Genomic DNA, 85,231 nt, shown 5'->3' with positions numbered 1-85,231 from the left:
GCACAACCTTGCCAAGGTTGGGGTCGCGAGTTCGAATCTCGTTTCCCGCTCCAGTCGAAAAGTGGAAAGTCATTGGGTCGCGATCTGGAACGCCAGTCCTATCGAATCTCGTTTCCCGCTCCAGTCGAACACGATGTGATTGATGAAATAGCAGTGCGCCATCGCCTGACAGACACGATCATCGTGCCACGTCACCGGCGATTTTTTTTGTGCCTGAAACTCCTCCTCAGCTCGTTCTGCACCGGTCCTTGGTGTTGTCCTCCCAGTTGATTTTTCCCTCCTGCTTGTTTCCCGTATCGCACTAATGCCTTTCCTGCAGCGTGCCTGATGTGGCAGCGCTGAATGCGTTACCATGCGCATCCAATGTCTTGTGTCTGATTTTCATGTTCGAGTGCTGCTCAGCGGTGTCGCTACTGTTGCGCAATTGTTCTCAGATGCGTCTTTTCTGCTGTGCTGGCTGACAGCGTCAATTTGATTACAGGTGTCCGATGTCACGACTCGCCTTGTCCATTCGTGGCCTGACCAAGGTCTACGGTAACGGTTTCGAGGCGCTCAAGGGGATTGATCTCGATGTCCCTGAGGGCGATTTCTTTGCACTGCTGGGGCCCAACGGGGCCGGCAAGTCCACGACCCTGGGGGTGGTGAGTTCGCTGGTGCAGAAAACCGCCGGCAAGGTCGAGATCTCGGGCATCGATATCGACAAGGATTTCTCGAAGGCCAAATACCATCTCGGTGTGGTCCCTCAGGAGTTCAACTTCAATCAGTTCGAGAAGGTGCAGGATATCGTGATGACCCAGGCAGGGTATTACGGTATGCCCATGAAGGAAGCGCGCCCGCGTGCCGAGCGCCTGCTCAAGGATCTCGGGCTGTGGGACAAGCGCGATACCCCGTCACGCATGCTGTCCGGTGGCATGAAGCGCCGTCTGATGATTGCCCGCGCGTTGATTCACAAGCCGCGTCTGCTGATTCTCGATGAGCCGACTGCCGGGGTGGATATCGAGCTGCGTCGCTCGATGTGGGAGTTCATGCGCCGCATCAACCGTGAGGAGGGCACTACCATCATCCTCACCACGCATTATCTGGAAGAGGCCGAGAGTCTGTGCCGCAATATCGCCATCATCAATCACGGCGAGATCGTGCATAACACCAGCATGCGCGAGCTGCTCAAGGAGCTGGACGCCGAAACCTTCCTGCTCGATCTACGTGAGCCGCTTGCCAGCGCGCCGGTCATCGAGGGATTCGAGGTCTCTCTGAGCGATCCCCAGCAGCTGTCGCTGTCCGTACGCAAGGGCCAGTCGATCAACACCGCCTTCGCGGCGCTGGATCGCGCCGGGATCACCGTGGTGTCGATGCGCAATCGCGCCAATCGTCTCGAGGAGCTGTTCGTCGACCTGGTCGAGCGCTCCAATGCCGAAAGCGGTATCGCCTCCAATGTCGCCAAGGAGATCACGCAGTGAACCCCCGTCAGCTATGGGTGGCTCTGGTCACCATCGTCGTCAAGGAAGTCCGTCGTTTCACGCGTATCTGGCCGCAGACGCTGCTGCCGCCGTCCATCACCATGACGCTGTACTTCGTCATCTTCGGCAATCTCATCGGCTCGCGCATCGGTACCATGGATGGCATCAGCTACATGGATTACATCGTGCCGGGGCTGATCATGATGTCGGTGATCACCAACTCCTATTCCAACGTGGCCTCGTCGTTCTTCTCCAACAAGTTCCAGCGCAGCATCGAGGAGTTGATGGTTTCGCCGCTGCCGTCCTGGATCATCCTGCTCGGCTATATCATCGGTGGCGCCGTGCGCGGGCTCGGTGTCGGCATCATCGTCACCGCCGTGGCCTTCCTGTTCACGGATCTCGATATCCATCACCCGATCCTGACCATCGTGGTCGTGGTGTTGACGGCGCTGCTGTTCTCCATCGGTGGCTTCATCAATGCGCTGTTCGCACGCAAGTTCGACGATATCTCGATCATTCCGACCTTCGTGCTGACCCCACTGACCTATCTCGGTGGCGTCTTCTATTCCATCCACATGCTGCCGGACTTCTGGCAGACGGTATCGCTGGCCAACCCGATTCTCTACATGGTCAACACCTTCCGCTACGGCATTCTGGGGGTCTCGGACATCAGTGTCGGCCCGGCGATGGCGGCCATCGTGGCCTTCATCATCGGCCTGTTCGCCTTCGCGCTGTGGCTGCTGGAGCGTGGCAAGGGCATCCGCAGCTGAAGATGTCGCCCAGAGGATGATGGTAAGATGCGCGCTATCGCGCCAGTGCACGAAACGCCGGCGTTCTGCTGTCTGCGCCCCTGATATCGATGCGTTATTGGCCTATTTCACAGGAGTGCTGTCATGGCTCACCCCACTGCCGTCAACGTGCCCGATGAGGCGCGCCCCGAGACTCTCAAGGATGCCCCGCTCGGGCGAGAGTCCGCTTACCCCGAGCACTACGATGCCAGCCTGCTGTTCCCCATCGCGCGGGCGGCCAATCGTGGTCCCATCGGTATCGATGATGCGGCGTTGCCGTTCGTCGGTGAGGATGAATGGCACGCCTTTGAGGTCTCCTGGCTGGATGAATCCGGCAAGCCGTGGGTGCGTGTGGCCCGTTTCCGCCTGCCGGCGGCTTCCCCGAATCTGATCGAGTCCAAGTCCTGGAAGCTCTATCTCAACAGCCTCAATCAGAGCCGCTTCGCCGATCAGGCGGCCGTGCAGGCGACGTTGGAGCGGGATCTTGCCGCCGCGGCGGGCGCGCCGGTCGAGGTGCGTCTGCTGGGACTGGATGATGACGAGCTGGACGTCGGGCGCCTGCCGGGAGAATGCCTCGATGACTTGCCGATCACCGTCGAGCACTACACGCCGTCGCCGGAGCTGCTCAGCGCCGATGACGCCGATATCGTCAGCGAAGACCTGCACAGCCATCTGCTCAAGTCCAACTGCCCGGTCACCGGTCAGCCGGATTGGGGCAGCGTCTGGATCCGCTATCGCGGTCCGCGTATCGATCGCGAGCGCCTGCTGGCCTACCTGATCAGCTATCGCCAGCACCAGGATTTCCATGAGCACTGCGTCGAGCATCTGTTCGTCGACCTGATGGCGCGCGTGAAGCCTGAGTCCCTGCTGGTGATGGCGCGCTATGTGCGGCGTGGCGGCCTGGATATCAGCCCGTGGCGTGCCACGCCAGATCTCGAGGCCGAGGCCCGTGCCAGCCTGCCGCTGCGTCTCTCGCGTCAGTAGTCCTCTCTATGGTCATGTCGTCTGATCGGCTTGCCAATCAGGCAGATAGCATCGAGTGATGAGACGGCGTGCTGGCGAGATGCTAGTGTGAGAATCATTCTTATCTTAAGTCTGTGACAGGAGAGACGATGGACGCGCTGACGTTACTGCATGAACGCAATTCCATGGGCAAGCTGATGGCGCCAGCCCCGAGCGATGCGCAGATGGAGGCCATCTACCAGGCCGCCCTGCGTGCGCCGGACCACGCCGAGCTGACGCCCTGGCGCTTCATCGAATTCACGGGCAGCGGGCTGGAGCGTCTCGGCGAGCTGTTTGCCGAGGCGGAGCGCAACACGTCGCCGGCAGGTGACGAGGCGGCCCAGGCCGCGGCCAGCAAGAAGCCGCTACGGGCGCCGATGGTCGTCGCGGTGATCGCCAAGGTCACGCCGGACCACCCCAAGGTGCCGCGTGTCGAGCAGGTGGTGAGTGCCGGTTGTGCCGCTCACGCCATGTTGTTTGCCGCTCAGGCACAGGGACTCGGTGGCATGTGGCGCACGGGCGGCTACGCGTTCGACCCAACCGTGCACGCCGGACTGGGCATGAGTGAGCAGGATGAGCTGGTCGGCTTCCTCTACCTCGGCACCCCGGGCGGACGTCTCAAGCCCTTGCCGAGCCGCGAGAGTGCCGACTTCGTCGAACGCTGGCAGTGAGGCGCTGAATGAACGAGCAGTTGCGCTCGAGTGGTGAAGCCTGGCCACCGCTGCCTTTGCCGCGTGATGGGCAGGGGCGGTCGGGCACTCTCGCGGCGCCGGTCGGTGAAGATCTGTCACGGTTCCGTGATTGGCTGAGTCAGGCGATTCCGCTGGCTGCCCACATGGGGCTTGTCGAGATGCAGTGGTCAGAGCCCGAGCGCTCGACGGGTCAGCTGAGCTGGCGCCTGCATCTGCCGCCCAATCTCAACGACAAGGGCACGGCCTTCGGCGGGGCCATGAGTCTCGAGGCGACCCTGTGTGGCTGGAGCTGGGTGACGCTCTGGCTGCGTGCTCGCGGTATCCAGCGCGATCTCGTGGTGTCGCGAGCCAGTCAGCAGTTTCTGGCCCCGGTCAGTGGCGATTACCACATCTGCTGTGCGCCGGATGACATGGCCGCGCTGATCGACGTCGGCGAGCGTCTGGCGGCAGGGCGGCGAGCGCGATTGTCGCTGACTCAGCAGTTGTGGTGTCAGGTCGATGGGCAGTCTTCCCCGAGACTGTGTTTCGAGGCCCAGGGCGATTACGTGGTGCTCGGGCCGTGATGCCGAGCACGGTCTCGGCCCGACCTCGGTCCGAGTGCGGTGGGTGAGGGCGCTGACGCTATCTATCTGAAAGATTTTGGAAAAAAGGCTTGCGTCCCTCAAGGGTTATCGATAATATACGCCGCGTTCTCAAGGGAAACACGACGCAGTCGGGTGACCAATGAGAGCACTGATCTGGAGGGGTGTCCGAGTGGTCGAAGGAGCACGCCTGGAAAGTGTGTAAGTCGAAAGGCTTCGAGGGTTCGAATCCCTCCTCCTCCACCAGATTCAGAAAAGCCCGCATCTCACGATGCGGGCTTTTCGCGTTTCTGAGGAGGGGCTGGTCGAATTGCCTGCCCCTCTCGTGATTCCCTGCGTCAACTGGCGCCTCAGTCGCCTGTCATTCCCCCTCATTCCTCCCTCATTGCTCGCGCCAGCATATCCACGACAGGCTTGCCGACATAACTGGCGAAGCTGCGCTCACCAGTACGGATCATCACTTCGGCAGGCATGCCGGAAAGCAATCGCATGCTCTCGGTCATGTTGCTCTGGCCGGTCCGGGTGACGCGAATCCGCGCCTTGTAATACCGGGCACGCGTCGCTTCATCCTCGAAGCTGTTGGCGCTCACGTGCGTGACCTCGCCATCGATGATGTTGGACAGGCGCTGATTGAATGCGCTGAAGCGAATCTCTGCGGGCTGGCCGAGGTAGAGGTGGTCAATATCATGGTCCGGGACCCTGGCCTCGACGATGAAGCCGTCGCCGGCGGGCACGATATCGAGCAGGGGGTCGCCACTGCGAATCACCGCGCCCAGCGTATGGACCTTCAGGCCGACCACGGTGCCGGCCACCGGTGCGATGACCTTGGTACGCCTGAGGTTGTCATTGAGCGCGACCAGTCGTTCTTCCGCATCGGTGACCTCTGCCTGAACCTGACGCAGAGACTCGCCGATCTGTTGCTGGAATTCCTGCAGGCGAATCTGTTTCTGCAGCTCGTTTTCGCTGATCTGGGAACGCAGCCGTGCGACCTCGGCAAATTGGCCGGCATTGTCGCTCTGGTATTCGAGACTCTCACGCTCCATCTCACGCAATCGCTGGTTATTGATCAGACCATTTCGGAACAGCTTGCGATGGTTGGCAACGTCACCATTGAGAGAGTTGATGCGTCGTCTTGTGATGGCCTGGGTATTCTCGAGACCTGCAATCTGCTCGTTCATCTGCACGACCTGCTCATCCAGGGCTGCCATGGCACCGTTCAGCGATTGACGACGTACGTCAAAGAGCCGCTGCTGTACTTCAAGGACCTCCCGCACACGAGGATTGGTCGACTGCCTCAAGGCTTCCGGGAAGGTCAGGGTCTCGGCGTTGCTGTACTCGGCAAGCAGGCGTATCTCACTGGCTCTGGCAATCAGGTATTCAGCCTCGACGATCTTCTGCTGAGAGCGTGCCTGGGTGTCATCGAAGACGATGAGCACGTCGCCGGCCTCGACATGATCGCCATCCTCCACGCGAATCGACTCCACGATGCCTCCCTCGAGGTGCTGGATGGTCTTCGTGAAGCTCTCTACCGATACCGATCCCGGTGCCACCACGGAAATTGCCAGGTTCGCCATGACTGACCAGCTGCCGAATCCGCCGACCGCGATGAGCAGTACGGCCAGGCCCAGGCGTCGATAATTGTGGTCGCGTAGCGGAAGCTCACTGTCAAAGCCGCCATTCATGGAGTGGGAGGTGGTCATCTCGGGCTCTCCTCACCGCCTTCATGGCGGCCTCTGGCACTGGGTTTCAGCTCGGTGACACGCTGTGCGTTCATGGACGGAGTCGAGTGCCCTCTCCCTGCCACGGCCCGTGCAACGGGTCGTCCTCGCGTCGGCGGGGACAGTGAAGCCACCTGGCCATCCTTGAGGACGAGGATGCGGTCGACCTGCTGCAGAAGACGTTGACGATGGGTGATGATGATGGCCGTGGTGCCTGCCTGGCGCAGTTGCATCAGACACTTGGCCAACGCCTGCTCGCCACTTTCATCCAGGTTGGCGTCCGGTTCGTCGAGCACTACCAGCACCGGTTTTCCATAGAGTGCCCGCGCCAGGCCGATACGCTGTCGCTGGCCCGCGGAGAGGGCGGCTCCCCCGTGGGACAGCCAGGTGTCATAGCCTTGCGGCAGGCGAAGGATCATGTCGTGGACACCGGCGCTCTGGGCGGCTTGCACCACGAGTGACGCATCGACCTCCTGAAAGCGCGCGATATTCTCGGCGATGGAGCCATCGAACAGCTCGATATCCTGCGGCAGATAGCCAAGATGAGGCCCGAGCGCGGTCCGCTTCCACTGACTGACGTCCACGCCATCGAGGCGTACGCATCCCAGCTGCACTGGCCATAGGCCGAGTATCACTCGTGCCAGGGTGGATTTGCCGGCGGCGCTGGGGCCTACCACGGCGATGTGCTCACCCTTGGCAAGTGTCAGAGTGATGTCCTTGAGGGTCGGTAGACGCTCGCCTGGCGGCGCGGCGTTGACTGCCTCCAGTGTCAGTCGGCCCTTGGGGGCTGGCAGAGGCATCGAGGGCGCCTCGGCCGGCACGGCCTCGAGCAGCTCCTCGAGGCGGGCTCGTGAGGTGCGTGCACCGCTGAAGCCTTTCCAGCCGGTGATCATCTGATCGATCGGCGCCAGCGCCCGCCCCATCAGGATCGAGCCGGCAATCATCATGCCGGGCGTCAGGTCGCCGGTCAGCACCAGATAGGCGCCAAGACCGAGGATCAATGACTGGAACATCAAGCGCAGTACCTTGGAGGTGTTGGTCAAGAGACCTGCGCGGTCGCTTGCCTTGGACTGCAGCACCAGATACTCACGGTGGCGCGCCTCCCATCGATTCTGGATGCCCGGCAGCATGCCCATGGCGTGGAGCACTTCGGCGTTGCGCAGATTGCTGTTGGCAAGATCCTGGGACAGGACATGTTGGCCGTTGGCATCGCTCAGCAGCTTTCTGGTGGTCTTCTCGTTGATCAGCGCAATGACGGTCAGAACAAGGCCCGCGCCCAGGGCGAACAGACCAAACCATGGGTGAAACAGTGCCAGCACGCCGATGTATATCGGCACCCAGGGCGCGTCAAAGAAGGCGAACAGGCCGTTGCCGGAAAGGAATTGGCGAAGGGTGGTGAGGTCGTTCAGCGGCTGTGCGGAGGGCTTGCCCGGTGTCATCAGGGAGTGCTTGAACATGGCACTGTAAAGTCTCGGGCTGATCAGCACATCCAGTCGATTCCCGACTCGGACCAGGATTCTCGAGCGAATCAGTTCAAGGGCCCCCATCACCATGAAGAGGAACACGACCACCAGAGTCAGCATCAGCAGCGTTTCCTGGCTACGTGTCGTGATGACTCGATCATAGACCTGCAGCATGTAGAGCGGCGGCACCAGCATCAGCAGATTGATGAACAAGCTGAAGAGGCCGACATAGACAAAGCTGTGCCGACAGTGGTCCAGGATCTTTTGCAGGTCATTACCTTCCCGGGAGATGGCCATGGTGTCGTTCCCTAGCGTCGTTGTTGTTCTTTTTATCCACGTCACCGTCGTTGACGGCTGCCTGAGCTCGGATATTTCACGTTGTCTTGAGGAGACGCCATGGTTCTGTGGTCAATATTGATCATCTATTTATTAGGCTATTCTTTTTTTATTCCTCTGGCTGCCTGTTGAAATATTGCTGCTGAATGATCGGCGAGCAAGTGAATATTTCAATGATCAATAAAAAACTTTCCGGGTTTTATTTTGTTGGTTTTTGCTGTTTATTTTGCTCATGTCTGATGGTGAAGATCCATATGGTTTACGTTTTTCAAAAAGTATGACGGTTCTGGCTTTCGATAAGATTATCTTCTCTGGTATTCAGCATTGTTTTTCTCCTCACGCAAGTCGTATCGAGGGTTTATAGAGGTGGTGTTTTATTATTTCAAAGCATTCACTGTATTGTTTTCATTGAGTTTATTTTGATGTGGGAATCTGATGCATATTGCCATTTCGAGGGTGAGTGGAAATACCTCTTGTCTTGCGATAGGCCGCGTCTAGACTCGTTTTTGACGGGTTTACGAGCCTTTGCCGGTCATGTTCTAACTCTTTGGGAAAGCGTTGGAGAGTGGAACGTCATCGGGGATTCATTGCCGGTGAGGGACGTCGTGTCGTGAGGTCTCAAGATGGCGTAGAAATCGCCACTAAAAATTATTCGAGGGGTAGGGAAAATGTATTCCATGTCATTCGTATCGAGTCGTCTTGAGTCCATGGCATCACGTATCAGGAGTGGTGATCGTCTTGAGGGAAAGACGTTCCAGGATCACGAGATAATGGTCACGCCATTTCCCTCAGCGTGGGGGGATTCCATCAAGTCAATACGAATGACATTCGAGGATGCGCAGGATCGACTGTCGGTATTTGAGCGATTTGAGCGTCCCTTTGTCTTTGATCATCTGCCGACCCCTCTATCAGGCAAGCTCAAGATGATGATCGAAGCGTTGGACGAAAGAGGCGAGGTACTGCCCGGGTCTGGTGAGCAGTTCGGCTTCGAGGTCGAGTCACCGGATGTCGTCGCCGAGGAGGTGAGTGACCAGGAGGTGAGTGACCAGGAGGTGAGTGACCAGGAGGACACGCCGCAAGCCACCCAGGCGCTACTGACCAGTAGTGATGAACCTGCCGCGGGCACAGGACCTGCCTTGCTGGCCGAACCTGCCCCTCTGGCCACGGCGGCGCTCATCGCACCGGAAAGCTTCACTACCCTTCGTATCGAGGCTGAAGACCTCAGCGATGACGACGGAGATGGCAATGCATCCTCCATCGGTGGAGCCGGTATCGAGGTGGTGACCGGGGGGGATAATCCGTCCAATACCGCCAATGCATCAGGCACTGCCTACGTGGACTTCGGCGGCGCGACCGGCGAGACGCTGACCTTCAGCTTCAGCGTTGCCGAGGCCGGCGAGTATGAACTCGCGCTGGGGTATGCGCTTAGCCAGAATGGCGACGGGTCTGATCGCAACCGCCCTCTGCGCCTGGACGTCAACGGTGAGCTTCAGGATCGAATGTTTGACCTGCCGAGCACGACCCTGACCGGCGACGCCACTGATTTCAGTGAGTTCGGCGAGCGTACCATTCGCGTTCAGCTGCAGGCGGGCGAGAACACGGTGTCCTTCACCTCCAATGGGGCCAGTGGCCCCAACGTCGACTATCTGGAAGTGCGTGCGCCGGACCCGGACGTCTACGTCATCCAGGGCGAGGATCTCGATATCGGCCCGACGTCTGATGTCGCAGATGATGGCACCAATCGCGTGGTGACGGTCGACAACATCGCCAGCTTCACCGATGGCGGGGAAACCTTCCGCGTCGGGGCCGAAGGGGCCAGCTATCTCGATTGGGCGTCGGGCAATGCCGAAGCCTACGGAGAATTCACCCTTGAAGTGGCTACCGCCGGCACGTACAGCGTCACCGTGACCTACGCGTCCAGCTCCCCGCGCCCCATTGGTCTCTTTCTGGTCGATGACGACACGCCAAGTCAGGTCGGCACCTTCCAGTTCGCAGCGGTAGAGGCGCCGGGCTACTACCCCGATGATGTCGATGATGTGCCCGCGGACAACCAGCCAGGCAATGGCGGGTCTTCCGCGTGGGAGGGCTGGTCGACCGAGACGCTGGAGATCACCCTGGCCGCCGGCAGCAATACCCTGCGTCTGGGCGGCGCGACCAACGGGCCGAACATCGACAAGATCGAGGTGGCGCTTCTGGAGGCCGATGCGGTGGAGCCTGTCGATCCGGTGATTGCGCCAGTCGTGATGCAAGCCGAGGATGCCGTGCTGGGCGCCGATAACGGGGCCGCCACCGTGGTGCGTGACGCCGCGAATCCCGAGGCCGGTGGCTTTGTCGGACTGCGCCCGGACTTTTCCGGCACCGGTTACGTGGATTTCGGCAGTGCGCCGGGTGACAGCCTCACCTTCACCGTCAATGTGGCCGAGGCGGGCGACTACGACCTCAACTTCCGCTATGCCAGCAATGGCGCGCGTCCGTTGGCTCTCTCGATCAATGACGGCGAGTCCTCCGAGCTCGCCTTTGTCGGGACTGACCCCAACGCTGGCAACGTCGACCCTGAGGGCTTCGATGTCTGGAGCTACCACACCCTGACGACGAGTCTGGAGGTCGGTGACAACACCGTCACGCTGACGATCCCTGATGGGCGCAGCAATGGGCCTAATATCGATCGCCTGGAGGTCACCACGGCGGGCACGGGCCCGGTAGGGGATGTCGTGGCGGATGCCGATGCCTCTGTGCTGACCTTTACCGCCGTAGACCCCCTCCTCAATGGCGCGACCGTCGGTGAAGCGGGCTTCAGCGTCAGTGGACTGGATGCCGACATCACCTTCGTCGGCGTGACCTTCGATGAGGGAATCACGGTCCAGGAGGTGGTGCCGAACCCGGATGGCAGCTTCACGCTGGACCTGTCGGGATTCGCTGATGGCGATCTGTCGGTCACGCTGATCGCCATGGATGCCTTCGGCAACCGTGCCGAACAGAGCCTGGCGCTGACGCTGGATACCACCGCCGATGAGGGGGGCGACCTGGCACTCGAAGGCCCGCAAGATGCCATCGAGGCGGATGACAGCGCCAGCGTGGTATTCGGTGTCGCGGGGATCGATGACGGCTCGACTCTCGAGATCAGCTTCGACGGCGGCGTGACCCGTCAGTCCGTTGTCAGCGATGGCGACACCTTGACGGTCGATCTCTCCACACAGGCCCCGGGCGATGTGATCGTGACCCTGATCGTGACCGATGCCGCCGGTAATGAGGCGAGTGTCGCGGAGCCAGTCACGCTGGCCGTCGTCGGCAGCGTGACGCTGGATGTCACCTTCGATGACGCCACGATCAGCGCCTACAACGCGACCCAGGACAATCCCTCCGTTGGCACGGGGGCGGTGGTGGAAGACGACGGTAGCACTCTGACGTTGAACGACAATGTCTGGAAGCGGGCAGCCCTGCCGGAGGACTACACGATCACCAGTGGCAGCATCCTGACCCTGGATGTGGCCATATCCGATTCGCCGGTCCCCGAGATCGTTGCCATCGGCTTCGATGCCGATTCCAATCCGTTCAATGGCGGAAACAGTGTCTATCAGCTGGGCGGCAGCCAGACGCAGGGTGGCTTTGTCGATCTGCGTGGGCAGGGCATCGACAATGGCGATGGCACCTTGCGCTTCACCATCGATCTCTCGGCGCATGCGGGCATCACCCTCGATTCGCTGGTCTTCGTCAACGACGATGATGTGGGCGCCAAGGGCAGTGCGAGCTTCAGTGGCGTAAGCCTGTCAGAAGCCGGTGTCGATGACACCAACAGCGCACCGCGCGTGGTGGGGGGTGGCATCGCTGACCTGAGTCTCGACGAAGGCGCGAATCTCGAGGTTGACCTGCCCTTCGTCGATGACGATGGCGATGACCTCGCCTTCAGCTTCCGGGTCACCGATGGCGATGGCCTGCCGGTCACCGTGGACGGGCTGAGTGTCAGCGACAATGTGCTGTCCGGGAGCCTCGCTGGTCTGGTGCCGGGCGATTACACCATCACGGTGACCGCCGATGATGGCACCGCCAGTACCGATACCGACTTCGCCTTGAGCATCGAGAACGTCAACGACGCCCCGGTGGCGGAGCCTGCCGCTCTCGAGCCCTACTTTGGAGAGGTGGGCGAGAGCTTCCTCCAGATTCCGCTGGCGGACTTCGCCTCGCTGTTCTCCGATGCCGATGGCGACAGCCTGACATTGACGGCCGAGGATCTGCCTGCCGGACTCGAGGTGATCGACGGTGTCATTCAAGGCACGCCAAGTGAAGGAGGCACCTTCGATGTTGTCGTGCGCGCCACCGACCCGAGTGGTCTGTCAGCGACCCAGTCGCTGAGCTTCATCATCGAAGGCACCCAGGTTGGCGATAGCATCACGATCGAGGCGGAAGATTTCACGGATCTCGACGCCGGTAACCTGATCGTCACCGGCAGTGCGTCGGCGTCCAACGAGCAGCTGATTCGTCTGACCAGCAATGCGCCGGCGACGATCGGCACTGATCTCTCGGCGGGCGGTGTGGAGCCGGGCTGGTACATCGCACGCCTCTATGTGTTCGATGAAACCGACGGTGAAGGCACCTTGACCCTGACCATCGGTGACACCGTGCTTGAAGCGCGCAACACGACAACCGATAGCCTGAGCGCCGACGTGGTATTGAACGACGACTTCGGCACCTTCGTCGGCAGTGGCGCGCGCGGAAATGCTGGCCAGAGCGGCAACCGCAAGGAAATCGTCTTCGAGACGCCCGTCGAGGTCACCGCCGGCGATCTGGCAAGCCTCGAACTGCGTGGTGCCGGTGGCGAGCTGATGCGTATCGACTCGCTTGAATTCGAGCGTATCGATGAGCCGGTCAACACTGCCCCGACCCTGGCGGGACTCGGTGCCGCGATCAGTGTCGACGAGAACAGTGCAGGCGTGGCGAGTCTGGTGCTTGAGGATGCCGATGGCGACAGCCTGACGGTGACGCTGTCCGGTGCCGATGCCGCGCTCTTCACCTACGACGTGGCGAGTGGAGGAATCGCCTTCCTCAATCCACCGGACGCGGAACTGGCCGCCGACAGCGATGAAGATGGTATCTACGAGCTGACCGTGACGGTGACCGATGGCGAGGACAGCGTGTCACAGGACACCCTGATCACCGTGGCAGATCTCAATGAGAGCATCGCCATCGACCAGACCGCGTTTGCAGTGGATGAGAACCTGACCGAGATTGGCGCGATCCCGCTCGTCGATGAAGACGGGGGGACTCTCGGCCTCAACGCGCCGGTATTCGCCATCACTGGCGGGGCCGACTCTCCGCTGTTCACCATTGACGCCACCACCGGCGTGCTGAGCTTCACCAGTGCCCGCGATTTCGAGTTGGCGGTCGATGATGACGAAGATGGCGTCTATGACGTCGAGGTCAGCGTCAGTGACGGCGACCTCTCCACCACCGCGCAGCTCTCGGTCACCGTGAATGATGTCGATGAAGCGCCGTTCTCGCCCCTGCGTCTGCAGGCCGAAGACGGCACGGTGACGAGCTTCGATGACGGCGCCAACGCGACGGATACCGTAGTGCGCGATGCCGACAATCCCGAAGACAATGCGAATCTGGAGAACGGTCTGCGGCCGGGCTTCTCCGGTACCGGCTATCTGGACTTCGGCGACACGGCTGGCGATAACGTCGCCTGGCAGATCGAGGTGGCCCAGGCCGGTCAGTACGACATCAGTGTGCGTTACGCCACCAATACCGATCGTCCGCTGGATCTGGTGATCAATGGCGGCGATCCGTTGATGCTGGCCATGGCCAGCACGGACCCGGACGGCAGCGGCGGGGAAGAAGGCTTCGACCACTGGGTCTTCGAGACCTTCACCGTCAGCCTGGAGGCGGGCAGCAACGCCATCGTGCTGGCGATCCCTGCTGGCGCCACCACCGGTCCCAACATCGATCGCATCGAAGTGACCGACGCCGGCAGCGGCCCGATCCCGGAGGATGTGAGTGCCGATGAGGACGGCGATCTCGCCATCGTCGCGGCTGACGACACTCTCGATGCCAGTCAGCTGGCGGCGGCAGTCTTCAACGTCTCCGGCATCGATGATGACGTGACCAGCGTTGCCGTGTCCTTCGACGGCGGCGCGACCCGTGAGGCAGTGACGCCGGACGCCGATGGCAACATCACGCTGGATCTGAGCGGCCAGCTCGATGATCAGAGCGGCGATCTCGCCGTCTCGCTGTTCGTCACCGATGCCACCGGCAATGAGGCCAGCGCCAGCGAGGTGGTCAGCTTCGCGGAGGGCGACGGCACGCCTGCATTCAACTTCGCCATCGAGGGCGAGGCGCTGACCATCATCGATACCGACGGTGATACCCAGGTGCGCGATGCCGACAATCCGGAAACCAATGTCGCCTCCGGACCAGATGGGCTGTGGGATGACTTTACCGGCACCGGTTATCTGGACATGGGAGCCGACGCCGGTGACGCCGCCGAGTTCCAGGTGGCGGTCGGTGAGGCCGGTACCTACACCCTGGAGGTTCGCTATACCAATGCCGGTTCCAACGGCGCGAATCGCCCCATGGACATCCTGGTGGACGGGCTGAGTCAGGGGAATCTGGCCTTTGCCTCCACGGGGACCGACGCCGCCGGCTGGGAGAACTGGACCACCACGACGCTCGAGGTGGAGCTCGAGGCCGGCGACAACACCATTCGCCTTGCCAACCTGGGCAACGCCGGCCCCAACATCGACAGCCTGACGGTGAGCCGTGATGGCGTGGTGCCGGAGCGTCCGGTGGAGCCGGGCGAGCGCTTCTCGGTCAAGATCAACTTCCAGCCCGAAGGCACCGCGGTGCCGGATGGCTACATCGCCGACAACGGCAAGGCTTTCGGCACCCAATCGGTGACCGTGGACGGCCAGACCCATCAGTACGGCTGGATCACCGAGGCGTCGATCTACGACGGCGAGCCCGGCACCGAGCCGCTGGACATCAGCGCGCTGACCAGCGTGGCGGTCAATAACCGCACCGATGACATCGCCGGGCTCGACCCGCGCCAGGGCACCTACGCCCACTTCGACCAGCCGGGAAGCGCCTATGTGCGCGCCGGCTGGGAGATCGAGCTGGACGATGGCTACTACGAGGTCACCGTCTCCATCGGGGATACCTCCGGGCCCTACGACAGTCGCAACGTGCTCAATGCCGAGGGTGAGCTGTTCAATGATCCCTTCACCCCGTTCCGGCCCGATGATTTCCCGGCGGACGGCAATCCGTCAGATGATACCGATGGCTTCCGCTCGGATCTGGTCACCCGCATCGTGCAGGTCAGCGATGGGCGTCTGACACTGGATTCCCTGGGGCTCGACAACGAGAACACCGAGATCCAGTACCTCGAGATCCAGGCACTGCCGGACCTGACGCCGGAAGATGATCGCATCGCCGCCGAGGATTACGCCTTCTTCACTGACGCGCGCGCCATCGCTGGGGTCGGTGACAACGAGGTGGAAGTCGATCTGGATCCCGACGACGGCGGCCTGCCGAGCGGGGTCGACCCGACGTCCGACATCTTCGTCGGCATCTCGGTGGTGGACGGCCGCGGCGGGGCGCTGCTCGAGAGCCTGGCTGACGGTTCGATCCGGCTGATCGAGACGCTGACCGGAGAGGAGGTCAGCTTCAACGCCAACACCACCGGTGGCTTCGATTCCCTGACCATCTCGCCGAGCCAGACGCTCAAGGAGTTCACCAGCTATACGCTGATCATCGACGGCTTCCAGGATCGTGGCGCCAACGACGACCTGGACGCGCCGACCCGTGAGTTCCAGAAGTACACCAACACCTTCATCACCGGCGAAGCCCCGGAGATCGTCGCTCGCGATGTGGCCTTCAATGACGTGGTGGAACTCGACGGTGCCTCTGACAACGCCTTCGGTTTCACCTCGCTGGAGATCACCGCCGATGGCTCGACGATGTACATCGCGACCATTGGGGGGCAGATCCTGCGCTACGACATCGACCCCGTCGATGGCTCCCTCGGCAACCGCCAGGAGCTTTCGCTGCCGAGCGATTATTTCCATCAGGACGGGGCCGATGCCAGCAATGATCGCCGCGGGATCATCGGGCTGGTGATCGATCCCACCGATCCCGACGTGCTGTGGATCACCGACAACTATCCGATCCCGCTGTCTGGCCGTGACAACGGCGTGCCCGACTTCAGTGGCCGGATCACCAAGATCACCCTGGAGGGCGGTAGCGAGTTCTCGGGCACCGCCGAGCCCTACATCACTGGCCTGCCACGCTCCAATGGCGATCATGTGACCAACAGCCTGGAGTTCCGCGCGAATCCGGATTACGACGCCGAGACCAATCCCGACGTCCCGAGTCATCTGCTGTATCTGATCCAGGGCTCCAACTCTGCCATGGGCGAGCCGGACAGCGCCTGGGGCAATCGTCCGGAGCGTCTGTTGAATGCCGCGGTGATGGAGATCGACCCGACCCGTGATGCGCCTCCCGGTGGCTTCGATGTCACTACCGAGCCGCTTCCCGACAACGGCCAGAATACTCGCTTCGATGACCCGGATGGCCATCCCAAGGACGACCCGATCCCGATGGGCAATGGCGAGTTCCTGGTGTTCGATGAGCGTGGTGTCGCCACGGTGCAGGACGAGTCCGGCAACGTGCTCGAGTCCTACTACGACCCCTACGCCAGCGACGCGGTGCTGACGATCTTTGCCACCGGGGCGCGCAACGCCTACGACCTGGTGTGGCATTCCAATGGCTTCCTGTACGTGCCGACCAACGGTTCGGCGGCAGGCGGCAACGTGCCGGATGACCCGTCGACGCCGGAGGACGAGCGCTACACCAGTGTCGAGAAGCAGGATGACTATCTGTTCAAGATCGTCGAGGGAGGCTATTACGGGCATCCCAACCCGCTGCGCGACGAGTACATCCTGAACGGCGGCAATCCGACCAGTGCCACCGACCCCAATCAGGTCGACAAGTATCCGACAGGCACCAACCCCGAGGGCACCTACGATATCTCGGGTGTCTATTCGCTCGGCGAGAATCGCTCGCCCAACGGCGCAGTGGAATACACCAGTGATGTCTTCGGCGGCAATCTGCAGGGCAACGTGCTGTTCACCGAGTACTCCGGCGGCGATGACGTGCGCTCGATCACGCTGGATGCCAACGGCAACGTGATTGGCGATGACGTACTGCGGGATCCTGAGGGCAACGTCATCAGTTACGTCGACCCTCTGGACATCATCGAGAATCCGGTCACCGGCCAGCTTTATCTGCTGACCCTGAATCGCGGCAATGGCCAGAGCCAGATCATTCGCCTCGACCCGGCACCGGGCGGGGTGGTGGATCCGGTCGACCCCGTGGACCCTGTCGACCCGACGGATGAGCTGGTCTCGCTGCTGGTCATTCAGGCCGAGGACAGGACGCCTGACGACGGCACCGCCGTGACGCTCGCGACGGGGACGGACGCCGAGATCCAGATTCGCGACATCGACAACCCCGAGACCAACCAGCCGGACCTGCCCAATGGCCTGCGCCCCGGTGCCTTCGGGCTCGATGGCAATACCGACGACACCGACGGCACGCCAGGTGGCTATGCGGACTTCGGGTCTACCAATGCCGACTTCCTCACCTTCACGTTCGAGCTGGATGCCGAGCAGGCTGGCGACTCGGTGCTGCATCTGCGCTATGCCAACGGCGGCAATGCCGATCGCCCGCTGGAAGTGTTCGTCAACAATGTCAGTGTCGGGGTGTTTGACTTCAGTCCGCCCGACGGCCTGACGGGGGATGCAGCCTGGGCCGAGTGGTTGACCGAGGCCGTGGCAGCGACGCTGGTCAGTGGTCAGAACACGGTGCGCCTGCAGGCCACCGCCGACACCGGCCCCAATATCGACCAGCTGGAGATCCTGCAGGAAGCGCCGGATACCACGCCTGGCGTCGATGAGTACGAGGCCGAGGGGGCAGTGCTCGATGGCGCCGTGGTGGTACTGACAAGCGATGATGATCGCAACGCGTCCGGTGATGGGTACGTCGACTTCGCGGGAACGGGTGATCAGACCATTACCTGGACACTCGATGTCGCCGAGACGGGAAGCTATGACATCGCCTTCCGCTACGCGCTTGCCGCGACCAAGGATGACCGTCCCCTGGGGCTTGCGATCAATGGTGTCGACCTCGGGATGTTGAACTTCGAAGGCCAGAGCAACGCTGACGAGAGCGACTGGTTCTTCCAGAACACGCTGGTCGCTCTGCAGCAGGGCAGCAACACCATTACCCTGACCGCGCCGGGTGCCGTGGGGCCGAACATCGATCTGCTGCAGGTGCCGAATGCACCGTCCGACAGCTTCATCCCGGTCTATGCCGATGTCTCGAACGGGTCGCGCATCGAGCTCGAGAGCGGTGACAGCGCACGCACCCTCAACGAGCTGACCGCCGACTTCTACTTCAGCGTGGACAGCAGCGGACTCTATCGTCTGGATCTGGCCGCGAACGCGGGCGCCGATGATGGCCAGGGCCTGGCCCTGACGCTCAACGGGCAGTCGGTGAAACTGCTGGCCTATCCGGGAGTGGGTGACGCTGGTGAAGAGGGCACCTATGTCGAGCTCGAGGCCGGGGTGGAGTACAACCTGCGTGCGGTGTCCACCGCCGATGGTGCCGATGATCTCGACTATCTCGATGTGATGCCGGTGGTCGGCAGCGACGACGCCGATATCGTGGTAGAGAGCGGTGATGCCGCCTACTACTCCGATCGCCTGCACTTCAGTTATCTGGACAACAACAGCGGCTCGAATCCCGATCGTGACTTCAAGGAAAGTGCCACGGTCACCATTTCCAACACCGGCAGCGATGTGCTGGAAGTGCTCGATGCCGACATCGACGGCCCCTTCACGCTGGCGGACCCCGGGGTGTTTGATGGCCTGACGCTGGCCGCGGGGCAATCCCTCGAGGTCACGGTGCTGTTCGACCGGGACAGCTACACCGCGCCGTCCAACAATGCCGGTGATGGGGTCTTCGAGGGCCGTATCCGTCTCACCACCAACGATGCCGACTCTCCGATCGCCGAGATCCACATGGCTGGCTTCTGGCAGGCGCGTGACGAGGGTGGCTGGGAGCCCAACGTCAACGAGGTGTGGGAGGTGTTCGGCTTCGGTAACCGTATCGAAGGCTTGTCGACCCTCGGTGGCGGAGAGAATTCGGTACTCAACGACTTCGATCTGTATCGCCCGGTCAATGATGACGAGGTGCTATCGCGCTACTGGTCTCTGGCCGAGGGGGCTGGCGAGGCCAGGATCACCCAGCTGGCGGCCTATCATGGCGGTGGCGGGGCGACGCTGGGTATCCACAACCCCGGCGACAAGGGGCAGGACGTGATCTTCTCCAATCACGCGGGCGACAATAACCAGTCGATCCTGCCGGTATTGGGCAACGGCAACTTCGCCACCGCGACCTTCGGGCTCGATGATATCCCGGTCGGGTGGGCCGGAAGTGGCGTGTTCGGTATCGAAGTGGCCAATCTGTCCACGGACCCGTCACTCAACCCGACCGGAGGCGGCACCCCGCCGGCCGATGCCGAGGGTATCGAGCGCGGCTATACCGTGCGCATGTTCCGGGCTCTCGATGCCGAGGGCAACGTGATCCCCGACACCTACCTGGGGATCATGGATTACACCGGGATCAACTATGACTACAACGACAACATGTTCCTCATCGAGGGCGTGACACCGGTGTCTGGTGGTGAGCTGACGGTCATCAACAATGACGGCGTGCCTTCCAACGATCGCCTGGTGATGTCGCGCATCGAGAATCCGGCCAATGCCGCGCAGGAGGTGCATGACGAGGTGACCGTCACGCTGAGAAACGATGGCTTCGAGAGTCTCGACATCAGTCGTGTCGAGGTCAGTGATGCGACGCTGTTCGAGCTGACGGAGGCCTTCACTGCAGTGACGCTGGAGCCGGGTGAGTCAGTCGATGTGATCGTGCGCTTCATCGCCGATGACCCCAACGATGGCAGCCTCTACGAGTCCAGCCTGATCATCACCTCAAGTGATGCGGATGAGGGAGAGAAGGTCATCGAGCTTGCCGGCCTGGCCCAGAATCGCTCAGAAAGCGGCCAGGAACCGGGAGTGCAGGAGATCATCGATGCCTTCGGCTACTCGACCAATGTTGCCGAAGGGCAGATGAACCAGGGAGGGCTGGTGGAGGCCAACGGCGATGAGATCCTGTCTCCGTACTTCCAGCGCGCCGATGGAGGCTCGCCGATCAAGATCACTCAGCTGGCGGCTTACCATACCCAGGGCGACGTGGCACGACTGTTCATCCACGACGTCGACAGCCGTGATATCGACGAGGTGCTGGCCCACGACGAGGCCGATGGTCAGACGTTGCTGCCACGCACGCTCAATGAGGGAGATCTGCTGACCACCACCACCCTGGATCGCGATGCGCCCTTTGGTTTCTTCGCTGAGATATCGGGCCGCCAGGGCTATATTTCCTGGTCCGATCCCGACGCCAACCTCCATGAGGACACCGTCGATGCCATCGGCACTCCCGGCAACAATCTCAACTGGGACGAGAATGATGGTCATCTGATCCGTGTGTATGTGGCCAGGGACGCCGCCGGCAACGAAATCCCGGATACCTATATCGTGATCCAGGATTACGCGGGGGTGAACTACGACTACAACGACAACATCTTCCTGGTGGAGAACGTCACTACCTACGATCCCGCAGGGGCGGAAGATGCTGACGGCAATGGACGCGTGGATCTGTACGACGACGATGACAACGACGGTGTGCCGAACTTCCTCGACAATCCCGAGCCGGTGGGACAGAGCGCCTTCAATGCCGGCGAGACTGCCTGGGCGGTGGGAAGCGATGGCCTGACACTGGAGGCGCGCCTGTTCGACAACGGTGGCCAGGGCGTCGCCTACAACGACACCACGCAGGCCCACCAGGGCGATGGCTTCCGTTCCGACGAAGCGGTGGATATCTCCAATGGCAGCCTGGCCATCGGCTATGTGGCCGACGGTGAGTGGCTCGAGTACACCCTGAATGTCGAGACGGCGGGCACCTATGAGCTGAACTTCTCCGCCTCGGCGACTTCCGACGGCAAGTCGATCACCGCCGCCTTCGAGCAGGACGGCAGCTTCTATACCGAGGGCCAGGCGGTGGCGGTACCGGACACCGACGGTTTCACCAACTTCACCGATGTGGGTCCCTTGACCTTCACGCTGGAGGAAGGTGAGCAGGTGCTCAGGTTGACCTTCAACGGCGGACAGCTGGATCTGGCCTCTCTGAATCTGACGCTGGTGGCGCCGGTGGACGATGGCCAGCAGGCGTACACCGACGATGGTCAGCCCTGGCAGGTAGGCAGTGATTTCAGCCTTGAGGCGGTGAATTACGATGAAGGCGGACAGGATGTCGCCTACAACGATTCCAGCGAGGTGCAGGAGGGGACCGATGTTCGCGGTGAGGGCGTGGACATGGCCAGCGGCGGCAGCGCCATCGGCTGGATCGAGGATGGCGAATGGGTGGAGTACACCTTGAACGTCGAACAGGCCGGTACCTACGATATGGCCTTCCTGGCTTCCCTGGGAGTCACGGGGGGAGGGCAGCGCAGCATTACCGCAACCTTTGCCAAGGAGGCCGACGCCCCGTACGCCAGCGCCACACCGGTAGGGGTCTCACCGACCGGTAGCTGGACCAGTTTCGTGGGTACCGAGACCGCCCAGGTGACCCTGGAGGCTGGAGAGCAGGTGCTGCGGCTGACCTTCAATGGCGGTTCCATGGACCTGCAGGGATTCTCGCTCTCCCTTGATGGTCAGCAGGCCTTCAATGCGGGAGGCATCCCCTGGCAGGTGCAGGCGGATGAGGGACTCAGCCTCGATGCCGTCAACTTTGATGAAGGCGGGCAAGGGGAGGCCTACAACGAGCTCTCCAGCGCTCAGTTCGGCTCGAACTATCGCGATACACCGGTGGATATCGTCGGTGAGGGGGAAGCGATAGGCTGGGTAGAGGATGGTGAATGGCTTGAGTACACCATCGATGTCGAGCAGGCCGGCGCTCACACGCTGTCATTCGTCACCTCCGCTCCTGACAATGGGCGCAGCATCACGGCCTCGGTGGAGAAGAATGGCGAGTTCTATGACGAGGCCAGTGGCACGCTGCCCAATTCCGGCGCCTGGGGAGTCTATGTCGATGGCCCCTCGCTGACGCTGGACCTGGAGGAGGGGGTGCAGGTGTTGCGTATCACCTTCAATGGCGGTTCACAGGATCTGGCGTCCTTCCAGATCACGCGTGATCCGGATGTGGCTCCGGCTGGCTCACCGAATGCACTCGCGATGATGAGCATGCTCGAGGACGGCGACGCGATTCCGGTCTCCAATGATGAGCAGGGGCCGATGAGCGACGATGTCGGCCTTCAGGGCATACAGGATGATGTCCAGGCCGGCCTGCTCTAGAAAGACGGCGCAAGATGACGGGGAAGGCGTGAGCAAGTGGCCGGGAACATGGCATGTGCTGGAACCTTGCCTTTCCCGGCCCGCGTAGATGCCTGGCAGGACATGCGTGAGTCTCTGACGCGCATGCCCTGCCAGGCATCTGCGTGTCGCCAGTTCCCCCCCCTCCTTCTTTCGGTGTGACGCTCCGAGATCTCCCGGCAACACCTGATGGCGCGAGACGGGTCTCGATCTCCGCGCCTGCGTCTGGCGTTACCGGTTGCTCGCCTGTCAGAAGCGGCTGCGAACACGCACTGCAGCGTCTGTCTTCCTGAGCTGTTATCATGCCCGCCTTCAGATTCACCTTGTTGGCTGTTGTCTCCCTCATCTTTCGTCTGGCCTCCCGCCATGTCCCTCGTCATGCGCCTGTTGTCGCAGGTCGTCGCTGACAGGTCGGCACCTCGGAGGGACAGAACGCGAACCGGGAGAAGACAGGCACGCATTCGCTTGCAAGAGGACATGAGATGGCTCGTATTGCCATGGCACGCCACATTCTGGTGAAGACCGAGGCCGAGGCGCAGCGTCTCAAGCAGTCACTGGAGCGCGGCCAGCCGTTCGAGAAGCTGGCGAAGAAGCACTCCACCTGTCCTTCCGGCAAGCGGGGCGGTGACCTGGGCGAAGTGCGCCCCGGCCAGATGGTCGGCGGCATTGATCGCGCCATCTTCAAGGGCCCGCTCAATACCCTGCAGGGGCCGCTGAAGAGCAAGTTCGGCTATCACCTGCTGGAAGTCTTCTTCCGTGGCTGATGCCTGACGGACCGCGATTACAGACCCCGTATCATCCGGCGCCAGCGTGACGCTTCGTCACCGCCCACCTTTTCATTCCAAACGGATATTCCCTCGTGATCTCTACCGCCAATCTCACCATGCAGTTCGGTGCCAAGCCGCTGTTTGAAGACGTCTCCGCCAAATTCGGTCGTGGCAATCGCTATGGCCTGATCGGTGCCAACGGCTGCGGCAAGTCGACCATGATGAAGATTCTCGGCGGCGATCTTGAGCCGTCCGGTGGCCACGTCATGCTCGAGCCCAACACCCGTCTGGGCAAGCTGCGTCAGGACCAGTTCGCCTATGAGGAATACACGGTGCTCGACACCGTCATCATGGGTCACGAGCGCCTGGCGGTGGTCAAGGCCGAGCGTGACCGCATCTACTCGCTGCCGGAGATGAGCGAGGAAGATGGCATGAAGGTCGCCGACCTCGAGGTCGAGTTCGCCGAGCTGGACGGCTACACCGCCGAAGCGCGTGCCGGTGAGCTGTTGATGGGCCTCGACATCCCCATCGAGCAGCACCTCGGGCCGATGAGTGAAGTCGCGCCGGGCTGGAAACTGCGCGTGCTGCTGGCACAGGCGCTGTTCTCCGATCCTGACGTCCTGCTGCTCGATGAGCCGACCAACCACCTGGACATCAACACCATCCGCTGGTTGGAAGGCGTGCTGACCGCGCGCTCCAGCACCATGATCATCATCTCGCACGACCGTCACTTCCTGAACAGTGTCTGCACCCACATGGCGGACCTGGATTACGGTGAGCTGCGTCTGTTCCCGGGCAACTATGACGAGTACATGACCGCCGCCACCCAGGCGCGTGAACAGCTGCAGGCCGACAACGCCAAGAAGAAGGCGCAGATCGCCGAGCTGCAGTCCTTCGTCAGCCGCTTCTCCGCCAACGCCTCCAAGGCCAAGCAGGCGACCTCGCGTGCCAAGCAGATCGACAAGATCCAGCTCAACGAGATCAAGCCGTCCTCACGCGTCAGCCCGTTCATTCGCTTCGAGCAGACCAAAAAGGTCCACAACAACGCGGTGATGATCGACAAGCTTGCCAAGGGCTTCGATGGCAACACCCTGTTCGAGAACTTCAGCTTCACGGTCGCCGCCGGTGAGCGTGTTGCCATCATCGGCCCGAACGGTATCGGCAAGACCACGCTGCTGCGCACCCTGGTCGGCGAGATGCACCCGGATGCCGGTGAAGTGAAGTGGACCGACGCCGCGGAAGTCGGCTACTACGCGCAGGACCACGCGCATGACTTCGCCAACGACATGAGCCTCTACGACTGGATGTCGCAGTGGACCGGTGGGGGCGAGCAGGTCGTGCGTGGCACCCTGGGGCGCATGCTGTTCTCCAATGACGACATCCAGAAGTCGGTCAAGGTGCTTTCCGGTGGTGAGCAGGGCCGCATGTTGTTCGGCAAGTTGATCCTCAAGCAGCCCAACGTGCTGGTGATGGATGAGCCGACCAACCACCTGGACATGGAGTCCATCGAGGCACTCAACCTCGCGCTGGAAAACTATCCGGGCACGCTGATCTTCGTCAGCCACGACCGTGAATTCGTCGGCTCGTTGGCCACGCGCATCATCGAGCTGAATGCCGAGGGTGTGGTCGACTTCTCCGGCACCTACGATGACTACCTGCGCAGCCAGGGCGTCATCGTCTGAGCGAGCACGTCTGCTCCCTGGCGTGAAATCGCCGCTCTGATCGCCCCCGTTGCCCCTGGCAGCGGGGGCGATCTGCCATCTGGCGTCGACGATCCGCGCCATTCGATTGCGCGATGTGACTGCATGTGAGAATCATTCGCCGATGAGGTGTATTTGTCTTATCATCTGCGCCTCTTGATCGCACCCGCGCGAAGGCGTGTGCATCCACCTTGTCGTCGCTCACCCCAGGAACAGAGTCATCATGTCAGATGTCGCACCCGGTGCCCCCGCTCAACGGCCCGCCTCGCGCGCCACGTCCCTGCGTCAGGACACCCCCCGTCAGCGAGGGCGGCGCAAGACCCTGGCGCAGCGACTCAATCCCTGGATCCGCTCTCTGCATCTGTATTGCGGCGTCGCGCTGGTGCCCTTCGTGCTGTTGTATGGCGTGAGCGCCTTCCTGATGAACCATCCCGGTCTGTATCGCGACATCCAGCAGACACCCTTGTCGTCCGAGGCATTGCAACGCGCCGCGTTGGGCCCGGTGGATGCCCAGGCTCTGGCCGTGGCCACCGTGGCGGAAATGAACCGAGTCTCCTCGGGGCGTCACGAATTCACGCTGGTTGACCCGCAGGCGCTCGAAGGGGCGCCGTTGTCTCTGCTGCTGGATTCCCGGGGAGCGGACATGCGTCAGCGCTACATGGTGGATCTTTCCCACGGTGAGGGGCGGCGCATCGCCATGCAGGAAACGCCCTCAGCGGCAAATGCGTCGGCTCGTCCTGCTCGCATGCCGCTGGCCGGCCAGACCCTGACGCTTCCTGACACCTCACCACTGGCGGTGCCACTGGTCAGTCAGCAGGCCCGTCTGCGCGAGGCGATCGGCGCCAGTGAACGTCAGCCGCTCAATGGCAAGGGGACGCTCGACTTCACGCTGGAGGACGGCAGCGGCCAGCGCTTCACTGCCCAGCTGGACCTGTATTCAGGCAAGCTGAAGGGCCAGCCCGTCGGGCAGGTCCAGCCCGGCGCGGGGCTTGGCGAAACCCTGACGCATCTGCACAAGCAGCATGGCTACAAGAGCAGCGTGCTGGAGTGGCTGTGGGCCGTGGTCGTGGATGTCATGGCCTGCGTGATGGTGCTGTGGGGGCTGACTGGCCTGTGGATGTGGTGGCAGATGAAACGTCGGCGCCCCCTGGGCGGCCTGCTCATGGCGGCCGGTATCGGTCTGTCGGCGGCTCTGGGACTGGGGCTGCATGCCGGAATGTGACAGGTGAGGTGAGCAGGCTCTTGGCTTGACGTCATGTCCAGCGAGACACGACAGAACCTGACGAGATGGCATGTCAGCTGACGTGCGAGCTGACGTGCGAGATAAAAAGGAGCGCTGTGGATATCCGCAGCGCTCCTTTTGATGGCCAATGCGCGTTCCACATGTTGCCAGGGGACGGCGGGAGCCCGAAACCGGGCGTGGCTTCTGGTAAACTGCGCGGCCGGTGTCTGGCACAGTCGGGCCACCACGGTGCCGCTACTCGAGCACTCGGCGTTTCAGCACCGTCTTTCTCTTCTTGTTGCACGAGGTTTCCAGCATGGCCACATACGACGTCATCATCATCGGCGCAGGCGCGGCAGGCCTGATGTGTGCCGCCACGGCGGGCTATCAGGGCAAGCGCGTGCTGGTGCTGGACCACGCCAACAAGGCCGGCAAGAAGATCCTGATGTCAGGTGGCGGGCGCTGCAATTTCACCAACCTGGATGCCGGGCCGTCCAACTTCTTCTCGCGCAATCCGCACTTCTGCATCTCGGCACTCAAGCGCTACACGCCGCATCACTTTCTCGAGCTGGTGGAGCGTCACGGGCTGGAGCATGTCGAGAAGAAGCCGGGGCAGCTGTTCTGCGCGGATTCCGCCAAGGATCTGCTGGCGATCCTGATGACGGAGTGCGAGTGGGCCGGGGCGGAGATTCGTCTCAACACGCGCATCACTTCGCTTGAGCGTGCGGGTGAGGGCATGCGGGTCGAGACCAGCAACGGCACGCATACGGCAGGGCGGGTGGTAGTGGCGACCGGTGGCATGTCGATCCCGACGCTGGGCGCGACAGGCTTTGGCTATGATATCGCGCGCCAGTTCGGGCTCGAGGTCACCGAGACCTATGCCGCGCTGGTGCCGTTCACGCTGACTTCGCAGTGGAAGGAGCGCCTGTCGCCGCTGTCCGGGCTTGCCTGTGACGTCAGCGTCACCGCCGGCAAGGGCCAGTATCGCGAACCGATGCTGATCACCCACCGAGGGCTTTCCGGCCCGGCGATGCTGCAGGCCTCCAGCTGGTGGACGCCCGGTCAGCCACTGGACATCGACCTGCTGCCGGGGGTGGACGCCTACGCCGAGCTGCTGGCCCTGCGTGAGCAGCATTCCAAGCGCCAGATCGGTCCCTGGCTTGGCGAGCGCCTGCCCAAGCGTCTCGCCCAGTCGCTGGTCGAGTGGCAGGACGCCGATGCCGGCCGCATCAGCGAGCGCAGTCTCGCCGAGCTCTCCAATGCGCGTCTCGAGCAGCTGGCCAAGGCGCTCAACCACTGGCAGCTCAAGCCGGCGGGCACCGAAGGTTGGCGCACCGCCGAGGTCACCATGGGCGGCGTGGTCACCGATGCCATCTCGCAGAAGGACTTCAGCGTGCGCGATCTCCCGCAGCTGGCCTTCATCGGTGAGGTGCTGGATGTCACCGGCGAACTGGGCGGCTACAACTTCCAGTGGGCGTGGTCCTCGGCGGTGGCCTGCGGGCTGAACTGCTGACCAGCACGTTCTCACCACTGGCCGCGTCTCATGCCATCTGCTGGCGGATGGCGGGCAGGCGTTGCTCGACCAGCGCGACGAAGGCCTCGGTCACCGGTCGGCCCGGTGTGGTCGGATAGTGAAGCTCCAATGGCACCGCCCCGAGCGCCGGACGCAGGGGAATGAACTGACAGCCATCGCACTGCAGACGGCGGATGCAGCCGGGCGCGATGGCGACTCCCAGTCCGGCCGCGACCTCACTGAGCAGTGTCTGCATCATGGCCGGCTGGCGCTGGAGGCGCGGCGAGAAGCTGACATCGCCGCAGGCGCTGATGATCTGGTCAAATAGCCCCGTCGCCTGCGTGCGCTGAAACAGCACGAAGTCCTCCTGCGCAAGCTCGCTCAGGGTGAGCCGCTTGCGGTGCGCCAGACGATGGCCCTCGGGCACGACCGCCATCAGCCTATCCTCGTAGACCGGCAGAGCCGTCAGGGTATCGCGCTGCTCGATGGGCAGCGGACGCGACAGGCCGAGGTCGATCTCGTCACGCGCGAAGGCATCCAGCTGCTGCTGGGCGCTCATCTCATGCAAGGTGAGGCCGACCTCGGGGTGGCTGGCGGCGAAGTCGCGCATCAGCCCGGGAACGAAGCTTGCGCAGGCCGAGCTCATGTAGCCGATGCGCAACGTGCCGGTCTGGCCGCTGGCGGCCATCGCTACGCGCTTGCGTGCCTGTGCCTCCAGCGCCAGCATGCGCTGCGCTTCTTCCAGCAACGCCTCGCCGGGTGCCGTCACTCGCACTTCCCGCGTATTGCGCCACAACAGACTCACGCCCAGTTCGGCTTCAAGATCGGCGATCTGGCGACTGATGGCAGGCTGAACGGTGTGCAGCTCGCGGGCGGCGGCCGAGAAGCTCCGGTGCGTCGCCACGGAAACGAAGGTTCTCAGTGTGCGCAGTTCCATGGCAGCTCTCGTCAGTTGATTGATGTTCATCAAGTATAAGTCATATCAAGTATCGTCATTTCTATTATCAATGCTCGCTCATTAGTCTGGGGACCTGCCAAGCCTCCCTCCGTCAGCTTTCTTCCTCTCGCGCCCTCCCGGCTTTCGTGTCTCACAAGCCAGGAGGGCGCGGCGATGCAGTGGCTGGCAAGAGGGCCCTGTTTCCGAGTGGAGCCGATATGACGACATCAACTTCCCGAGATATCGCGCAGGATACGCGCGATACCTCTCGATCACTTTCTGGCGGCGGGCGTTTCACGCTGCTGGCGGTCGCCTGTCTGACCATCATGGTGGGTACCGTGGTGGCACCGGGGCTTCTGAATATCGCGGCCGCCTTGCAGGTGGAGAGCCATGCCAGCTGGCTGATCACCCTGCCGTCGCTGGGTGCGGTGCTGTTTGCGCCTATCGCCGGGCGCATGATCGACCGCCTCGGGGCCTATCGCGCGCTGACTGGCGGGCTGTTCCTGTATGGTCTGCTGGGGGCGGGCGGGGCACTGCTGGAAGGCACCGTCGCCGTGTTCGCCGATCGCATCCTGCTGGGGGGCGTCACCGCAGTCGTGATGGCGGGCGGCACCACGCTGATCTCCGAGTGGTATCACGGCCATGCGCGACTCAAGATGATTGCCCAGCAGGGCATGTCCATCGAACTTGGCGGTGTGATCTTCCTGTTCGTCAGTGGCGTGCTGGCAGGCATCGCCTGGCAGCTGCCTTTCCTGCTCTACCTGCTGGCCTGGTTGCTGCTGGCCATGCTGTGGATGATGGTGCCCAGGCAGTCACCTGCATCCCCTGATGAAACGGTTGGCAAGTCGGGCCAGCAGGCGCTGTCCGCTTCGCTCACCAGTGTCTATCTGGCGGCGGCCATGGCCATGACGCTGTTCTTCACCGCCATCGTCATGCTGCCCAAGCGCCTGAACCTGCTGGGGCTGAACGAGGCCTCGACCGGCATCTTCCTGGCGGCGATCTCGATGGTCGCGGTGGTGGCGGCGATGTGGATGCCGAAGGTCTCACGTACCTTGCGCGAGATGCCGACGCTGGCACTGGCCTTCGTGCTGTATGCCGCCAGCCTGTTCGTCTTCCAGCAGGCCGAGAGCATGGGGGTGATGAGTGCGGGTGCCGTGCTGGCCGGGATGGGCTTCGGCTTCTCGATTCCGCTGCTCAACCACATGACGGTGGAGCGCAGCCACGCACTGGTGCGTGGACGCAATCTCTCCTACCTGACGATGGCGATCTTCCTGGGCCAGTTCCTGACCTCCTTCCTGGAGTTCCTGCCCGGCGATGGCCGCCATGTCTTCGGTTTTGGCGCCGTGCTGGGCCTGATCTTCGCGGCTCTCTATCTGGGCATCCATCTGCTCAAGCGCGACAGTCGCGGCGCCTGAGTCATCCCGGACAATGCCTGCCCGCTGCATATCGAGACGTGCGACGAAAAAAGCCCCGCGACCTGAGTGCCAGGTGGCGGGGCTTTCGGTATGTATCGTGATCACTTGTCGAACAATATTCTCAGGCGGCGAATCATCACCCAGCCCATCAGGCCGCGCTTGATCAGGCTCAGGCCCTTCTTTGGCCGGAAACCTCCCCGCGCGGCAATCAGGCCGCCCACCAGAACCAACGGGCCACGGTATTGCTGGACCTTGGCCCAGCCACGGTCGATGGGGGCGGTTGCCTCCTTGAGGTCACGCATCGCATGACTGACGTCGAGGCGCTGCTGGCTGATGCGTGCTTCGAGTTCCGCACGCCTGGCATCGCGCGGATGCGCTTGCCGGCGACCGTTCCCCCCTGAGGGGGGCAGTGCCGGCTCACGCTGCGCGAGGGACTGTCTGGAAGAACTCATCTCGCCTCCTTGGCAGGGGCTGGCAGGCGGGGGGCATCAGAGGTTTTCGCGTTGGCGCTGGCGTTCCAGTGCGTCGGCGCGGACGTCCTTGAGGCTGTCGCTGTCGCGGCTCAGATTGCTGAGCGTCGAGCGCAGCAGGCTGCGCTGGGAAGCGATCACCTTGACTCGCCAGGCGATCAATCCGCCCAGTGCCAGCAGGATACCGCCGCTCAAGGCGATGGCCAGCAGGCGATGGGTATCCCAGAAGGCCACGACCACCAGCAGGATCGCCAGGCCGATACCGAAGCAGATCAGCATCAGGGCGATACCTGACAGCAGCAGCATCACGAACAAGCGTTCGCGTTCCTCCTCGAGCTCCAGCACGGCGAGACGCAGACGCGTCTCGCCACTCTCCACCAGGCTCGCGGTCAGACGACGGATGGCGCCAAGTACGCGTTCAACCGGCCCTTGCTCCTGCATCAGCGACGGCCAAGCAGCATGCCGATGACGACACCGGCGGCAGCGCCGATACCGACACTGGTCCACGGGTTGTCGTGCACGTAGCGGTCAGCGCAGTCCGCGGATTCACGCGCGCTGGCGGCCAGACGGTCACCCTGGGCACTCAGTCGGGCACGAGTGGCTTCTAGGCGGGTCTGGGCGCGGGCACGCGCTTCCTTCATGCTCTCGCGGGAGTCCTCGGCCGAGGCGTGCAGCAGTTCCTCGACGGTCTGGGAGAGATGACGCAGGTCTTCCTTCAGCTGCTCGGTGTTGGCACCGGTGGCTGAATTGGCTGTGGTCGTATGATCACCGATTTTCTGCATGGCCATGTTGTGTCTCCTTCCCGTGTGTCGAATCAGATTTCGTGAATTGTGAGCGCCAGAGGGCGCGCATGACTCTCGAACTCAGTCTTCCCTGGGGCGCCGCTGGCGGCAGGGCATGACCTTTTCAGGTCGCAGCGATTCCTGCCTGGCTGCGTCTTTTCTGGTCATGAACAAATCCTTGGGGCCACCGGGAACAAACACAAGGGCTGGCAATGCCTGGATGATGATATCGGGGGGAGCCGAGGCGCATTCGTTGATCTGGATCAGGGAGGATGAATCCTGTCTGCACGGCCTGAAACGACGCAACGGGCAGCCTGGGCTGCCCGTTGCGTGGCGAGGGGGTCATGGCTCGGCGGCCCGTGAGAGGCGCGCTGGCCGAAGATCAGGTCTCTGGCAGGCCGGCGAAGAAGGTGTTGATCGAGAAGCCCAGCCCCAGGCGATTCACGCTGTGGTCGTAGTCGATGAGGCTCTCGCCATAGCCGTGGTAGTACTGCACGTAGCCGCGCACCTTGCCGAACAGCGGGAAGGAGTAATCCAGCTGGTTGCCGAAATTGCCCTTGGAGGGGTTGCCGCGCACCATCCAGGTGAACTCGTGCTGATCCGCGGTATAGCCCACGGTGATGTCGCCGTAGCCGATGTAGTTGTAGAGGTCCGGATTGTCGTCCTCATCGGACTCCTCGGGCACGCGCCAATGCGGCGTGATCGCCACGGCCCAGTCGCCATTCTGGAACATCATGTCGGCATAGACCCGGTTCCAGCTGCGCGATAGCGGGTCGGAACGCCCGTTGGACTGATGGGCGAAACCGATGCGATTGCGCGTGTTGGTCCAGCCCAGCAGTTCATAGCGATTGTCGAACTGAAGGAAGGCTTCCGGCTCGTAGTTGGTCTCGCGGAACGGCGCCGAGGCATCGGAGTTGTAGGCCTGCCACCAGCTGCGCTGGGTATAGGCGAAGTACAGGTCGCCATTGTCATCGAAGATGTCATTCACCAGCCCGACCTTGAGACTGAGCTGGTACTTCACCTCGGTGTTGTCCACCTCGCCTTCACGGGTCACCTGGGCGAAGCTGCTCTCATTCGGGGTCGAGTTGTAGGCCCAGGGCAGCAGATAGTTGCGCTTGTAGGCGGTGATGGCCAGGGGATTGCTCTCGGCATCGTCCTCGAGCACCACCCGCTCCTCGGCACGTTTCTGAGCCAGGCTGTCCTGCCCCTGACTCTCCTGACCTTCCACGGAGGCAGGGGCGTCATCACTCGCCGCCAGCTCTGCGCCGCCACGTGCGGGTTGCGTATAGATCGGCGTGCGACGTGGATCGCTCTTGCGTGCCCCTGCACGCGCCTGGGCCGGAGTCATCCCCAGTTCTCGGGGCGTGAAGCGCTGGCCATTGGCCAGTACCACGCGGCCCTGGCTGTCCATGGTGTAGGGCACGTCTGCGCTGGCCAGTGGGGCGCAGGTCAGCAGCGCTGACGCCAGCATTCCGGACAGGCATGCCGCGACTGGCCGAGAGCCGGTGGAGGTAGGGCAGAGAAGCATGGAAATATCCTGTCTGTAACACCGCAAGAGACGAGCAGCGCATTATGGGGCAACGATCATGACAAGTCTGCCATTCTACTGGCTGGCAGGCGTGGGGTGCCAGCTGGCAACCGACGACACCTCTGTCGCCTGCCGCTCACATCCCCATGGTGCGCTTGGCGGGGAGGTGTCGGAGCGATTGCGCCTGACTGAGGCTCAGTTGACAATGCAGGCATCGTGGACCCCGAGAGGTCTGCCTCTGGTAACGATGCGGGTGAGGAGATGGATGTGTCAGGCATGAATTCCTTGAGAGCGACGACGCGATGGATCGTGATGATGCTTGTCGTGCTGCTGTGCGCCTTGCCCGGCATGGCACAGGCCGTCGTGGAGCGCAGCGATGTGCAGGGCCAGCTGGAGGACCTGCAGAGCGTCGAGAAGCCTGACGCGGAGACACGCCAGCGGATCGCGGATCTCAAGGAAACCCTGACGGTACTCGATGATCTCGGTGAGGCCAACAGCAACCTCAAGGACATCAAGGCCGAGGTGAAGACGGCGCCGGGTGATCTGGCCGAGGCCCAGGCAGCGCTGGCGAGCCTGCCTCGCGACAGCACCAGTCAGCTCGACGAAGCGAGTCTCGCCGAGGAATCGGTGGAGGCATTGGATGCGCGCATGACGCGTATCCTGGACGAGCTCCAGAGCCTGCAGGACAAGCTCGCGAGTACCAATCGGCGCCTCATCAATGCCCAGAGTCTGCCGGAGCGCTCTCGTTCGACCCTGGCGGATGCCCAGCAGCAGGTGCAGCGCCTGCAGACCCAGCTCTCCGGCAGCGACAGCCAGGCACTGACCGGCACGGGCCGAGACCTGCTGGAGGCGCGTCTGGCCCTGGCCGAGGCACGTGGCGAGCTCAGCCACACCGAGCTCAACTCCAGTTCGCAGCTGCGAGAGCTGGCGCAGGTACGCAAGACGCTCTACAGCCGACGTATCGAGACTCTCGAGCAGGACCTCAAGGTGGTGCAGAGCCTGGTCAACGCCAAGCGGCGAGACCAGTCCGAGCAGACCATCGCGGAGGCCACCAGCGGCGAGAATGCCGAGCTGGCCAGCAACCCCATCTTCCAGCAGGTCTTGAGTCGCAACCGTGAACTCAGCAGCCAGCTGCTGGCGATCACGGATCGCGTCAACGCCGTGATCCGCGATGGTCTCGAGGTGCGCACCCAGCTGGATCGCGTCACCCAGGTCGAGCGCACCATGAGCGAGCAGATCGAGGCCATCAAGGGCAGCGTGCTGCTGGCCCGTATCCTGCGTGAGCAACAGAGTCATCTGCCCAAGGTTGACGTGCGTCAGGACCTGAAGGAAGAGATCGCCGATCTGCGCCTCAAGCAGTTCGAACTCAACAAGGTGCGCGAACAGCTCGCGGACATTCCGCACTATCTGCAAAGCGAAGTGCTGAGCGAAAGCGCCGCGCTGGAGCGCCCCGGCGGCAACGCCGATGCCCAGACGGTCAGCTCCGAGCTGCGTCAGGCGCTGACTCGCCAGCTGGAGGCCCGCAAGGAGCTGGTCGACAAGCTCGACAAGGAATATGACAGCCTGCTGGCGCGCGCCATTGATCTGCAGCTCAACCAGCAGCAGTTGCTCGAAGTCTCCGGACGTCTGCGTCAGACCATCGAGGAGCAGCTCTTCTGGGTCGCCAACGGCAAGCCTCTGGACCTGGACTGGCTGTCGCGTACTCCACAAATGCTGGCGGACGAGCTCAAGCCCACCGTATGGCGCGGCGTGGTGGCGGGGCTGTCCAAGGGCTTCCAGCTCAATGATCTGTGGGTGGCGCTGCCGGGGCTGCTGTTGCTGATCTTCATCACCTGGAAGCGCTCGCACATCCGATCGCGCCTGGCGGACCTGCATGCCCAGATAGGCCGCCTCAAGCAGGACACCCAGCTGCACACTCCGCGGGCGATCCTGCTCAACGTGATGCTGGCGATCCCCGGTGCACTCGCGCTGGCACTGATCGGCAGCGTGCTGTCGCTGGGGGAGGGCGTCATGCTGTGGGCGCTGGGCCAGGCGCTGCTCAAGCTGGCGCTGGCATGGGGGATCTTCGCCATCTTCCGGCGCCTGCTGGTCAAGGACGGCGTGGCCGAGCGTCACTTCCAGTGGCCCGCCAACTACGTGGCCGAGCTGCGCCGCCATCTGTGGTGGCTGGGCTGCGCGCTGCTGCCGGTCATCCTGACCACCAACATCATCAGCGAGGCGGATCTCAATCTGCTGGAGCGCCCGTTGGGTCTGCTGATCCTATTCTCGGGGCTATGCGCGATGAGCTTCTGTCTCTCGCGGTTGATCCTGGCGCATGTGCCGTTCTTCGGTCTCAAGCTGTTCCGCCTGATTCTGGGGCTGGCCATGGCCATGGTGCCGGTGGCGCTGGGCGTGCTGATCTGCCTGGGGTATGAGTACACGGCACTGCGCCTCAGTGGACGCTTCATCACCACGCTGTTCCTGTTCGGTGCCTGGATTCTGGTCGAGGCCACCGTGGTGCGCGGGCTGGCAGTCGCGGCGCGCCGTCTGGCGTATCGACGTGCCGTGGCGCGTCGGCGAGCCCAGGTGCAGGAAGGCGCGGAGGGCGGCGTCGAGGTGGTCGAGGAGCCGCCGCTGGACATGGAGCAGGTCAATTCCCAGTCGCTGCGCCTGTCGAAGCTGATTCTGGTCATCAGCTTCATGTTCATCTTCTATCTGGTCTGGGCGGATCTGCTCAATGTGCTCAGCTACCTGGACAGCGTCGTGGTCTGGGAGATCGCCGCCTCGGCCGAGGGAGATTCCGCGACCCCCATCTCGCTGGCGGATCTGATCGCGGCGCTGGTCACTCTCGGGGTCGCGGTGATGATGGCGCGCAACCTGCCGGGCCTGCTGGAGGTCTCGATCCTGTCGCGGCTCGAACTCAAGCAGGGGTCCAGCTATGCCATCACCTCGCTGCTGTCCTACGTGATCATGGCGACGGGCTTCGTGATGACACTGGGCAGCATGGGCGTCAGCTGGGACAAGCTGCAGTGGCTGGTGGCGGCGTTGAGTGTCGGCCTGGGCTTCGGTCTGCAGGAGATCTTCGCCAACTTCATCTCGGGCCTGATCATCCTGTTCGAGCGCCCGGTACGCATCGGCGACACCATCACCATCGGCAATCTGCACGGGACGGTCAGTCGTATCCGTATCCGTGCCACCACGGTGACGGATTTCGACCGCAAGGAGATCATCATTCCCAACAAGGTGTTCGTGACCGACCAGCTGATCAACTGGTCACTCTCGGACAACGTGACGCGGGTGGTGCTCAACTTCGGCGTCGCCCATGGCAGTGATCTGGATCTGGCGCACCGCCTGCTGATGCAGGCCGCCCAGGAGAACAGGCGGGTGCTCAAGGACCCGGAGCCTCTGGTGTTCTGTCTGAGCTACAACAAGGACAACTTCGGCTTCGAGCTGCGCATCTACGTCAACGACCTTACCGACCGTCTGTATGCGACAGACGAGATCAATCGCTGGGTCGATGCACGCTTCCGCGAGAACGGTCTCAAGGTGGCCTTCCAGCAGATGGATGTCTGGCTGCATCGTCAGGATGGCACCGAGCGTCTCATCGAGCAGCGAGCGGCCACGGGCGAGCCGCTCAGAGCGGCCAGCGGCTCGCCGGAAAGCGTTGGAGCCGAGACGGGAGACGCACCGTCAAGCAGCGAACATCGTGAGGGCGGCGCCTTGATCGCTCGTCGCAAGCCGACCACCGGCGTGGGCGGCCGTGAAGATGCCGGGTTGCGCGAATCCGCGCCCGACGCGACGGACGGCGACGGGGGAGATGGCGGCGGCCGCTAGTCGTCGAGCGTTGCCGGTGAGGCCGGTGTTGCTTGAGTCTCAGGCGCAGGCCTGGTTTCAGACTCAGACTCAGACGCAGGCTCAGAGCCAGACCTGGGCCCGGGCGCCGGAGCCCGAAACTCCAGCGCCCAGCGGCTCAGGAAGCTGGCCTGCTTGAGCCTGTCGAGGGTGGCGAGCAGGCCGGGGCCTATCTCGATGGGGCGCAGCGCGTTGCCGAGACGTTCACGCAGATCGCGCGCGCTGCCGTCACCGCTCACCTCGGGATGCAATGCGCCCAGATCGCTGTCATTGGCCACCGCCTGTTGGCCCTCAAGACTCAACCACCAGTCCAGAAATGCCTCGCCGGCATCACCATGCGGTGCCTGGCGCGGCACGAACGCCAGTCGGCGCTGAATCAGCACGTAGTCTTCCGGCACGATCACCAGCAGCTCAGGGTGCGCGCGGGCAAAGGAGATGGCATAGGGCCCGACCAGGTTGTAGGCGATATCCACCTCGCCGTTGGCCAGTGCCTCGAGCATGGCGCCGGTGGTGGTCACCAGCCGTGCATCGGCCTGACCCATGGCGCGCACCAGTGTCCAGTAGCGAGGCGACTGACGGGCATCGGAGACGGCATAGGTGAAGCCGGAGCCGCTGCGACGCGGGTCGTAGGTGATCACGCGACCGCGCAGCAGCTCCCGGCGTGTCTCCAGCAGGTGCCAGAGATCCCGATGACTGCGCAGGGCATCGCGAGGGTCGCGCAGTCCTTCGCTGTCGGCCAGACGTTTCAGCGCATCGCGGCGCGCCACCATCACGATGGGCTCGAAGCTCATGGCGAACAGCTCATTGCGCCAGCGTGAGCTCTCGGGCCAGCCTGTCAGGTTCGCGGCTTGCAGCGGGCGTGCATGGCCGCCATTGGCCAGACGGTACTGCAGGCCCATGGCCGAGGAGATCATCAGGTCGGCCCGAGGAGTCAGGGGGGCGGCCAGATAGCGGGCTTCCAGCGCCAGCGCGGAGCGATTGACGTAATGCAGCAGCATCCCGGGGTGTTCGCGGCTGTAGCGTTGCAGCAGCGGACGAATCTCGGGCAGATCCAGCGCCGCATGGATCACCAGATCCGCCTCTTCCCCGGACTGGACAGCCTGCGCGGCCACGGGCTCTCCTGCCTTGAGCCAGAGTGCCTGATGCTCATCGAGTTGCGGGTCGAAGCTCGCGGTGTCCTGTGCCGAGCACAACGACGCGATGGCCAGCCCGACGACGGTGAGCACGGCGGCCCAGCAGCGGTGCGTTCTCAACATGCATCCCCCTTGGGGCCGGTCGATGCCTCGCGTGAGGCTGGGGCAGTGGCGGTCACGGGAGGCGGGCAGGGCAGCAGGTGAAAGCTCACGCGCAGTCCCGGCCGAGCGCCATCAGCGGGGGCAGGGTCGGAGGCCTCCAATGACAGCCGGGCATCGTGGTGGCGGGCAATGCCATCGACGATGGCAAGCCCGAGCCCTGCGCCACTCTGCTCGGGTGTCTGGCCGCCTGAGGCATCGGACATCGGCTGGGCGGCCGGGTGCTGGTCTGCCCGGGCATGGCGATGAAAGGGGCGCAGCACCAGCAGACGCCGCTCCGGCGTGATGCCCGGGCCATCATCCTCGACGCTCAGGCGCAGACGGCCTGGCGTGGCCGATTCACGTGCCGCGTCTTCTCCGCTGGCGGGTATCGCGTGCTCGCGGCTCAGCGTCACGGTCACTACCCGCGCGCCATGCTTGCAGGCGTTGTCGATCAGGTTGGCCAGCGCCTCCTGCAGTTGCCAGTCCACACCCGGCGTCCAGGCGGCATGGTCGATGTCCGGCGCGATCTCGAGGCCGAGATCCACACCGGCGCGATCACAGCGCAGGAAATGACGGCTGACCGTGTCGCGCACCAGGCTCGAGAGCTCCAGCGGCACCCGAGGAGGTTGCACTTCCGGATTGTTGAGGCGTGTCAGCGACAGCAGCTGATTGGCCAGGTGGGCGGTGTGGCTGGCGGTGGCCTGCATCTGTGCCAGTGCCGCGTGCCAGGCGCTCGGGTCCTGCTGGCGCAGGGCCAGTTCGGCATGCGCGGAGAGACCGGCCAGGGGCGTGCGCAACTGATGGGAGGCATCGCCGATGAAGCGCTCCTGATTGGCACGGACCCGGCGCATGCGGGACAGCAGCTCATTGAGGGCATGCTTGAGTTCCTCAAGCTCGCGCGGCAGCGTCAGCTGCAAGGCCGCCAGGCTGCGCGGGTCGCGTTCGCGGATGGCTCGCCGCAGCCGCGTGAGGGGCGCAAGCGCCATGCGCACGCCCACCAGCACCACCATCAGGGCCAGAATGGCCATGCCTGCCAGGCGCACCAGCGAGCCACGGTACAGCTCCTGGGTCAGCGCATCGCGCCCTTCGCGGGTATGGGCGACACGAATGCTGAAGCGTTGGCCATGACGCGGGTCATCACCCCAGCCACCGAGGCGGGTTTCGAGCGTGCCCAGGCGCAGTGCCTGCCCCTGCCAGGCGATGTCGCGAAAGGCCAGTTCGCCACTGCGTCCCGCCATCTCGTCCCGCGTGCCATGTGTGCCGGCCTCGCTTCGTGCATCGGGCAGCCGCGTGTTGCCCGTGACCTGCTCGCCATCGGCGTCCACCAGGCTGTAGAAGACCCGCTCCTGGGCATCGGTGGCCAGCATTTCCAGGGCTGCCGGCGGCAGGTCGAGCCATAGCTGACCATCCTGCCATTTGACCTGCTCGGCGATGGTCACCAGCGAGGCTTCCAGCAGACGATCATAGGCGCGGTCCGCGGCTTCACGCGCGGACAGGAAGGCCTGCACCAGCAACAGGGTGCCCAGGGCCAGCAGCGGGATCAGCAGCCAGCTCAGCAGACGACGATAGAGACTGACGGGCTGTTGGGCATCGCGTGGTGGCTGTGGGGATGCCGTGGCCTGGTGTGAGTCGAGCGCGCTCAAGGAGTCCGGCTCTCCGCCGGGGCCTGTTCCAGCAGATAGCCGAGGCCGCGAATGGTGCGCAGACTGACGTCGCTGCCGTCCAGGCGCTTGCGCAGGCGGTGGACATAGACCTCGATGGCGTTGTCGCCGACTGCCTCCTGCTCGCCGAAGGCCTCGCGGGTCAGGCGGGCCTTGTCCACCGGCTCACCGGCGTGCTGGATCAGGCAGCCAAGCAGACGCTGCTCGCGCGGGGGCAGTGACAGCGGTGCCTCGGCCAGCAGGAAGCGACCATTCAGCGGCTCGAAGGCCAGACTGCCCACCACCAGTCGCTGTTCGAGCGCCCGGCCCTGATGCGTGGCCTGGCTGGCCTGATGATTGGCATGACGACGCAGCAGAGCGCGCACGCGGGCTTCCAGTTCATCGAGCACGAAGGGCTTGGCGAGGTAGTCGTCGGCACCGAGATCCAGTCCGCGTACGCGATCCTCGATGGCGCCGCGGGCGGTGAGAATCAGGACCGGGGTATGGCGATCGTGCTTACGCAGGGCGGCCAGTATCTCGAGCCCCGAGGCGCCGGGCAGGTTGAGATCCAGCACGACCAGCGCGAAGCCGTGCGGCTGTCCTGGCGAGAGTCGCGCCAGCGCCGCGCTGCCATCGGCCAGGTGCGTGACGTCGAGTCCCTCGCTGATAAAGACACTGTGCAGGGTACTGGAGAGCAGTGCGTCGTCCTCCACCAGCAGCAGTGACGGCGTCTGTCGGGAAGATGTGGAAGGTGTCGATTGCGTGGGGGTCATCCGGGCTCCGGGAGATGCACGGTATTCCCGTTCAGGTGGCTGCCGAAGGCACCACGATTCACGGTAGGATCATCAGGGCAACAAGCCATGTGGCTAGCGTATCATCACAGGCTCCCCTCGTGCCGCTGACAAGGATGTCGGAATGTCATTCATCTCGTTCGCGCGCGCTGTCAGACAGCGCTTCAGGACTCCATCCGTGGATAACGATCAGTGGAAATCGCTGGCGGTCTCGCTGGCGCTGGGCGTGGCGGGAGGCAGCCTCTTCCAGCTGACCGGCATGCCGCTGGCGTGGATGCTGGGGCCGTTGGTCGCCAATCTGCTCGGTGCCATGGCCGGGCTGACACTCGCCGTGCCGGAGCGATTGCGCAGCCTGTTTCTCGGGGTGCTGGGTCTGACGTTGGGAGCGCGAGTGTCGCCGGAGCTGGTCTCGCACCTTGCCAGCTGGTGGCTGTCGGGGACATTGCTGTTGCTCGGCGTGCTGGCCTCGACACTGGCCTGTGCCGCCTGGTATCGACGCTGCGGCTTCGATGCCACCAGTGCCTGGTTCGCCTCGGTGCCCGGGGTGCTGACGGCGATGGTGATCATCGGGGAGCGCAGTGGCGGCGATGCCCAGCGTATCGCGGTGGCCCAGTCGCTGCGCGTGCTGCTGGTGATACTCATCCTGCCGCCGCTCTACTGGCTGCTGGAGGGAGGCGGTGGAGCGGACGGGGTAGGCGACCCGCCGGTGAGCGGGCTGTGGCTGGTACTGACGTTGCCGTTGCTGTTGCCTCTGGGCAGGCGCCTGCGCTTGCCGAATGCCGCGTTGCTGGGGCCATTGCTAGTGGCGATGGCGTTCTCATTGGCCGAGGTGGTGCGCTTTGCGCCCCCGATATGGGGAACGGATGTGATGCAGCTGGTGCTGGGCTGCGCCATCGGGGCACGTTTCAAGGGGCTGTCGCCCGCCAGACTGGCGGGGCTGATGGGGCAATCGGGTGTCGCGACACTGATCGCGCTTGCGGTACTGGGTGGCTTCGCCGAAGTGATCCATCAGGCAATGGGCGTGCCGCGCGATGTGGCCTTTCTGGCACTGGCACCGGGCGGGATCGGCGAGATGGCACTGCTGGCGGTGGCGCTGGATCTCGATCCCGTCTTCGTCGCCTTTCATCACCTTCTGCGCATGATCGTATTGATGCTGGCGCTACCGCTGATGGTGCGCCATTTCCGGAAGCGTGCGCCGGTACCTGACGGCGAGGCGTGCGATGAGAGGAAGGGGGATTGAGGCGCTGCGACATCCCCTCTTGTGAGGGCGGCAGCACGCTGTTATAGTGTGCGCCTTGATCACGCCAAGTGCTTGAAGTTCAAGCGATTGGCTCGGTAGTTCACCGATTGATCATGTCTGTGGTGGCCCTGTTGGTCCTCCCGCAATGCTAGGCTGCAAACCCCGCCAGGCCCGGAAGGGAGCAACGGTAGTGGCTGACGCGTGTGCCGGGATGTGGCTGATGGGGCCGCCTCCATTTCAGGGCAGCAAAGATCCGCATGCCTGAAATGCCACGTCTACGTGTTCCCCCGCAAGTCCCCTGATCGACTCCTTCGTACGTTGCCATGCCCTGTCGGGCGTCTTGTTGTGTCCGTCTTGTGCCTTTGGCTTCCCTGTTCGGCGCTTATGTTCAACACCCGCGTTCGGCATCTATGACCAACACCCGTGTGCGATCCTCATGTTTGATCGTCATGTTCGACTGTCATGTTCCGCCGTCGGGCCCGTCATGCGGGCCTGGAGACAGCAATCCCGTTGCACAAGTGGTTACGTGCTTTGAAGCCACTCGGCAAGTCGCTAGAATGAGCGCATTCTCAGCGAGGCCGCGTCATCGGTCTCCGTCTGTCGACTGTCGGTGGTGACGCTTATCCGGGTCGTGCAGGCTTTCCGCTCATGTTTCAGATCACCCAAGGAATGCCTCGCTCAATGAGCTATCAGGTATTGGCGCGCAAGTGGCGCCCGCGCAATTTTCACGAACTGATCGGTCAGGAGCATGTCAGCCGTGCGCTGGTCAATGCCCTCGATCAGGGGCGCCTGCACCATGCCTATCTGTTCACCGGGACTCGCGGTGTCGGCAAGACGACGCTGGCGCGCATTCTCGCCAAGTGTCTGAACTGCGAGGAGGGTGTCAGCTCCAGACCCTGCGGCGTGTGTGGCACCTGTCGCGAGATCGACGAGGGGCGCTTCGTCGACCTGATCGAAGTCGACGCCGCCTCGCGGACCAAGGTCGAGGACACGCGTGAGCTTTTGGACAACGTCCAGTACGCCCCGACCCAGGGACGCTACAAGGTGTACCTCATCGATGAGGTGCACATGCTGTCGACCCACAGTTTCAATGCGCTGCTCAAGACGCTGGAAGAGCCGCCGCCCCACGTGAAGTTCCTGCTCGCGACCACCGACCCGCAGAAGCTGCCGGTCACCATCCTGTCGCGCTGTCTGCAGTTCACGCTCAAGAACATGCCGCCGGTCCGCGTGGTCGAGCACCTCACCGACATTCTCGGGCGTGAGGAAGTCAGCTTCGAGGAAGACGCGCTGTGGTTGCTCGGCAAGGCCGCCGATGGCTCGATGCGTGACGCCATGAGTCTGACCGACCAGGCGATCGCCTTCGGCCATGGACAGGTGCGGCGCGAAGATGTCGCCGCCATGCTGGGCACCCTGGATCACCGTCATGTGCTGGCGCTGCTGGAATGTCTGGCGGAATTGAACGCCGCGAGTCTGCTGGCGGAGGTCGCGACGCTGGCCGAGCAGGGCCCGGATTACGGCGGTGTGCTGGATGACATGGCCTCCGTCTTCCATCGCCTGGCGATCGCCCAGATGGTGCCGAGCGCGCTGGACAACGGCCATGGTGACCGTGATGCACTGCTGGCGCTGGCCAGCCGCTTCACTGGCGAAGACGTGCAGCTCTATTACCAGATCGCCCTGCAGGGTCGCGCCGACATGGCCAATGCGCCGGATGCCCGCACCGCGCTGGAGATGACGTTGCTGCGCATGCTGGCCTTCCGCCCGCAGGGCGTGCCGCGTCCGGCGCAGACGCCGCTGCCGATGACCGGCCAGCCGGAGGGCGCCGCTCAAGTCCCGGCACCACAGGCGTCCGCGCAGCAGGCTCCGGCTCAGCAGGCTCCTGTTCAAGAAGCACCGGTACAGCAGGCCCCGGCTGCCTCTGTGGCTCCCGCCGCGGCGCAGTCTGCCGCACCGGTGACTGAAGCACGGCCGCCGATGGCCGATGAGCCGCCCCCCTGGGCGACGGAGGACGTTCCCCATGACGCCCGGGATGCCGGCTTTCGCGACCTGACACAAGATGAGCCCCAGACATCGGCCGCGACAGGGTCAGCGCCGGCTGCCGAGCCAGCCCCGGCGATGTCTGCCACGGGGGCGCAAGCGCCGCAGCCGTCGGAGCCGGTGGCTGCGCCCGCACAGGCAGCCGCTGCGCCCAGCTCGGCGATGTCACGCCTGAGCGCCGCCTTTGGTTCGGCGCAACCGGAGCCGGAACCGGAGCCGAAACCGGAACCGGGGCCCGCTGAAGCATCAGCACCGGAGCCCGCTGAAGCATCAGCACCGGAGCCTGCTGAAACAGCAGCGCCGACGTCTGCTGAATTGTCAGCGCCAGCACAACCAGAGCCTGCTGCGCCGGTCGTGTCTGAGCCCGCCATGTCTGAGCCCGCTATGTCTGAGCCGGTCATGCCCAAGCCTGTCGAGGCAGCGGCTCCCGCGCCGGTTCAGGCATCAGCGCCTGCGCCATCCGATGCGCCGAGTGGTGATGGCCGCTTGAATCACGCGGCGTGGCTGGAGCTGTTCCCGGCGCTGGGGCTTGGCGGCATCACACGCAACATCGGTGCGCACTGTCTGGTCGAGCACGACGATGGCACGCACCTCAAGCTGAGGCTGGACCCGGCCCAGTCCGCGATGATGGCGGATGTCCACCGGGAGCGCATTCACAAGGCGCTGGCAGGACAGGGCGTGGTGCGGGAACTCGAGATCAATGTCGGCCCGCTGCCGGAGGGTCTCGAGACACCTCACAGCCGACGCATTCGTCTGCTGGGCGAGCGTCAGCTGCGGGCGGTTGAAGCCTTGCGTGCTGACCCGCATATCCAGTCATTGGAGCAGCAATTGGGCGCGCGCTTGATCGAGGAAAGCGTCAACTCCTTCGAGCCGGACAATTTCTGATCGAGCGTCATCGGTCACCGCGACCGGTGACGCTCCCGGATTCCGGGGGACGTGCTTGCGGGCATGTGCCCCCACGCCAGCCATGCCAGATGGCGCGGCTGGCAGACAGCATTTATCGTTAGTTCATGTACAACACGTCATTGATGAGGTGAGCCATGTTTGGTGGAAAAGGCGGTATGGGCAACATCATGAAGCAGGCGCAGGAAATGCAGGAGCGCATGCAGAAGGTCCAGGAAGAAGCGGCCAAGGCCGAAGTCCAGGGCGAAGCCGGTGCCGGCATGGTCAAGATCACCATGAACGGGCGCCATGACGTCTCGCGCGTCGAGGTCGACCCGAGCCTGATGGAAGAGGACAAGGAACTGCTGGAAGACCTGCTGGCCGCTGCCGTCAACGACGCGGTGCGCAAGGTCGAGGTCAATTCCAAGAAGCAGATGGAAGAGGCGACTGCGGGTCTCAACCTTCCGGCCGGCTTCAAGATGCCGTTCTGATGGGATTCTCGCCGCTGGTCGATCAGCTGCTGGATGCCCTGCGCGTGCTGCCGGGCGTCGGTCCGCGTACCGCACAGCGCATGGCGCTGCATCTGCTGGAGCGTGATCGCATGGGGGCCGACCGGCTGGTCGGTGTACTCGGCGAGGCGCTGGAGCGTGTCGGCTATTGCGCGCGCTGCCGGACGCTGACGGAAGAAGAGATCTGTCAGCTGTGCCTGAGTCCTCGGCGTGATGAGCGAGTGCTGTGCGTGGTGGAGTCCCCCGCGGACCAGCTTGCCATCGAAGGGGCGGGTGGCTACGTGGGACGTTACTTCGTGCTGCATGGCCACCTGTCACCGCTGGACGGCATCGGGCCTGAGGACATCGGCCTGGATGCGCTGGAAACCCGTGTGCGCGAGAGTCAGATCGAAGAGCTGGTGCTGGCCACCAACCCGACGGTCGAGGGTGAAGCCACCGCGCACTACATCGCCGAGCAGCTTCGCGATGTGGCGCATGGCGGGCAGCCCCTCAAGCTGACACGGCTGGCCTATGGCGTGCCGATGGGTGGCGAGCTGGAATATGTCGATGGTGGTACGCTGAGTCGTGCCTTCAGCGGCCGATTGCCCTTTACCCTCGGCGAGATCTGAACGTGTCGGGTTCGCCCGGTCGCGTTTCGCCAGCGGCATGTCCTTGACGCAGAGCGTCCGAAAGCCAACAACAGCAGCACGTCTGCGGGCGTGGTGGTCAGGAACCACCACGCCCGCCGTCGTTTCCGCCCGGTGTCTGGCGAGTGCCCGTCACCCTTCATTTATCGCTTGCCCGGGCAAGCCAGTCACCATGAGATATTCTTGCAGATGAGTGATCAATCCGCCGCCACCGCACTGCTGTCAGAGCTAGACTTCGACGCCATCTGGGTCGAGACCCCCGAAGCGCTGGCCGCTGCCTGTGCCGAACTTGAGGGCGCCGACTGGTTGGCGCTGGACACCGAGTTCATCCGTGAGTCCACCTTCTTCCCGATTCCGGCACTGGTGCAGCTGATGGCGGCCCGCGATGGTGAGCTGCCCGGTGCGGATGGCAAGACGCCGCGCATCTTCCTGATCGACCCCACGGTGGTGCCGGCCAGTGACGCGCTCAAGCGTCTGCTGGGTCCTGAGGGGCCGCTCAAGCTGCTGCATGCCTGCGGCGAGGACATGGAAGTCTTCCTGCGCTGGGCGGGCGTGGCGCCGGCACCGCTGATCGATACCCAGATCGCCGAAGGGCTCACGGGTGGCGAGGCCTCCATGGGCTATCAGCGTCTGGTCGAACGTGTGGCCGGCATCACGGTGCCCAAGGAAGAGACGCGCTCCAACTGGCTCAAGCGTCCGCTGAGTCAGGCGCAGTGTGACTATGCCGCTCTGGACGTGCTGTTCCTGCCGCAGGTCTGGGCACAGCAGCGTGAGGCCCTGAATCAGCTGGGTCGCATGGCCTGGCTGGAAGAGGACTGCAGTGCCCCGGGCAGCAGCGGGGGTGCCACGCCGGACCCGGAGTACTGGAAGCGCCATCGCAGCCTGTGGAAGCTCACGCCGCGTGGGCTGGCCGCCTGGCAGTCCCTGTGCGAGTGGCGTGAGGCCCAGATTCGTCTGCGTGACGTGCCGCGCTCGCGCCTGCTGGCAGATGCCCAGCTGTTCGCCATTTGCGAGCGTCTGCCGGTCAACCGTTTCGAGCTGGCCAAGGTCGAGGGGCTCCACCCGCCGCAGATCAAGCGCATCGGCGACAGCGTGCTGGAAATTCTCAAGGACGTGGCGATGATCGATGACAGCCAGTTGCCGCGCGTGCCGCCGTCGCCGTTGGCGCCGGAATGGAAGGCGCGCATGAAGCGCCTCAAGCGTGAGGTCAACGCGGTCGCCGAGGCCCAGGACCTCAAGCCGGAGATTCTCGGCAAGCGTCGCGACATGGAAGCGCTGGTGATCGCCGACTACGAAGGTGAGCCGCTGCCGTTGCCGGGTGGCTGGCGCGGCGCGCTGCTGGCCGAGCGCCTCGCCAAGGCGTTCCAGCCGGAATGAGTCAAGGATTGCCTCCGGCATGGCCGGGGGCGATCACGTAACCAATGTGAGACGTCGTGCGCTCGTGTCCCGTGCGCACGCTGATGCGCGCATGCGCTGCAAGATGACGTGATGGGTGGTCCCGATGACTGATGACAAGATGATCTGCGAGATCTACAAGAGCGCCCGCAAGGACGAGATGTATCTGTACGTCGAGAAGACGCGAGGTCTCAAGGATGTGCCGGAGTCCCTGCTGGAGATCTTCGGCAGGCCTGCGCCGTTGATGACGCTGTTGATCCGTGCCGACAAGCCGCTGGCGCGTGTGGCCAGCACCACGGTGCTGGAGAAGATCCGGGAGCAGGGCTTCTACCTGCAGATGCCGCCGGTCAAGGAAAATCTCCTCAAGGAGATTGGCGTGACGCCGCCGGAAACGCACTACTGACGACTGCCCGTCGTCAGACGAGACCGACTGGACCGACCCTGCTGCCCGGCAGGGCGAGGAGAGCAAGATGAGTGATGTTCCGCAACCTGACGGCGGAAAACGTGAGCGTTTCTGGGAGCGGCATGCGCTTTCGGAGCTGAACACGGCCGAGTGGGAGGCACTGTGTGATGGCTGTGGCCAATGCTGCCTGCTGAAATTCGAGGATGAAGACAGTGGCGACATCGCGGTACTGGATGTCGCCTGTCGCCTGCTGGATGTGCGCAAGGTCAGCTGCCGTGATTACCCCAATCGCGCCACACGCGTGCCGGGCTGCATCCCACTGGATGTCGAGACGGTGGGCAAGCTGCGCTGGCTGCCGGAAACCTGTGGTTATCGCCGCCTGAATGAAGGCCGTGAGCTGCCAGAATGGCATCCGCTGCTGACCGGGGATGCCAGAAGCGTCAAGCGTGCCGGTGTCGCGGTGTCACGCTTCGCCGTCTCCGAGGCCTCGGTGCGCCAGCAGGATCTGGAAGACCATATCATCGCGATCATCGACCCGGAGAGCTGAGGCGCTGACGTTTTCGCGTCTCCCTGTCTGCCCGTCTTGATCGTGCAAGCGCAGCTCCTTGAGCTGCGCTTTTTCTTTGCCTGTTTTTCCTTGTCCGTTTTTCCTTGCCTGGTCTGAGGCAGGTGGGGCCTGGTGGTGTCTGTGTCAGAGCCGCCGTCTGCATGGCAAGGCGGGGGCCGGCTGGCGCAATGGCTGGTTGTAAATAAATGAACGTTCATTTATTTTGTGTGGATTCTCATCCTGAGCAGATCCAGAGGCAGACAGGCCATGCGCCATCGTGATGAACACAAGCAGCAGGCGCTGCTGGAAGCCACTCTGCATGAGGTGGCCGAGCATGGTTTTGCCGTGACCTCCGTGGCACGCATCGCGCGTGCTGCCGGCATGTCCCCCGGAACGCTCTATCTTTACTATCGCGACAAGGACGACTTGCTGGAGGCCACCTTCAGCGAGGTCAGCCGTCGCATCATCGAGGTGGCGCTTGATGCCTTCGAGGCCGAGCCGGACGCGCAGGTATCACGGGTCACATCGCCCGCGATGTCCCCCGCGGCCTGGCAGCTCAAGTCCGCGCTGTGTCGGGTGTGGCACGCCCTGGTGATGCTGGGGCGCCGCCAGCCCGCCTTGTTCCGCTTTCATGATCAGTTTCTTCACTCCTCGCATATGCGGGACGCCTTGAAGGTGGCCAACCAGGAGCGGGCCGCGCCCTTGCTGGAAGCCTTCGCGCGGGGCCAGCGGACCGGCATTCTGAAACAGATCGACATCGCTCTCATCGAGGTGTTCATGTTTCGTTCGATCTACAGCCTGCTGCAGGGCTCGGGCTGTCAGGTGCCGGCCATCAGTGATGCCTGCTTCGACCAGGCCTTCGAGATGGCCTGGGACGCGATAGCGCTTCGTCATCCAGCACCGTGAGCCACGGCCGTACGCATTGCCGGACAGATGACAGATCTTCGTTTTGTGCTTTTCCATTCCAATGACTCAAGGGCCTGCTGATGAAACTTCGACCTGGTGCCAAGCCACACCTGCGTACTCCCGCCGCCTGGCGCGGAGGCCTTGCCCTGCAGCTGTTTGCCGGTCTGCTGCTGGCCCTCGGGCTTTCGGCCTGCAGCGAGGCCGAGGCGCCGCTGAAGAAGCAGAAGGTGCATCCGGTCAAGTTGCTGTCATTGTCGGATGAGGGGGGCGGTGTCATTCAGCGCTATCCCGGCGTGGTCGAGGCCTCCGAGCGTTCCAATCTCTCGTTCCGGATCGGCGGTGAGCTGCGTGAGCTCAACGTGCAGGCCGGCCAGGAGGTCACGCAGGGTGAGCTGATCGCGCAGCTGGATGATCGTGATGCCCGCAGTCAGCTCAACAACGCCCGTTCCAGCTTCAATCTCGCCCAGGCGACCTACAAGCGCATGAAGTACTCGGTGGAGAAGGGCGCCATCAGCCGTGCACGCTTCGATGAGGCGCAGGCGGAATTCCAGTCGGCACAGGCCCAGTACTCCCAGGCGCAGGACCAGCTCAGCTATACCGAGCTGAAAGCCCCCTATGACGGGGTGATCGCCCGAGTGCCGGTGGACAACTATCAGGTGGTCACGGCGCAGGAAACCATCGCGGTGCTCCAGCAGCCCGGTCAGATCGACGTGACCTTCAATCTGCCGGAACGCCAGGTGCGCGCCATCGACCGTGAGCGTGCCATGGCCGGGCGTCAGGAGGATGCAGCGCTGGCCTGGGTACGCTTCGGTCGCGGTGAACAGCGCTATCCGGCGCGCTACAAGGAGCATGACACCAGCGCCAGTGAGGGCTCGCTGAGCTATCAGGTCACCCTGACCCTGCCGGAGCCTCAGGACATCACCGTGCTGTCCGGCATGAGCGCGACGGTCGAGCTGGACATGCAGCAGCTGACGGGGGCCACCGGGGGGCAATGGCGTGTCCCGGTGGAAGCGGTGGTGATGCGCGATGCCGACCCGCAGCAGGCCGTGGTGTGGCGTTATGTGGAAGACGGCTCTGCTGCCGCCGAGACGTCTCCGGACGTCGAGGACAAGGACAAGGCAGGGCAGGGGACGGTGGAAGCCGTGCCCGTCGAGGTGCTTCAGGCCACGGGGGAGGGGCTGGTGATCACGGGGGAGTTGAATGCCGGTGATCGTCTGGTGACCGCGGGTGCCAGCCGCATGCAAGCCGGGGAGCCTGTGCGCCCCTGGGTCAAGGAAGCGGGGCTCTGATCCATGGTCGATTACTTCCTGAGACACAAGGTCATCAGCTGGATGGTCACGCTGTTGCTGTCGGTGGGCGGCGTGGTGTCATTCTTCAATCTTGGCCAGCTGGAGTTTCCCGAGTTCACCATCCGCAATGCGGTGGTGATCACCCAATATCCGGGCGCCACCCCCAAGCAGGTGGAGGAGGAGGTCACGCTGCCGCTGGAGAAGGCCATCCAGCAGATTCCCAATCTCAAGCGTGTCAGTTCGGTCAACAGTTCAGGCCTTTCGCAGATCACGCTGGAACTCGAGAGCAGCGTGCGCGCAGGCGAGATGCAGCAGTACTGGGATCTGTTGCGGCGCAAGATCAATGATGCCCAGTCGAGCCTGCCACCCGGCAGCTCCTCCTCGGTGGTCAATGATGACTTCGGTGACGTGTTCGGTCTGCTCTACAACCTGAGTGGCGAGGGCTACTCGGCGCATGATCTCGAGGATCAGGCCGATTTCCTGCAACGCGAACTGACGCTGGTGGAGGGCGTGAAGAAGGTCTCCATCGTCGGCGCGCGCAGCGAGCAGGTGATCGTGGCGCTGGACCGTGATCGCATGCAGGCGCTGAACATCTCGCCGGACCAGCTCTCCAATCTGCTCAATGCCCAGAACGTGGTCGGCAATGCCGGTCGTATCCGTCAGAACGGCCTGTCGCTGGAATTGCAGCCGGGCGGGGAGTTCCAGAGCGTGCAGGATCTGGAGCGCCTCGTGGTCGGTCGCCCCGGCAATGGCGGCCTGATCCGCCTCGGGGATATCGCCTCCGTCAGCCGCGAGTACACCGAATCGCCGTCACGTCTCTATCACACCGATGGCGAGACCGCTCTGTCGCTGGGGATCTCGTTTGCCTCCGGCGTCAATGTGGTGGAGGTCGGCGAGCGAGTCGACCAGCGTCTGGGGGAGCTTGAATCGCGCATGCCGTTGGGCATGGAGCTGACCACCGTCTATCACCAGCCGCAGGTGGTGGATGAGGCGGTCTCCGGCTTCCTGCTCAATCTGGCCGAGGCCGTCGGCATCGTGATCCTGGTGCTGCTGCTGTTCATGGGCGTCAAGAGCGGGGTGCTGATGGGGCTGGTACTGCTGATCACCATCCTCGGCACCTTCGTGATGATGTCGATCCATGGCATCGAGCTGCAGAAGATCTCGCTGGGCGCGCTGATCATCGCGCTGGGCATGCTGGTGGACAACGCCATCGTGGTCACGGAAGGCATGCTGATCGGCCTCAAGCGTGGCAAGACCAAGCGTCAGGCTGCCTTCGAGGTGGTCAACCAGAATCGCCTGCCGCTGCTGGGGGCCACGGTGATCGCGATCACCGCCTTCGCGCCCATCGGTCTGTCGCCGGATGCGACCGGGGAATTCGTCGGCTCGCTGTTCTGGGTGTTGTGTTACTCGTTGCTGTTGAGCTGGATCACCGCCCTGACGCTGACCCCGTTCTTCTTCGACATGTTCTTCCGCGAAGCGCGTGAGACATCGGGCAACGACAAGGACGGCGCCGAGCATGAAGACCCTTACCGGGGCGTGATCTTCCGTGGCTTCCGTACCCTGTTGGGCTGGGCGATCCGTCTGCGCTGGCTGACCCTGGGCGGGGCGCTGGCACTGCTGGTCGTGGCTGTGATGAGCTTTGGCCAGATCAAGAATGCCTTCTTCCCGGATGCCTCGACACCGCTGTTCTTCGTCGATGTCTGGATGCCGGAAGGCACCGATGTGCTGGAGACCGAACGGCATGTCTCGCGTCTGGAGCAGCAGGTGCTGAAGATGGAGCGCGTCAACCATGTCACCAGCGTGACCGGGGGCGGTGCCCAGCGCTTCACCCTGACCTACTCGCCGGAAGACAGCTACGCGAGCTTCGGTCAGCTGATCGTCGAGACCGAGGACCGCGACAGCCGCGAAGCGCGCATGGAGGAGGTGATACGCCTGTTGCGCGCCGAGTATCCGCAGGTGGAATACAAGGTGCAGGCCTTGCAGGTCGGCCCGTCCGCCAAGGCCAGTCTCGAGGCGCGCCTCTACGGCGAGGACCCGGCGGTACTGCGCCAGCTGGCCGCCGAAGTGCGTGACGTCTTCGAGCAGGAGCCGCTGGCAGACAGCATTCGCCTGTCGTGGCGCAACCGCGTCAATCGCATCGAACCCGAGTTCCTGGATGATCAGGCGCGGCGTGTCGGCGTGACGCGGGATGCATTGCATGAGGCATTGCTGATCAACAGTGATGGCGAGAGCGTCGGCGTCTATCGCGAGGGCTCCGAACTGATCCCGATCCTGTTGCGCAGTGAGGAGCGTCAGCGCTTTGATCTCGACACCTTGGCCAGTCTCAACGTCTGGAGCGACGAACAGGAAACCTACGTGCCGGCGGGGGCGGTGATGGGCCCGCTCAAGGCCGAACTGCGTGACCCCCTGATCAAGCGGCGCAATCGCGAGCGCATGCTGGCGGTCTATGCGGAGCCGATGCCACTGTCCGGCGAGACGGCCGCCAGTGTATTGAGTCGCATCCGACCCAAGGTCGAGGCCATCGAGCTGCCGGAGGGATATCATCTGGAGTGGGGCGGTGAATACGAGACGTCCACCGATGCGCAGAAGGCGCTGTTCTCCTCGCTGCCGATGGGGCTGTTGGGGATGTTCGTGATCACGGTGCTGCTGTTCTCCAACCTGCGCCAGGCGCTGGCCATCTGGTCCATCGTGCCGCTGACGCTGATCGGTATCGTCAGCGGGTTGATCGTGTTCGGGGCGCCATTCACCTTCATGGCACTGCTGGGCACCCTGAGCCTGGTCGGCATGGTGCTCAAGAACGCCATCGTGCTGGTGGAGGAGATCAACGTGCAGCTGACCGAACAGGAGGACCGCTTCCAGGCGGTGATGCTGGCGGCGGTCAGCCGCGTGCGGCCGGTCTCGATGGCGGCGATCACGACCATGCTGGGCATGATTCCGCTGTTCTCGGATGCCTTCTTCTCGAGCATGGCGGTGGCGATCGTCTTCGGTCTGGGCGTCGCGACGCTGCTGACGCTGGTCGTGCTGCCGGTGGCCTACTGTGCACTGTTCCGTATTCCGGCAGGCAAGCACGAGGCGGCGTAGTCACGTCCCCCATGGCCATCCTCCCGGGAGGGTGCCATGCCGTGATGCCAACCACTGATGGCAAGCACTGATGGCAAGCACTGAGGCATGCAGTGCGCCCGATGACAGCGCCTGTCGTCGGGCGCACTGCCGTTGGCGAGTCAGCGGTGTTCTCACGCGTCATCGCGATGCAGTCGATCCCGCATGGGGGCATCGCCAACAGCGCCTTTCCGTTACACTATGCGCCGCCAGTGGTGTGTTTAGGGTCCGCTGCTGGCCCGTCGTCATCAAAACCTGTCGAGTCGTGAGGTGTGCCTTGGTCGAACCCCTGAGTGCCTGGTGGGGGCAGCAGCTGGTGTTGTGCGGTTGGCGTTTCAGTGCGACACCCGAAGCGGTGTGGACATCCGAGGAGGCGCGTGCGCGCCTCAAGGCGCTGGAAGTGCCGGATGCCGGCGAGCTGGGCTGGCGCTTGCTGGAAGCGTTCCCCAGTGACATGCCTGACTCGCTGCGTCAGCTGGAAGCGCTGGAGCTGCTGGCGTTGGCGCGGACGGCTGGCTGGCTGTCCGAGGCGCGCACGCGTGCCTGGCTGGTGCGACTGCTCATGGCCATCGCATCACGTTTCACCTCGCTGGATGACTGGCTCAAGGCGCTGGCGCATTCGCGCAGCGATGCTGGCTGGACACGCGGCGATGACGGCTTCTTCGAGGCCAGTCTCGCGCTGTCCCGGCTGGAGCAGGAAGAGGCGGGCGTCACCTGGCCGCGTCTGCTGGAGGCGCTGGAAGGCCGTCAGCCGGTACCCGCCACCGAGCTGTGGCCGCAGGGTGAGCGTGACCGGGTGTGGATGGCGCGCGCCATCTTTGCGCCCTGGGTCGGCGGGACGACACTGACGTCGACGGATGACGGCCTCTGCGAGGCGAGTGACAGCGGTTTCGATGCGCAGGGTCACTGGCCCGACGTGCAACGCTGGCTGCGTGATACCTGGGCGATCCGCACTCGTGACGAATTGATCCGTCTGCTGTTGTGGCTGGCCTCGCAAGGGCATCGCTACGGCTGGGACATCGACAGCGCGCGCATGCTGTCGGCCAGTCAGGATGAGCGTGACAAGTGGCTCGACGAGCTGGAGTCTGACGCCGCCTCCGAGGAGGCCGAGCGCAAGGCACAGGGTCTCGCCGGCACCCCGGCACATGCGGCGGCCAGTGCGGAGCTGGCGGCCGCTGCGGGTCTCGAACAGGGCCCGTCGCCCGTGGCCTACGGGGAGCTGCTGCTCCAGTATCTGGATCGTGGTGAGCCACTGGAATTTGCCGCCTGGGACTGGCTGCGGCTGGTGGATCTGGCCTTTGCCGGTCTGTGTGCCGGCTGGTTGAGTCGTGAGGAGGGCGAGGACTTCGCCGCGCATGGTATCGACCTGCTGGTACGTCGCTACGCGGATTGGCAGGGTGTGGCGCGCGCCTATCAACGCGGACGCAGCCTGTTCGAGGGGGCGGATCTCACCGGCTCCACCGACAGTGACTGGCGGCCATTGATGGCCTCACCGGTGACGCCGCTGCGCTGCGAGCTGCACGCGTTGCTGCCGGAGGCCATCCGGGATCGCTCCCGCACCGCCATGCGTCAATGGCGCAGTGACAGCCGCCACTGGGTACTGGCCATTGCCAGCATTCGAGAGCCGGACCTGCTCTATCGTCAGGGGCTGCCTGCGGATGTGGCGGACGCGCGGCGTGAAGAGGCGCGTCAGTACCTCAACGAGACGCTGGCCCTGGATACCCGCGATGGCGTGGCCGGCATGGCGCGTTTCTGGCTGCCGGCGCAGGCCCATCACCTCAATCAGCTGGCGGCCGATGCCGCACGGGGTGGGCTGCCTGATCCTCAGACGCCCTTCGGTCGCGCCGATAGCGCCGAGCTGGAACGGCGACAGCGGCTGGCAGTCTGTCATCGTCATCCTGCCAGCATCGTGATGGCGGAGAAGTACGCGTTCTATCTGCTGATGGTGCAGGACAGCCGCGATTTCGATGCCGGTGAGCTGGCGCAGTGTGCCGAGCGCCTGCGCAGCGCACTGTGCCGCTTCTATCCGGACGCCGTCCGCCTGCTGGAGGCCTGGGCGGTATGGGAATCCGCGGTCCCGGAACTTGAGGACCACCCGCTGGTCAACGAGATCCGCTGGCATCTCGAGGACCCCGGCAGCCTGTTCCACTGGCTCGACTGGCGCGCCAGTGACTGGCAGGAGCCCGGCGAGCGCCCCAGTCTGGATCGTTTCACGGCGCTGGCACTCAGTGGCCCGCTCAATTCGCCCTGCTGGGGCGAGCCGATGGTCGAGCATGGTCGGGGAGTCGAGGAACTGACCGGCTGGCTGGAAGGTCATTATGGTCTGGCCAACGCCGAGATGCTGATCGGCTTCCTCGATTTCCTGCGTGATGCCGGGGATCGGGACGAATATCAGATCAATTACGGCCCCTATACCCTCAATCGTGCGCGTCTGGACAACGAGATCGATGTGCTCGAGAGCGGTGAACGCGGCGAGGATGAGCAGGTGCACCTCGATCGCCTGCGCCGTGTGCGTGACAACGAGGCCCGCTGCAATGAGCTGGACATGGCAGCCTGGGACATCGCGCAACTGGTGGATCTGGCGATTGCCGGCCGTCAGCTGGGATGGCTGGATGCGGCCACCTTCACGGCCTATCTGGACAGCGCCCATGCGATGGCGCGAGCACACTACGGCAGCTGGAAGGAATATGCGCGCGGGCTGTTCGCCGGCTATGCCTTCTTCATGGGCGATACCGATCAGCGTGACAGCTTCCTGCGCGGCTTCCGTGATGTATTGATCCAGTGGCTGACGGCGGCGCCGCCATTGGCCGGACCCTGGGCCAGTCTGGATTTCCCGGGGGCGCGTCCGGGGCATTGGCCGGCGCTGCATCTGGATACCCTGAGCGGTGATGCTCGTCTGCTGCATTGAGTATTTTCTGATGCTTTAGTCTATCTTGTGAGGCGATGGCATACGGATTGCGGCAATATGCACTACCCTGCTGCGAACGGCATTCAATTGCGTCACAGGTCTCAGGGCATGCCGTTGATCCTGTTGATTCACGTTTCAGGCATGCAGGCATCTCGTGATGACGGGATTCCTGCCGGCTTTCTGTCTTGTCATGCATCACCTGTTATCGCCGTCCGCAAGTGCTGATCATGTTTTGTCTCATGGCACCGGGCCCACGACGAGGAATGTTGGATGCGTCACACGTTATTGTGTTGTCTTTTACTGTTGCCGCTAGGTGTGGCGGGGTGTGCCAGCCATTCACAGCCTCCGAGTGACATGGCCTATTACGATGTCGATCTGCCGGAATTGCCCAAGCTCAAGCGTTACCGTCAGCAGGCCGGCCAACCGCAGGGCCCGGCAGAGCCGCAGCTGGCATCGGGCCCCAGTATCCGGGAAGTGTTGCTGGAAGAGCATGATCGCTGGGCGGGAACGCCCTATCGCCTGGGCGGCACCAACTCACGGGGCATCGATTGTTCTGCGCTGATGCAGCATGTGTTCAGTGACGGTTTCGGGATCGAACTGCCACGTACCACCCGTGATCAGGTCAAGCGGGGCAAGCGTATCGACAAGTCGCAGTTGAAGCCGGGTGACCTGGTGTTCTTCCGCCCCTCACGTCGTTACAACCATGTGGGCGTGTATGTGGGCAACGGCTATTTCCTGCATGCCTCCACGTCACGTGGCGTGAAGCTGTCGCGGCTGGACAATGTCTACTGGTCGCAGCACTACTGGCAGTCGCGGCGGCCCATGCCCCACGAGGCCATGCAGATGAAACTGGCCATGCGCAGTCAATGACGACACTCGCATGATGGACAACACCCGGCCCTGGCCGGGTGTTGTCGTTTTCGGCCCGCGAATTCTCGAGCCCCGCCATGTCCGGCAGCCCGCCTCATGGGCTTTCGCGTACCACGGAATGTTCGATCACGAAGTCGACGAAGGCCTGTTCGGCCCGCGACAGCCCGCGCTCACGTCGCCAGGCCAGCGACAGGTCCAGCCAGGCGGGTTCACTGAAGGAGATGGCGGTGAGGTTGTTTTCCTCACGGTCATCCTCCACCACGCGCTTGAGGAAGGTGGTGATACCGAAGCCGCGTGACACGATCGCCTTGTTGAGCGCGATCAGGTTGGATTCGAAGGCGATACTGGGAATCAGGCCGTGCTGGCTTGCCAGACGTTCGATGAAATCGCGATGGAAATAACCGCGCTTGAAGACGACCAGCTCTTCAGCGAAGAATGCTTCGAGGCTGATGTGCTCCCGTGTCGCCAGCGGGTGGTCGTTGGGCAGGCAGACCACCATCTCTTCGCGCAGGAAGTGCTGGCTGACCAGCCCGCTGGTGGCGCTGCCGGGGTGTTCCTCGACGATGACGCCCAGATCCAGCTCGCCATTGTCGATCATCTTGCGAAGACTCAGGGTACCGCCCTCGATCACGCTCAAGGTGATATCGGGGTGGCGCGCCTTGAAGGCCATCAACAGGGGCGGGAAATAGTAGGACCCCAGCATCGAGGACACGCCGATGCGTACCTCACCTTTGACCAGGCCATCCAGTTCGGCCATGGCCAGGGCCGCTCGCTGCGCCTGTTGCAGCAGAGAGCGTGCATGCACGAGCAATGTCTCACCGGCGGGCGTCAGACTCACGCCCTTGGTGCCACGTATCAACAGCGGCTGGCCCAGCCGGGTCTCCAGGTTGGCGATCGACTGACTGACGGCCGACTGGGCCAGTTGCAGCGCCGTGGCGGCGGCGGTGAAGCTGCCGCGCTCCGTGACACTCACGAAGATCTCCAGTGCCCGCAGATCGAAGGGCAGTTTCATATCGCGCTCTTCATGTCTGACGTCATCCTCATCCGTCTCCCTTGTCCCCGACCCTGACCGGCGTCCCTTGCGGCCATCACGCCGCCCAGTCCCCTGGACGTCATTCACCATGCGCTGGCGGTCTGACGGCGTGAGGCCTGCAGGCCAGTGGGTCAGGCTCATGGGTATCACTTTTGCTGATGGCTGGCATCATGTCGAGCTATTTTACTGATGGTGTTCGAGGGCGCAGACTCACGCCATCCCCATGATTGACTGCAGGTACCTGATGGCTTCATCGCTGAGTGCGTCTTCCACCGCCCCATCCGATTCGGGGCATCACGACACTGCCGGCCAGCCAGTGCTGCCGTCTCCTCTCAAGGCGCATGGCCGTGATTGGCGACGCATGACCCAGGCGTTGTGTCTGGGCTCCTTCGTCGTCTTCATCAATCTCTATGTGGTGCAGCCGATGCTACCGCTGCTGGCGACCGACCTTGGCCTGAGCTCGCTGCAGGCGAGTCTGTCGTTGTCGGTGACCACCCTCACGCTGGCACTGGCGTTGCTGGTCTTCGGCCCGCTATCGGATGCGCTGGGACGGCGACGTCTGCTGCTCTGGACATTGGCCGGGGGGGTGGCCTGCTCGGGACTTGCCTTGCTGGCTGAAGGTTTCTGGTCGCTGTTGGCAGTACGTGCGTTGCAGGGCTTTCTGCTCGGGGGCTTGCCGGCGGTCGCGGTCGCCTACATGAGCGATGAGATGGAACAGCCGGCGTTGATGGCTGCGGTGGGGCTCTATATCAGTGCCAATTCGCTCGGCGGCATCAGTGGGCGGGTCGCTGGAGGTGTCGTGGCCGAGCACTGGGGCTGGCAGATGAGTTTCGCGGTGATTGGCGGTATCAGCCTGCTGCTGCTGGCGGCGCTGTGGCAGTTGCTGCCGCGTCAGCGACGCTTCGTGGCACAGCCCTTCCATCCGGCCAGCATGCTGGCAGGGCTGGGGCGCCATCTGCGCAATCCACGGCTGTGGCCGGTGTTTCTGCTCGGTGGACTCAACTTCTTCATCTTCGTGAATCTCTACAGCTACATGACCTTTCGCCTGAGCGCGGCCCCCTGGTCACTGGGGAGTCAGTGGTTGGGATTGCTGTTTCTGACCTATCTGGCAGGCACCTTCGGTGCCTCGCAGTCCGGCCGGCTGGCACAGCGTCTGGCCGCCAGGCGCGGGCAGTCACTCGCGCAGGGAGCGCAGCGACAGGAGGAGCAGGATGGTGCGCAACGCTGCGGCCAGGCACTGACCATGATGCTGGGCACCGCGCTCTTGATTCTCGGCACTCTGGTCACGCTGAGCCATTCGTTGATCGGCATGCTGGCCGGCCTGAGCCTGAATGCCTTCGGCTTCTTCCTGGCACATGCCACCGCGTCGGCCTGGGTCGGGCGCAATGCCGAAGGGGCGCGGGCCAGCGCCAGCGCGCTCTACCTGACGGCTTACTATCTCGGGGCGAGCCTGGGCGGCTTCTGGCTGGAGCCCTTCTGGCAGCAGGCAGGGTGGCCAGGGGTGGTGGTGGGTGGCGTCAGCGTTCTGCTTGTCACCCTGGGGTTGGCGATGCTGTGCTGGCGACGGGCCACGCCGCAGCATTGATATCCACCGTGAGATTCTTGCCTGACACGCAAACGGCTCGCCATCTGGCGAGCCGTTTGCGTGTCAGTGGCAGGCGAGGCGACTCGACGGTGAGACTCAGTGCGCCGGGGCGTCATCTCCCCAGATTTCCTCAAGACGGTCATCACGGCCACACCCCGCGCGATAGAAGCGATAGCGCACCGGGTTCTTCTGGTAGAAGTCCTGGTGATATTGCTCGGCGGCATACCAGGGGCCCGCTGCCTCGATCTCGGTGGCGATGCCTTCGGGGAATCTGTCCTTCAAGTCGTCGAGGCTCGCCTGGGCGGCGTCTTGCTGTGCTTCATCCACCGGATAGATGCCACTGCGGTATTGGGTGCCGGCATCGCAGAACTGACGATCCACCGCGACCGGGTCGATGTTGTGCCAGAAGACCTCCAGCAGGGTCTCATAGCTGACCTTTTCAGGGTCATAGACCACCTTGACCGCCTCCGTATGGCCCGTCCTGCCGGCCGAGACCTGCTTATAGGTGGGATTGTCCGTCTCGCCTGCCGTGTAGCCGGACGTCGTCGAGATCACGCCGTCAAGCTTGTCGAAGGGGCCTTCCATGCACCAGAAGCAGCCACCGGCGAAGATGGCGACCTCCTGGCCTTGAGTGACACCCTCGGCGACGCCTCTGGGCGCCTGTTCCGGGTCAAAGGCATTGGCGTGGCCGGCAATCAGCAGACCGCCAAGTAGGCTGGCAAGCGGTGTGAGACGTTTGAGCGCAGAGGAGGGGAATCGCGTGTATCGGGTCATGGTGTCTCCGGGAAAGGCGTCGTTCCTTCGAGGTGAGAACACGGAAATCTCCATGTCTCGATGGGCCGCGAGGTGGCTTGCCTTGCCATTCCCTCACTGCCTGTATCAGGGAACTACGCGAATCAACGCGGGATGGATGCGAAGATGTCGAATGAAACGGTACTGTTACCGTGATCATGATGAGGTCGTTCGCGTCATCATGACCTGATGAGTGCATCCAGTCAGCAACGCGTCTCGTAAGGACACGGTACATCCCAATGACATGCCCATGACGGCAGGAATCGAAAAGGAAATCGCCAGTGAATAAACGCAAGTTACTGCTTCTGGGCGCCATCGTCGCTGCCATCGTGGTCTTCTTTGCCAGTGGGGCACAGGACTACTTCACTCTGCAGAGCCTCAAGGCCAGTCAGTCGGAATTTCAGGCACTCTTCGAGGAATCGCCGTTCAAGGTCGCGGGTACCTTCTTCGTCGTCTACGTGGCAATGGCGGCACTCTCGCTGCCGGGTGCGGCATTGCTCACCCTGCTGGGCGGCGCCCTGTTCGGGTTTGGCTGGGGTCTGTTGTTGATCTCCTTCGCCAGTACCATCGGTGCCACCCTGGCCTTCCTCATCTCCCGCACGCTGTTGCGCGAAAGCATCGAGAAGCGCTTCCGTCGTCAGCTGGAATCCCTGAATCGCGGGGTCGAGCGTGAAGGCGGCTTCTATCTGTTCACGCTGCGTCTGGTGCCGGTCTTCCCGTTCTTCATCGTCAATCTGGTGATGGGGCTGACCCGCATGCGTGTGGTCACCTTCTATGTGGCAAGCCAGCTGGGCATGCTCGCCGGTACCGCCATCTACGTGAATGCCGGTCGCGAGCTGGGCCAGCTGGAGTCGCTGTCCGGCATCCTCTCGCCGGGGCTGATCGCCTCCTTCATCGCGCTGGGCCTGTTCCCGTTGATCGCCAAGAAGATCGTCGGCGTGCTGCGCAAGCGCAAGCAGCAGGCGGCCTTCGACAAGCCGAAGACCTTTGACTACGACATGGTCGTCATCGGTGCCGGTTCCGCCGGGCTGGTGACCAGCTATATCGCCTCCGCCGTCAATGCGCGTGTCGCGCTGATCGAGCGCCACAAGATGGGCGGTGACTGCCTCAACACCGGCTGTGTCCCCTCCAAGGCGCTGATTCGTGCCGGGCGTGCGGCTCATGAGATTCGTCAGTCCCAGCGCTTCGGGATCACCGCCAATGAGCCGGAAATCGACTTCGCCAAGGTGATGGGGCATGTGCAGGACGTGGTCGAGAGTGTCGAACCGCATGACAGCATCGAGCGTTACGAGAGTCTGGGCGTGGAAGTCCACACCGGCAACGCCAGACTCAGGACGCCCTGGGAAGTGGAAGTCGATGGTCGCGTGCTGACCACGCGCAACGTGGTGATCGCCACCGGTGCCCGCCCGCGTGTTCCTGCGATCCCCGGTATCGAGCTGATCACGCCGCTGACCTCTGACAATCTGTGGGATCTCAGGGTGCAGCCCAAGCGTCTGGTGGTGCTGGGCTCCGGCCCGATCGGCATGGAACTGGGGCAAAGCTTCGCGCGCCTGGGCAGTCACGTCACCATCATCGAGGGTGCCCCGCGGGTGATGCCGCGTGAAGACGAGGAAGTCAGCGCGCTGATGCACGAGCAGCTGGCCGGTGAGGGCGTCGACCTGCGCATCAATTCCACCGCCACGCGCATCGAGGTGCTCAAGGACAAGGACAGTCAGCCGATGCGCCATCTGGTCGTGAGTTCTCCCGACGGCGAGGAGAGCTGGATCGAGTTCGACGAGCTGCTGGTGGCCATCGGACGCGAAGCCAACGTCGAAGGCTTCGGTCTGGAAGAGCTGGGCATCGCGGTCTCCGAGCGCGGCACCATCGATGTCTCCGAGTCGCTGCAGACGCTGCAGCCGAACATCTGGGCGTGTGGCGATGTCGCTGGCCCCTATCAGTTCACCCATGCGGCAGGTCATCAGGCATGGCACGCCGCGGTCAATGCACTGTTCGGCGGATTGAAGACCTTCAAGGTCGATTACCGCATCATGCCGATGGTCACCTACACCGAGCCGGAAGTGGCACGGGTCGGCCTCAACGAGACCGAAGCCAAGGCGCAGGGCTATGACTATGAAGTGACCCATTACGAGATGGGCGAGAGTGACCGTGCCCTGGCCGAGCGTGCGACGGAAGGCTTCGTCAAGGTGCTCACCGAGAAGGGACGCGATCGTATCCTGGGCGTGACACTGGTCGGTGCCTATGCGGGGGAATGGCTGGCGGAGTTCACCATGGCGATGAAGCATGGCATCGGTCTCAACAAGATCCTGTCCACCATCCATCCGTATCCGACACTGTCCGAGGCCAACAAGGCGGCAGCAGGCATGTGGAAGAACGCCCACAAGCCGGAAGGCGTGCTCAAGGTGCTGGATCGTTACTTCACCTGGCGCCGCAATGGACGCTTCGAGCCGACCAAGACACGCCAGGCGGATGACGCCACCCCTCCCGTGACGGTCGACAAGCACTGATCCTTTCCCATGCCGCGAACCTGCTCGTTCAGGGTCGCGGCATCTTGCTATCAGGAGAAACCTCCATGGCTACGACATGTCTGCCGGGGCGACGTCGCGCATTGGCATTGATGGGTGGGTCACTGGTGTTGATGGCCGGCATGAGTGCCATGCCCTGGGCCACGTCACTGGCGTACGCCGCCGATGCCGCCAAGGGGCGGGCAGTGCCGATGCTGGCTGCACTGGAGTGGAACGTGATCGCCGACAAGGCACGCGGTCAGCGCATCGACTTCCACGCCTGGGGCGGGAGTGAAGCCACCAACGCCTATCTGCGCGCCCAGGCAGAGATCGCGGCACGTGAGCACGGTATCGAGGTGCGTCACGTCAAGATTGCCGATACCGCCGAGAGCGTCTCGACCTTGCTGGCCGAGAAGGCGGCGGGGCGCAGTGATGGCAGTATCGATGTCATCTGGATCAACGGCGAGAACTTCCGCGCGCTCAAGCAGGCCGAGCTGGTGTGGGGACCCTTCGTCGAACGCCTGCCCAACAGCGAGTATCTGCTCGAGGAGATCGGTGCGCGTGACTTCGGGCTCGCCACCGAGGGAATGGAGGCACCATGGGGGCGTGCCCAGCTGATCTTCATGTACGACAGTGCCTTGCTGGAATCGCCGCCACGTTCGATGCAGGCGCTGCTGGACGTGGCGAAGGCCAACCCCGGGCGCGTGACCTACCCGCAGCCACCGAGCTTTCATGGCACCACCTTTCTCAAGCAGGCGTTGCTTGAGTTGATGCCGGGTGAGCAGCGTGAACTGCTGGCTGCGCCGGTGATCGATGATGCCCAGTTCGCTTCGCTGACGGCACCGCTGTGGGACTATCTGGATGCCCTTCATCCGCTGATGTGGGCGCAGGGCGAGCGACAGCCAGCCGGTGCCGAGGAGCAGATGAAGCTGCTCGCTCAGCGCAGTGTCTGGATCGCGCTGAGCTTCGTGACCCAGGAAGTGGCCAATGGCCGTCAGGAAGGCCGCTTGCCGCCGACCGTGGAGCCGTACCTTCATGACGGCGGCACCCTCGGCAATGTGCACTATCTGGCGATTCCGGCCAGTGCGCCTCACAAGGCGGCCGCATTGGTGTGGGTCAATCAGTTGATGTCCGCCGAGGCACAGGCTGCCAAGGCGGACCCCTCACGCTGGGGTGACGAGACGGTGCTGGACGTGACGCGCCTGCCGGCGGCACAGCGCACTGCCTTCGACGCCCTGCCGGAGCTTGCGGGTGGCATGTCGCCCGAAGCGCTGGGCACGCCGCTGAGCGAGCCGCATCCCAGTTGGACCGATGCACTGGAGGCCGAGTGGGCGCGACGCTATCGCAACTGACGCAATGGCTTGCCGAGCGCTGGCGCGCTGAGCGCCCGGCGGGGCGCCTGGCATTGACACCGGCTCGCCTGCTGCGCTGGGCGGTATTGCTGTTGTTGCTCGGCCCCACGGCGCTGGGACTGGCAGGACTGGTCGCACCGGCCCTCGGGCTGTGGCCGGCGCTTGGCTTCGAGGAGGTCTCGGCGATCGCCTGGCAGCGCTGGTGGGCCTTGCCGGGACTGGCCGACGGACTGCGCCTGACCCTGGTCAGCGGGATCGGCGGCACGCTGCTGGCGGTACTGCTGACCATGGGCTGGCTGGCCGCGGCCGCCGGTACCCGTTTCGGCGAGCGCCTCGAACGCTTGCTGGCACCGGTGCTGGCGATGCCGCATCTGACGCTGGCTCTGGGGCTCTTGTGGCTGGCCGCCCCCAGCGGCGTGCTGATGCGATTGCTGCTGGCACCCTTCGAGGTGCTGGTCCCCCCGCAATACCCTCTGCCGGACGCGCATGGCATCACGCTGGCGCTGGGACTGGCACTCAAGGAAGCGCCGTTTCTGATGCTGATGGCCCAGACGGCGCTCTCGCGTCTGCCGGTCACCGCGCAACTGCAGGCGGGCCAGGCGCTCGGCTACAGCATCCCCCAGCTGCGCTGGCGAATTCTGATGCCGCAGGTGATGCGGGCCATCGCCCTGCCCATCGGTGCCGTGCTGGCCTATTCGCTGGCGGTGGTGGATGTCGCTCAGGTACTGGGGCCGACACGTACGCCGACCCTGGCGGTGCGTCTGGTCGAACTGTGGCGTGACAGTGACCCGAGCTCACGTCTACCAGCCAGTGTCGGGGCACTCCTGCTGGCACTGCTGGTCATCGTGGTGATGGCGCTGGGTGCCGCTGTGGGACGTTATCTGTTGAATCGCCATCGTGACTGGGTGCTCGACAACCCTGCACCTCGGGCGGCGGTACGCCCGGGGCGCAAGGGGCAGCGCGGGCGCGTGATCCGCGTCCTGCTCGGCACGGTGACGGCAGTCTCGCTGCTGGCCTTTGCCGTGATCGCCGTTCAATCGCTGGCCAGAAGCTGGTTCTTCCCGTCACTGCTGCCGGCTCGCTGGGGGCTGGAAAGCTGGCAACAGGCGCTTTCAGGACTGGGTGGAGCCTTCAGCAACAGCCTGTGGCTCGCCGTGCTGGTCGCCACCCTGGCGGTGATGCTCAGTGTGGCGGTCTTCGAGCGTGAGCGTGAGGTGGGTCGCCTGCGAGGCTTCGTGGTGTGCCTCTACCTGCCGTTGCTGCTGCCTCAGGCAAGCTTCCTGTTCGGTTTCCAGGTCGGCTGGCTGAGCCTCGGCGCGGATCCGGGCTGGGTGGGGGTGGTGATCGGCCATCTTCTGTTCGCCTTGCCCTATGCCTGGCTGACGCTGGCCGGCCCCTGGGCCCGCTTCGACGTGCGCCTCGAGCAGGCAGCACGACTGCTGGGGCGCTCGCGGCTTGAGGTGCTGATCGGCATCCGGCTGCGCTTGATGCTCAGGCCTCTGGCCATCAGCTGGGCAGTGGCCTTCGCGGTCAGCATCGCGCAGTACGTGCCGACGGTGGTGCTGGGCGGTGGACGCGTCCCCACCCTGACCACCGAGACGCTGGCGCTGGCCACGGGGGCGGATCCTCGCCTGACGGCGGTCGCGGCCTGTCTGCAGGCCTGTCTGCCGCTGCTGATCTTCCTGCTGGCGAGAGCCGTGCCTGCCGGGCGCGCGCTGGCACCGATACGTGGCTGATGCCTGACACCTTCCCCATTCAATCATTCTGGAGTCGATGAAGCATGCTGGACAAGTGGACCTCACGCTGGGTACAGCCACCCCTGAAGCGCCTGGCACGTAGCGCAGCGGAACGCGGTCTGCATCCTGACCAACTGACGCTGGCTGGCTTCGTCATCGGCATGCTGGCATTGCCGCTGCTGGCCTATGGGCAATTCGGACTGGCACTGATCGCGATCCTGATCAATCGGGTGGTGGATGGGCTGGATGGTGCCCTGGCGCGTCATGCGGGCTTGAGCTCGGACGCCGGCGGCTTTCTGGATATCTGTCTTGATTTCCTGTTCTACGCCGCCGTGGTGGTGGGCTTTGCACTGGCAGACCCGACCACCAATGCCATGCCGGCCGTGGCGTTGCTGTTCGCCTTCGTGGGCACGGGATCCAGCTTTCTGGCCTTTGCCATCATGGCGGCCAAGCACCAGCTGGAGCGCCCCAACTTCACCCGCAAGGCCTTCTATTATCTGGATGGCCTGACAGAAGGCACCGAGACGATCGGCTTCTTCGTGCTGGCCTGTCTGATGCCGCAACATTTCGCATGGCTGGCGTGGATCTTCGCGGCGGCATGCATCCTGACCACGCTGACGCGCGTATGGGGAGGGTATGTCACCTTGCGGGCCCAGGACCGCAGCGAGCAGCACGGCACCGACCCGGACTGATACGTGCCAAGCGCGGTACCTGGCCCTGCAGATGACTCGTCCCGTCATCTTTTTTCATCGCGTTGTTCAAGCGCTCCGGAGTCTTGCCAATGAAAACCACTTCCCGTCAGTTGTCTTCCTTCCTCCCCATGCTCGCGGCGGTCGCCTCCAGTGGCCTGCTGGCCGCGGCGATGCCCTCTGCGGCGCTGGCGGCTGACAAGACCTTCACGCCGGCCGAGATTCTCGCCTGGGGCGAGAAGACCTTCGAAGGCCAGACGGCGTATCGCGTGGTGGAGCGCGAAGGCCGTCCCGCTCTCGAGGCGCGTGCTCAGGGCCAGGCGTCCGCGCGCTATCTGGAGCAGGATATCTCGCTCGAGGAGACGCCCTATCTGAAGTGGTGCTGGCAGGTGGACAGCATCTATCCGGGCGTAAACGAGAAGACCAAGGGAGGGGATGACTACCCGGCGCGCCTCTATGTGGTCAACAAGACCGGCATCCTGCCGTGGCAGGTAGAGGCCATCAATTACGTCTGGTCCAGCAGTGAGGCAAAGGACAGTCATTGGGACAATGCCTTCACCGACCGCGCCGTGCTGCTGGCGGTGGAGTCCGGTGATCAGAAGGTGGGGCAGTGGGTCGCCGAGGTACGCGACCTGCGTGCCGACTACTCGGCGCTGTTCGGTAGCACGCCAGACGAGATAGCCGGGCTTGCGTTGATGGCTGACGGTGACAATGCCGGAGGCGACGCCACGGCGCTGTTCCGTGGGCTGAGCCTTTCCAGTGATGCCACGCCGCCCAGCTGCGGCGCCTGATCTGCAGAGCGAGCCTTCGGGAAGCCTCATCACAGACAGCATCATCAGAACCGGGCTTCAGAACTGGGCCTGAGAACTGGGCCTCAGAACTGGGCCTGAGAACTGGGCCTCAAAACCTGGTTTCAGACATGAAAAAGCCCCGCGACCGAGAATTCGGTGGCGGGGCTTCAGGTTCAGGCGTCACACCTCTCGTGTGAAGCACTCATCGGGCGACAGGGCCACCCGATGAGGGAAGGGGCGGAGCTTAGTGCTCCACGCCACCTTCACCGTGAACGTGGCCGTGTTCCAGCTCTTCGGCGGACGCTTCGCGCACGTTGGTGATCTCGACGTCGAAGTTCAGGGTCTCACCGGCCAGCGGGTGATTGCCATCGACAGTGACGGTGTCGCCTTCGACCTTGGTGACGGTGACCATCAGCGGGCCACCCTGGGTCTGTGCCTGGAACTGCATGCCGGCTTCGATCTCTTCGACGCCCTGGAAGGCTTCACGCGGCACTTCCTGCACCAGCGCTTCCTGGACATCACCGTAACCTTCTTCCGGAGAGACAGCGACTTTCAGCTTGTCGCCGGAAGTCTTGCCATCGAGTTCCTTCTCGAGGCCCGGAACGATGTTGCCGGCACCGTGGATGTAGGCCAGCGGCTCACGGCCTTCGGAGCTATCCAGCACTTCACCTTCGTTGTTGGTGAGGGTGTAGTGGAAGGATACGACGGCATTCTGGGCGATTTGCATGTTGAGGGCCTTTCGATAGGTATATGAACGGTCAATGGTAACGTGACCCTGAGGTGGCTGTCAGGGGGCTACGAGGAAAAATCCCGCGTATCGCGTGGCTTGCAGCTTGTTGAACAGCCATCCTGCAGGGCATGTCATCCACGTCACCGTGTCTTGAAATACTAGGTGACGCCCTGAAGGAGGCTTTTCAACCCGGTCCCCGAATTTTTTCTTGCCTGTTGCCCCGGGTGAGACTACACGCCTGCGCGAGCTTCCAGGGCGGGAAGGCGACGGGCATGGAGGAGAGAGGGGCTTGAGGGAATATTGAGGGAAGAAAGAAAGGGGAGGGACAGGAGAGAAGAAAGAGGAGAACACGAGAGAAGAAAAAGGAGAACAGGAGAGAAGAAAGGGGGAGCTGGCCGCGCTTCGCTGTACGAGGCAGGGCAACTTCAGGCGCCAATCACGGTCTCATGACCAATGACCGACAATGGTTGGTGCTGTCCGCTTGCGAGGGCATCGGGGGGCCGTTACTCTGCCTGTTCAGACTGCGAATTCTGACGCGGGCCTTTCGTTACCGGCTCCGCTCGCAAGGTCTGCCCCGTGGCCGCTGGCGGGAAACGACAATCACATGTTCCATGCGACCCTATCTTTCAGGAGAGAATTTCGATGACCGTGACACTGATCTGGCTGGTGAGCTTCGCCGCGCTCTTCATGCTGTGCTTGAACCGTTGGGAGGGCTCGCTGGGTGCCACCGTCAAGCGCATCCTGCCGGATGCCCTGAGCATCGACAGCGGTGATCGCTATGTCTGGGGCGCAGCGCTTGCCGTGCTGGGCGCTACTTTCATCGTCAACCCCATTTCCATGCTGATGGCGCTGATCATGCTGGCACTGATCGCCTTCATCGGCGGCAAGCTGATCTGCTGGGGCATGAGCAAGGTCAAGATGCACTGATCTGCCTTTATCATCCCGGGAGGCTTCAGTCCGCGTGTGACGCGCTGATCCGTTGCCTCCCACGGACACACGAAGGCCGGGCATCTGCCCGGCCTTCGTGTGTCTGGCACGCCTGTTCTCACCGTCGGTCTCTGGTCTTCACAGCCAGGTGGAGAGCGTGATGGAGCCGAACTGATCGCTTTCCTGTTGGGTCTCGAATTCGTGCGTGCGCCAGACGTTGACGAAGGCGAGCTGCCAGCGCTGCCAGCTCAGGGCAAAGCCGAGCTGGACATCTCCTACCAGCGGGCGACGGTCCACCGAGTCACTGTCCTCAAAGCTGTTGCCGTCCAGCAGCATGTTGCGCGCCACGGCACGGCCTTCCAGATTGGCGAACAGATACCAGGCGAATTCACCATCCGGCTCGAAATACTGACGCCCGCTCTGGGAGGGAGCGACGGTCGGGATGCCGTAGCTGCGTGACAGTCCCTGGCCGATGCGCACACCGCCCCCCACGCCAGCGTAGGTATACAGGTTGCCCAGCGCCATCGAGGCAGAGGGGCCGTACTCCATTTCCAGGCCCCCCAGGCTTGCCGGCAGCCACAGCTGGCTCTGCCAGCCGGCATTGACCACGGCTTCATTGTGAAGCTGATGGTCCCAGCCCTGCGGGTCATCACTGCCGGTGATCTCGTGGACTCCCTTCTGCGCCTTCTCGGCACCTGAGGCGGGACCGACGATGCCGAGATCCAGATTGAAGGTATCGACCCGTCGCCAACCCTCTCCCTCTTCACCGGCGAACAGCGAAAGGCCACCGAACAGATAGCCCGCATAGGGGCGATCATCCTCGTTTGGTTGCTCGCGAGTGATGTCGTTGGGGGTATAGATCTGCTGTCCGAAGCGATAGGCCGTGGCATCCAGACGTGCAGCGCTGAAACCGGGCACCCAGTCGGCGAAGGCGCGAGACCAATGCTGATCCGGTGTCGCGAAGGTATAGCTCAGCGCAAACCCATTGGTGTAGTGGCCGTCATCGCCGGAGGCGAGAAGGTCATTCTCGACCTTGAGAGACAGCACGCCACCCTCGTCCTCGTCGGCTTCCACGATGGGGGCCAGCGCCACCGCGCCGAGCATGATCAGCGCCAGCCCCAGCCGTCGCGTGGAGAAGGCGGGAGCCATCTGCGGGACATGGCGGGTGACGATAGCCGTACACGGACTCTCATCACCAGAACAGCGGTGCCCGTGGGAGGAACAGGTCAAGGATGACGCGCTGCAAGGCGTCTGGCGGGCGCTCTGAGGAGAATCTGTAGGACGGGCAGTGACGGGACGCATCGCAACTCCTGGGACGAAAAGTTGTACACAGAGTCTAGTTAAGCTGCATGTGTATAACTTTGCACAAAAAATCACGATTTCATAGCCTGTTAATCAATAGATGACCAATGGATCACTCCGTACGGCGCGCCGCTCATGCGTGAGGAAGAGAAAGAGAGAGCAAGGGAAAGAGAAAGTGAGAGGAAAATATCGATACGCCAGCGTCAGGCGCGTGCGAGGGACCAGGCAAGCGCATGAATACCGGGAAGGCGAGGGCAGCAAGCAAAGCCGCAAAACGGCAGGAGCCTCTTGAGTGCAGAGAGGCCTGCAACAGAAGTCGTTCAGGGAGGGGAGACACTGAATGGCTGGCACCCGGCAAGGGCACCAGCCATCAAGAGGATCAATACGGGGCGACGCTCAGGTTGGCACCGTAGCCGACCAGGCGGACACGCTGGCCAACCGAGAAGGCGGTATCGGCCTTCTGGACGACGATGAGGCTGTCGCCAGCATCGCGGCGCACCTCGATCTCATAGGCATCGATCTGGTCGACGTTGTCGGCGATCGACTTGCCCGCGACGCTACCGCCGATGGCACCGGCGGCGGTCGCGATCGCACGGCCGGAACCGCCACCGATCTGGCTGCCGAGCAGGCCGCCGACGACGGCGCCACCCAGGCCGCCAAGCACGCCGCTGCCTTCATCCTGTGCCTGGATCTGCACCGGGCGCAGCGAGGTGATGGTGCCGTAGCTGACGGACTGTGCACGCTTGGCCTGATCACCGGTATAGACGTTGCCGGAATAGATATCGCTGTTCGCGCAGCCACCCAGTGTCAGCAGGCCAATGGCGATCACTGGCAACCAGCGTGCCGAGCGTTTCGCGTCAGGACGTCGTTGTGAGTGGGTCGGGAAGCTCATGATGTATTTCCTCGCAGGAAGCGGTGCAACATTCGGTTGTGATGAGGTCATGGGGTGTGGAGGCCGATGACGACGGATGAGAGAAGCTGGCTGGCACGTCCGTTGGCCGCCACCGTGTCGTTGCGCTGTCGAGGGCCGAGGCAATGCCCCCGTGACAGTGCAAGAACACTGTTTCCTAACAGTATAGACCACGTCGCCATTCTCGGGTTCCCCTGCACGCCATCCCGGACGGGAGCACCCGTGCCACTGTTGCGTCGCGCCCCATGCACCGAATTCTGGAACGACGAAGACACGCAAGCCCGCGTGAACGGGCTTGCGTGTCTTCGGATGGTGACCCTCGGTCAAGTCTCTGTCTCGCCGAGGGTTGTCTGCTGTCTGCAGGGAAGTGCTGAGATCAGAACTGGTCTTCCTCGGTAGAGCCGGTGAGGGCGGTGACGGAGGAGTTGCCACCCTGGATGACATTGGTCATGTCATCGAAGTAGCCGGTGCCGACTTCCTGCTGGTGTGCCACGAAGGTGTAGCCCTTCTCGGCGGCGGCAAATTCGGCTTCCTGTACCTTCTCGACGTAGTGCTTCATGCCTTCGCCCTGGGCGTAGTCGTAGGCGAGATCGAACATGTTGAACCACATGTTGTGGATGCCGGCCAGGGTGATGAACTGGTACTTGTAGCCCATGTCCGAGAGTTCCTGCTGGAACTTGGCGATGGTGGCGTCGTCGAGGTTCTTCTTCCAGTTGAAGGAAGGCGAGCAGTTGTAGGCCAGCAGCTGATCCGGGTATTCCTTCTTGATCGCTTCCGCGAAGCGGCGTGCTTCCTCGAGGTCCGGCTTGGCCGTCTCGCACCAGATCAGGTCGGCGTAGGGCGCGTAGGCCAGACCGCGTGCGATGGCCTGATCCAGGCCGGCATTGACGCGATAGAAGCCTTCGTCGGAGCGCTCGCCGGTCAGGAACGGCTTGTCGTAGTCGTCGACGTCAGAGGTGATCAGGTCAGCGGCGTTGGCATCGGTACGCGCGATGACCAGCGTCGGCACGCCGGCCACGTCAGCGGCCAGACGTGCGGCGACCAGCTTCTGCACCGCTTCCTGGGTCGGCACCAGCACCTTGCCCCCCATGTGACCACATTTCTTGACTGACGCCAGCTGGTCCTCGAAGTGCACGCCGGAGGCGCCCGCGCGGATCATGGCGGTCATCAGCTCATAGCCGTTGAGTACGCCACCGAAGCCGGCCTCGGCATCCGCGACGATGGGCGCGAAGTAGTCGACGAAGCCGGCATCGCCCGGATTGGCCCCTTTCTGCCATTGGATCTGGTCGGCGCGACGGAAGGTGTTGTTGATGCGCTTGACCACGGTCGGCACGGAATCCACCGGGTAAAGGGACTGATCCGGGTACATGGCCTCGCTGGTATTGTTGTCAGCGGCGACCTGCCAGCCGGACAGGTAGATGGCTTCGATACCGGCCTTCACCTGTTGCATGGCCTGGCCACCGGTCAGAGCGCCAAGACAGTTGACGTAGCCCTTCTTGGCATCACCATTGACCAGTTTCCAGAGCTTTTCGGCACCACGCGTCGCCAGGGTGTTGGCTTCCTGGACGGAGCCGCGCAGGCGCACCACATCCTCTGCGGAATACGGGCGTGTCACGCCTTCCCAACGTGCATTTTCGGCCCAGTCCTTTTCCAGCGCTGCAATCTGTTCGGCACGTGATTGAGTCATGGTGCATCTCCTGATGGCTTCGTCGCAGGGCCTCGAGGGCGCCTGGCATGTCGTGGTGTCTTGTGTCTGTTGCCGTGTCATCTGGTGAATCAGGGCGGGATCTGGTCAGAGACTGGCGTGCGGAAATGTCGTGAGACCGTCCGGGCTGCCTGCCGCTCATCGCCGCCAAGCGCTATCCATCATTTGTCATTGTCATCGTGGGATAGCGAGATCATCGTTTGTTGTTGTGGGTCTTGAAGTCGTGTCGGTCAGGCGAGTTCTCTCGAGCAGCACCTGATGGCAGCCCTCGCGCATCTCAGGATGAGGCTGCAGAGTCAGACGCTCGAGCCAGGGCTGCAGGAAGTAGAGGCTGGCCTCCAGGACTGGCACCGTGCAGTTCGCAAGTCTTGCCGTGACGCGGGGAGGGCGGCCATCCGGCGCTCTGAGGCGCGCGATGAGCTCCCCCCAGCAGAGCGCCTCTCGCACACTGCCGATGTGAGCGATATCGAGCCCGGCATGGCGTTCGCCGCGATGCCGCGCGGCGGCCAGCGTCCAGAAGGCCAGCGGGAGGGGGCGTCCGGCGATCATGAGCCCCTTCACGGCTTGCTCGAGCCCGGGTAGCGCGAGGCGTGAATCAGCCGCCAGTCCGTCACCCTGACGTGCCACCTGCCAGGTGTCGTCGCGCAATCCCGGCTCCGGTCTCGTCGACGCGGGCTGCGAGGTCCCATCGAATCGTTGCCATTGCCAGTCGTTGCCTGCCAGGTGCCAGCGCTTGTCACGGCTCAAGTGACAAATCGTCTGTGCCTGTGCAGCGGTCGGTTCTGGTGGAACGCTGGGCAGGAGGTCGATCATCGGGCGAGCCAGTCTGGCGAGGCGTGCCTGCATCTCTCGGGAGTGCCACAGCTCATTCCGGGCTTCCTCCAGTGGCTTCCCCGTGATGCCACTGGTGGCACTGCGTCCCGACACATTACTGCTGACGTTGGCCATGGAGCTCCCGCTGGATGTGGCAAGCGTTGCAGAGGGTATGCCATGCATGGGGAGGCCTCCTGATTGGCGATGCCGCAATGCAGCGTGATGGGGATGACTCCTAGCATCGCTGTGAATCATCGCGTTGTCTTTCATTCCTTGGTCGTATTAAAACGCCCGTTTCATACCGTTTCAACGCTGAGGATAATTCGCATGACAAACGAGTGTTTTAATATTTTCAATATCATCATCATGTCAGGTTTCATGAGCCCTGGGGAATGATGACTTGGTCACGTTTCACGTTGTAGCCAGACTACAAGATATTTGAAGGCATAAAAAAACCGGCCCCCACAGGGAGCCGGTTTCTGGTGACAAAACGTCGCTTTTCAGTTGAGAATCAAGCGCATGCTGCGGTGCGGTATCCCGGCATCGATGAATTCCTCACCAAAGGCCGTGAAGCCCAGGCGTTGATAGAATTCCAGAGCGTGGATCTGGGCATCGAGCAGTACCTCTGCGTGACCCGCCTGGCGAGCGGCATGAATGGCCGCCTCCATCAGGCGCAGACCAAGCCCCAGCCCCCGTGCCTGGGAGAGCACGGCGACGCGACCGACATGGCCATCCGGCAGCAGGCGAGCGGTCCCGACGGCACGCCCTTCAAGGCGTGCCAGGAAATGGACGCACTGCTCGTCGCGGCCGTCCCATTCCTCGTCCTGCGGGACCTGCTGCTCTTCGATGAAGACCACGCGACGGATCTCGCTGACCTCATCGGCGAGGGTCTGCCAGTCACCGCGTTCCAGACTGATCATGGCGTCACTCATGCGTCATCTTCCTCCTCGTCCTCTTCGTCCTGCAGGTCGCATTCCAGAATCAGACTGCCGCGATTGACCAGCGCCGTGAGCAGGCTGACCACGGCCTTGCGATCAAGGTCGGCCGTCGTGTAGTCAAGCAACACCGCCGTCAGGCGTTCGCTGGAGGCCAGCGCTTCCGCGAGCGCCGGGGTCGCGGGGACGCCATCGCCATCGACGAACAGGGTGCTGGTGTCATTCTCACCGTGACGGAAGGCGAAGCGCGAGCCCAGCGAGCGCACCAGTACGCCTTCATCTTCCAGATACTCGACCAGTTCATGCGTCTTGAGCGCCGGCTCACGGGCGGCGAGCTGCTCCAGATACTTGGGCTGGGTCATGTAGCGACCGAACCACTGGGCCAGCTGGGTCGGGTTGTCCAACGTGCTGAGCAACAGTTCGCGTACGCGCTCGAGCGAGGCGTCGTCCAGCTCGCCGGCATTGGCGACCGGTGCCATGCCCTGGTCACGGTAGCGCAGCGATTCCGGCAGGCTGGCGCCCAGGTAATCGGCATAGGAGGTGACGACTTCATCGGCGGAAGGGGCACGGAAGCCGACCGAGATGGTCATGCAGTCATCGGACTGGCTGACGCCGTGGTGGGCCAGACGCGGCGGCACGTAGAGCATGTCGCCCGGCTCCAGCACCCAATCCTCGCCCGGCGTGACCTCGAAGTGCTTGAGGATGCGCAGGTCGATGCCATCGATGATCTCGGCGTCATCACCGTGCATGCCGCCCAGCTGCCAGTGACGCTGGCCTTGCGCCTGCAGCAGGAAGACATCGTAGTTGTCCAGATGCGGACCGACGCTGCCGCCGGTGGGCGCGTAGCTGATCATGATGTCATCGAGGCGCCAGCGCGGCAGGAAGGTGAAGGGCTCGAAGAGGGCAGCGACGTCCGGGACGTAATGGTCCACTGCCTGCACCAGCAGGCTCCACTGGCTGTCGTCCTTGGCATCGAGGCGCGCAAAGGTGGCGTCATCGAAAGGCCCGTGGCTGACCTGCCAGGCCTTGTCGGGACCATGCTCTTCCACCAGGCGTGCCTCGATGCCGTCCTCGCAGGCCAGTCCCGCCAGTTCATCGGCTTCCAGCGGCGTCTCGAAATCCGCGAAGGCGCCGCGAATCAGCAGCGGCTTCTGCTGCCAGTAGTCGCGCAGGAATTCGCGGATGCTCAGGCCGCCCAACAGTGCCAGTGGCGTGTCGGTGTCGTAGGGGGCGGGGGATGTGCTCATGCAGAACCTCTCGAACGTGAGCCGCGGCCCTTGGTGGGCCTGCGTGTCTCGCGATGACGTCGGTGAAGCCGCTTCCGGTTGGCTGGCGGCAATGCGATCCATGCCGGCCCGCGTGGGGCGTGACATGTCGTGCGCACTGACGTGGATACGTCAGTGGTCGTGAATACATGGTCGTGCAACGAGCGCCGCGTGCAGCGCGTCGCCTGATGTCTGATGTGTAATACGTGATACGTGATACGTGGTGCGTAATGCGTAATGCATGACGCCGGAGCAGAGGCCCCGGCGTCTTAAGACTTGCAGTGACCTGCGCCGCTTAGAGCGCCTTGGCCTGTGCAATGGCGTTGCCGATGTAGCTGGCCGGGCTCAGAGCCTTCAGCTCGGTCTTGACGTCTTCCGGCAGTTCCAGCGTCTCGATGAAGGCGGCGAAACCGGCCTGGTCGATGCGCTTGCCACGGGTCAGCTCCTTGAGCTTCTCGTAGGGCTTCTCGATGCCGTAACGACGCATGACGGTCTGGATCGGCTCGGCCAGCACTTCCCAGCTGTTGTCCAGATCCGCGTTCAGGCGTTCCGGGTTGGCTTCCAGCTTGCTGATGCCCTTCAGGGTCGCCTGGTAGGCGATCAGGCCCTGTGCCAGACCGGTACCGAGATTGCGCAGCACGGTGGAGTCGGTCAGGTCACGCTGCCAGCGGGAGATCGGCAGCTTCTGCGCCAGATGGCCCAGCACGGCGTTGGCGATGCCCAGATTGCCTTCGGAGTTCTCGAAGTCGATCGGGTTGACCTTGTGCGGCATGGTGGAGGAGCCGATCTCGCCGGCCACGGTGCGCTGCTTGAAGTACCCCAGCGAGATGTAGCCCCAGACATCACGATCGAAGTCGATCAGGATGGTGTTGAAGCGGCAGACGGCATCGAACAGCTCGGCGATGTAGTCGTGCGGTTCGATCTGGGTGGTGTACGGGTTGAAGGTCAGGCCGAGGCTCTCGACGAAGGTTTCGGCATTGGCCGCCCAGTCGATGGCCGGGTAGGTGGTCAGGTGGGCGTTGTAGTTGCCCACGGCACCGTTGATCTTGCCGAGCATCTCGATGCGTTCGATCTGGGCCAGCTGACGACGCAGACGCGCGGCGACGTTGGCCATTTCCTTGCCGAGGGTGGTCGGGCTGGCAGTCTGGCCGTGGGTACGCGACAGCATCGGCTGTTCGGCGTGCTGGTGAGCCAGTGCGACGATGGCCTCGGTCACTTCACGCATCTGCGGCAGCAGCACGTTGTCCAGACCGCCACGCAGCATCAGGGCGTGAGACAGGTTGTTGATGTCTTCACTGGTGCAGGCGAAGTGGATGAATTCGGTGACGGCGTTGAGCTCAGCGTTGCCCTCGACCTTCTCCTTCAGGAAGTACTCGACCGCCTTCACGTCGTGATTGGTGGTGCGCTCGATGTCCTTGATGCGCTGGGCATCCTCGACACTGAAGTCGCTGACGATGGCGTCCAGTACGGCGTTGGCTTCCTTCGAGAAAGCCGGCACTTCAGCGATCTCGGCGTGGGCGGCCAGGCGCTGCAGCCAGCGCACCTCGACGGTGACACGGGCACGGATCAGGCCGAATTCACTGAAGTGCTCGCGCAGGGCCTCGGTCTTGGCGCCATAACGGCCATCGACAGGAGACAGAGCGGTGAGGGCGGACAGCTGCATGATGAGAATCTTCCGATGGTGGCAGGACAGGACGTGCTGCCAGTTCAAGTGTCTCGGAACCCGCTTGACGGGTTCCAGCGTTGTTGAAGCGAATTCGGGGTGCGCGCGGTGTTGCCTGGCGGGCGTGCTGCCGGCCAGGCGAGCCGGCATCAGTCCAGCTGGCGCAGGGATTTCTTGAGCGCGGAGCGCTGGAAGATCAGCTTCCAGCGACGGCCGCCCTGCTGGTCCCACAGCAGCGCGAAGCGTACGCCGGCCAGCAGGGCGCAACGGATGCGCTCTGGCATCATGCGTTGCTGCAGCAGACCGGGATCGCCCTGCACCACGATCCGGTAACGGAAGGTGGAGAGGGTCTGCTGGTAGAGCTCGCCGAGGCTTGCGATCACGTTCTCGTGGGTCGGCCCGAAGTGCTCGGCCTGGCCCTGGATTCGCGTCAGGCCTGCCCCCAGCTTGTCCAGCATGTCCGGGTCCTGCTTGAGCTTGCTCATCAGCATCACCAGCGAGAAGCCATAGCGCATCACTACGGGGGAGACCTGACGCCGATCCATCACCGCACTCACGGTGTCGATGCCCAGGCGCAGGCGGTTGTGATGCCCGCCGTAGATGGCCTCGAAGCTTTCCGGGTTGGTGTCCAGAGTGGCGTTGACCAGGGTTTCCCAGGCGCGCTCGTCGCACTGGCCATGACGGGCGAGCTCATCGACCAGCGCGGCCGCCTGGAAGACGCCCGCCAGCGAAAGCGCCTGGCGGGTGGTGGTATCAGTAACGGGACGGATCGGCACGCTGGTCATTGCGCGGCAGACTCCTCGGGGCCAGAGAGCGGGGCGGCAGCCATGCTGCTGGCCGCTGCCGGAAGTTTCCAGGCGGCATCGATCACGCCGCCACCCAGACAGATGTCGCCGAGATAGAAGACGGCTGACTGACCGGGCGTGACGGCACGTTGTGGCTCATCGAAGCGTACCTCGACACGCTGGCCGTCATTGACGATCAAGGTCGCGGCCTGATCTTCCTGACGGTAGCGATTCTTGCAGCGGATACGCAGTTCGCCGTTGGCATCGGCCGCGGGCGGCTCGCCCGCCACCCAGTCGACGGACTCGGTGCTCAGGACCTGGGTGTAGAGCAGCTCGTGGTGCTTGCCCTGCACGGCGATCAGCACATTGCGCTCCAGATCCTTGGCACAGACGAACCAGGGAGCGTCCGGATGGTTGCGCAGTCCGCCGATGCCCAGGCCCTGGCGCTGGCCGAGGGTGTAGTACATCAGGCCCATGTGCTCGCCGATGACCTCGCCGTCAGGCGTCTCGATCTTGCCCGGCTGGGCCGGCAGGTACTGCTTGAGGAAGTCGGCGAAGCGTCGCTCACCGATGAAGCAGATACCGGTGGAGTCCTTCTTGCGAGCGGTGACAAGCTCATGCCTCTCGGCGATGGCCCGCACTTCGTGCTTATCCAGTTCTCCCACCGGGAAGAGGGTGCGCGCGATGGCGGACTCCGGCACGGCGTGCAGGAAGTAGCTCTGGTCCTTGTTGGTGTCCAGGCCCTTGAGCAGGCGCGCACGACCGTCACGCACGCCGCCACGCACGTAGTGGCCGGTGGCGATCAGCTCGGCACCCAGCATCTCGGCATACTCGAGGAAGACCTTGAACTTGATCTCCCGATTGCAAAGGATGTCGGGATTCGGCGTGCGACCGGCCTTGTACTCGGCCAGGAAGTGCTCGAAGACATTGTCCCAGTACTCCGCGGCGAAGTTGGCGGTATGCAGCTTGATGCCGAGCTTGTCGCACACGGCCTGGGCATCGGCCAGGTCTTCGATGGCGGTGCAGTATTCGCTGCCGTCATCTTCGTCCCAGTTCTTCATGAACAGGCCTTCGACCTGGTAGCCCTGCTCCATCAACAACAGGGCAGAGACAGAGGAGTCGACACCGCCGGACATGCCGACGATGACCTTGGTTCCGGTACCGGTTTCAGCGGTCATCAGTTCTCTCGTCACCCGCGTGGCCGCGAGTCGTCACAAACAGGGGAGGCGGCGGATACGTCATCCTGGCACCGCTTGATTGACCGCGATTATACCTGAAGGCGTGGGTGGGATTCACCCCGCCTGCAGCCTCTGACGCACGGCAGGCGCCTGAGCGGTCACGAGGGCGCGCGTCAATCGTGGATGACGTCGAGCGGGAAGCGCTTGCCACGCAGGCTGTCGCGGATACGGCGGGTCACCAGCGGGCTGCGCAGGCGCCCCATGGCCTCCAGCTGCTCGATTTCCTCGAGAGTCAGCCAGTGGGTCCTGACGATGTCTGGGTCGAGTGGCGTGTTCAGGTGCTCCAGCGCCGCTGCCTCGAAGCCATGCGAGTGGAAATGGGTGCCATCCTCGGCGACGTGCACGTACAGGCCAAGATAGCCCGTCAGCAGGATACGCCAGGCCGTTTCCTCACGTACCTCGCGCTGCACGCCATCAATGATGCGCTCGTGGGGCTCGAGGTGGCCGGCCGGCTGGTTGAACAGCGTCGCGGGGCCGCCCTTGTCCTCTTCGACGATCAGATAGCGCCCGGCGCGTTCCACGACACAGGCAACGGTGGCATTCGGGGTCCAGCGTGCAGCCATCAGGATTTTCTTCCTTTCTTGTGGGAGGGGGGGCGTGAGGAGGAGGGACGCGAAGATCCGCCGCTGCGTTTGCCTGCGGCTGCCTTGCCCGACGCTGGCTTGCCGTCGGCATGGTGGCCGGCCTGCCTGTCGGACTGTCGAGGCTTGCGTTTGTCGGCACCCCTGGTGCGCTGCTTCGGCCCCGAGCCGTTCTTGCGCTCCCCGGAGCCGCCGCCAGCGTTCCTGCCACGAGCGGGCGGGCGCGCCTGGCGTGGCGGCACGGGCATCTCGACCTCCTCGCTGCGCCACTCGCCGGGTGCCAGGCCATCGAGCTTCCAGGGGCCGATGGCGGCTCGGACAAGGCGCAGTGTCGGCAGACCGACATGTGCGGTCATCCGGCGTACCTGTCGGTTGCGACCCTCGCTGATGATGATCTCGAGCCAGTGGGTGGGAATGCTGGCACGAAAGCGCACGGGAGGTTGCCTTTCTGGCAACGCCGGTGGGTCGATGAGCCTGACCTTGGCCGGTCGGGTCATGCCATCCTTGAGCTCCACGCCGGCTCTCAGCGCGGCGATGGCCTGCTCATCAGGGGCGCCTTCCACCTGCACCCAATAAGTCTTGGGTTGCTTCTTCTTCGGATGTGCGATCTGGTGGGAGAGCGCGCCATCACTGGTGAGCAGCAGCAATCCTTCCGAATCGTAATCGAGGCGTCCGGCGGCATAGACATCCGGCACGTCGATGAAGTCCGCGAGGGTCTGACGGCCCTGATCGCGGTCGGTGAACTGCGTCAAAACGCGGTAGGGCTTGTGTAGCAGATATATGAGAGACATGGTTTAGACTTTTGTCGCGGCTGCCGTATAAGCCTACTGTGAGAAGCGGCACGGGTGCTATACTCGCGCCTCCACTGAATCCATGACAGGGGAGTTATCAATGGGGTTCCAGAAGATTGTCGTCCCGGAAGGCGGTGCCAAGATCACCGCAAATTCCGACAATACCCTCAACGTTCCGAATAATCCGATCATCCCGTTCATCGAAGGCGATGGTATCGGTGTGGACGTGACTCCGGCCATGAAGATTGCCATCGACGCTGCTGTCGAAAAGGCCTATGGCGGTGAGCGCAAGATTCACTGGATGGAAGTCTACGCCGGTGAAAAAGCCACTCACGTCTATGACGCTGACACCTGGCTGCCGGAAGAGACTCTCGAGGCTGTCAAGGATTACGTCGTTTCCATCAAGGGTCCGCTGACCACTCCGGTGGGCGGTGGTATTCGCTCCCTGAACGTCGCGCTGCGTCAGAAGCTTGACCTGTACACCTGCCTGCGCCCGGTGCGCTGGTTCACGGGTGTGCCGAGTCCGGTCAAGAAGCCGGCCGACGTCGACATGGTCATCTTCCGCGAAAACTCCGAAGACATCTACGCAGGTGTCGAATGGAAAGCGGGAACGCCGGAAGCCGACAAGGTCATCAAGTTCCTGCGCGAAGAGATGGGTGTCACCAACATCCGCTTCCCGCAGAACTGCGGTATCGGCGTCAAGCCGGTGTCCGAAGAAGGTACCAAGCGTCTGGTCCGTCAGGCTGTCCAGTACACCATCGACAACGACCGTGAGTCGCTGACCCTGGTGCACAAGGGCAACATCATGAAGTTCACCGAAGGTGCCTTCAAGGACTGGGGCTACGAAATCGTCAAGGACGAGTTCGGCGGCGAGCTGCTGGATGGCGGCCCGTGGATGACCTTCAAGAACCCGAACAACGGCAAGGACATCGTGGTCAAGGACGTCATCGCTGACGCCATGCTCCAGCAGATCCTGCTGCGTCCGGCGGAATACGATGTCATCGCTACCCTGAACCTGAACGGTGACTACCTGTCCGACGCTCTGGCGGCGGAAGTGGGTGGTATCGGTATCGCGCCGGGTGCCAACCTGTCCGACACCGTCGCCATGTTCGAAGCGACTCACGGTACTGCACCGAAGTACGCTGGTCAGGACAAGGTCAACCCGGGCTCCGTCATCCTCTCCGCCGAGATGATGCTGCGTCACATGGGTTGGGTCGAAGCCGCGGATCTCGTGCTGAAAGGCGTCGAGAAGGCCATCGCCAAGGGCGAAGTCACCTATGACTTCCATCGCCTGATGGACGATGCCAAGCTGCTCAAGTGCTCCGAGTTCGGTCAGGCTGTCGCTGACAACATGGATGCCTGAGATCCGACACTTGTCTGACCGGGACTGACGTTCCGTTTCAGGCAGTGCAGGGTTCTCAGAAGAAGGCCCCCGGACGTGTCCGGGGGCCTTCTTGCGTCTTGAGATGTCGTTTCGTCTTCCAGGAGACGACATTCCGGCGCGCTTTGCGCCCGCTCGTGAGCACACTTGAGCGCAGGGCGCTTGCATCATGCGCGACATGCCCTCATCTTTTCCTTATCCCATCAACGTCAATGCCCGGCGATGGAAGTGGCCTTCCGTCGTGGCGCGTTGAGGCAATCAGCTTCGCCACTGCTTGTGTTCACCGGATCAGCCCCTTATGTTCAAGACAGACACATCGTGCAGCAGCTTCTCTTTCTCGCAGCTGTTGCGGATCAGGAATCAGGCTCCCTCGGCACAGGAGCCGTCGCACCAGGAGGATCAGGATGGCGATCTGGCGTTCGCTACCGCTGAGCCCGAACTGGCGCCACCGCCCATGTACAAGGTCGTTCTGCACAATGATGACTTCACGCCGATGGATTTCGTCGTGGAGGTGCTGACCACCTTCTTCAACAAGGATCAGGAGCAGGCAGTACAGATCATGCTCGCTGTCCATCATCAGGGAAAAGGAACCTGTGGCATCTTCAGCCGCGACATCGCGGAAACGAAATGCCACCAAGTGAATCAATATGCTCGAGAGTGCCAGCATCCGCTGCTGTGCGACATCGACCGGGCGGAGTGATCCGTCCAAGACGCGGCCTAGAGGGGACTTGCCATGTTGAGCAAAGAACTTGAACTGACCCTGAACACGGCCTTCACCGTGGCACGTTCCAAGCGCCACGAATTCATGACCGTGGAACACCTCCTGCTGGCACTGCTCGACAATGCCTCCGCTTCGGACGTCTTGCGCGCCTGCGGCGCCAATCTGGACAAGTTGCGAGTCGACCTTCAGGACTTCATCAACTCCACCACCCCGCTGATCCCGGAAGAGCAGGAAGACCGCGAGACGCAGCCGACGCTGGGCTTCCAGCGCGTGCTTCAGCGTGCTGTCTTCCATGTCCAATCCTCCGGCAAGAGTGAAGTGACCGGCGCCAACGTGCTGGTGGCCATCTTCTCCGAGCAGGAAAGCCAGGCGGTCTACTTCCTCAAGCAGCAGAATGTCGCGCGGGTCGATGCGGTCAACTACATCGCCCACGGCATTTCCAAGGTGGCGGGTCACACCCAGGCGCCTCAGGCGTCGGTCGAGAGCGAGGAAGGCGAGGAGAGCAGTAGCGAGAGCGGCAACAGCCCGCTGACCAACTACGCCACCAACCTCAACGACCAGGCACGTCTGGGCAAGATCGATCCGCTGATCGGCCGTGATGAAGAACTTGAGCGCGTGGTGCAGATTCTGGTGCGCCGTCGCAAGAACAACCCGCTGCTGGTCGGCGAGGCCGGTGTCGGCAAGACCGCCATCGCGGAAGGTCTCGCCAAGCGAATCGTCGAGGAAGACGTCCCGGAAGTCATCAAGGAAGCTGTCGTCTACTCGCTGGATCTCGGCGCGCTGCTGGCGGGTACCAAGTACCGCGGTGATTTCGAGAAGCGCCTCAAGGCTCTGCTGGCGGAGCTGCGCAAGGAACCGAACTCGATCCTGTTCATCGACGAGATCCACACCGTCATCGGGGCGGGGGCGGCGTCCGGTGGCGTGATGGATGCCTCCAATCTGCTCAAGCCGCTGCTGTCTTCCGGTGAGCTGCGCTGCATCGGTTCCACCACCTTCCAGGAATTCCGCGGCATCTTCGAGAAGGACCGTGCGCTGGCACGTCGCTTCCAGAAGGTCGATGTCATGGAGCCGTCGGTGGACGACACCATTCGCATCCTCAAGGGGCTGCGAGGTCGCTTCGAGGAACACCATGCCCTCAAGTACACCGATGCGGCGCTCGAGACGGCAGTGCGACTGGCGGATCGCTACATCAACGATCGTCAGCTGCCCGACAAGGCCATCGATGTGATCGATGAAGCCGGTGCCCACCAGCGCCTGCTGCCGGAGAGCATCCGTGTCGATACCATCGATACCGAGCAGGTCGAGGCGATCGTCGCCTCCATCGCGCGCATTCCGCCGAAGACGGTCTCCAGCTCCGACAAGAAGCTGCTGTCCAATCTCGAGCGCGATCTCAAGATGCTGGTGTTCGGGCAGGACGACGCCATCACCGGGCTGTCCGCGGCGATCAAGCTGTCGCGTGCAGGCCTCAAGGCGCCGGACAAGCCGGTCGGCAGCTTCCTGTTCGCTGGCCCGACAGGTGTCGGCAAGACCGAGGTCGCGCGTCAGCTGGCAGCGTTGATGGGGATCGAGCTGGTGCGCTTCGACATGTCCGAGTACATGGAGCGTCACACCGTCTCGCGCCTCATCGGGGCACCGCCGGGCTACGTCGGTTATGACCAGGGCGGTCTGTTGACCGAAGCCATCACCAAGCAGCCGCACTGCGTGCTGTTGCTGGATGAGATCGAGAAGGCACACCCGGAAGTCTTCAACCTGCTGCTGCAGGTGATGGACCACGGCCGCCTGACCGACAACAACGGTCGCGAAGCGGACTTCCGCAACGTCATCCTGGTGATGACCTCCAATGCGGGTGCCGAGCAGGTGGCGCGTCGCTCCATCGGCTTCAAGCACCAGGACCATTCCACCGACGCCAT

General features: G+C 63.3%; 57 protein-coding genes, 1 tRNA gene, 1 other RNA gene and 1 pseudogene (1 of these 60 only partly in view). 36 read left to right on the top strand and 24 right to left on the bottom strand.

Going from position 1 to position 85,231, the window contains the following annotated elements:
* The first annotated feature begins 488 nt into the window (after window positions 1-488).
* The 6 genes from QD172_RS08290 (at window position 489) to QD172_RS08265 (ending at window position 4,766) form a co-directional block, all read left to right on the top strand.
* Window positions 489-1,457, top strand: a complete 969-nt coding sequence (locus QD172_RS08290) for an ABC transporter ATP-binding protein (protein ID WP_077375503.1) — start codon at window positions 489-491, stop codon at window positions 1,455-1,457.
* Window positions 1,454-2,227, top strand: coding sequence for an ABC transporter permease (locus QD172_RS08285; RefSeq protein ID WP_077375500.1), 774 nt, complete (start codon window positions 1,454-1,456; stop codon window positions 2,225-2,227). Before QD172_RS08290 ends, QD172_RS08285 begins: the two co-directional genes overlap by 4 nt.
* 123 nt (window positions 2,228-2,350) lie before the next feature.
* Complete coding sequence (queF, locus tag QD172_RS08280; protein ID WP_176503208.1) at window positions 2,351-3,229, top strand: NADPH-dependent 7-cyano-7-deazaguanine reductase QueF; 879 nt, start codon at window positions 2,351-2,353, stop codon at window positions 3,227-3,229.
* 128 nt (window positions 3,230-3,357) lie between these two features.
* Window positions 3,358-3,918: an NAD(P)H nitroreductase gene (locus tag QD172_RS08275; RefSeq protein WP_077375494.1), complete on the top strand. Its 561-nt coding sequence runs from the start codon at window positions 3,358-3,360 to the stop codon at window positions 3,916-3,918.
* Window positions 3,919-3,926: 8 nt separating this feature from the next.
* The gene (locus QD172_RS08270) at window positions 3,927-4,502 is read left to right on the top strand and encodes a YiiD C-terminal domain-containing protein (RefSeq protein WP_176493531.1); all 576 of its coding nucleotides are present in this window, start codon (window positions 3,927-3,929) and stop codon (window positions 4,500-4,502) included.
* A gap of 176 nt (window positions 4,503-4,678) precedes the next feature.
* A tRNA-Ser gene (locus tag QD172_RS08265) sits at window positions 4,679-4,766 on the top strand.
* A 125-nt stretch (window positions 4,767-4,891) separates the two neighbouring features.
* Here QD172_RS08265 and QD172_RS08260 read toward each other — a convergent pair.
* Together QD172_RS08260 and QD172_RS08255 are read right to left on the bottom strand one after the other, a co-directional pair.
* A complete protein-coding gene (locus QD172_RS08260; RefSeq protein ID WP_077375488.1) occupies window positions 4,892-6,220 on the bottom strand; it encodes an HlyD family type I secretion periplasmic adaptor subunit in 1,329 nt (442 codons plus the stop codon).
* The gene (locus tag QD172_RS08255; RefSeq protein WP_191237609.1) at window positions 6,217-7,998 is read right to left on the bottom strand and encodes a type I secretion system permease/ATPase; all 1,782 of its coding nucleotides are present in this window, start codon (window positions 7,996-7,998) and stop codon (window positions 6,217-6,219) included. The genes QD172_RS08260 and QD172_RS08255 overlap by 4 nt, the downstream gene beginning before the upstream one ends.
* Window positions 7,999-8,858: 860 nt before the next feature.
* Between QD172_RS08255 and QD172_RS08250 the strand changes: the two genes are divergently transcribed.
* The 5 genes from QD172_RS08250 to QD172_RS08230 all read left to right on the top strand — a co-directional run bounded on the left by QD172_RS08250 (window position 8,859) and on the right by QD172_RS08230 (window position 27,719).
* A complete protein-coding gene (locus QD172_RS08250; RefSeq protein WP_279855435.1) occupies window positions 8,859-22,499 on the top strand; it encodes a carbohydrate-binding protein in 13,641 nt (4,546 codons plus the stop codon).
* 500 nt (window positions 22,500-22,999) lie between these two features.
* Entirely contained in the window at window positions 23,000-23,281 is a 282-nt protein-coding gene (locus QD172_RS08245) for a peptidylprolyl isomerase (RefSeq protein ID WP_077375482.1), read from the top strand.
* A 95-nt stretch (window positions 23,282-23,376) separates the two neighbouring features.
* Window positions 23,377-24,966, top strand: coding sequence for an ABC-F family ATPase (locus QD172_RS08240; protein WP_077375479.1), 1,590 nt, complete (start codon window positions 23,377-23,379; stop codon window positions 24,964-24,966).
* 241 nt (window positions 24,967-25,207) lie between these two features.
* The gene (locus QD172_RS08235; protein WP_077375476.1) at window positions 25,208-26,206 is read left to right on the top strand and encodes a PepSY domain-containing protein; all 999 of its coding nucleotides are present in this window, start codon (window positions 25,208-25,210) and stop codon (window positions 26,204-26,206) included.
* Between the two features lie 316 nt (window positions 26,207-26,522).
* A complete protein-coding gene (locus QD172_RS08230; protein ID WP_279855434.1) occupies window positions 26,523-27,719 on the top strand; it encodes an NAD(P)/FAD-dependent oxidoreductase in 1,197 nt (398 codons plus the stop codon).
* 28 nt (window positions 27,720-27,747) lie between these two features.
* Here QD172_RS08230 and QD172_RS08225 read toward each other — a convergent pair whose 3' ends face one another.
* Window positions 27,748-28,656, bottom strand: coding sequence for a LysR family transcriptional regulator (locus QD172_RS08225; protein WP_279855433.1), 909 nt, complete (start codon window positions 28,654-28,656; stop codon window positions 27,748-27,750).
* Window positions 28,657-28,874: 218 nt separating this feature from the next.
* Between QD172_RS08225 and QD172_RS08220 the strand changes: the two genes are divergently transcribed.
* On the top strand, window positions 28,875-30,071 hold the full coding sequence (locus tag QD172_RS08220) for an MFS transporter (protein WP_279855432.1): 1,197 nt from the start codon (window positions 28,875-28,877) through the stop codon (window positions 30,069-30,071).
* A gap of 101 nt (window positions 30,072-30,172) precedes the next feature.
* Here the strand turns inward: QD172_RS08220 and QD172_RS08215 are convergent, their stop codons facing one another.
* The 4 genes from QD172_RS08215 to QD172_RS08200 form a co-directional block, all read right to left on the bottom strand.
* Entirely contained in the window at window positions 30,173-30,523 is a 351-nt protein-coding gene (locus tag QD172_RS08215; protein ID WP_077375463.1) for a YqjK-like family protein, read from the bottom strand.
* A 36-nt stretch (window positions 30,524-30,559) separates the two neighbouring features.
* Window positions 30,560-30,982 (bottom strand): phage holin family protein, encoded by a 423-nt coding sequence (locus QD172_RS08210; RefSeq protein ID WP_043333873.1) that lies wholly within the window; start codon window positions 30,980-30,982, stop codon window positions 30,560-30,562.
* Window positions 30,982-31,329 carry a DUF883 family protein gene (locus tag QD172_RS08205; protein ID WP_077375457.1) on the bottom strand — a complete coding sequence of 116 codons (348 nt, stop codon included), beginning with the start codon at window positions 31,327-31,329 and terminating at the stop codon, window positions 30,982-30,984. The genes QD172_RS08210 and QD172_RS08205 overlap by 1 nt, the downstream gene beginning before the upstream one ends.
* Window positions 31,330-31,705: 376 nt before the next feature.
* Window positions 31,706-32,851: a phospholipase A gene (locus QD172_RS08200; protein WP_254696555.1), complete on the bottom strand. Its 1,146-nt coding sequence runs from the start codon at window positions 32,849-32,851 to the stop codon at window positions 31,706-31,708.
* Between the two features lie 276 nt (window positions 32,852-33,127).
* Between QD172_RS08200 and mscK the strand changes: the two genes are divergently transcribed.
* On the top strand, window positions 33,128-36,664 hold the full coding sequence (gene mscK, locus QD172_RS08195; RefSeq protein ID WP_254696554.1) for a mechanosensitive channel MscK: 3,537 nt from the start codon (window positions 33,128-33,130) through the stop codon (window positions 36,662-36,664).
* Here mscK and QD172_RS08190 read toward each other — a convergent pair.
* The 3 genes from QD172_RS08190 to QD172_RS08180 are packed head-to-tail and all read right to left on the bottom strand — an operon-like array spanning window position 36,661 to window position 40,369.
* The gene (locus QD172_RS08190) at window positions 36,661-37,938 is read right to left on the bottom strand and encodes an ABC transporter substrate-binding protein (RefSeq protein WP_279855431.1); all 1,278 of its coding nucleotides are present in this window, start codon (window positions 37,936-37,938) and stop codon (window positions 36,661-36,663) included. The genes mscK and QD172_RS08190 overlap by 4 nt on opposite strands.
* Window positions 37,932-39,599 carry a sensor histidine kinase gene (locus tag QD172_RS08185; RefSeq protein WP_279855430.1) on the bottom strand — a complete coding sequence of 556 codons (1,668 nt, stop codon included), beginning with the start codon at window positions 39,597-39,599 and terminating at the stop codon, window positions 37,932-37,934. Before QD172_RS08185 ends, QD172_RS08190 begins: the two co-directional genes overlap by 7 nt.
* Complete coding sequence (locus QD172_RS08180) at window positions 39,596-40,369, bottom strand: response regulator transcription factor (RefSeq protein WP_279855429.1); 774 nt, start codon at window positions 40,367-40,369, stop codon at window positions 39,596-39,598. Before QD172_RS08180 ends, QD172_RS08185 begins: the two co-directional genes overlap by 4 nt.
* Window positions 40,370-40,565: 196 nt before the next feature.
* Between QD172_RS08180 and QD172_RS08175 the strand changes: the two genes are divergently transcribed.
* The 13 genes from QD172_RS08175 to QD172_RS08115 all read left to right on the top strand — a co-directional run bounded on the left by QD172_RS08175 (window position 40,566) and on the right by QD172_RS08115 (window position 57,095).
* Window positions 40,566-41,627 (top strand): AbrB family transcriptional regulator, encoded by a 1,062-nt coding sequence (locus tag QD172_RS08175; protein WP_279855428.1) that lies wholly within the window; start codon window positions 40,566-40,568, stop codon window positions 41,625-41,627.
* Window positions 41,628-41,756: 129 nt separating this feature from the next.
* Window positions 41,757-41,853, top strand: an RNA gene (gene ffs / locus QD172_RS08170) — signal recognition particle sRNA small type.
* Between the two features lie 455 nt (window positions 41,854-42,308).
* Window positions 42,309-44,546, top strand: a complete 2,238-nt coding sequence (gene dnaX / locus QD172_RS08165) for a DNA polymerase III subunit gamma/tau (RefSeq protein WP_279855427.1) — start codon at window positions 42,309-42,311, stop codon at window positions 44,544-44,546.
* Between the two features lie 155 nt (window positions 44,547-44,701).
* Complete coding sequence (locus QD172_RS08160; protein ID WP_077375440.1) at window positions 44,702-45,034, top strand: YbaB/EbfC family nucleoid-associated protein; 333 nt, start codon at window positions 44,702-44,704, stop codon at window positions 45,032-45,034.
* Window positions 45,034-45,660: a recombination mediator RecR gene (recR, locus tag QD172_RS08155; protein WP_077375437.1), complete on the top strand. Its 627-nt coding sequence runs from the start codon at window positions 45,034-45,036 to the stop codon at window positions 45,658-45,660. The genes QD172_RS08160 and recR overlap by 1 nt, the downstream gene beginning before the upstream one ends.
* 207 nt (window positions 45,661-45,867) lie before the next feature.
* Complete coding sequence (gene rnd, locus QD172_RS08150; protein ID WP_084207963.1) at window positions 45,868-47,055, top strand: ribonuclease D; 1,188 nt, start codon at window positions 45,868-45,870, stop codon at window positions 47,053-47,055.
* Window positions 47,056-47,179: 124 nt separating this feature from the next.
* A complete protein-coding gene (locus QD172_RS08145) occupies window positions 47,180-47,476 on the top strand; it encodes a YcgL domain-containing protein (protein ID WP_077375431.1) in 297 nt (98 codons plus the stop codon).
* A 67-nt stretch (window positions 47,477-47,543) separates the two neighbouring features.
* Window positions 47,544-48,023 (top strand): YcgN family cysteine cluster protein, encoded by a 480-nt coding sequence (locus QD172_RS08140; protein ID WP_077375429.1) that lies wholly within the window; start codon window positions 47,544-47,546, stop codon window positions 48,021-48,023.
* Between the two features lie 267 nt (window positions 48,024-48,290).
* Complete coding sequence (locus QD172_RS08135) at window positions 48,291-48,929, top strand: TetR/AcrR family transcriptional regulator (protein ID WP_279855426.1); 639 nt, start codon at window positions 48,291-48,293, stop codon at window positions 48,927-48,929.
* 80 nt (window positions 48,930-49,009) lie between these two features.
* Complete coding sequence (locus QD172_RS08130; protein ID WP_279855425.1) at window positions 49,010-50,218, top strand: efflux RND transporter periplasmic adaptor subunit; 1,209 nt, start codon at window positions 49,010-49,012, stop codon at window positions 50,216-50,218.
* A gap of 3 nt (window positions 50,219-50,221) precedes the next feature.
* On the top strand, window positions 50,222-53,299 hold the full coding sequence (locus QD172_RS08125; RefSeq protein WP_279855424.1) for an efflux RND transporter permease subunit: 3,078 nt from the start codon (window positions 50,222-50,224) through the stop codon (window positions 53,297-53,299).
* A gap of 295 nt (window positions 53,300-53,594) precedes the next feature.
* The gene (locus QD172_RS08120) at window positions 53,595-56,225 is read left to right on the top strand and encodes a YbeU/YbeR family protein (protein ID WP_271303146.1); all 2,631 of its coding nucleotides are present in this window, start codon (window positions 53,595-53,597) and stop codon (window positions 56,223-56,225) included.
* A gap of 354 nt (window positions 56,226-56,579) precedes the next feature.
* A complete protein-coding gene (locus QD172_RS08115; RefSeq protein WP_205632728.1) occupies window positions 56,580-57,095 on the top strand; it encodes an NlpC/P60 family protein in 516 nt (171 codons plus the stop codon).
* Between the two features lie 94 nt (window positions 57,096-57,189).
* On the opposite strand, the gene QD172_RS08110 is transcribed toward QD172_RS08115, so the two are convergent.
* Complete coding sequence (locus tag QD172_RS08110; protein WP_077375392.1) at window positions 57,190-58,107, bottom strand: LysR family transcriptional regulator; 918 nt, start codon at window positions 58,105-58,107, stop codon at window positions 57,190-57,192.
* Between the two features lie 265 nt (window positions 58,108-58,372).
* Here QD172_RS08110 and QD172_RS08105 point away from each other — a divergent pair, with 265 nt between their 5' ends.
* On the top strand, window positions 58,373-59,713 hold the full coding sequence (locus QD172_RS08105) for an MFS transporter (protein ID WP_279855423.1): 1,341 nt from the start codon (window positions 58,373-58,375) through the stop codon (window positions 59,711-59,713).
* Between the two features lie 96 nt (window positions 59,714-59,809).
* Here QD172_RS08105 and msrA read toward each other — a convergent pair whose 3' ends face one another.
* Entirely contained in the window at window positions 59,810-60,487 is a 678-nt protein-coding gene (gene msrA / locus QD172_RS08100) for a peptide-methionine (S)-S-oxide reductase MsrA (RefSeq protein WP_279855422.1), read from the bottom strand.
* Between the two features lie 299 nt (window positions 60,488-60,786).
* Here msrA and QD172_RS08095 point away from each other — a divergent pair, with 299 nt between their 5' ends.
* The 5 genes from QD172_RS08095 (at window position 60,787) to QD172_RS08075 (ending at window position 67,574) form a co-directional block, all read left to right on the top strand.
* Window positions 60,787-63,009: an FAD-dependent oxidoreductase gene (locus QD172_RS08095; protein WP_077375383.1), complete on the top strand. Its 2,223-nt coding sequence runs from the start codon at window positions 60,787-60,789 to the stop codon at window positions 63,007-63,009.
* Window positions 63,010-63,074: 65 nt separating this feature from the next.
* Entirely contained in the window at window positions 63,075-64,358 is a 1,284-nt protein-coding gene (locus tag QD172_RS08090) for an ABC transporter substrate-binding protein (protein ID WP_279855421.1), read from the top strand.
* A complete protein-coding gene (locus tag QD172_RS08085) occupies window positions 64,334-66,094 on the top strand; it encodes a hypothetical protein (RefSeq protein ID WP_279855420.1) in 1,761 nt (586 codons plus the stop codon). Before QD172_RS08090 ends, QD172_RS08085 begins: the two co-directional genes overlap by 25 nt.
* A 44-nt stretch (window positions 66,095-66,138) precedes the next feature.
* Complete coding sequence (locus tag QD172_RS08080; RefSeq protein WP_279855419.1) at window positions 66,139-66,786, top strand: CDP-alcohol phosphatidyltransferase family protein; 648 nt, start codon at window positions 66,139-66,141, stop codon at window positions 66,784-66,786.
* Between the two features lie 89 nt (window positions 66,787-66,875).
* Entirely contained in the window at window positions 66,876-67,574 is a 699-nt protein-coding gene (locus tag QD172_RS08075; protein WP_279855418.1) for a DUF3047 domain-containing protein, read from the top strand.
* A 244-nt stretch (window positions 67,575-67,818) separates the two neighbouring features.
* Here the strand turns inward: QD172_RS08075 and QD172_RS08070 are convergent, their stop codons facing one another.
* Window positions 67,819-68,301, bottom strand: coding sequence for a peptidylprolyl isomerase (locus tag QD172_RS08070; RefSeq protein ID WP_065392558.1), 483 nt, complete (start codon window positions 68,299-68,301; stop codon window positions 67,819-67,821).
* 645 nt (window positions 68,302-68,946) lie between these two features.
* On the opposite strand from QD172_RS08070, the gene QD172_RS08065 reads away from it, so the two are divergent.
* On the top strand, window positions 68,947-69,231 hold the full coding sequence (locus QD172_RS08065) for a hypothetical protein (protein ID WP_077375371.1): 285 nt from the start codon (window positions 68,947-68,949) through the stop codon (window positions 69,229-69,231).
* Window positions 69,232-69,369: 138 nt separating this feature from the next.
* Here the strand turns inward: QD172_RS08065 and QD172_RS08060 are convergent, their stop codons facing one another.
* The 11 genes and pseudogenes from QD172_RS08060 to QD172_RS08010 form a co-directional block, all read right to left on the bottom strand.
* On the bottom strand, window positions 69,370-70,380 hold the full coding sequence (locus QD172_RS08060; RefSeq protein ID WP_217622059.1) for a lipid A deacylase LpxR family protein: 1,011 nt from the start codon (window positions 70,378-70,380) through the stop codon (window positions 69,370-69,372).
* A gap of 532 nt (window positions 70,381-70,912) precedes the next feature.
* Window positions 70,913-71,425, bottom strand: a complete 513-nt coding sequence (locus QD172_RS08055; protein WP_077375365.1) for a glycine zipper 2TM domain-containing protein — start codon at window positions 71,423-71,425, stop codon at window positions 70,913-70,915.
* Between the two features lie 394 nt (window positions 71,426-71,819).
* Complete coding sequence (gene aceA / locus QD172_RS08050) at window positions 71,820-73,130, bottom strand: isocitrate lyase (protein WP_077375362.1); 1,311 nt, start codon at window positions 73,128-73,130, stop codon at window positions 71,820-71,822.
* 192 nt (window positions 73,131-73,322) lie between these two features.
* A complete protein-coding gene (locus tag QD172_RS08045) occupies window positions 73,323-74,096 on the bottom strand; it encodes a hypothetical protein (protein WP_279855416.1) in 774 nt (257 codons plus the stop codon).
* Window positions 74,097-74,461: 365 nt separating this feature from the next.
* Window positions 74,462-74,893 carry a GNAT family N-acetyltransferase gene (locus QD172_RS08040; RefSeq protein ID WP_279855415.1) on the bottom strand — a complete coding sequence of 144 codons (432 nt, stop codon included), beginning with the start codon at window positions 74,891-74,893 and terminating at the stop codon, window positions 74,462-74,464.
* Entirely contained in the window at window positions 74,890-76,143 is a 1,254-nt protein-coding gene (locus tag QD172_RS08035) for a cupin domain-containing protein (protein WP_279855414.1), read from the bottom strand. The genes QD172_RS08040 and QD172_RS08035 overlap by 4 nt, the downstream gene beginning before the upstream one ends.
* Before the next feature lie 313 nt (window positions 76,144-76,456).
* Window positions 76,457-77,824, bottom strand: coding sequence for an adenylosuccinate lyase (gene purB, locus QD172_RS08030; protein ID WP_077375351.1), 1,368 nt, complete (start codon window positions 77,822-77,824; stop codon window positions 76,457-76,459).
* Between the two features lie 149 nt (window positions 77,825-77,973).
* Window positions 77,974-78,609: a high frequency lysogenization protein HflD gene (gene hflD, locus QD172_RS08025; protein WP_077375348.1), complete on the bottom strand. Its 636-nt coding sequence runs from the start codon at window positions 78,607-78,609 to the stop codon at window positions 77,974-77,976.
* Window positions 78,606-79,787 (bottom strand): tRNA 2-thiouridine(34) synthase MnmA, encoded by a 1,182-nt coding sequence (mnmA, locus tag QD172_RS08020; RefSeq protein ID WP_279855413.1) that lies wholly within the window; start codon window positions 79,785-79,787, stop codon window positions 78,606-78,608. Before mnmA ends, hflD begins: the two co-directional genes overlap by 4 nt.
* Before the next feature lie 173 nt (window positions 79,788-79,960).
* Window positions 79,961-80,410 (bottom strand): NUDIX hydrolase, encoded by a 450-nt coding sequence (locus tag QD172_RS08015; protein WP_136938838.1) that lies wholly within the window; start codon window positions 80,408-80,410, stop codon window positions 79,961-79,963.
* Between the two features lie 275 nt (window positions 80,411-80,685).
* A pseudogene (locus QD172_RS08010) lies at window positions 80,686-81,219 on the bottom strand (pseudouridine synthase); the annotation flags it as partial.
* Window positions 81,220-81,319: 100 nt separating this feature from the next.
* Between QD172_RS08010 and icd the strand changes: the two are divergent.
* The 3 genes from icd to clpA all read left to right on the top strand — a co-directional run.
* Window positions 81,320-82,582 carry an NADP-dependent isocitrate dehydrogenase gene (gene icd, locus QD172_RS08005; RefSeq protein WP_065392420.1) on the top strand — a complete coding sequence of 421 codons (1,263 nt, stop codon included), beginning with the start codon at window positions 81,320-81,322 and terminating at the stop codon, window positions 82,580-82,582.
* Between the two features lie 316 nt (window positions 82,583-82,898).
* Window positions 82,899-83,300, top strand: coding sequence for an ATP-dependent Clp protease adapter ClpS (gene clpS, locus QD172_RS08000; protein WP_077375336.1), 402 nt, complete (start codon window positions 82,899-82,901; stop codon window positions 83,298-83,300).
* Window positions 83,301-83,333: 33 nt separating this feature from the next.
* On the top strand, window positions 83,334-85,231 hold the 5' portion of the coding sequence (clpA, locus tag QD172_RS07995) for an ATP-dependent Clp protease ATP-binding subunit ClpA (RefSeq protein ID WP_077375333.1). Its footprint extends 367 nt past the window's final position; the window shows 1,898 of its 2,265 coding nt (coding positions 1-1,898); it begins with the start codon at window positions 83,334-83,336; its stop codon lies beyond the right edge, outside the window.

It is taken from the genome of Cobetia sp. 10Alg 146, assembly GCF_029846385.1.
GTDB lineage: Bacteria > Pseudomonadota > Gammaproteobacteria > Pseudomonadales > Halomonadaceae > Cobetia > Cobetia marina.
The sequence above is the reverse complement of the archived record's forward strand: the minus strand, read 5'-3'. Positions and strand labels throughout refer to the sequence as shown.

Bases quoted from the DNA above. Each gene is read 5' to 3' on its own strand.
- QD172_RS08290 (WP_077375503.1), top strand. From the start codon at position 489: ATGTCACGACTCGCCTTGTCCATTCGTGGCCTGACCAAGGTCTACGGT.
- queF (WP_176503208.1), top strand. From the start codon at position 2,351: ATGGCTCACCCCACTGCCGTCAACGTGCCCGATGAGGCGCGCCCCGAG.
- QD172_RS08275 (WP_077375494.1), top strand. From the start codon at position 3,358: ATGGACGCGCTGACGTTACTGCATGAACGCAATTCCATGGGCAAGCTG.
- QD172_RS08270 (WP_176493531.1), top strand. From the start codon at position 3,927: ATGAACGAGCAGTTGCGCTCGAGTGGTGAAGCCTGGCCACCGCTGCCT.
- QD172_RS08260 (WP_077375488.1), bottom strand. From the start codon at position 6,220: ATGACCACCTCCCACTCCATGAATGGCGGCTTTGACAGTGAGCTTCCG.
- QD172_RS08255 (WP_191237609.1), bottom strand. From the start codon at position 7,998: ATGGCCATCTCCCGGGAAGGTAATGACCTGCAAAAGATCCTGGACCAC.
- QD172_RS08250 (WP_279855435.1), top strand. From the start codon at position 8,859: ATGACATTCGAGGATGCGCAGGATCGACTGTCGGTATTTGAGCGATTT.
- QD172_RS08245 (WP_077375482.1), top strand. From the start codon at position 23,000: ATGGCTCGTATTGCCATGGCACGCCACATTCTGGTGAAGACCGAGGCC.
- QD172_RS08235 (WP_077375476.1), top strand. From the start codon at position 25,208: ATGTCAGATGTCGCACCCGGTGCCCCCGCTCAACGGCCCGCCTCGCGC.
- QD172_RS08230 (WP_279855434.1), top strand. From the start codon at position 26,523: ATGGCCACATACGACGTCATCATCATCGGCGCAGGCGCGGCAGGCCTG.
- QD172_RS08225 (WP_279855433.1), bottom strand. From the start codon at position 28,656: ATGGAACTGCGCACACTGAGAACCTTCGTTTCCGTGGCGACGCACCGG.
- QD172_RS08220 (WP_279855432.1), top strand. From the start codon at position 28,875: ATGACGACATCAACTTCCCGAGATATCGCGCAGGATACGCGCGATACC.
- QD172_RS08215 (WP_077375463.1), bottom strand. From the start codon at position 30,523: ATGAGTTCTTCCAGACAGTCCCTCGCGCAGCGTGAGCCGGCACTGCCC.
- QD172_RS08210 (WP_043333873.1), bottom strand. From the start codon at position 30,982: ATGCAGGAGCAAGGGCCGGTTGAACGCGTACTTGGCGCCATCCGTCGT.
- QD172_RS08205 (WP_077375457.1), bottom strand. From the start codon at position 31,329: ATGGCCATGCAGAAAATCGGTGATCATACGACCACAGCCAATTCAGCC.
- QD172_RS08200 (WP_254696555.1), bottom strand. From the start codon at position 32,851: ATGCTTCTCTGCCCTACCTCCACCGGCTCTCGGCCAGTCGCGGCATGC.
- mscK (WP_254696554.1), top strand. From the start codon at position 33,128: ATGAATTCCTTGAGAGCGACGACGCGATGGATCGTGATGATGCTTGTC.
- QD172_RS08190 (WP_279855431.1), bottom strand. From the start codon at position 37,938: ATGTTGAGAACGCACCGCTGCTGGGCCGCCGTGCTCACCGTCGTCGGG.
- QD172_RS08180 (WP_279855429.1), bottom strand. From the start codon at position 40,369: ATGACCCCCACGCAATCGACACCTTCCACATCTTCCCGACAGACGCCG.
- dnaX (WP_279855427.1), top strand. From the start codon at position 42,309: ATGAGCTATCAGGTATTGGCGCGCAAGTGGCGCCCGCGCAATTTTCAC.
- QD172_RS08160 (WP_077375440.1), top strand. From the start codon at position 44,702: ATGTTTGGTGGAAAAGGCGGTATGGGCAACATCATGAAGCAGGCGCAG.
- recR (WP_077375437.1), top strand. From the start codon at position 45,034: ATGGGATTCTCGCCGCTGGTCGATCAGCTGCTGGATGCCCTGCGCGTG.
- rnd (WP_084207963.1), top strand. From the start codon at position 45,868: ATGAGTGATCAATCCGCCGCCACCGCACTGCTGTCAGAGCTAGACTTC.
- QD172_RS08145 (WP_077375431.1), top strand. From the start codon at position 47,180: ATGACTGATGACAAGATGATCTGCGAGATCTACAAGAGCGCCCGCAAG.
- QD172_RS08140 (WP_077375429.1), top strand. From the start codon at position 47,544: ATGAGTGATGTTCCGCAACCTGACGGCGGAAAACGTGAGCGTTTCTGG.
- QD172_RS08135 (WP_279855426.1), top strand. From the start codon at position 48,291: ATGCGCCATCGTGATGAACACAAGCAGCAGGCGCTGCTGGAAGCCACT.
- QD172_RS08130 (WP_279855425.1), top strand. From the start codon at position 49,010: ATGAAACTTCGACCTGGTGCCAAGCCACACCTGCGTACTCCCGCCGCC.
- QD172_RS08125 (WP_279855424.1), top strand. From the start codon at position 50,222: ATGGTCGATTACTTCCTGAGACACAAGGTCATCAGCTGGATGGTCACG.
- QD172_RS08115 (WP_205632728.1), top strand. From the start codon at position 56,580: ATGGCCTATTACGATGTCGATCTGCCGGAATTGCCCAAGCTCAAGCGT.
- QD172_RS08110 (WP_077375392.1), bottom strand. From the start codon at position 58,107: ATGAAACTGCCCTTCGATCTGCGGGCACTGGAGATCTTCGTGAGTGTC.
- QD172_RS08105 (WP_279855423.1), top strand. From the start codon at position 58,373: ATGGCTTCATCGCTGAGTGCGTCTTCCACCGCCCCATCCGATTCGGGG.
- msrA (WP_279855422.1), bottom strand. From the start codon at position 60,487: ATGACCCGATACACGCGATTCCCCTCCTCTGCGCTCAAACGTCTCACA.
- QD172_RS08090 (WP_279855421.1), top strand. From the start codon at position 63,075: ATGGCTACGACATGTCTGCCGGGGCGACGTCGCGCATTGGCATTGATG.
- QD172_RS08080 (WP_279855419.1), top strand. From the start codon at position 66,139: ATGCTGGACAAGTGGACCTCACGCTGGGTACAGCCACCCCTGAAGCGC.
- QD172_RS08075 (WP_279855418.1), top strand. From the start codon at position 66,876: ATGAAAACCACTTCCCGTCAGTTGTCTTCCTTCCTCCCCATGCTCGCG.
- QD172_RS08070 (WP_065392558.1), bottom strand. From the start codon at position 68,301: ATGCAAATCGCCCAGAATGCCGTCGTATCCTTCCACTACACCCTCACC.
- QD172_RS08065 (WP_077375371.1), top strand. From the start codon at position 68,947: ATGACCGTGACACTGATCTGGCTGGTGAGCTTCGCCGCGCTCTTCATG.
- QD172_RS08060 (WP_217622059.1), bottom strand. From the start codon at position 70,380: ATGGCTCCCGCCTTCTCCACGCGACGGCTGGGGCTGGCGCTGATCATG.
- QD172_RS08055 (WP_077375365.1), bottom strand. From the start codon at position 71,425: ATGAGCTTCCCGACCCACTCACAACGACGTCCTGACGCGAAACGCTCG.
- aceA (WP_077375362.1), bottom strand. From the start codon at position 73,130: ATGACTCAATCACGTGCCGAACAGATTGCAGCGCTGGAAAAGGACTGG.
- QD172_RS08045 (WP_279855416.1), bottom strand. From the start codon at position 74,096: ATGGCCAACGTCAGCAGTAATGTGTCGGGACGCAGTGCCACCAGTGGC.
- QD172_RS08040 (WP_279855415.1), bottom strand. From the start codon at position 74,893: ATGAGTGACGCCATGATCAGTCTGGAACGCGGTGACTGGCAGACCCTC.
- QD172_RS08035 (WP_279855414.1), bottom strand. From the start codon at position 76,143: ATGAGCACATCCCCCGCCCCCTACGACACCGACACGCCACTGGCACTG.
- purB (WP_077375351.1), bottom strand. From the start codon at position 77,824: ATGCAGCTGTCCGCCCTCACCGCTCTGTCTCCTGTCGATGGCCGTTAT.
- hflD (WP_077375348.1), bottom strand. From the start codon at position 78,609: ATGACCAGCGTGCCGATCCGTCCCGTTACTGATACCACCACCCGCCAG.
- mnmA (WP_279855413.1), bottom strand. From the start codon at position 79,787: ATGACCGCTGAAACCGGTACCGGAACCAAGGTCATCGTCGGCATGTCC.
- QD172_RS08015 (WP_136938838.1), bottom strand. From the start codon at position 80,410: ATGGCTGCACGCTGGACCCCGAATGCCACCGTTGCCTGTGTCGTGGAA.
- icd (WP_065392420.1), top strand. From the start codon at position 81,320: ATGGGGTTCCAGAAGATTGTCGTCCCGGAAGGCGGTGCCAAGATCACC.
- clpS (WP_077375336.1), top strand. From the start codon at position 82,899: ATGTTCAAGACAGACACATCGTGCAGCAGCTTCTCTTTCTCGCAGCTG.